The sequence below is a fragment of the Enterococcus sp. DIV1283b genome (assembly GCF_051710965.1).
In the GTDB taxonomy this organism is placed as follows: Bacteria; Bacillota; Bacilli; order Lactobacillales; family Enterococcaceae; genus Enterococcus_B; species Enterococcus_B lactis.
In genome coordinates, this window is sequence record NZ_JBIOLR010000001.1 from 527,672 (window position 1) to 643,014 (window position 115,343).

Consider the following 115,343-nt stretch of genomic DNA (forward strand, 5'->3'; position numbering starts at 1 on the left):
AGATGCTAGGGCACTATGAGCTTGTGGACGAAAATACAACTGGAACGAGGTTTGGCGGACCAGAAGGAACAGACCAAGATTCCTATTATGAAGGAGAGTATCACAAGCTTTCTGTTGTACAAGTGCCCAACATAGACGGAACAGATTATGATGAGCTGTATGTCAAATTGGAAATGCGGAATGAATTCAAGCCTGTCCACATGAACATCAATAAACTGATTGAAGGAAGCACTATGCCAATCAATGGGGCAGAGTTTGAACTGTATAAAACTGATGGAAACGGACTCGAAATTGGAACGCCAGTAGCTAAAGGAATCTCTGGTGCGAATGAAGCAGACGAAGAGAAAGGGATGCTTACGTTCTATTCAGTAGATGAAAATGGTGAATATTTGCTCGTGGATGGTGAGAAAGTCATTCATCCCATCGGAGAACCAGATTCGTTTATTTATACGGACAGTGAAGAAAATGCCAACTATGCAGAATACAAAATCGTTGAAAACAAAAGCCCAGAAGGTTTCAAAGAACCTGACGAAAACGACACATGGATCTTGCGACTGTACGATAATGAGACAGGTACCATCCAGCTTAGACAAACAGGGGAAGCAAACTGGCAATATCTCACTTATTCAACAGACGAAGAGGGACGATTATGGGTGGTATTCACTGCTTACAATACGTTTGATTACCGAGAAATCCGAGTTAGAAAATTAGATCATGAAGGCAATCCTTTAGATGGTGCAGGTTTTGATATCAGTAAAGTGGGGGATTCTTCCTTCCCGCTGTATCGAGCATACACAGGCAACCCGTTAGAACCCGAAGAATCAAGACGTTTGTCTGGAATCGGTTACTTCTATCTTTATACGGTAGGCGTCGAGAAATATGTCGATTTAGAATACAGCCAGCCGCTGCGTTTATCTATCGGCGAATATGAGGTCTCAGAATCTGTTGCACCAAATGGGTATCAATTGTCTGATCAAGTATTCCAGTTTGCACTGAACGAAGAAGGGAAATTTGTCATTGGAGAGGCAGTCATCGAAGACGAAACTGCTCCATTACCGGAGGGTTATGACATCATCGATGGTGTATTACAAGTAACCTTAGAAGATGAACTAGCACCAATCGATCTGGAACTTTTGAAAGTTGACAGTATGAGTAGTCGACGTCTTGAAGGCGCAGAATTTTCAATTGAAAAACAAAATAGTGAAGGAGACTATGAACTCATCGACGGAGGTTTGTCACCAGATCCAAACGATTCTTCCCTATTCAATGCTTTGGATTTGATGGAAGGATTCTATCGGATCAAGGAAGTGAAATCTCCGGACGGATACAGGAAACTTCCAGGCTACTTTATTTTAGAAATTAGTTATCGTGAAGAACCAGAAATAGAAAATGATCGGGTCGTTCCAGGAAAAGAAGCCGGGACACTAAAAGTTGAGGTCTCTTATTATCCAAACGAAGAAGCAGAGACTCCTGACCTGCAGCAAGAGTTAGAATATGAACTTTTGGATACGAACCGAATCAGGCTACAGCTTAGTGTCGGGAATGATCCTGAAAATCCATTGCCTGCTACAGGGGGATCCGGACGATTATTCTATATCCTGCTTGCTGTATTCTTCGTGGCACTTGCCGGTGCAGCCTATGGTTTGTATGTCAGACAATCTAAAAAGGAGGGGGCAAGGTAATGAAAAAGCTGTTGTGTTTGATGCTTCAATTACTTGTTTTACTGCCATTTGTAGCAGTCCTTCTTCCTCAAACGATGTCGGCAGAAGAATTAGGGGAAGACGTTGTGGAATTCGTATTGCATAAACGGATGATTCGAGATATCGATTATAACGACCAATTTGAATTCCATGAAAATGACGGTCTGGCTATCTCTGAGGAAGCGGGAAAAACAGCAGATATCATTTCGCAGACGGTCCCGCTAAATGGAGCGACATTCGCCGTTTACGATATGACCGATTATTATCATGACAAAAAAGCTGCTGAGAACATGACCTCTAGAGAATTCGTCCAGCAAATCGCTGAAATGAGCAGAAATAATATCCGTCAGTTGATAACAGAAGAAAGACTTGCTCAGGTTGAGGAGTCGGTAACGACTGGAAAAGATACGGTTGGTGGATTAGGAGATGGGATTGCACGCATCCAAGTACCTAAGAAAAACCAAGATCGAGATGCAGTTTATTTGATTTTTGAAGAATCAATTGATCCGGAAATCGGGTTGAATGTGGATATCGATCAAACAGCGATCCCGATTGCTGCTGTTTTGCCAATCTATCATCCAACAGAACCAACCGAGGAACTGCAAGAGATCCATATCTATCCTAAAAATGTCGGTTATTTAAGAGATCCATACTTTTTCAAGTATGAACGACAAAGAGGAACAACTGAAAAAGGACACCCATTAGAAGGTGCTGTTTTTGCTCTGTATCAGATGATAGAAGGAGAAAAATATTATTTAGACATGGCTCCTGCGAATGACTTGAAAAATCAATGGATCAAACCAGCAAACAACGATCCTTTGAATGATAAAAATGTAAGCAAATTCATTTCAGATAAAGACGGTCTAGTCACGACAGGTCAACGATTCTTGCCCTCTGGTACCTATTATTTTGAGGAATTGAAAAGTGTAGAAGGGTACGAAATGGACGAAGCAAGTAAGCGAATCGAGGTCATTGTCCCTGAATCTTGGATGGATGCAGAAGGACAGCCGCAATATGTAATGGTCAATGGGCAGAAGATGGCTGAATTGGAATCCGGAAAAGTTCCAGCCTCTGCCTATGAATCAGCAACACCACGCGTGTATAACGAGACCATAAAAGAAACGACGGACAAACCGAAAGAACCAAGTGGACCAAGCAATCCAAATCAACCTGTGAAAGGGTCCGTATTTCCACAAACCAATGAAGCAAGAACACTGATTTCTTTGTTAGGAATCCTTTTGTTGTTAGGTGCTGTTTTATTAATAAAAAAAGAACGGGGAGAAAAAAATGAATAAAAAAATGATGACCATGGGGATGAGTGCACTGTTGCTCGCAGCTGTAGGATTAGGAAGTTTTGGAAATGGAAAATTAGTTCACGCTGAAGAAGTCACGGAAAAACCAAGTGAAGTGACGATCACATTACACAAAAAAGCATTCACGACTGTGCCTGAAGAACGACCGAACAGCGGGTTGGTATCAGATGATTTTGGCAATGAGAATCTTCCAGGCGTCGATTTTGAAATGTTTGATGTTACAGATGTCTATTATAATTTGCTGAAAGATGACCCTAGAACAACTGACATAGATGATGATGGGTTAGAACCTGCCGCTGCGATTGCTTTGATCCAATCAGATCACACAACAGCATGGTTTGTATCTTATGATATCGAAAGTATAGATAAGCAGACGACTGGCGAAAATGGTGAAGCTGTTTTTGAAAAGGTACAAGTAACTGAAACAACGGGAGAATTAAGAGATAAAGTCTATCTCTTCTTAGAAACATATTCACCAGCTCATATTTCAAGAATCGCGTCTCCAATGGTTGTCATGATGCCAGTTATGATGCCAGATATTATTGGCGGTGTATGGGATGGAACCTCTTGGAAAGATACGTACAACACCGATGTACACTTGTACCCTAAAAATGAAATCCAAGATTCTTCCAAAGAAATGAATGTAGATGAAGCGGACGTAAGAACAGTGACGATTCGCAATGAAAATGGTGAAGAAGAAACGATCCGATATGTTGACTTGGAAAAAGGAAAAACAGTTTCTTATACAATAACTTCACCGATTCCTTACTTTATTGATGAACTTAATGAGGACAATACAACAGTCATCACGCATTTCAGAATCACAGATACGCCAACAGAAGGTTTGAGTTATTTTGATCAGGAACTCCTTGTGCAGGTAGGAGATACAACGTTGGTAGAAGGTACTGATTATACAGTAACAAAAGTGGGTAACGGTTTTGTCGTGGAGATCATTCTTGAAACAGAAGGTATACCGAACACAGCAACACTGGAAAAATTAGGGAATCATCGTGGCGGGGAATTGACTGTTACCTATGACTTGCAAGTCAACGCGGTCATCAATGCAGACGAATTCCATAACAATACAGCATTGATCGAAATCGGTAGAGGTGACGAGTATGACTACAACGAACGTCGCGTACCACCAGAAGAAGTAACGACTGGCGGGAGAAGATTTGAAAAGTTTGATGCTTCAAGCAATGCTTTACTAGACGGTGCAAGATTTGAATTGTGGAACGAAGAGAAAACTGCTTATGCTGTTTTCTATAAAGATGGCGTACGTTTACCTGTTTATGAGTCAGGTGCTGATGCAGAAGAAATCACAATCGATTGGGTAAGTGATAATAGTGTAGAGGCAACAGAATTTGTTTCAAATGACCAAGGATACTTCGAAGTTGTTGGATTAGATTACGGAACATACTTTATGAAAGAAACAGTAGCACCAGAAGGATATGTTTTACCAACAGGTGAAGCAGCTTTCACAGAGTTCAATGTAGAACTTGGTAGCTATGATGATGAACTTGTGATTGTGGACTATGAGTATCCAGGAGCAGCACGCGTACCAAACGTAAGACAAGGATTTCTTCCTTCTACTGGAGGAAACGGGATCTTAGCATTCTTGCTGATCGGTCTAAGTTTGATGATTGGGGCCTACAGCTGGTATCGTAAATCTAAAATGAAGTCTGAAGTATAAGCAACAAAAATAAGCTGCAGCAATCGGTTTTTATAAAGGTTGCTGCAGTTTTTTTAAATAAGAAGGTGAAGAAAATGAAAAAGAAAACAGAGAAAAGACCTCAAACAAAAATCAGTATGTTATTACAATTATTCATGGCAGTGATGTTTCTTACAGGAGCTGCAGTTTTTACATATCCATTTTTAGCTGATGCTCTCAGCAATTATTTGGACCAAAGAAGGATCGAGAATTATCAAAAACAGCTTGCACGAGAGAAAGAAGAAAAACAAGAGCAACGATTAGCGGTACAAGAAAAGAAAAATCAGGCGCTTGCTCGTACGGCAGCCATCCCAGGAATGGGTCAAGTCAAAGATCCTTTTGAACAAGCGGTTAGAGATGTCCGAAACCCAGGAAAAGAATACTACGAACAACATATGATCGGAGCAATCTATATTCCGAAAATCAATGTTAGCTTGCCTTTATTCGATGAAACAAATGATCTTTTATTAGATAGAGGAGCGACAGTTCTACAAGGTACCTCTTTTCCAATTGGAGGAGAAAATACACATTCCGTAATTACCACCCATAGCGGTGTTGCTGAGAAAAAATTGTTTACAGATCTTGAAAAAATGGAGAAAAAAGACCGTTTCTATCTTGAAGTATATGGTCAGATGCTCGCTTATGAAGTCGTTGAGAAAATCGTTGTCCTTCCAACAAAAACAGATACATTAGCAATCAGAGAAAAACAGGATCTGGTCACACTTATCACTTGTACACCTTATACTGTGAACACCCACAGGTTACTAGTGACAGGAAAGCGAGTCCCCTTTACAGAAGAAGCTTCTTCAAAGATGGAACAGACAAAAAGATACCATCTTTATCGATTACTTGCGCTCTTACTAGGGGTATTGCTAATACTAACTCTTTTCGGTTATTGGGGTTATCGAAAATTTAAAAGACAAAAACAACGAAAGAAAAATAACAGATAATAGACCAATTATTAAGAATAACATAATAAATTTAAGCTGCTTGGAAGAGACAAACGCGATTAAATCGCCTATTTCCAGTTTTTTTTAACGTTTTCTAAAATGACATTTTACAGGTAAGCCAACTTGTTTCACAAAGGCTTCTTTGATATTGTAGAAGCAAGAAGAAAGATGGAGGGATTTTTTATGGCAAAAATCATGGTAGTCGAGGATGAAGAAATCATTCGACAATTGATTATGGAAGAACTTGAGAAATGGCAATTCGAAACCTTTGGAACGACCGATTTCAACCAAGTATTTTCAGACTTTGAAAGAGAAGAACCACAGCTTGTATTGCTAGACATCAATCTTCCTGTTTTGGATGGGTATTATTGGTGTCAAAAAATACGTGAAGTATCGAAAGTACCAATTATTTTTATCTCCAGCAGGAATACGAATATGGATATGATCATGGCCATGAACATGGGAGCAGATGATTTTGTGACAAAGCCTTTCCAAATCGATGTACTGATTGCCAAAATCAATGCGTTGCTTCGCCGTTCTTATAATTACACAGAATTATCCAGTGAGATGATGAGCCATAATGGTATTACGTTGAATGTCGACAACGGAAGTATGGAGATTAATGGAGAGATCATTGATTTGAGCAAAAATGAATACCGTTTGCTATTTATTTTGATGAAACACAATGGAAAGATCTTAAGTCGTGAAAAATTGCTGCGAGCACTTTGGGATGACGAGCGGTTTGTAGATGACAATACATTGACAGTGAACATCAATCGGTTACGCCGGAAAATCGAACAGGCAGGTATCCAAGGATATATCGAAACAAAAGTAGGACAGGGATATATCGTTCCCTGAAAGGATGAGCGGTTAAGATGAATTTCTTTAAATATTTGAAAGATCAGTGGACATTGATCTTGGGATGGCTGTTTTTTATTGCTTTAACGATCTTTGTGATGTGGCTAGCGCCAAATATCAAAGTGGATTTGAGCACGATTGCTTATTTAGCTTTGATCGAGGGCGTCTTTCTGATTTTTTATCTGCTAGGTGGCTACTTGAGCAAAAGAAGATGGTGGGGGAAGTTAGCTGACATACAAAAAACATCTCCTTTGCAAAATTATTTGAGTGGCGGGCGGACAGAAGAAGAAAAACTGGTAGAAGAATATATCAATCAGCTGATCCGCGAACATCAAGAAGTGATGCAATCAGCAATCAACAAGACCAAAAAGATTATATTGACTCATGGGTCCATGAGATCAAAGTACCACTTTCCGCTTCCAAGTTACTGGTTCGTTCGATCGAGTTCGATATTGACGATCAAAAGTATACCTTACTCGAAAATGAATTATCAAAAATCGACGAATACGTAGAGCAAGTCTTGTATTATGCAAGACTCGACAGTTTCTCGCGGGACTATCTCATCCAAGAGTATGGATTGAAAGGAATCATCCAGCCTGTGATCCGCAGTCAGGCCAATTATTTTATCCAAAAAAATCTTCGCTATGAAATCATTGGTGAGGATCATACTGTTTTGACTGATGCTAAATGGGTCGCTTTTATCTTCAACCAGCTGCTTAGCAATGCCATCAAATATACGCCAGACCACGGAAATATCATGGTGAGCATAAAAAAGGAAGCGCAAGGAGTCAGCCTTTCTGTTAAAGATTCAGGAATCGGTATCCCAAAGGAAGATTTGAAACGAATCTTTGATAAGGGATTTACTGGAAGAAATGGACGACTTAGTAAAACGCATTCGACAGGGTTAGGCCTGTACTTGGCAAAAAATCTGGCAGAAAAATTAGGTATCCGATTGACGGCTGAATCAACTGAAGGAAAAGGGACGACAATGACTTTATTTTTCCCAATCTTAAATTTTTATAATGAAAAACGTTAGAAAATCGTTAGAAACGAAAAAAAATGCTTGTGTTGTTAACGTTTTCGCTGATAAGTTTCTTATCATGTGAAATAAAAGGAGATTGGTTATGGAAATTTTAATAGCATTAGTCCCTATGTTGGCATGGGGTAGTATTGGTTTAGTAAGTGGTAAAATTGGTGGCGATGCCAATCAACAAACACTAGGAATGACGATCGGTGCATTTCTGTTTTCTTTAGTTGTCTTTTTCGTTGTTAGTCCTGTAATCACCCCTTGGATTTTCTTGATCGGATTTTTATCTGGCTTAGCTTGGAGTGTTGGACAAAATGGACAATTCCATGGAATGAAGTACATGGGTGTTTCTGTAGGGTTACCATTGTCTACTGGTTTTCAATTAATTTTGAATACGATTGCGGGAGCCGTTTTCTTCCAAGAATGGACACAAACGAAAGATTATGTATACGGTATTATTGCTTTAGCTCTTCTTGTAAGCGGTGCGTATTTGACGGCACGACAAGATGACGAAGGAAAAATAGATACAGATAATAAAATGCTTGATTTTGGTAAGGGCTTTAGAGCATTGATCTTCTCTACGATTGGTTATGGCGTATATACGATCATTGTCAACTGGGCGAATTTGGATGCGATGTCAATTATCTTACCTCAAAGTATCGGAATGATCTTAGGCGCAAGCTTCTTTGCTTTCCGTAAAGTTAAAGTAGATCAATTTGTATGGAAAAACATGATCTGTGGATTATTATGGGGCTTAGGTAATATCTGTATGCTTCTAACAGTCAAATCCCTTGGTTTAGCTGTTGGATTCTCACTTTCACAAATGGGGATCATTATCTCTACTTTAGGTGGGATTTTCATCCTTGGCGAAAGAAAAACGAAAAAAGAGCTCATTTATGTTATTGTTGGTTGCCTTTTAGTCATTTTAGGTGGTATCCTTTTAGGGTACATGAAAACAGTTTAATCACTGTTTTCCAACCTAAAATGGGGAGGAACTTCAATGGATTTGTTTCGTAAGAAAGAGATCAATCTCAATCATACGAGTGAGATGAAAAAAGAACTAAAAACGTCTGATTTGATCATGCTTGGAATTGGCGCGATCATCGGTACGGGAATATTTGTGGTGACAGGGGTTGCGGCCAATCAAAATGCTGGTCCAGCACTGTCACTTTCATTTGTCTTAGCTGCAATCGTTGTCATTTTGTCTGGACTGAGTTTCGCAGAGTTTGCTTCGCGAGTGCCAGTGATCGGTGGGCCATATGCCTATCTGTATGTTGTCTTTGGTGAATTTGCTGCTTGGTTGACAGGGTGGTTGTTGATCGGGGAATTTTTGCTAGCGGTTTCCTCTGTGGCTTCCGGCTGGTCTGGCTATATGCAAGGTTTCTTGAAAAGCTTAGGGGCCGAACTTCCACAAGCATTAACTGGCGGGTACAATCCGGAAAATGGTACATACATTGACTTGATTGCGGTGCTAGTAGTGATATTCGTCACTTACATCGTGTCGCTTGAAGCCAAGAAAGCATTACGTTTGAATAATGTCATGGTATATGTCAAATTTGGTATCATCGCGTTGTTTATCATTGTAGGGATATTTTTCGTTAAGCCTGATAATTGGCAGCCATTCATGCCTTTTGGTTTTTCCGGTGTGCTAGATGGTGCAGCTCTTGTGTTTTTTGCTTTCTTGGGATTTGATGCTGTTGCAATGGCAGCTGAGGAAGTCAAAAATCCACAAAAAGACGTACCAAGAGGGATCATTGGTTCGATACTGATCGCTACGGTCCTTTATATCATCGTGACATTGATTTTGACAGGAATCGTTCCCTATACTGAACTAGGCGTTAATGATCCAGTGGCCTTTGCCATGAGGTATGTAGGACATGGGACAGTTGGCGCAGTGATCGCTGTAGGGGCAATCTTGACATTGTTGACGGTGACGATCTCGATGATGTATTCACTCGCTCGTTTACTATTTGCTGTCAGCAAGGATGGTTTGTTACCTAAATTTATGACAGAAATCGATCAAAAGCATCGTACACCGAAAAAAGCGACTTATGCCGCTGGTGTGGCAGCTGTATTCTTTGCCGGATTTTTCCCATTGAATGTATTAGCGGAACTAACGAATATCATGGCGCTCGCCTATTTGATGCTAGTTAGTCTAGGCTTACTGAAGTTAAGAAAAATGTTTGGCAAACCAAAAGCAGGAGAATTCAAAGTTCCATTCGTTCCGGTCTTGCCAATCGTCTCAATCTTGACTTGTATCGTATTGATGCTTCGTCTACAAACGGTGACTTGGATCGTGTTCGGTATCGTAATGGTTATTGGACTAATCATTTATTTTGGCTATGGCTATGGACACAGCAAGATGAACGAGAAATAGACTCCAATGGAGAAGTTAGAAGAAAGATAAGAAAAACGCCCATCAACAGTTTATTACACTGTTGATGGGCGTTTGTTTTAGTAACAAGCGAAAGATGATCTATTGGGTTAAATCCAAAAGTTTTTGTTTCAGATCTTCTTCCATGTGTCCAAGTTCTACTTCTGCATGACGACGTTTTTCTTTTCCTTCTTTTTGGATACGCAAAGTTTCTTGGATTGTTTCAATCAAATCGTTTTGTGTAGTTTGCAGGGTCTCAATATCCACGATTCCGCGTTCGTTTTCTTTCGCTGTTTCGATGGCTGAGATTTTCAGCATTTCTGAATTTTTCTTCAATAAGTCGTTTGTTGTTTCAGAGACTTGGCGTTGAGCGGTCACTGCGTCTTTTTGACGAAGTAAGGTCAATGCGATCACGACTTGGTTTTTCCACAGCGGAATGGCTGTAGCGATAGATGCTTGGATCTTTTCAGCTAAGGCCTGATTCGTGTTTTGAATCAAGCGGATTTGTGGGGCTTGCTGAATCGTAATCTGTCTAGCTAAGCGAAGGTCATGCGTACGTTTATCCAGACGATCTAAGAATTGCGTGTAATCGTTGGCAATCTGGACATCCATCTGATCACCAGTTTCTTCTGCTTTTTTCATTGCTTCTGGAATGATCGTTGTTTGAAGTTCTTCCATTTTCAATTCCCCAGCAGCAATATAAATATTCAATGCATCAAAGTAGTCTTTGTTTTTTTGGTAAAGCTGTTCTAACATCAGATTATCTTTTAACAGACCGTCTTTTTCTTTATCCAATTTCACTGAGATCTTGTCGATTTGTGCACCAATTTTTTGATATTTTGCTGTCACTTCATAAATCGATTGTTTGACCTTACCGAAGACACGTTGGAAGATATTTCCTTCTCCGGCACGCAGTTCATCAGGGTTGGCTTCTTGGAGACGATACATCAGTTCAGTCAACGAATCTCCGACTGGGCCAATATCTTGAGCTTGTACGTGATTCAGCATTGATTGTGAGAACTCACTTAATTTCGCTTGAGCAGCTGAGCCATAGCTGATGACAGACTGTGCATCATTGGCATCGATTTTTGCTGCCAGCTGTTTTGCTTGTTCTTGGCGTTCCGCCGGTAGTTTGTCAATTAAGCGAGCAGCTGTCTGTTGTTCTTGGAGCTGATCAATCTCCGCTTGTTGTGAAGTGGTCAGCGTGTCTGTGGGGGTTGAAAATGGGTTGTTCAATAAGTCTTCAAGTGTATCGTTAACTGGTGTGACATCTTTTGTTTCAGTCGGTTTATGATCCATAAAAAATTCCTCCTTGTCGAATCTGTTCTCGATTCTTACATGAATGTCTCTACTTTAGAAAAAGTACTCGAAACAGCCAGACATCATCTGAATGTTCCGAGTCTTTTTTATGAACAAAAGAGTTACTCTTTTTGTTCTGGTTCATGTTTATTATCACGCTTTAAGCTTTGTTTCGCAACAGATATCTCTACGTCGATGTCGTCTAGGTCATCAGCGACGAATTTTTGATAATCTTGTGCGATCAAAGCGGATAGCTGATCGATGATCTGCGCGCTTTCTTCTAGTTTTTCATAGGTTTGCTTGTTTTTGATCTCATGGTCATTGATCTCATTATACTTATTTGTCAAATCAACTAGATTCGGCAGATGCGTATAAAGAAATTGACTTGCTTCATGTAGTCGATTTGGTTCCTTCACTAATTCTTTGAATAAAGCTTTTGCCGCTTTGACTGGGTCATGACGGAGATCGATTGCTTTAAGTTTGGCTGTCTGCTGCATATTCGCTTGCAACTGATTGATCTCATTTTTTGTTTGATTCATCGTTTGTCGGAAAAATGAGATTTCATTCGCTGTCATACCGCTTTTTTCATAGTGAGTCTCAAGTTCGTCAGTCAGCGCAGGGATTTCTTCTTGTTTTCCTTTTTTCCTGCGCGAACCGAAGAGCCCCCACAAAACTAGAACTACGCCTATCAATAAAAGTCCTAGAACAAAAGAAAAACCATTGTTTCGGACAAAGAGAAACAGCAAGACCAGTGCTAGAAGCCACGGCCAATTTCGTTTTATCATAATAAGCCCTCCAAGTCATTTATCATTGAGTATTGAATTCTTTCCGTTATTCGATTACATTCTTATTTTAGCATACTGACTACTAGAAAGAGTATCGGACTAAAGAAGGATTTTCTATATTTAGAGAAAATCTAAGGTTTATCTATGGTAAACTAATAGGGAGTTTTCGAGAAAAATTGAAAAATGAAAAAAAAGCAGTTATGATTACAAAGAAAGCAGGAGAAGATATGCTGAACAATGAGCAATTTGAAGAAAAAACAATCAGTCGCAAAGAAATCTATAGCGGAAAAATTATCGATGTTGCTGTAGATGAAGTTCGTTTACCAGACGGAGGAACTTCGAAGAGGGAACTGGTATTTCATCCTGGCGGTGTTGGGATCATTGCTTTTGATGAACTTGACCGCCTGCTCCTTGTCAAACAGTTTCGAAAGCCTTTAGAAAAAGTGATCTTGGAGATCCCAGCTGGAAAAATCGATCCAGGAGAAGGAAAAAATCCTGAAATGACTGCAGCCAGAGAATTAGAAGAAGAAACCGGCTATCGTGCGAAGTCGCTGAGCCATCTTACTTCGATGTATCTTTCACCAGGTTTTGCAAATGAAGTCCTTCATATTTATCATGCACAAGGAGTAGAGAAGGTCGAAAATCCTTTAGCTCAAGATGAAGACGAAGTACTGGAGCTGTATCATCTAACTCTTGAAGAGGCACAACAAGCGATGAAAGATCAGTTGATTTGTGATGCAAAGACGATTTATGCGATTCAATACTGGGAATTATTGACCAAAGGAAAGTAGAGGGATCCGCTTATGGCCAAAGGACCGCTTATTACGCGAAGCGAACTTCGCAAGCGACAACAAGCACAAGCAAGCGAGTCATTAAAAAAACAGCGAAAAGCAGAAACAGCTTATCAGCAAGAAGAAAAAAAGATTGCCAGCTTTTATCGTAAAGAAAGCAAAAAGAATAAACCAATCACGAAAACAAGGATCAGTGAACGAGAAAAGACGACCAAATGGAACTCTTTTTTGATGAAATCTCTTATTATTGTTATCCTAATGTTATGTGTGGTTTTTTTAGCAATCGCATTTATATAGAAAGAAGGAATTAAAAAGATGAAAATCGGTATTATCGGCGCAATGGAAGAAGAAGTAAAAATTTTGAGAGAGAACCTAAGCGAACCATTATCATGGGAACGCGCAGGCGCTTTATTTATTTCAGGTTCATTAGGTAACCACGAAGTGATCGTCGTACGTTCCGGTATAGGAAAAGTCTTAGCATCTATTACCACAAGTCTGTTGATCCAACAATACGGCGTGAACATGGTGATCAATACAGGTTCAGCTGGCGGGATCGGTGAAGGTTTACAAGTAGGCGACATTGTTATATCAGACAAAGTAGCTTATTTTGATGCAGATGCAACAGGATTTGGCTACAAGCCAGGCCAATTACCAGGAATGCCTTTATATTATGAAGCAAGCTCATATTTGCGCAGTGAAATGGTTAAAGCAGCAAAAGCAACGGATTTGAATGCAAAAGAAGGATTGATCGTTACAGGCGATACATTTGTCGATTCTCCAGATAAAATCAAAGAAATCTTAACGAATTTCCCAGAAGCTTTAGCTTGTGAAATGGAAGGAGCCGCTGTTGGACAAACGGCCCGTCAGTTCAATATCCCATTTTTGATCGTACGTGCAATGAGTGACACAGCGGATCACTCGGCGACACAAAGCTTTGACGAATTTATCGAAGACGCAGGCAAGCGATCAGCAGAAATGGTGATCGAATTTGTCAAACATCTCGTATAAGGAGGACTAAGATGAACGCATTGATTTCGATTGACTATACCTATGATTTTGTTGCAGAGGATGGAAAGCTGACGACTGGTGCAGCAGGACAAGCAATTGAAAAAAAGCTGACTGCCCACACAAAAAAGTTTATTGAGAAAAAGGATTTTGTCGTTTTTGCCATTGATGCACATGATCCAAAAGATTCCTTCCATCCAGAGAACCGCTTATTTCCTCCGCATAATGTGATAGGAACGAGTGGACGGGAATTGTACGGCTCTTTAAAAAATCTGTACCAAGAGCATGAGCAGCAGGAAAATGTTTATTGGATAGACAAACGGCATTATTCCGCTTTTAGTGGAACAGATCTAGACATTCGTTTGCGAGAACGTCAAATCACAGATGTTTATTTGTCCGGCGTGTGTACAGATATTTGTGTGTTGCATACAGCAGTCGATGCGTATAATCTAGGATACAAACTCCATATTTTCAAAGATGCCGTGGCAAGTTTTGATCCTGTCGGACACGAATGGGCATTGAGACATTTTGAATCCGCGTTAGGTGCAGAGATCCTATAAAAAAACAAAACTTTTTTTAAATAAAAATCAAAAAATAATAAAAGAAGAGCGTAAAACGAATCATATTGTTTTGTGCTCTTCTTTTAATTGTTATTTTTTATCAAACATATCATTTTCACTGTAATAAATCCCTTTATTATTAACAACTAAAGTTATATTTTTCTTTTTATAAAATATCACTTATTATAATTTTGTTTTTTATTGACAGCAAAAATAAATTAGGTAATACTTTAGGTAAACGCTTTCTAATTTGTTTCAGGAGGGATGGACTTGATAAAAAAACGAATAAAATACAGTGCACTAATGATGAATCTCCTCATGCTCAGTACCCCGGTTTTGACTTCTGTCGTTGAAGTTGCTGCTAACGAACAGAATGTGAACGAAGAAAATGCACACGTGAACAGCGAAGAAACGTCAATATTAGAGGAAGAATCAACGGCTAGTGAAGAGAAGGATGTGGAAGAAGGAAATGATCCTATGATAAAAGAATCAGAAAATGAAAAGACAGAAAAGCAATCTGATGAAGTTCCTGAAGAGTGGAAAGGGGTAGTTTTCGGAGAAAGCACAAGTGCCAGCAGATATGCGATTGAACCATTAGAAGACGGCGTGCGGCTCTCTTCCACGAATAACGGTGGGAAATTCCAGTCAAGCGGATCAGATGGAATGACCTATTATTATCAAGCCATTCCGAAAGATACCAATTTTAGGATGCGGGCGACGATTGAAATAGAATCTTGGACCTATACGAATGCTCAAGAAGGATTTGCTTTGATGGTGAGAGACACAGTACCAAAAGATCATTTGTTTGGGCAAGCATTTTATTCGAATTCATTTGCCATACTGGGCAGTCGGATCGAATATGTCTGGGACTCGGATAGACAAGAAGTGGTCAACACGAACGGCAGCAAATATACGATGCGACTTGGATTGGGGACACGGGCAATCACAGGAATATCATCTGAAGATCCTCAAGCCGCACCTGCTCCTGGGAGTGTCTCAGTGGAAACAACACCTTTAGAGACTTCAGCAGGGCTCTTAGAAAAAGAAGCAGGTTCTTATAATATATTCGGAAACGGTCATGGGAATCTGTTTCCGGCTACGGACTCGATTACTAAACTGGATGTAGAGATGAAAAAAACGAATACTGGTTTAGAGGCATATTATTACGATCCTGAAACAGGAGAAGAACTAGCTTCTGACATCATGTATGACTGGGAAAAGCTATATGCTTCCGATGAATCGGTTATCTATGCAGGATTTGCTGCAGCAAGGAATATGACGATCAAGGTAGAAGGAATCGAAGTGGCTTACTCAGATCCTGCGACAGATCCTCCTGGACAAGAAAGGCCCACTCGCTTGATTGATCCGATTTACACTGTGACCTCTAGTAATCATTCAGGAAACCAAGATCATACTATGTCCTTTAGAGAAAATGCTGACGGATTATTAACAATCAAAAATCAAGCAACAGGAGAGGTACTTGAGAACGCAAAAGACTTGGCGATCACTGCAAATCGGGAATTTGATTATCAGACAAAACTGATGGAAGGAACGAATGAATTTACTTTCAGTTTTACGCCAGATAAAAACTATCCGCCAGAAGAATACGTAGAGATGGCTAGTTATGAAACAAAAGAGATCCTGCATACAGTTGACTACCGTAAACCTAACTATTCGACAGTTTATGTAACACCGGAAGGATCAGATACAGGAAACGGAAGCAGACAAAATCCGTTATCTCTGACGCAAGCATTGAGATACGCATATGCTGGGCAGACAATCGTCCTGGCTCCTGGAACTTATCCCTTTGAAAGAGGATTGACGATTCCAAAAGGAGTTAACGGGACAAGAGAAAACCCGATTCAATTGATTGCAGAGAAAAATCCAGAAAACGAGCGACCTGTACTTGATTTTAAAGGAACTGGAAATGGGATGACACTGTTCAGTCACTATTGGGTTTTACGTGGGTTTGACGTTACAAATAGTGCTGCTATGCAAAAAGGATTGCAGATTTCTGGAAATCATAATTTGGTTGAAGAAATCCATGCTTATCGGAATGGAAATACAGGAATCCAAATCAGTGGTAGCTCAAATGATCCTGTCGAAGCATGGCCAGCGCATAACTTAGTCAAGAATTGTACATCTTTTGAAAATGCTGACCCGGGATTTGAAGATGCCGATGGATTTGCGGCCAAACTGACAATAGGAGAAGGGAATGTATTTGACGGTTGTATCGCTTATCATAATGCAGATGATGGTTGGGATCTTTTTGCTAAAAATGAAACAGGTTCGATCGGGAAAGTAGTCATCAAAAACTCAGTTGCTTATCGAAACGGTTGGGTACCGGGAGTTGAAGGAGAAGGGAACGGTAATGGATTCAAAATGGGTGGTTCCTCTTTATCGGGCCCTCATGAATTGATCAATAGTTTGTCTTTCGAAAATCTTGCGAAAGGAATCGATTCCAATAGCGGAACAGATATTATCGTCAATAGCAGTACAAGCTTCAACAATGGTTCCTATAATGTGGCTCTTTATACCTCTTCGGCAGGAAACACAGACTTCCATGCTTCTGGTATCTTATCTTTCCGAACAGAAAATCTTGAGATGAGAGAGCAGATCCGCCCATTGAATCAAAACGAAGATCAAATCTATCACTCGTTGAACTACTATTGGAATGAACGAGAAAAACAATCAGAAAATACTCTTGGACATACCGTATCAAAAGATTGGATCGAATCTCTAAATACACATTCGCAAGAAGGGCAGCAGCCTGTTACGCGCTATGCGAATGGAAGCATCCATGTCCATGGATTGATGCAAATCAAACCGGAGAATCGTCAAACAGAAAAGGGAAGAGTAGCTGGTCTTCCACTATCTGTAGGTGCTACTTTTGACGGAGAAACCTCACCGTCTTCGGAGTATCCAGAATATGCAATCGTACAAGAACCAAATCAGACAAAACCAAACGAACAAAATAATCCAATCATTATCCAAGAGGCAAATGGTGTGACGGAGAATGCAGAAGGAAATATCATCGAACTGAAGCCTTTTACAGTATCTGTGTCAACATTCACACCAAATCAAGGAACGCCTGTCTTTGAAGATATGCGTTATTTCCCAGAAAAGATCCAAATCGTTGAAACACAGTCAAGTGCTCAATTTTCTAATCATACCGCTATTTTTTCAGCCCCCTCAAAAGGAGAATATACGCTAGAAGTCACTTATCGTTCGGAAATATTTGATGGCGAAAAATGGGTTGCTCATACAGAACCTGTTACCCAGCAAAAAGCGATCACAGTGCGAGAAGCTGTCAGTGTGCCACCAGGAACTGATGAACCAGAAGGGGAAAATCCAGGGAATGGATCGCCAAATGAAAAACCTTCTGATCCAGATGGGACAGCAAAAGAAAGGGAAAAAGATGGCGCTCAAGGACTTCCACAAACGGGAGAGTCTAATAGCCCATTGTTAGCAGTAGCTGGAGGAATTTTGTTAATCGGTGTAGCTGCTTATGTCATGAAACAGCGAAAAAAATAAACGCACTGTATCCTTTTGATAAGGTAGAACAATTAGTTGAGGAAAGTAAAAAAAGAAGGAAGTGAGACGTCAATTCGTTCCACTTCCTTCTATCATTTTTATAGATGAGATCCCACTTGCTGTGTTTGTTTGGCTGTTCTTATTACTTGATGCAGGATAGCTTTTTCACAACCTCTTACCAGATTCGCACTCTTTTTTCTGGCGCTAGATACATAGCATCTTGTTCCGTGACACCAAATGTTTCATAGAATTCGTCAAGGTTTTTGGGTTGCACATTTGCTCGTAGTTTAGCAGGGGCATGAACATCGATTTGCAGTAAAAGTTGTTGGTATTCTTTTTTTGCTTTTGTACGCCAAATCGTTGCCCAATTGACAAAGAATTCTTCGATAGAAAGATCTGATTCTGTTTTTGCTGCTTCCAATGCACAGCTTAGACCGCCTGCATCAGCAATATTTTCCGAAACAGTTAATTTTCCGTTCACTTTTCCTTCAGCAAAAGGCAGACCATCGAATTCTTCGATCATTGCTTGTGCTTTGTTTTGGAATTGTGCAAGATCTTCTTCTGTCCACCAATTGTTCAAGTTGCCATATTCATCAAACAAAGCGCCGTTATTATCAAATGCATGGGAAATCTCATGAGCGATAACAGCTCCGATTCCCCCGTAATTAGCAGAGCTTGATTGTTCTAGACTGTAAAATGGCGCTTGAAGGATGGCTGCCGGAAAGACGATCACATTCCGGAATGGATGATAATAAGCATTGACTGTATCAGCGCTCATTTCCCATTCTGAACGATCCACTGGTTTGTTCCATTTGCTGAAACGATCTTTTAATGTGAGTTTGCTGAAAGCAAGAGTGTTTGAAAGCAAAGTACCACCTTGATCTGCAGGCACTGTTTTGAATTGGTCGAATAGTGCTGGAATCTTATCGGGGTAACCGACTTGGATACCTAAATTATTTAATTTTATGACGGCTTTTTCTTTTGTTGCATCTCCAAGCCAGTCATTTTCTTCTAGCCGTTTTTTATAAACGGTAATCATTTTTTTCACCATTTGCTCTACATCTTTTTTAGCAGCTTCGCCGAAATATTTTTTCCCGTAGTAATCACCAACGACTTGATCAAATTGACCAGAAGCAAGGTAATACGCTGCTTTTTTCTGAGGCATTGCTTCGTCTGTTCCAGACAATATGCGAGAATAGATTCCGCTGACTTGGCGGAATTCTTCTGATAGATACCCACTAAGAGAACGTACTGTTTTAATGATCATCCAGCTTTTGAATAATGGGAAATGAGCTTCTGTCAGGATGTCATTCAAATGATCAAAGTACACTGGATCAGTGACGATCACTTTATCTGGGGTTGTCCCAATCAAACCAGTGACAAGTTTTTTCAAGTCAAGTTTATCTGTGTATTGAATAAATGTGTCAAAAGATTGCGGATTATACATTTTGCTGTAATCTGCGTTTTCTTCTGCACTTTTTACATGAGGAGCAATCAATTTATCAAATTGCACTGCTTGTTCTGTGATTGCTTCTGCCTGACTTTTTTCTTTGCCAGCAAGCTCCAATAATTGAACCGCCATATCAAAGAAAACACCCATTAGTTGTGCACCGTTAGGATGTTCTGGTGCATAATACGTCTTATCTGGAAGAAATAAAGAAGGCGGATAAGCAAAGAAGGCATTCGTCTGTGCATTCTTCATATCAGCATCTACATCTAGATTAAATGGCAATGGTAGTGTATCCAACAACCATTCCGGGAATTGCTCATTCAATTCGTCGAAAGACTGCAATGATTCAACTTTCTCGATTACAGGCTGAAGTGGCTGAGCATGCAACTCATTTCTTCGGTCATAATCGTTTGCCAGTTGATAATAAGCAAGGAAATGTTTCATTTTTTCTGAAGATACTTTTTCTGGATGGGCAAGCAGATCGTCTGTTTCTCCCATCAAAAGTTGGTCGATTCCGTCAACTAAGTCTTGGAAACCGCCTGTAGCTGGTTTATCTGCAGGGATTTTTGCTGTTTTTTGCCATTCTTCATTGACTGCTTCATAGAAATCTTGTTTCAATCGTTCTTTGTTCATTCATCGATCGCTCCTTTTTTGTTTCGTGTGCCCATTATCTTACAAAATGAAGGAATTAACAAATAGAACATAAAAAAATTTGAAAATTCGGACAATCAAACTGATTTGTTTTTTTCAATCGTTCACTTATAATGAAAAAAAGGAGGCGATCCCAACTGAAACAAGTAGTGGATAAACCTTTCTATTTTAAAGTAGATAAAAAAATCAAAAAATTAGCCAGCACCCAGCAACTACAGTCGAAAAAAAGCGAACGGCTTTTTTTAGCACTGATTTTTGAAGATCAAAGTTATGTGATCATCGATCAATCAGGACATCCGATAGAATATTCTCCAGCAGAATATACCTATCAAGAGGGCATTTCTCGTAGCCAATGGAGACTGCTCAATGAAGCACCAATCGAGTTCTCTCAGTGGATCAACAGAAAAGAAGAGGTGCCTGTTTTGATCGAAGAAAAAAGGTCAGGAAAAGAACTCGCAAATTGTTGGGTGGGATTGCCAGAAGAACGTTTTTTAAGGTATAAGAAATGGGCTACTCCTTCAGGTTATCTTTGCGGGACTTATGCGGCGGCGGTTTTACTTGCCTACTATCAAGACTATCGTAAAGAGTGGATGCTTCCCCTAGAGATCCGCAAGAAAAACACGTCTAACTCGATGGCATTGACAAAGGCGTTGCGTAGCCAAATCCAACCACTAGGCCTTCCTACGATTCCTTTTCAAGTCAGTACAGGGATTTCTAGTTTTTTAAAGAAGAATGGCAATCACGAGCGTGCACGAGCAACTCTTCTAGGTTCATGGCAGCGAGCCACAAAACGTATACGTGAAGGCAAGCCTGTGATGATTGGAATCCTGAAAGTACTTGGTAGTACTTACGGCAATCATTGGGTGACGGCGTATGCTTATTTTGAAACTGAAACAGGAGAACGTTATTACAAAGTACACGACAATTGGGGGGACTATCATAAAGTTATTCCTGCCAGTTGGAGTAACAGAACAGTTTCACTTCCTTAAGAATTTGCTGAAATTAACAGAAAATCTTGGAAAAATATGTTAAACTATCGAAGAATAGAGAAGTTTTGGGGAGGACTACATGAGTAATAAGTATCAGGATGACACGTTGAAGATTTTTAGTTTGAATGGGAATCGTCCATTAGCTGAAAAAATCGCGAAAGTGTTTGGAACAGAATTAGGTAAAAGCGTCGTGAAGCAATTTAGTGATGGGGAGATTTCCATCAATATTGAAGAAAGTATCCGTGGGGATCATGTGTACATCGTTCAATCAACGAATGCACCTGTCAATGACTACTACATGGAACTGCTGATTATGATTGATGCAATGAAGCGAGCAAGTGCGAAAACGATCAATGTCGTATTGCCTTACTATGGGTATGCTAGACAAGACCGCACGGCGAAACCTCATGAACCGATCACTGCGAAATTGATTGCTAACTTGATCGAAGAAGCAGGGGCAACTCGAGTACTGACTTTAGATCTGCACACGGTTCAAGTACAAGGATTCTTTGATATTCCTGTAGATAATTTATTTACGATGCCATTGTTTGCTCATTATTACCGTCAATTAGGTCTGACGGGAGATGACATCGTAGTTGTGTCGCCAAAAAACAGCGGCGTTCAGCGTGCACGTAGTCTTTCAGAATATTTGAACAGTACATTAGCCATCGTAGACCATGCAGATGATGCTTCAACGGAGGGTGGTTATGTGATTGGTGATGTTCAAGGAAAGACATGTATCATGGTAGATGATATCTTGAACACCGGAGCAACGCTTGCACGAGCAGCAAATGTATTAAAAGAAAACGGCGCAAAAGAAGTATATGCCTGTGCGTCACATGGATTATTGTCCGATCATGCGAAAAGCATTTTAGACAATGCACCAATCAAAGATATTTGTATCACTGATTCTGTTTTCACAGAAGAAAATCGTCATCCGGAAAACTTAACGATCGTTACATGCTCAGAATTAATGGGTGAAGCGGTCAAGCGCATCCATGAAAATACACCGATGAGTCCGTTATTCCGTCTGGAAGAAAAAGAATTCGAATAAGAAAAAAGACGAAAAACGAGAAGATCAATTAGCAACGAGAAGAAAGACTGCACCTTATTTTGGGCAGTCTTTTTTTCGCTACACTAAGTGCCTTCTAGGTAAAAGTAATCTCTTCTTTGGTATGTTCGCTGTTTTATGCTAGAATGTGCCTAGCGATAATTTGGAAGGGATGAATGAAGTGAAAACTATTTATTTGGATCATGCGGCAACTACCCCCATGCATCCGCAAGTAATTGAAGCGATGACGGCGATCATGCAAGAAACGTTTGGTAATCCTTCAAGCATACATGGGTTTGGCCGCCACGCGCATGAAAAATTGGAAACAGCAAGACAAATCATTGCAGATAGTCTGCAAGCAAAACCTCATGAGATCATCTTTAATAGTGGTGGAACAGAAGGGGATAATACAGCTATCTTAGAAACAGCGTTCTCGCGTCAAAAAGAAGGCAGACATCTAATCACTACAGCTATCGAACATCCTGCTGTTCTTAATACCATGAAATATTTAGAGACAAAGGGGTTTGACGTTACATATCTGCCTGTAGATGAAAAAGGGAATCTGTCGATCGAAGAGGTCAAAAAAGCGTTACGAGAAGATACGATCTTGGTCTCTGTGATGTACGGGAACAATGAAATCGGAAATTTGATGCCAATCAAAGAAATCGGTGAACTTTTAGCGGATCATCCAGCTTATTTCCATACAGATGCGGTACAAGCTTATGGAAACCAAACGATCCATCCAGAAGAATTAGGGATCGATTTATTAAGTATCTCTGCTCATAAAATCAATGGACCAAAAGGCGTCGGTTTCTTATATAAACGAGACGGAGTAAATATCCCTGCCTTGCTTTTAGGTGGCGAGCAGGAAGAAAAGCGGCGTGCAGGTACAGAAAACTTAGCAGGAATCTGGGGAATGGCAAAAGCAGTTGAACTGCTGTCACCTGAAGAACGTGAAGCACGTAACAACAAATATCAAGGATTTCAACAATTGATTCTTGATACATTAGAAGCAAACGACATCCCTTATCAAGTAAATGGTGATTTAACGAATAAACTCCCTCATGTGTTGAATCTTCGCTTGATTGGCGAAGCAAATGATTTGCTACTGATGAAGCTTGATCTGAACGGAATCGCTATTTCTACTGGTTCGGCTTGTACAGCAGGGAACATCGAACCTTCTCACGTATTAGAAGCGATGTACGGAGAAGATACGCAGATACTAAAAGAATCCATTCGTATCAGCTTTGGATTGGATAATACTGAAGAAGACATCCATTATTTCCTTGATCAATTAGTTCGTGCTGTCAAAAAATAACTAATAAAGTCATTCTGATGTGGACAGATGTATGAGAGAACGCCTTCAATTTTTAGGGAACTTAACTGAAAAACCTAGTAAAAATCAGGATAAACTTTTATAATAAAGAGAAACTAATTTTATCGAGGTGAAAATCATGGCATTTGAAACAACAGCAACTGTACTTGGCGCATCAATCAGCTATCGTTTGCATCCTGATGCAAAAAGATATACATTGCGCGATAATGGGTTTACAGAAACAAACGGAGGCAATTATCAATTGATCCGACCATTAGATGCAACGCCGCAAAGCAAAGAAGGCTTCAAACTGAAAATCACTGTATCAAAAGATATCCAAACATTGAAAATGTCGATCACTACAGCAAACGGACTGAAAGCAGTCAATATTTTCAAAGATCCAAAACAGAAAATGAGTCAAGATAAATTCTATTTTTTGATGGATGGGATGATCAGCCGAGGGTTATTCGAAAAAGTCGAATAACCTGTGGATATAAAAAGACAACTAGTTTTGAAACGGCCTAATCGTTAGATCTCTAACTTTGAAAGGACGACACAAAATAGTTGTCTTTTTCATTTTTTCTGCTGTAAATCAGACTCTCGTCCATTCATCAATGGATTTTCCATGTTCATCCACTATTTCCAACCAACTATTTGTTCCGGCAAAGTACAACAGCAAGCTTGCCTCATTCACACTTTTTACGACGATATCTTCGATCGTGGTTATGCCTGAAATCTTGTCTTTATAATCATCTCGTAGCTTTTGCCCATATTTTGCAGCATAACCTAATGAGCCGTCTTTATTTAAAGGAGGATCTTTGACGAGCGTCGCGCCTGCTTTGATCAGCAATTCATTTCGTTTGATCCAGTAAAGCGTTGCTTGACTTCCCCTGAAATCGACGGTAAAAGGAATCTCACTGACTTCTTTTGACCAGCGATGACGAGCTTTTGCTGGTTTTTTCTTCGTATCTTCAGCGGCAGATGGCATGGAAGAATCGATTGGATAACCAAATGTACTTAGTATAGCAGCAATCTTCTCTTGGTGTTCTGCCATTTTCTTTCTAGCAGTTTCAGGAATCGAAGGAAACGATTCTTTGGCTATTGTAAGACCAGCTTTTTCTGCTTGTTCGGTGAGCATGTAGATCATATAATCGGCTTCTATATCCCAAGGAAGCTGGATCATGATGACGGTATCGATTGTTTCTGGTTGCACTGTTTTCCCAATTGCTGTACACACCTTTTGATTATAAAAGAGATAAAAAGCATTTTCTGGAAGCTTAGGCAGCTTGTGGCTGATCCAGATTGTACCTTGTTCCTGTTCAAGTACGATTTTGATTACTTCAGGGGTAAGAGTGGTCTGAAAGTTGATTTTCATGACTGATGCCCTCCTAGTTTTTTCTTAGTTTAGCATGATTGCTGATTTTTTTCTGCTAATTTTACTTTTTTAACAAAACTGAAAATATATAACGATGGTATTTGAACAAACAGCTAGGTTTCAAGGAAATAATCAAGTATAATTCTAGCTACGTAAGGACGATAAGTCTTAGAGGAAATGAGGGAAGGATATGGGAGAAGAAAAGGAGCCGGTTTTACATTGGCGTAAAAATATCAACTTGTTTTTGACAGGTCAGTTTTTATCTGGAATCACGAGTATGATCGTGCAATATGCAATCATTTGGTATCTGACGAAAGAAACAGGTTCAGCAACGATCTTGAGCTTTGCTACGTTATTAGGTATGATCCCAATGGTTTTGCTGAGTCCGTTTGCTGGTCCGTTGGTGGATCGTTGGGACAAAAAGCGATTGTTGATTTTGACAGATATCATTGTCGCATTGTTTGCGATGGTCTTGGTAGTAGTCGGTACGATTTCTGAAACATTTCCGTTGTGGCTAGTGTTTGTATCGTTGTTCATTCGTGCAATTGCTCAAACTTTCCAGATGCCGACGATCCAATCGATCCTTCCTACGATGGTCCCAGAAGAAGAGCTGACACGTATCAATGGACAGCTAGGCATGGTCCAGTCAGCGAATTTTATCATTGCGCCTGCAATAGGTGCGTTTTTATTTACAGTAATACCTATCAACTGGCTGATTTTGCTTGATGTGCTAGGCGCGGTATTCGGTGTAGGATTACTTGTTTTTGTGACGATCCCTAAGGTCATTTCGCAAGGCGAAACCATTCATTTGTTGACAGATACAAAATTTGGTGTGAAAAAATTGTACGAGAATAAAGGTCTCTGGCATATCATGCTCAACGGTGCTGTGTTCACGTTATTGTTTATGCCGGCTGCCAGTCTGTATCCGTTGATGACGATGGGGTATTTTGGTCAAAATGTAGGACAGGCAGGTCTTGTCGAAGTAGTCTATTCAGTAGGGATGCTTGCAGGTGGGGCGGTTATTGGCTTTTTTGGAAAATGGAAAGACCGGATGAAGCCGATTTTCATGGCTTATGTAGTCGTAGGTACCACGATTGGTGCTAGTGGATTGTTGCCGGGGACAACACAGGGATTCTTTTATTTTCTTTTATTGAATGCCGGGGCAGGTTTTGCCACACCTTATTTCAATACCTTACTGATGGCGATCATCCAACAGAGTTATGAACCGAACGTTTTAGGACGAGTCTTAGGTGTATTCAACTCATTAATGACTTTGCCAGGGCCGATTGGCTTAATATTTGCCGGCCCCTTGACAGATAAGATTGGTGTAGAAAAGATGTTTCTGATTGCGGGAATTGGTACGCTTTTATGCGGGATCGTTTTATTTTTGACACCCGTTGCTCGAAATTATGATAAAGAATTACAGAAAAAACTGGTGAAAGAACACCGTGAACAAGAAAACGAATAGAAAAGGAGCGGTGATAAAAATTTTCTTCCTACTTGAAATCAAGTGGTTTTTTCACAGCCTTTTTTAGATGTTATGAGTTGCTCCGATCAGCAATTTTGTTTACTCTAAGAAAAAGGGAGGCAGGAGAAACATGAATTATTTTACGAGTGATATGCACTTTTTTCATGAGCGTTTACTAGGAGAAAATGACTTTGCTCCGCGACTCTTTGCAAATGTAGATGAGATGAACCAACAGTTGATCACTAGCTGGAATGCAGTAGTAAAAGAAACGGATCACGTCTATCATCTAGGTGATCTTGCCATGCATCCGCAATATGAAAAAGCAAATGCAGAAATCTTAGAATTAGTCAGTCAACTGCAAGGAACGATCCACTTGATCAAAGGGAATCATGACAGTCGTGCGTTCTTCCGTTATTTAGAAAAAAACGATCCTAGACTTTCTGATGGCAGTCCCAAATTTTATTTTTATGACGTAGGTGCTATCGTGAAGTTCGACCATCAGCAATATTACTTGACGCATTATCCAATGTTAATCGGACCTAACGACACCATTCGAAACCTTCACGGGCATATCCATCATTATAGTGTTCCCATCGAAAACGTCGTCAATGTGGGCGTAGACGCACCAGAAAGAGACCTTCTAAAAGAAAAACTGCCATTCGGTACGCCGTTATCCGAGCAGCAAATCAAAGAAATATATGAAGCAAAGAGGTCGTGAAAAAGCTGCCCTGCATCAAGTGGTAAGAACAGGCGACCAAAAACAGCTTCTCGTGTTTTTGATTTGGCAGGACTTGTCCCCACAAATGCAAGCTTTTGAGCCTGCTGCCCAATTCTGTGTCACAAGGAACAAAACGGAAAAGCAGTTCGCTGCATGTTATAAAAGAATTGAAGTACCTGATTTTCAAAAATAGGATAAAAAGTCGTCCCTTTTTGGCGCGACTTTTTATCCTATTTTTTAGTAATACAGTCATATGTTGTAAGGAGGAACTACAAAATACAGTACACGAATTTCCCTTGATCATTAACTGCTTTTCTGACCGTGGCAGTACCGTCATTCAACTTCCTAACATCATTATCTATATTATTGGAATAGACGATCAGGGTGTTTTCTTTTGTGTATCGGTTTAGCCAGTCAATCGCATAATCTACCGACTGATTCACACCGATATGATAGAAATAATTCCCATAAATCGCTTTTGCTTCGTCCGTCATCGTGAAATCATGATTGAATCCATAACCATTCCTGACAGAAGCAGCAGTTGTGAATGAACCATGGATCCTTAGATAAGAGGCGTGGCGATAGGTACCATTCTCTAATTTTATCAACGCATGATAATTATTGTAAAAATAATACCAGCTTGGTGTAGCTCGATTATAAGAAACATCTGCATTGAAAGGATTCGGTCGCGTCATTTCGTATTTGTCATAGATACTGAGGTTCTCTGTATAGTCAAATCTTTGCTGAGTGAAGGCAGGTGGTGTATGGACGACTTGGTTGATCTGATAAGGATTGACTGGATGTTTTTTCTTCGTGATTTTTGTAAAAGAAGGATTATATCTTAAGTGATTGTTGTCAGTAGAGATATTGTTAGAATAAACGATCTCCAATGAACATTGGGTATAGGTATTGATCCAGTTCATCACATGGTTCGGAACATCATGATCTTCAATCGTCTCTGGAATAAGCGGGATATTCCTGTCAGAAAATTTGGCTCTTGCTTCGTCTGTTAAAAGAAAACGGGTGAACATATCGAATTCTACGACGATCGTTCCAGAATGATTACGCCCGAAAGTAAGACGTGTACTTGCATAAGGTCTCCCGTTATTTTTGTCCGTGGCGATGAAATGATAATCATTCCTTAAGGTGTATGAGTTGGAACCGCGGCTAAAAATGAAATCTTCGCCATCTATAGGAGTGCCGGCGTTCGACCATCGTATGTTTTCTGCGTAATCTTTATAATTTATGAAAAAAGGATTGATTTTTTCTACTTTATCGGATTTTTTTATATCATTTGGAGTTACACCCATTCCGTTAATAAAATCTGTTCTTTCTAAATCAATACCTTGGAAACTAGGGTCATTTTCATTAGTTAGTTCATCGATTCTCCCATCAGGTGTTGCATTCATATAAGCAGCCCAAATTAGATAAGAGCAATACCATTCATTTCTAGTGGATGAGCGATCCCTTTCTCTTGCCTCGAACCAGATATCATATGGTTTACCTAATTGCCCATGCATAAATGAGATGGCTGCTTTTTTTTGTGCTGGTGTCGCTTCTGGAACTCTTAAAATAGTTGAATCAGTATAATCGAAACGCTCATCATCCAAGACGCCGTAAACAACGCCTCCAGCTTTTGTTTCAAGCATAGGACTATAATCAGTTGCTTCGATAGTTCGGATATATGTGAAGGTCTCTGGTTTTCCATTGATGATATGTGTCTCTTCATAAATGCCTTCTACGATCATCACATGATGAAGATAACGCAAAACTATATCCGCTCGTTTCCGTTCGAAAATGATATCTCCTGGTTGAACGATATTCATCAGATCATATTTATGATAAGTCGGTACTTTTTCAAAAGTGATATTCTCCAAAGCATTTCCGATATTAAATGACCAGAGAGGCGGGTCTTTGGATAATTGTTCGGCTTCTTTACGAATATAGTGCTCATTGACGGTGTTTAGGTAGTCACGCAATTGGTCTTCTTCGGAAACCGCAGAATTGAATGGTTGGTTGTAATAATTCGAGGTGAATTCTTCAAATGTCTGATCAAAGGAAGCGTATTCATTTTTGAATTCTTCATAATACTCCTCCAATATCTGCTGGGTATCTGTATCAGCATGTACAGTAGTGATTGGGATGGCAAATGCGATGGCGAGTAAACAGGTAGTCAGAAACAATTTAATTTTTGATTTCAATGTAATCCCTCCTTGTTTTATGCTAGAATAATAACATATGAATCAGTATGATGGTAGCTTAAAAATAAAATATAGTAGTTATTTAATCTAGGCATATATTGCACATAACACCAAAGAGTAAAATCAGCTATATCGATGATTGAGAACTGTTATCTTTAATGGGATAATTAGCGTTTAACTTAGGTTTTTTAAGAATAAAATCAAAGGTGTTATATTTTATTTGGGGTTAGATAGTCTACAGAAGATACAATTTCTTGATAGGTATGAGTATTGAATAGGCGTGTTGATTTGTATATCTATTTATTTTACTACGTTATTATATTTTTTATTTGTTTATTTTTAAATAACTAATTGTGAGATTTTTTGTTTAGAGTTTTTTTGAAGATAGACAAGTATCAATTAGAAAGGAGATGTGTGAATGTTACCACTAAAAAGTAAGACGTGTACGATCATTTCAATAATTTTGTTGTCAATTTGTTTCATTTCAGCTAGTTTTTATTTTCATCCTTCTATAGAAAATAATTTTCAGTTCTTAGTGTTCATAACATTTTGTTGTTGGAGTACTGGCGGTTTGAGTTTGGTTTTTTCGACAAAAATCAATTCTCAAATTTTAAAAATGCTAGTCATCCTGCTTGATTTGATTGGTATTTATGGTTGGCTGATTTTTGCTAGATAAACTGTTCTATTTTAGTTTGTTGTTTCAATAAAAAACGAAAATGAGGGAAAATAAATGAAACTAAATATCAATTTATTCGGTTTATGTGTATCTATGTTAGTGTCGGTATGGTTTCTGATTGTGGGTCATTTATATTATGGATGGTCCCATGGTGTAGTATTAATGATTCTAATGCTTTTCCCCGGCTTAGCAGGTCTTTATTTTTCGACAAAGATCAAATCTGCGAAGTTAAGATGGCTGTTGTTAGTCATCAATTATCTATTTGCTACATATTTTAATGTTCTCCAATTTCTATTTATTTTGTTTCAAACTTTTTGAAGTCAGCAACGAAGCAAACAATTAAAAAGGAGCGAGTTGGATGTTATCAATAGAAAGTAAGAAAAGTAAGCGGGTATCGGCGGTTCTGTTAGTCTTCTGTATGATTTTGCTCAGCAGTCATTTGTATATTCGTCATGAAGTGATAGGGTTTCTAATTGTCCAGTATTCATGTTGGATTTTAAGTGGTATCAGTCTAGCTTTTTCAAGAAGAATAGAGTCTAATCTATGGAAACTAGTGATTATTGTTTTTCATCTTCTTGTTATTTGTGGTTTGGGTATCGGATGGGTAGGTATATCAAGGCCGGATTGGTTGTTAGGATGCGTGTTGTATTTTGGAGCAGTTGCAACATTAGATTATCAAAAAAAGAAAAAAACATTCTATCTGTTCGGTCTAGGTCTACCGATGTTGATATCAATCAGTTTACTTATTTGGATCCATTATCTATTGGCTTTCTATTTAAATACTGACAGGATGTGGGTAATCATCGCTTTGTTGCTTTTCATGATGATTTCCGGCTTGATGGGTCTCTATTTCTCTACAAAACTTGAAGATAATCGAATAAAGTGGCTGCTATTAGGGATGAATTACTTATTTGCTACTTATTACAATATTGTTCTTTTGTTTTTCTTATGAATCGAAACTGCCGTTCCTCATTTCATTTAATCATGAGAATCATTGGGGTATGAGGAAGGCGATGTATGGGTCAATTAAAAGGAGCGAGTTGGATGTTATCAATAGAAAGTAAGAAAAGTAAGCGGGTATCGGTGGTTCTGTTAGTATTCTGTATGATTTTGCTCAGCAGTCATTTGTATATTCGTCATGAAGTGATAGGGTTTCTAATCGTCCAGTATTCATGTTGGATTTTAAGTGGTATCAGTTTAGCTTTTTCAAGAAGAATGGATTCTATAAAAGTAAAATGGCTAGTGATTACTCTTCATTTTCTTTTGACTTGCGGAGTAGGGCTGTTTTACATCATTGGGTGGATCATCGGGTGGATAAGTTTACCTAGGTGGGAGTTGTTGTTAGTATGTGTGTTGTATTTTGGAGCAGTCGTAACATTAGACTATCAAAAAAAGAAAAAAACATTTTACCTGTTCGGTCTAGGTCTACCGATGCTGATATCGATCAGTTCGCTTATTGGGATCCATTACTTGTTGGCTTTCCATTCAAATACTATTAAATCTTGGCTTGTTATCCCTTTGTTGCTTTTCATGATGATTTCGGGCTTGATGGGTCTCTATTTCTCTACAAAACTTGAAGATAATCGAATGAAGTGGCTACTTTTAGGAATGAATTATCTATTTGCTACTTATTACAATATTGTTCTTTTGTTTTTCTTATGAATCGAAACTGCCGTTCCTCTTTTGATCATGAGAATCACTGGAGTATGAAGATAGCGCTATTTTTTCCCTATAATATGTTATGTATTCGAACGCTGATAATTAAGGGATGAAATTTTCAGAAATATGACGTATAATGTAAAATACTGAAAAGTTGCGACCTTCAACTCGTAGATGTTTCAGAATCTAATTGAAATGATGGTGATATCATGACAGACAACAGCCAAACACGCGTTGTCGTAGGGATGAGCGGCGGTGTCGACTCATCTGTAACAGCACTTTTATTAAAGGAACAAGGATACGACGTGATCGGAATCTTCATGAAAAATTGGGATGATACGGACGAAAACGGCGTATGTACGGCCACGGAAGATTATAAGGATGTAGCGAAAGTAGCTGCTCAAATCGGGATTCCTTATTATTCTGTGAATTTCGAAAAAGAATATTGGGACCGTGTATTTGAATATTTCCTAGCCGAATACCGCGCAGGACGTACACCTAACCCAGACGTGATGTGTAACAAAGAAATCAAATTCAAAGCATTCTTGGACTATGCAATGGATCTTGGTGCTGATTATGTAGCTACTGGACATTATGCGCAAGTCACTCGCGATGAAAACGGTGTGGTCCATATGCTTCGCGGAGTAGACAACAATAAAGATCAAACTTACTTCCTTAGTCAATTATCACAAGAACAGCTTTCAAAAACGATGTTCCCTCTAGGCGGTATGGAAAAATCAGAAGTACGGGCAATTGCTGAACGCGCAGGCCTTGCGACTGCTAAGAAAAAAGATTCAACAGGAATCTGCTTTATTGGTGAAAAGAACTTCAAACAATTTTTGAGCAATTACCTACCAGCGAAAAAAGGAAATATGGTCACTCTTGACGGTGAAGTCAAAGGGCAGCATGCTGGCTTGATGTACTATACGATCGGTCAACGTCAAGGCCTAGGAATCGGTGGCGGAGGAGATTCGCAAGAACCTTGGTTTGTCGTAGGGAAAGATTTAGCGACGAACACATTATACGTGGGTCAAGGGTTCCACCATCCTGCACTGTACGCCACAAGCTTGGATGCAAGTGAAATCCACTTTACGACGAATGAACCAATGCCAAAAGAATTCAAGTGCACAGCGAAATTCCGTTACCGTCAACAAGATGTTCCTGTGACAGTTCGCTTATTGGATGATAACCGTGCAGAAGTCGTATTCGACGAACCTGTACGTGCCATCACTCCTGGACAAGCAGTTGTATTTTATGACGGAATGGAATGTCTAGGTGGCGGTTTGATCGACCACGCATACCAAGAAACAAAAGTTTTACAATACGTTTAAGCGATATGAAATGAATCAAAACAGCTATGGCTAACAAAAGAACCCCCTTTTCTTTTGGACAGCATAGCTGTTTTTTTGCAATAAAATTAATTTTTATTCATTTTATACTTGTAATTTCAGTGAAAACAGTCCATAATATCCAATAATATGAATAAAGTTGCTTTTTGGTAAGCAAGAGCAGTTGCAAAATAAAGGATATCTTTTGCAGGTGGTTTGTTCAATTTTATAAGTGAAGGTGATGGAAATGGAAAAGAAATCGACAGGTATTAGTAAGTGGGGATTGGTTGCTCTCGTTGTCAGTTCGTCAATCGGAAGCGGTGTGTTTGGAATCACGAGTGATTTGGCTAGTTCTGCAGCCCCTGGGCCAGCAATCCTTTCATGGATAATCGTCGGGATTGGTATTTTAGCTTTGGTATTATCGCTGAATCATTTAGGAGAAAAACGTCCAGATCTGGATGGCGGGATTTTTGGGTATGCAGAAGCTTCATTTGGTAAGTTAGGTGGCTTCATTAGTGGCTGGGGCTATTGGTTGTCTGCGTGGCTAGGAAATGTTGCTTTTGCGACGATGCTAATGAGTGCCATGGGAGAATTTTTTCCAATATTCAAAGGGGGACAAAATGTTCCTTCTATTTTATTTGCAAGTCTTTTTATTTGGGGGCTGACTTTATTAGTAAACAATGGGATCGAAGGAGCGAGCGTGATCAATACGATCGTGACGATCTGTAAATTAGTGCCATTATTCCTATTTTTAATATTTGTATTTATCGCATTTAAAGTGAATATATTCACTACTGATTTTTGGGGCAACGTATCTGATAATCTAGTGAATGGATCAGGACAGCAAGGAACGATCTGGTTGCAGATCAAAGGTTGTTTGATGGTCATGATGTGGGTCTTTGTAGGGATCGAAGGTGCAAGTGTTTTAGCTAACCGCGCGAAGAAACGTTCAGAAGCCCAGCAAGCATCCATCATTGGGCTGCTTTGTTTATTGTTTATCTATATCCTTGCTTCGATCTTGCCATACGGTGTCTTATCTCAAGAAGTGTTAGCAACTATTTCACAACCTGCTATGGCAAATATTTTAAAAGGAATCGTGGGAAATTGGGGAGCGGCACTGATCAATATCGGCTTGATCATTTCGATCATCGGTTCTTGGCTGTCTTGGACGATGCTCCCAGCAGAAACAACGATGTTGATGGCTCGAGATGGTCTGTTGCCGAAAGCTTGGGGAAAAACGAATAAAAAAAATGCCCCAACTTATTCGTTAGTTGTTACTGCCATCTTGACTAATCTATTCTTATTGACTTTCTTAGTTACTGATTATGCCTATCAATTTGCCTATTCTTTATGTACAGCGGCAATCTTGATTTGCTACCTGCTTGTCGGGATCTATCAAGTCCAGTTTTCTTTAAAAGAAGGAATCAAAAAACAAGTAGTGATCGGTGTGATTGCTGTAGTTTTTGAATTGATGGGAATCATTTTAGCAGGATTTTCTTATGTCCTTTTATGTAGTATTGCTTATCTTCCTGGTTTTTGCTTCTACTGGATTGCTTGTCGGGAAACCAACCATCAAATTACGGGAAAAGAAAAAGTAATGATTGGGCTGATTTGTGTGGCCGCACTGCTTTCAATCGGGTTGCTTGCTGTAGGCTGGATCAAGATATAAGGGGGAAAGAAACATGGAAATCGCAAATTTTGGTGTAGAAGAATGGCTAAATAAATGGGAAAAGAAAGCGGTATATGATATTGCACAAAGTTCGATCGAAGCATTGACATTAGACGAACTCGTTGGCTTAGACGGGACCAACGTAAGTGAATTTTTCGAAAAACGCAAAAATGAACCATTGGACTATGGCTGGATCGAAGGATCAGATGCGTTCAAACAAGAAGTCGCTTCTCTTTATCAAACCGTCGATCCAGAAAATATCTTACAAACGAACGGAGCGACTGGTGCTAATCTTTTAGCTCTATACGCGTTAGTGGAGGCAGGAGATCATGTTGTTTCGATGCTTCCTACTTATCAGCAATTATATGACATCCCCAAATCTTTAGGTGCAACTGTTGACTTTGTTCATTTGAAGGAAGAAGAAGATTGGCAGTTTGATTTAGAACAGCTGGAAGCCTTAGTCAAACCTGAAACAAAGATCATCTGTTTGAATAGTGCAAACAATCCTACAGGTACATTGCTAGATCGGAAAACTTTAGAAAAAATCGCAGAAATTGCTCGTACAGTAGATGCATATGTATTGATAGATGAAGTATATGCGCCTTTAACGGATAAAGGTGAATTCTTGTCGATCGTAGATGTCTATGAGAAAGGTATAGCAACCAATTCCCTATCCAAGACCTACTCCATTCCAGGTATCCGTATTGGCTGGACAGCTACTGGACCTGAATTGGCAGAGGTTTTTCGAAAATATCGAGACTACACGATGATTTGCGGCGGAGTCCTGTCAGATGATCTTGCTGTACATGCATTGAAGAATAAAGAAAAAATCTTGGAGAGAAACAAAAAGATCATTACAGAGAACCTTGCGATTTTAAAACAATGGGTAGCAAATGAACCGAAAGTTGAACTTGTCGCTCCCAATTACGTCTCTACTTCTTTCATTAAATTAGCCATCGAAGAAGATGACCAGACATTTTGTATCAATTTATTAGAAGAAACAGGAGTACTATTAGTACCAGGAAGTGCCTTTGATTTACCGAAGCATGCCCGACTAGGTTACTGTTGTAAAAAAGAAACCTTGGAAAAGGGATTATTCCTCTTATCTGAATTCTTGAAAAAACAGGCCTAAACAAAAACACTGCAAGGACAGTCTGTGACAACTGTTCAAGCAGTGTTTTTCAGTTACGCTTATTGTCTATGAGAAGGAGAGTGCTCTGAAGATATGGAGACTCCTGAAGCTTTTTCTTCTGCAGTTTCTTGCTGATGGATCTCTTGTGTATTGTGTCGTACAAGCAAGAAGTTGACCAAAACAAGAAGAGAAGTTGAAAGAAAAACGCCACGATAACCAAATGCACTGGAAACACTGGAGCCAATCATAGGTCCTACTACGTTACCAGTTGCTTGGAAAGATTGGTTATAACTGAAGATCCGTCCAGCAGCTTGATGAGGCGAATATTTTGTGATCAATGCTTGGACAGCAGGGAGCAGACAAGCATCAGAGATACCAATCAAAAAACGTAAGGCAGCTAATTGCCAAACATTCGTGACGAATGCCATTGGGATATAAACCAAAATCGCAAAACCCAAACCAATCGCAAGTATTCTTTCACTCCCAATCTTGTCACCTAAGCGACCAAATCTTGGAGCGGCTATCAAAGTAGCAATTCCAGGTATCGAAGCGATGATTCCGCTGATCAATGTAACATTCCCATGTCCATGCAGCAATTGACGAATGTACAGACTGATGATTGGGCTGATAGAATTGTTGGATGCTTGGATGATCATCGTTGTGACGAACATACCGATGACGACGTGTGGATATTTCAAGTCTTTGAAAATCTGTTTGGCAGAAACCATGTTTTCTTTTTTCACTGGGACAAATTTTTCATGGACGAAAAACAGACTCAGCAAGAAGACGAAAAATAAGATGATCCCTGTAATGAAAAAGGTAGGGCGATAGCCAAACGCTGAAGCAGAGATCCCGCCAAGAAGCGGTCCAAGTAATGTTCCTGTAACAGAACCAGTTGCTAAGGTCCCAAGAACTTGACCACTTTTTTCTTTTGGCGTCCCAGTTGCGACAAGGGCAGTGGCATTACTGATATAACCAGAAAAAATCCCTTGAAGCAGACGCAATGCGACTAATTGATACACACTAGTTACGCAACCCATCAAAGAAATGACGATTGCCATTCCTAATGAAGCACGCAGCAGCATCAATTTTCTTCCTTTTTGGTCGGCTAATTTCCCCCACCAAGGAGAGATCAGCGTAGTCACCAAGAAAGTAGATGAAAAAGTCAATCCGCTCCAAAAGTTCAATTGTGCCGTACTATAATTACCTAACGTATCTATGTAAAGTGACATAAAAGGCATGACTAAACTAAATCCGATACCAGCCATAAATGTTCCAAACCATAAGACAAACAAGTTTTGTTCCCAAGTTTCTCTTTTCCTAAATAATTTTTCCTTTATTCTTGCAGCCAATTAGACTCCTTCTTTCTGAAAATTTTCATCTACAACTCTTTATTATAAACTACAATATGTAGTTTATCAATGAAAGTCTCTTTTTTCTCTTTCTTTTTCGTGGTAAACTGAAAGAGTGAAGGATTTATTTTATGAGAGGAAACATGGAAATGAAAAAAAGAAATCTGTCTCAAGAGAAAATCATCGACTGCTTTCGAGAACTAGCAGAAGAGATGGATGTTCAGCAAATAACCTTTCAGCATTTAGCAAAACGCTTGGATATCAAGGCTCCCTCGCTGTATAACCATTTCAAAAATATTCGTGATGTCAAAACAGCGTTAACAGCAAAACTTCTGCAGGAACTTAATGACCAGCTGCGTCGGGCTCTTGTGGGAAAAAGTGGTCAGGAAGCACTGCAGATCTATGCAGAAACTTATCGATCCTTTGCTTTTTCGAATCAAGCAGTGTATGAGTTGCTGATCAGTGTGCCCCACACCAATGAAGCAGTTTTATTAGAGGGAATCCATGAAACGAACCAGATCATTTTGCAGATCTTTGAGGCTTTTCAATTAACGAAAGAAGAAAAAGTCCACCGAAGCAGAGAATTACGTAGTATGATTCACGGCTATCTTTCCTTGCGTTTTTTAGGATACTTTACAAAAGAACCGACAATCGATCCAGAGGACAGCTATTTTTGGATGATCAATGACTTTATCGCTACTTTGCCTTAAACAATCAGATTCATTTATATCATTTTCAAGATGTTCATTAAATGATCCTTTTATAAGAGAAAATTCTTGCAACTTTCTTGAAAAGTGACTAAGATGAGTCTAGAAAAGCTGAAAGAAGGAGCACGAGTATGTATCAAGTCATTACCATGTTCGGGGACAATGAGCCTTGGTGGTTCTTTGAAGACTGGGAAGAAGATATTGAAGCAGAAGAAACATTCGAGTCTTTTGAAGAAGCACGACAAGCGTACGAAAAACAATGGATCGCGATCCATCAAAATTATGAATATATCAATGCAAAAAGCAACTTTCTCAGCGCCTTTTGGAATGACGGAGATGAGCGCTGGTGTGAAGAGTGTGACGATGATTTACAGCAATACAAGGGACTTGCGTTGTTGAAAAATCATCAGCCCATCACAGTAGAAAGCAGAAAGGAATTTTATGAAACAACTAATTCTAGCGGAAAAACCAAGCGTTGCGAAAGACCTAAGCAAGGTGCTTGGTGCTAATCAAAAGCACAAAAATTATTATGAAGGACCCAAGGTGATCGTTACTTGGGCCCTTGGTCATTTATTAGGATTGAAAATGCCGGAAGATCTGAATAAGGAATGGCAGAGCTGGCAAATGGACACGTTGCCGATAATCCCTAAAAAACTAGGAATCAAACCACTTCCTAAAACAGGACATCAATTAAAAGCAATCAAGCAGCTGGCTCAACGAAAAGATGTCTCAGAAGCAGTCATTGCGACAGATGCCGGAAGGGAAGGAGAACTTGTTGCTCGCTGGATCTTAGAGTATGTGCATTTCAATAAACCAGTGAAGCGGTTATGGATCTCTTCTCAAACAGATAAAGCAATCAAAACAGGATTCAAGCAACTAAGACCTGCAAAAGAATATGATGCATTGTATGAATCTGCTCTTGCCCGGGCAAAAGCGGACTGGTTGGTAGGATTGAATGTGACCAGAGCCTTAACTGTGAAGTACGCGGATAATTTATCAGCAGGCCGTGTGCAGACACCGACACTAGCATTAGTGAGAGATCAAGAAAAGAAAATCGAACAGTTCCGTCCACAAACGTATTTCACGATCACGTTGCACGCTGGAAAAGAACAAGCCAAAATGGTTCAAAAAAATCAATTTGCTTTAAAAACACAAGAAGAAGCACAAAAACTTGTTCAATTGATCAGTACAAGCAAAGGAACTGTCACAGATATCCAAGAAAAATTAAAAACGGAATCTGCGCCGCTACCTTATGATTTAACAGAGATCCAAAGAGAAGCCAATCAACGCTATGGCTATTCTGCAAAGAAAACATTAAGTCTTGTACAAAGTTTATATGAGACCCATAAAATCGTTACTTATCCGCGTACAGACAGCAAATATCTGACAAACGACATGAAAAGTACGATGAACGAACGACTGCAAGCAGTCAGCGACTTTGCTCCTGAGGTCAAGCAGTATTTGAAAAACGGAGCCATCGTCCAACAGACAAAAGTATTCCAAGACAATAAAGTGACCGATCATCATGCGCTTTTGCCAACTGAAAACCGAGCACGTTATGAAAAACTAAGTAATGAAGAGCAAAAAATCTATCAGATGATCGTCTCTCGTTTCTTAGGCTTATTTGCTCAACCACACAAAGTCAGTCAGACAAAAGTCACGGTTGAATTTGGTAAAGAACAATTCATTTTCCGACAAAATCGTGTCGTCCAAGCAGGGTGGAAAGGCGAAACGGAATCTGAAACGGAAACAGTCAAGTGGGAAAAAGGAATGCGGATCAATCCTGATTTCACCATCAAAAAAGAATTATCTGCACCGCCTAAACCATTGACAGAAGCAAGCTTGCTTGGACAAATGGAAAAATACAGTCTGGGAACCCCGGCTACTCGTGCAGAGATCATTGAGAAACTGATTAAATCAGAGCTGATGGAACGTACCCCTCAAGGACTGCAAGTATCCCCTAAAGGTAAACAATTATTAGTATTAGTCAACCCATCTTTAGTGACACCGGATCTGACAGAAAGCTGGGAAAAAGACCTTGAAGCGATTGCTGCAGGAAAGAAACAAGCAGGAACCTTCTTGAATGGGATCGAAAAAGAAACAAAACGCTTGGTGAATGAAATCAAATCAAGCAAACAAGAATATCAAGATTTCTCGATCACCCAAAAGAAATGTCCAGAATGTGGGGCCAATCTGCGTGAGAAAAACACACGAGACGGCAAAATTTATGTCTGCACCAATTCAGATTGCAGCTACCGCAGAAGAAAAGATCCAAAAGTCTCCAACCATCGCTGCCCACAATGTCACCGGAAAATGGAAATCATCGAAGGCAAAAATGGTGCTTATTTCCGTTGTAAATACGACGGAACGACAGAAAAAATGCTTGATAAAAAAGAGCAGAAGAAGAAAATGACCAAACATGAAGAACGTCGCTTGCTGAAAAAATATGCACAGGCAGAAGAACCAGAAGAAAGCCCATTAGCAGCAGCACTAAAAGCGGCAATGAAAAAGTAAGAAGATGGAGGTTGTGAAAAAGCTGTTCTGCATCAAGTAATAAGAACAGCCAAGCAAAAACAGCTTTTCATGTTTTTGAATTGGCTGGATTTATTATCGCAGATGCAAGCTTTTGAACACCGTTTAAGGAAGAGGTCGTAAGCCTGCCGTTCAGCTCCGAGTCACAAGGAACAATTTCAAAAAACAGCTTCTCATGTTTGCTGGATATTGTGATTTGTAACCGAGGAGTTGGCAGGAGAACACCGTTTGTTCGGAAAGAGGGACTGTGACAAGATTTTTGTCACAGTCCCTCTTCATTTAAAAAAATGTTCACTTCATTTGACGTATATTATTGGTGAGGCTTCAATTCATTTGGCTTCACTTTTTCTGTTTCTCTAATAATATAAACAGGACGTTGTTTCGTTTCTAAGAAGATTTTTCCGATATATTTCCCGATGATTCCAAGACATAACAGTTGGATTCCGCCGATGAATAGGAAGATCGAGACCATGGAAGGCCATCCTGATGTAGGATCACCAAACAGCAATGCCCGCAAAATAATGAACAAGATCGCAATACCAGAACAAACACAAGACAAAGCGCCGATAAATGAAGCAATCGTCAATGGCGCATCGGAGAAGTTCACGATACCATCAATCGAGTAGTTGAACAATTTCCAGAAGGACCAAGATGTTTCACCAGCTACACGTTCGCGGTTTTCATAAGAAATATATTCTGTTTTGAATCCGACCCAACTGAATAATCCTTTTGAAAATCGGTTGTATTCTGTTAGTTCTAGGACAGCATCCACCATTTGTCGGGTCATCAAACGGAAATCACGAGCGCCATCGACCATTTCTGTATCGCTGATTTTATTGATCAACTGGTAGAATTTTTTCGCGAAGAAGCTGCGGATTGCAGGCTCACCTTCACGAGTCGAACGCCGGGTGCCGACACAATCGATATCAGAAGTAGTGATTCGTTCAATCATCTCAGGAAGCAGTTCAGGCGGATCTTGTAAGTCAACATCCATAACAGTCACTAAATCTCCTGTAGATGCTTGTAATCCAGCGTATAGAGCCGCTTCTTTCCCGAAATTTCTGGAAAATGAGACAAAGCGGACATAAGGATAAGCTGCAGCTAGCTTCTTGATTGCTGCTAACGTACCGTCTTTTGATCCATCGTCAATAAATAAATATTCGAACTCATGGGCACCTTTGAATTTTTCAACCTCATCAAAAAAAAGAGGAACCGTTTTTTCTTCATTGAAACATGGGACAACAATTGATACTTTCATCGTTTCTATCCTTTCAATCGTATGTTTATATATGGTTTACATTCAAAATTTAATAAACCTTAAATAACACCTTTTAAATTTGATTTTACGTAAAAGAACAGGTATTCTTTTGGTAAACTACCGTATTTAGTTTACCATGTTTCCTCGGTTTATCAAACTTTTAAGAACAATTTTTAGTAGTTGGCAAGTAGTTTTGGACAGAGAAAAAGGAGGAAGTTCCAGTCTGTTGACCAGGAGCAAACAAAATGAAAATACACACACCTATCGGCTTTTTATGGTTAGATGCAGATGAATCCGGGTTGACTGCCGTATCTTTTCAGCCAATTTCGGAAAGCAAATCAGCGAATCAGCAAATTTTGACGCGCACACAAGAACAGTTTGAAGAATATTTTGCGGGAAAAAGAAAAGAATTTGAAGTTCCTTTATCTATAAAGAGAGGTACGCCTTTTCAGCAAAATGTCTGGAAAGCTTTGTCGACCATTCCTTATGGAGAAATCCGAACGTATAAAGAAGTAGCCGTTGCTGTTGATAGTCCGAAAGCTGTGCGAGCGATTGGACAGGCAAATCGAACCAATCCATTGCCAATCATTATTCCTTGTCATCGAGTGATCGGGCAAAATGGAAAACTGACAGGATATATGGGAAACGCAACAGATGGAGTCGAAATCAAACGCCAATTGTTGCTATTAGAAGGGTATCTGCAAAATTAAAAAACAGTTGTGATTCGAACATTGTTCCATGCGAGAATCACAACTGTTTTTTCGTGTTTATTCTAAAGTTTGATCAGCCAAATAAATAGTAAAGCCATCACTGTTTGGAGAAGCCCAACAGCCAATCCGTAAGATAAGAAACGTGTACCTTCTTTCATGAATTTTGCAAAGTCTAAACGCAGCCCAATTGCCGCTAAAGCAGTGATCTCAAACCAGCTACTGATAAAATGTGCCGATTGGTCAATAACTACAGGTAAAGAAAACAAGCTGTTGACCAAACAAAAGATCACAAACCCTAATACATACCAAGGAAGCGGTAATTTTCGTTTTTTCTGCGTGTCAGTCGGTTTTTCAAACAGAGCTGGTTGTTTCTTGTGCATGAATTTTTCAAACAAATAGACAACAACAACAAGCATCATGATACGTAGAATCTTGAACAACATGGCAAATTCGACAACAGAACTGTCAAGTAAACTTGCACCAGCGACTACTTGACCCACAGATTGGAGTGTACCACCCAAAAGTGCGCTTTTTTCAATGAGATTTCCGCCGAATAGCTGTAATCCAAGAAAAGGGAGGGTCAACATCATTACAGTACCTAGTAGATTGACCAGTGTGATGATCTGTCCTTTTTCTTCCTCTTTTGCATGAATGGAAGGGGCGATCGAAGCAATAGCAGAAGAACCACAAACAGCGTTTCCTCCAGCCATCATCAAAGAAGAAGTATCGCTGAATTGCAGTTTCTTACCAATCAAGTAAGCACCGATGATAGTGACTGACATCTGTAGTAACACAAAAACAATTCCTTTTACACCAATTTGAGCAATCGTTTGAGCGGTGACAGTTGCACCTAGTAAAAAAACAGAGAATTCTAATAGTTTGCTTTCAGCGAATTTTGTGCCGATTGCTAGAACAGGCTGTTTAAAAAAAGTATTTCCTAATAAAATACCCAATAAAATAGCAATAGTCGCTCCACCTAACTGTGGCAGATAAATAGCAAGAAGCCGGCTGATGGCAGCGATAGCAAAAGAAAGCAGTAACCCGGGCAAAATCTCGCGGACCGCTGAATCCTTTACAGATTTTATTGGATGTGACAATGATTTCATTTGATTGGTTCCTTTCGTCAATAAATACTAAAAGCATACTCGAACATAGTAGCACTAAACCAGTATTTTGACAAAAGAATAAGAGGTCGTGACAAAAGTCTTGTCACAACCTCTTGTTTCGAATAAACGGTGTTTAAAAGCTTGCATCTGCAGGAATAAGTCCAAGCAACCGACAGATATGAGGAGCTATTTTTGATTGGCTGTTCTTATGACTTGATGCAGAACAGCTTTTTCACAACCGATCGAATCAATTATGAAGCGATTTTTTTAGAAACAAATTTTCCATGTTTGCTATGTTCTTTAGTTAAGAAACGTACGTAATGAGCAAGCACGTAGAAGACAACTACGCTTGCAAACAGACATTCCGCAATCTTTAAGAAATCTAATACGCTGCTATAAATACCTAAACTGTTGAAGTAATGAACAGTAGTAAATAGAGCTGTTGCAGAGATAACAAGTGGGAATGTAAAGGCTGCGTAGCTTGGATAAAAACGAAGCTTGAACAAGCGTGGCAGCATAGACAGTACAACGAAATACAATGCTTGAGATAAAACGAACAACGCTACGACAAGATAAAAGTTAGGTTCTGCAAAGTTTTTCAGGTAACCTGTCAGGCAAAGAGAACCAGGTGCTGCAACGATCGTAATCAGCGGACGTGTCGGATGAGCCATATTTCTTACGAAAAAGACACGTTTGATGATGATTGGCAATAAGAACGCATAGCAGACCAATGAAATCCAAAAGAAGATTTTTCCAATAAGTGGGAAGAAGTTCCCAGCAGTTACAGTGATGACCCCAAATCCAACGTAAATGATAAACCAGCTTGGATAAATTGCTTCAATAGAAAGATCAGCTTTGATGACATGGTGATAATTGAAATAAAAGACAAGGATCACTTGGAAAATAACTGCACACAACCAAATGAATTTGACAATCGGTGCAATACTTTCATATGAAACAAAATAAGTACAAATAACCATGAGTGACATCGTAAAAGTTGGTGAAACGGAGGCGATGATCGGATCATGCAACGTTTGTTTCGTATGCTCAAATAAGATAAACAATTTAACAAAAATGAATATCATAAGAATCATTGAGATACCGCCAGTTAGATTGCCTAAAGCAACATGGTGATAGTCTTTAAACAGATTTCCAAGGGAAGCTAACCCAAGGATCAACCCGCAAATCGGGATCGGAATAATTTTCAAAAAGTTCTTCATATATATATTCTCCTTTTTATTTAATAGATTTTAGTACCAAGATGAACGAATACATTGTAAAATGAATAGGTCTGTATGATTACGAGCAAAGCAGACAGCTGATTGTCTTTGTCTGAGTTACTAGTTGGATCAGCAACTGTTTTGTTGTACATTTCTATTATAGATGGTTTTTTGTATATTTAAATCAAATAGTTTTTATAGTAATTATCATAAAAAGTTATGGAAGTGGTGCCATGTTTAAGTTATTAACGACTTTTCGAGCAGTATATGAAACAAGAAATTTTTCTAGAGCAGCAGAAGTACTGTTTTTATCTCAGCCAGCCGTCTCGAATCAAATCAAACAATTAGAGCGGGAGTTGAATATTGATCTTTTTCAGCGTAATGGCAGAAAAGAGATGCTTCCAACTAAGCAAGCCGATTTATTATACGAGCGGACGCTGGTTTTATTAGAAGAATGGGAAGAGACCCAGCAAAAATTGCTCAATGAACAAAATGAAGAAGAAGTATGTCGGATTGTTGCTTCCCACACATTTGCTGTCTATCTTTTGCCTCAGTTGATGAAACATCTGATCAAAAGGTTTCCTAAAGTGCATTTTGAGATCGAGATCGCGAATTCACATGAATCATTAGAACAAGTAGCGAAACATGAATCCGATTTTGGTTTTATCGAAAAGCCATTAGAGACTTCCGGCGTACAAAGGTACTCTTTGATGGAAGACCAGCTAGTCATTGCTGGGGACCCAAAAAGCAAATTGTGGCTTGTAAGAGAAGCAAATTCTGGTGTTTTTCATTACACGCAACGTTATTTTGAAGAAATGAATATCCAAGATAAGAAAATGATCGTGAAAAGCAATGATGTGATCGTTGCGTTGCTGAAGGAAGGAATCGGACGCTCGATTTTATCTAAGCGCTCTGTGCCAGAAGACGTACCAATGATTCCGTTGAATTTCCATCGGTATTTTTATTTCATCCAACGAACCAATCTGGTTTCTGATCAGCTGTTAGAGATTGCTGAAGAGATCCTTCGATACAATGAAAGCACAGAAACTTCTCACAGCGAGGAGAATCTCAGCTGATAGATGATTGCATGTATCAAAAAAAGTTCTATGATACACTAAAGATAAGCAGTAGGCTTTTGCCTTTTGTTTGCTCAAGCAGCTGCACAAACGGAAAGTTAATTTTTCCCAAATGTCTGTGGAAAGACTTTCCATTATCTAACTGGACCGCTATAATAATCAGCAGTATGGTTTTTAAGAAAAGGGATGAAACATGGAAAAAAAATTAAAAGCTTCGAACGATAATCGTATTGATTATGGCGTGATTTTACCAGTCTTTCTGTTATGTTTGATTGGTCTGCTCTCATTATATGTAGCACTTAGCCATGATCCAAACAATCCAGCAGTCTTAAAAGGCGTAGGGATGCAAGTTGTCTGGTATTTAGTTGGAGCGGCAGCAATCGTTGTCATCATGCATTTGAATTCCAAATGGATCTGGAAACTGACTCCTTACCTTTATGGCTTGGGGTTAGTAGTAATGGGACTCTTACTTGAATTCTATGATAAGAATTTAGCCGATTCTACAGGTTCTAAAAACTGGTTCCGATTCGGTGCATTCACCTTCCAGCCAGCAGAGCTAATGAAGATTGCGTACATCTTGATGATGGCGCTGATCGTGACCAAACATAATACGCAAGTAAAAGAACGGACGATGAAATCGGACTTTTGGCTGATTGGGAAGCTCTTGATCGTGACGATACCGGTTTTAGCATTGATCATGGCCCAAGATGACTTTGGAACGATGCTCGTCTTCCTTGCGATCTTCGGCGGGATATTCTTGATGTCTGGGATCTCTTGGCGTATCATCGCCCCGGTAGTGATCTTGGCAGTAGTCGTTGGTGCAGGAACGATTTTCTTAGTGACGACTGAAGGCGGAAGAGACTTGCTGTACAAAGTGGGCTTCAAATCTTATCAATTTGCACGTATTGATTCATGGCTGGATCCTTTCCATGATACGTCTGGAATGAGTTATCAGCCGGCTCAAGGACTTTTGGCAATCGGCACCGGTGGCTTATTTGGTAAAGGATTCAATGTAAGCAATATTTATGTGCCTGTTCGTGAGTCCGATATGATTTTTACCGTTATCGGTGAAAACTTCGGCTTTATCGGTGGTGCATTCGTCATTTTCTTGTATTTTATTTTGATTTATCGTATGATTCGGGTGTGTTTCGATACGAATAATGAATTTTACGCCTATATCGCAAGCGGTTTGATCATGATGCTGCTGTTCCATGTCTTTGAGAACATTGGAGCAAATATCGGATTACTTCCTTTAACAGGGATCCCATTGCCTTTCATTAGCCAAGGAGGATCTTCGATTTTAGGGAACATGATCGGTATCGGGTTGATATTATCGATGAGATACCAAAATGAAGCACCTGCAAGATCTTCAAGGAGGTAAGAAAATTGTACACCTTTTACTGGTACCCGAAATGTTCAACATGCAAAAAAGCCAAAGCGTGGTTAGACCAGCATGGCGTTAGTTATCAAACTGTTGATATGATTAAAGAAGTACCGAAGGCCTCAACGATTGAGACTTGGCTAGAAACGAGTCAAGTACCAATCCGTCGCCTGTTCAACACAAGCGGGATGAAATATCGGGAACTTGGACTGAAAGATCAAGTAGGCGAGTTTACGGCTTCAAAAGCAAGCCAAGTCTTATCGACAGATGGCATGCTGATCAAGCGGCCGCTGATCGTGCAAGAGGACCAGCTGGTTGCAATTGGCTTCAATGAAAAAATTTATGAAGGAGAACTGATATAAAATGGCAGGCAAACATTTGAAGAAAAAGGACAACCTTTGGATCTTATTTAATGGAAAAGAATACTGTGTTGGTTTGACAAATGAAGCGCAAGAAGAACTTGGAGACATCACGTTTGCCAATCTGCCAAAAGCAGGACAATCGCTAAAAAAAGATGAACCTCTGATCGAAGTCGAAGCGGAAAAAGCGGTTAATGAATTTGCTAGCCCGCTAACGGGTACAGTTTCTTCTGTTAATGATAAAATCGGTGAGGATATCAATATCTTGAATGATTCAGATGAAATGAATGCGTGGATCTTAAGTTTCAAAGATGTTGATCCAAAAGAATTTGACGAATTATAAAATCAGAAAATCACTTGAAAAAAGTTGACACTGATTCTTCCAGTTGCTATAATCATAAGCAATCCTATATGAAATGAGAAAGCTTTGAAAAGAAGAGTACATGTCACGGACGTTTGAAGAGAGCCCTGTTTGCTGAAAATGGGTAACGAAAATGAGATGGAAGATGGTCTTAGAGCAGAGTAAGCGAGCGTAAGCAAACTTACTACGGGAGTGCCCGTTACAGCGCGACAGTATACGGAAAGAAGCTAAGTCCAAGTACTGGAAGAGGCTGTTATTGCGAAGTAACGGTAAATCAAGGTGGTAACACGGAAGTTCAAGCTTTCGTCCTTTTGCTTAAGGCAAGAGGGCGAAGGCTTTTTTGTTTGAAAAATCATAAGAGAAAGATGTGAATGGCATGTCATTAATCCAACTAACGAATGTCAAAAAGACATTCAATGGGAAAAACGGAAACATCCAAGCCGTCAATGACGTTTCACTAAACGTTGAAAAAGGGGATATTTATGGAATCGTCGGCTATTCTGGCGCAGGAAAAAGTACATTAGTCCGTCTCCTGAATGGACTTGAACTTCCCACGAGCGGCGAAGTGATCGTAAACGATCAAGATATCACAAAATTAAAAAACAAAGAATTGCGTACATTCCGAAAAAAAATTGGTATGATCTTCCAGCATTTCAACCTGTTATGGTCAAGAACTGTACTTGAAAATATTCAGCTGCCGTTGGAATTAGCTGGTGTACCAAAGAGCAAACGCAAAGAACGAGCAGAAGAACTGTTGCGTTTAGTCGGGTTAGAAGGACGCGGACAAGCGTATCCTTCACAACTTTCCGGCGGACAGAAACAACGTGTCGGTATCGCACGAGCATTGGCAAATGATCCTGAGATCTTGCTTTGTGATGAGGCTACGAGCGCATTGGACCCGCAAACAACAGAAGAAGTATTAGACTTATTGTTAGCAATCAATAAGAAATTGAATTTGACCATCGTCTTGATCACACATGAAATGAATGTGATCCGCAAAATCTGTAACAAAGTCGCTGTGATGGAGTTGGGGAAAGTCGTAGAAGAAGGAGACGTATTGACTGTCTTCAGACAACCGAAAAAAGAAGTAACCAAACGTTTTGTACAACAAGACATCGAACCAGAAGCTGATTCGACAGAACTATTAGCTGAACTCATCAAAGAAAATCCAAGCGGCCGTTTGGCAACTTTGACCTTTAGCGAAAGAAATGCCAACGAGCCAGTCATTTCCCAAGCGATTCGACGCTATAACATTGATGTCAACGTCGTATACGGGAAAATCAAACAAGTAAAAGAAGGTTCCTTTGGTTCATTGACTGTCTTGATGACAGGTGAAACCAAAGAATTAGATCAAGCAGAAGTGTTCATCAAAGAACAAGGAGTAGGAATTGAGGTGATCCATCGTGGATAAAAGCTTTTCAGAAACATATCTAGATTTTAAACAAATCAATCCGGAAACGATGAATCAGGCTATCCTTGATACACTATATATGACATTGATCTCAATGGTCTTAGTGACGATCATCGGATTAGTCTTGGGATTGATTCTTTACTCTATTGGACGTAAAAACAAACCGTATGCTCGAATCATTTACGGGATCGTATCGATCATCAGTAATATTTTCCGGTCAACACCATTTATGATCCTGATGGTTTTGATCATTCCATTTACTAAAGCAATCGTAGGCACTATGCTAGGTGCGCAAGCAGCCATTCCAGCTCTTGTTTTATCCGCGGCACCATTTTATGCCCGTCTAGTAGAGATTGCTTTTCGTGAAGTCAGCCCTGGCGTACTGGAAGCAGCAGATGCAATGGGGGCAAGTTACTGGGAAATCATCTGGAAGGTCTTGATACCTGAAAGTATTCCCGCGTTGATTTCTGGATTAACAGTTACAACGATCTCGATGATCGGATTTACCGCCATGGCCGGCGCGATCGGCGCAGGTGGACTTGGAGGTCTTGCTTGGCAGGAAGGCTACCAGCGTGGTAATCTGACAGTGACATTTGTTGCGACTTTAATTATTTTACTAATCGTATTTATCGTTCAAGGAATCGGTGATTTCTTAACTAAGAAAACAGACAAAAGATAATAGGATATAGGGGGATATAGGATATGAAAAAGAAGATTTTTGGATTAGCAGCAGCGCTTTTGCTGACTGTAGGATTAGCAGCATGCGGTAACAACAGCGACAGCAAAGATTCAGCAAATAAAGCAGACGACACGACATTGAAAGTCGGCGCTTCACCGACACCGCACGCAGAGATTTTGGAACATGTGAAACCATTATTGAAAGATGAAGGAATCGATCTTGAAATCGTCAAATTCGATGACTATGTATTACCGAACCAATCTTTGGAAGAAGGCGACATCGATGCCAATTACTTCCAGCATATTCCTTATTTGAACAAAGAAATCAAAGAAAAAGGGTATGACTTTGTCAATGCCGGTGCTGTCCACATCGAACCAATGGGCTTGTACTCTAAAAAAGTCAAAGATGTTTCTGAACTAAAAGATGGTGCAACGATCATCACTTCGAATTCTGAATCAGACTGGGGACGCATCATCACGATTTTACAAGATGCTGGGCTAGTCAAAGTCAAAGATGGAGTAGATCTGGAAACAGCCACATTCGATGATATTGCAGAAAACCCTAAGAACTTGAAGTTCAACCATACGATCGACCCATCACTTTTAGCTTCTACGTACCAAAATGATGAAGGTGACCTAGTCGCAATCAATGCAAACTTCGCTTATGGCGCAGGATTGAATCCATTAGAAGATGCCGTATTGCTTGAAAAAGACAACTCTCCTTACGTGAATATCATTGCGACTCGCAAAGGTGATGAAGACAGTGACAAAATCAAAAAACTGATTGAAGTGCTTCACCGTAAAGAAGTCCAAGAATGGATCACAGACAAATGGGGCGGCTCTGTTAAACCAGTAAAGGCTGATGCAAAATAAGGAATGAAACAAAAAAGATGAGAAATAAGTCTGTAACGGCTTATTCCTCATCTTTTTTATATCTATTCTAATTTAGAAATCAAAATTGTTTAATAATCAATAAAAGATATTTGATTTTAGTAAGGAAGATCATTGCGCTTCATTCTCAATTAGTCTAAAATGAGTGAGAACGAAAGAGAATTTGGGGGGATAATGCATGTCTGTCTTAGAAATAAAAAATCTACATGTGTCGATCGAGGAAAAAGAAATCCTTAAAGGCGTAAACCTAACAATGAAAACCGGAGAAATTCACGCCATCATGGGACCTAACGGCACAGGAAAATCAACCTTATCTGCCGCTATCATGGGCAATCCAAACTATGAAGTAACAGAAGGCGAAATCTTGTTTGACGGAAAAAATGTTTTAGACTTGGAAGTAGATGAACGTGCACGACTTGGCTTGTTTTTAGCTATGCAATATCCAAGTGAGATACCAGGTATCACGAATGCGGAATTCATGCGTGCAGCAATCAATGCGAAACGTGATGAAAACGACAAGATCTCTGTTATGGCATTTTTGAAAAAGTTAGATGAAAAAATGGCTTTATTGAATATGCCAGAAGAAATGGCTGAACGTTATCTGAACGAAGGTTTTTCTGGCGGGGAAAAGAAACGGAATGAGATCCTACAATTGTTGATGTTAGAACCAACATTTGCGATTTTAGACGAAATCGACTCGGGTCTGGATATCGATGCTTTGAAAGTCGTTGCTAAAGGAGTAAATGAAATGCGCGGAGACAATTTCGGTGCATTGATCATCACCCACTATCAACGATTATTGAACTATATCACACCTGATGTCGTTCACATCATGATGGAAGGTCGAGTAGTCATGACAGGGAATGCTGACTTAGCTAAACGCCTGGAAGCAGAAGGTTACGCTGGAATCAGTAAAGAATTAGGAATCGACTATAAAGAAGAAGAAGCGTAAGGGGGAGCAAGAATGAAAGAAAAAAACTGGCTCGATTATCTTGACGCGGTAAATGATTTTTCTTTAAGTAAAGGCGAACCTGATTGGATGAGAACCTTCCGCCAAGACGCACTAGCGAAAGCAGATGAACTGCCATTGCCGCATATCGATCGGGTGAAATTCCATCGCTGGTCGTTATTCGATGTGAAAGAAACACAAACCATCAGTGAAACAGGCACGATTCCGGCATTTGATGCAATGAAAGACAATCCTGTGCTTGTCCAACAAGGTTCATGGACGATTTTTGAACAACTACCTGTGGAATTAGCAGAAAAAGGAGTCATTTTTACCGACTTATTCACTGCAATGATCGAATACCCAGAACTAGTCCAAGAATATTATATGAAAAAAGCAGTAAACATGGACGAAGACCAATTGACTGCACTCCATGTAGGTTTTATGAACAGCGGTATTTTCCTGTATGTGCCTAAAAATGTCGTGATCGATGAACCACTCGAATCCTTATTCATTCAAGATGGCGCATCCGATGAGCACTTCTTCAAGCATGTGTTGATCGTGGCAGATGAACATAGTGAATTTTCTTATCTGGAACGTTTCCAGACAACTAAAGAACAAGTAGCAAAATCATCAGGTAATATCATCGTGGAAGTCATCGCTAAAGCTGGTTCAAAAATCAAATATTCAGCTGTAGATCAATTAGGAGAGAATATTACTTCTTATATGAATCGCCGTGGGCACATTTTACGAGACGCTTCTGTCGACTGGGCAATTGGTGTCATGAATGACGGTCATGTGATCGCTGACTTTGACTCAGATTTAGCAGGAGAAGGTGCACACGCAGAAGTCAAAATCGTGGCAATCAGCTCGGGCAGACAAATCCAAGGAATCGATACGCGAGTAACCAATAAAGCCCCTCATACGATCGGGCATATTTTGCAACACGGAGTGATCCGAGAAAAAGGAACATTGACCTTTAACGGTATCGGCCACATCCTGAAAGGGGCAAAAGGTGCAGATGCCCAACAAGAAAGCCGTGTCTTGATGCTTTCTGATAAAGCACGCGGTGATGCGAATCCTATTCTTTTGATCGATGAAAACGAAGTAACTGCTGGACATGCTGCTAGTGTAGGACGAGTTGATCCAGAAGAAATGTACTATCTGATGAGTCGAGGATTGCATAAAGAAGAAGCAGAGCGCTTAGTGATTCGAGGATTCCTCGGTTCTGTCTTAACAGCAATCCCTGTAGAACAAGTTCGGAAAGAATTAGTCGAAGTAATCGAAGGGAAGTTGAATGGATGATCGATGCTAAAAAGCTACGCAATGATTTTCCTATTTTATTTCAAGACGTCAATGATGAACCTTTAGTTTATCTGGATAATGCAGCGACGACCCAAAAGCCAAAACAAGTACTCCAGTCATTAGCGCACTATTATGAACACGATAACGCCAATGTTCATCGCGGTGTCCATACGTTAGCAGAACGCGCGACCCATGAGTATGAACAAGCAAGAGAAAAAGTACGAGTGTTCATCCATGCAGAAGAAACAGCAGAAGTTCTATTTACTCGTGGTACGACGACAAGCTTGAATTGGGTAGCCAGAAGCTTCGGCGACCGCTATATCAAAGCAGGAGACGAGATAGTGATCTCTTACATGGAACATCATTCTAATATTATCCCATGGCAGCAGTTGGCAAAACGAACAGGTGCCGTCTTGAAATATATCGAACTAACAGAAGAAGGCTTCCTGGATATGGAGGATGCAGCGAAAAAGATCACGGACAAAACCAAAATCGTCTCCATTGCTCATGTATCCAATGTCTTAGGTGTCATCAATCCTGTTCAAGAATTAGCTAAACTTGTCCATGAAAACGGCGGGGTCATCGTAGTAGATGGTGCACAATCTGCCCCGCACATGACCATTGATGTTCAAGCACTAGACTGTGATTTCTTTGCTTTCAGCGGACACAAAATGTGCGGACCAACAGGTATCGGTGTTTTATATGGTAAACGAAAATGGTTAGAAGAAATGGAACCTGTTGAATTTGGTGGCGAAATGATCGATTTTGTCGAATTATACGACACTACATGGAAAGAACTACCTTGGAAATTCGAAGCAGGGACACCAAATATCGCTGGCGCTATCGCATTAGGCCATGCAATCGATTATTTGCAAGAACTCGGCATGGACAATATCCATCGATATGAAGAAGAACTAGCCGCTTATGTGTTGCCAAAATTACAAGCAATCGATGGATTGACTGTTTATGGTCCGCAAGACCCGAATTTTCGGACAGGAGTCGTTGCGTTCAATTTGGATGGGTTACATCCACATGATGTCGCGACAGCTTTAGACATGGAAGGGGTAGCCGTTAGAGCAGGTCATCATTGTGCGCAACCGCTATTGAAGTACCTTGAAGTATCAGCGACTGCTCGCGCCAGCTTTTATTTCTACAACACAACGCAAGACGCCGACCGTTTAGTTGAAGCAATCATGGCAACAAAGGAGTTTTTCCAACATGGGACTATCTAAATTAGACAATTTATACCGTCAAGTGATCTTGGATCATTCTTCCCATCCGCATCATCGTGGAAGCTTGACTGACTCGACAAGCAAGATCGAATTGAACAACCCCACATGTGGAGATGTGATCGAATTGCAAGTCGATGTAAAAGACGGAATCATCAAAAATATCGCCTTTGACGGCAGCGGCTGCTCCATCAGTACGGCAAGTGCCTCGATGATGACAGACGCCGTCATCGGAAAATCAATAGAAGAAGCAGAACATTTAACTGTAGACTTTCTACAGCTTGTCCAAGGAAAAGAAGTCAAAGATCCCGACCAATTAGGCGATGCTGCTATGCTTGGTGGTGTAGCTAAATTTCCTGCTCGGATCAAATGTGCGACACTTGCTTGGAAAGCACTAGGAAAAGCAATGGAAAACGATGGTACCGCAGCTTTCCATCATTACCACAAGGAAGAGGAGTGAGAACATGGGCGTACCAGAATTAGAAGAATATAAATTCGGGTTTCACGATGATGTCGAACCGGTTTTCAGTACAGGAGAAGGCTTGACAGAAGAAGTGATCCGTGAGATGTCAAGAATCAAAGGCGAACCAGAATGGATGCTTGAATTCCGTCTGAAATCTCTAGAAACATTCAATAAAATGCCAATGCAAACATGGGGACCCGACCTTTCAGACATCGATTTCGATGCCATCAAATATTACCAAAAACCAAGTGACAAACCCGCTCGTGACTGGGAAGACGTACCAGAAAAAATCAAAGATACATTTGAGAAGATCGGTATCCCAGAAGCAGAACGAGCTTATCTAGCCGGTGCTTCCGCACAGTATGAATCAGAAGTCGTGTACCATAATATGAAAGATGAATTCGAAAAGTTAGGAATCGTCTTTACTGACACTGACTCTGCTTTGAAAGAATACCCTGAATTATTCAAAGAGTACTTTTCAAAACTTGTACCGCCAACCGACAACAAATTAGCAGCGCTGAATTCAGCCGTATGGTCAGGTGGGACCTTTATTTACGTGCCAAAAGGCGTCAAAGTCGATGTTCCATTGCAAACGTACTTCCGGATCAATGCGGAAAACACGGGGCAATTCGAACGTACGCTGATTATCGTTGACGAAGGAGCAAGCATCCACTATGTCGAAGGTTGTACGGCACCTACTTATTCAAGTAACAGTCTGCATGCCGCCATCGTAGAAATCTTTACAAGAAAAGATGCGTATTGCCGTTACACCACGATCCAAAACTGGTCAGACAATGTGTACAACTTAGTAACCAAACGAGCAAAAGCATACGAAGGCGCAACCGTTGAATGGATCGACGGAAACCTAGGTGCAAAAACAACGATGAAATACCCAAGTGTTTACTTAGATGGAAAAGGCGCACGAGGCACCATGCTCTCCATCGCCTTTGCAGGAGCAAACCAAATCCAAGATACGGGTGCAAAAATGATCCATAATGCACCAAATACATCTAGCTCTATCGTCTCTAAATCAATTTCAAAAGACGGCGGAGAAGTAAACTATCGAGGACAAGTAACCTTTGCCAAAAACAGTGCGGGTTCGATCTCTCATATCGAATGTGACACGATCATCATGGACGAATGGTCGAAATCCGATACGATCCCATTCAATGAGATCCACAACAGCCAAGTCTCTTTAGAACACGAAGCCAAAGTCTCAAAAATCTCAGAAGAACAACTCTACTATCTGATGAGCCGAGGCCTGACCGAATCTGAAGCCACTGAAATGATCGTCATGGGCTTTGTCGAACCATTCACCAAAGAACTCCCAATGGAATATGCAGTCGAACTCAACCGATTGATCAGTTATGAGATGGAAGGCAGTGTTGGATAAGCCTATTATATGAGCTATAACCCTTGATATATAAGGGTTATAGCTTTTTTGTTCTAGTGAAAATATTAAAGGTCTGTGCTTTTGTCAGTGCCTTTTTTTAAATTCCTATAAAGTTAGCAAACTTATTCGCTGTTTTTTCTGCTTCTTCGGGCATTACATGAGAATAAATTTCTAAGGTAATTTTTATATCCTTATGCCCTAGTCGTTCGCTGACCTCTTTGACAGGTACGCCAGCTTGTAATAATAGACTAGCGTGTGTATGCCTAAAGTGATGAGGTGTGATCTGTGGCAAATCATATTTTTTTATTAGGTATTTTAGCCAGTCATTCACAACTTGCGGATAATATAATTCATTGCGTTCGTTAGTAAAAAGATATTGTTCATCGCTCGAAGTGTTGAAACCAAGTGCTAAATAGTCTGTACGTTGCATTGTACGCCATTTAGATAATGTTTTGAGTGTTTCATCATCTAAACTGATTGTACGTTTACTAGTGGCTGTCTTGGGCGTCTGAATGAGTATCTGATTATTTTCATCGAGTGCTAGAGTTTTACCAATCATCACGCTTTTATTTGCAAAATCAATATCTTTCCACTGCAATGAAAGCAATTCGGATTTTCTAGCCCCACTGAAAGCTAGTAAGCGAAAAAAAGTCATTTGCTTATAATTTCCGAATTGCTTTAAACATTCAAAAAAATGAATGAGTTGTTCTTTCGTGTAGTACTGTAACTTTTTTTCTTCTTGTTGCGCTCTTGGTAAAATTGTCTTTGCCATAGGGTTGTTATTCATCAATTCCATTGCCTCGCCATATCGCATAATTTGAGCTGTTACTTTCCTAAAATATGGATATTGTTTGTAGCCTTGCTTAAACCACTTGTTAACGAGGGTTTGGCAGTAAACAACGGTAATATCATGCAATAGATAATTGCCTAAATAAGGCAAGACATGTTTTTCTACAAAACGTCTATTTAAAGCGATCGTAGAAGGTTTTACATTTAAGCGATGCTGAGCTAACCACATCTCATATAAATCTTTAAATGTCTTTACTGATTCATCTCTCTCAACGCCGTTTTCCTCAACGTCTTTTAAGAGGTTTGCTAGCGCTATTTGTGCTTGCTTCTTCGTTTTAAAGCCTTGCCGCTTGCGATAAACATTTTTCCCTTTGCTATTCTTTCCTACGTAAACATTAAACATATAGGCGGTTGTACCGTCTTTTTTTGTATACTTTTTAATCTGTGCCATGTTTTTCTCCTATCTACCACCATGCCAATAGTGTAGATATGTATGAGGAGTGTTAGCCTCAATGATTAATTTGTTTATTATTTAATTGGTTTAATAGTTAGTTCTTTATCACCGAAAGGTGTTTCGAGAAATATTTTTAAAGGTTTATTTTTGCGATTTGCGCAATTTTGTAAATCTTCATTCACTATATTTTGTTCAATTAATTCAAAGCATGTGTTTTTTATTTGAGTTTGAAAAATTATAGACACATTTTCGTAAACGTCAGCTATGAAACTTTTTCCATTATAGTTATCCTCTAAAATAATTTCTATATCAAATCCTTCAGGCGCATTGCTTTCATCGATAGGTGAAATTTTATAGATATTTATACACATGGAATATTTAATTTGTTTCATTTTTTTATTTACGAAGATTTCAATGATATAACGAGCTTCTCCAAAGATGTCCAAATACTCATTTATCAGAAAATTAGCTCGCTCTTCGGTATTTCCTGAAGAGAGTATTTTCTCTTTCTCGCTATCTACATTCTTTATAACTCTTTTTCTGTATTCTGGAATATCAAAATTATATTTTAGAATAAATGGAGCATAATCAAAGAATTCACTTGGAGTAATTCCAAAATAATTACATAACTTATCGAGTGTTTTATATTGAACTCCGTCTCCTGTGTTGTTGACTAATGATGACAAAGTTGAACGAGCTATTCCAGTTTCTTCTGAAACTTTGGCTGCCGTTAACTCTCTCTCTGCTATTAATACAGCTAATTTATTTCTAAGCATTATCTTGTCTCCTTTTTTTGATAATTGTAGCATACTCGCATCAATAATATCAATAAGCACTAATTTTATTGTTGACAATCAAAAAAAACAGTTATAACATATAGCTACAAAATGTTTCGTTTTGGCTTCATTTTGTAGCTATATCGATTATTGGGGGTAGGAATATGAAAATAAAAGCAAATACAAAAATCAGAGAAAGAATTGAAAAAAATCGTATTTTATATTGGGAGGTAGCGGATAAAGTAGGTATTGCGCAAAGTAATTTATCTGTATGGTTACGAACAGAAATGCGTGATGAACGCAAAGCACGAGTAGAGAAAGCGATTGATGAGTTGCTAGCTGAACGAAAAGCGTAGCAATTAATCTGCACCACAGAAAAACAAAGCGTAACAACACCGAAAATATCGGGGCTGTTAAAAGTGGTCGTTCAGGACGACCACAAAGTGTAGTCCTAACTACGTTTGTTAAAAATCTCCCACAAATGGGCGAAACAATTCCCAAGAAATCGGGAAGAAAGGAGGTGTAGAGATGACTGTAGCCGAACCGCAAAAATTGCAACTAGAAGTAAGCCACACGCTGGCAAAAGAGCAATTGAATGGTATTTATCAGGGTATCTATCAAACAATGTTACAAGCGATTGAGGACGCTCGTAGAGATAGCGAGCTGGATCGTGACTTGATGATGAGTAAAGCGGAATGTCAGAGGTTTCTCAATGTTTCCAGTGATTATTTCGAGGAATTGCTGGCGATGGGATTGCCACAAGGTAGAACACTATCATCTCGCAAGGTTGTTTATAGTAAACGTCAAATACGAGCTTGGTTACTAGAAAATGATTTATAAAACCACCATGCCAGAGTGTAGCAGTAATCAGGCAAGCACATAGTTTCGGAAAACAAATAGTAGTGAGATGACATCTCACAGGATTAATTTAAGGAGGCATAAGTCGATGGAAGAATTAGTATTTTTACACTCGCAGTATATCGATGAAGAACCTTATACAACTGATGAGATTATTGCGAAGTATTCAGAGAATAAAGAAGACTCGGTAAAAAGATTGATAAGAACACATAAAGAGGATTTAGAAGAGTTTGGAATTATGCGATTTGAAATCCGTAAACCTCAAAAAGGGTCGAAGGGCGGACGACCTAAAAAAACTTACCTACTCAACGAACAACAAGCTACCTTACTTATTACCTATCTTGATAATACCGAACCAGTTAGACGATTCAAAAAAGCTTTAGTTCGTCAGTTCTACGAAATGAAAAACGAACTCTATGCTAGACGTATGGAACGGCAAAAAGAAAAAAATGTTCGTAAGTCAATGACAGATGTTATCAAAGAGTTAGGGTTATCCTCGCATTATTACAAGCATTATACAGATTTAGTTTATAAAACAGCATTAGGGTTTACAGCTAAGAAAATAAGAGATGCGAGAGATGTAGGTAAGAAGGCGACAATACTAGATTATTTGACGTCAGAAGAGATAGAAGCAGTGAATAAACGGGAGCAACAAGTGGCGACGTTGCTCACGCTTAAGATGGATTATGACACGATTAAGAGCATTTTGAGTGGTCAAGGTATTTTATATCAAACAACGCTTAAAATGCCAGTATCGACAAATTAAGGAGAAAACAAACATGTACGAGAGAAAAGAAAAAGCCTTTACTCGATTAGTCTTGGCGGACAGAGTAAAAGGCACGAAAAGTAGGGAACATCCCTATAAACTTTTCTCTAGTATAGCACATTGACAATAGAATAAAAGCATGCAGTTTATATTTTTAGAAAAAGGGCTTGATTTAATTGTGTAACCATTATATATTTATTGTGTAACCTGAAAAGAGGTGATATGATGGTTGCAGAGTTAAAACGTGGCAGACCTAAAAAAACTAATGCTAAAAGAAATGATACGCGTTTGAGAATGACTGATGAACAACTTGAAATGTTAAATTATTGTTGTGAGAAAACAGGTAGGACAAAAACGGATATCATGATGTTAGGTTTGGAAAAGGTCTATAACGAACTCAAGCAAAAATAAAAAACTCCCTAGCTGTTCCCACCTACCAAAGTTTGAACAACTAGAGAGCAGTGTACCGTATAAACGGCATGCAAATATAATACCACTGTATGCCTTTATACGTCAATGGCATGGCTTGTTTGCTGTGCGTGAAAGTATAAGGGTATTTTTGTGCCTTTATACGTTTTGACAATTGAATACGAAAATAAGGGTATCGGGTGCTTGACTTGTTGGAACTCAAATATTATTATGTATTTGTGGAACGCAAAAAGTAGGTGATGAGATGAGTCCACGTACTGGCAGACCTAAAAAAGAAAATCCTTTAAATGTTGATGTAAAAGTTCGTATTGATAAAGAAACGGACGAAAAAATAAAAGCTTATGCTGAAAAGCACGAGCTTACTCGAACTGAAGTCATCAGAAAAGGAATCAAACTTATTTTAGAGTCTGATAAATAAGAAGTACTCTCTAGCTGTTCAAAGTTTGGACGCCGAGAACAACTAGAGAGCTCCCTCAAATAGAGGTACGTAAATATGATACCATACGTACCCTTATTTGAGTAGTCAAAAAATAAGGGTACTCTTATCGTTGTGTACCCTTATTCAAACAAACGAATAAGGGCTTTTTTGCGCCCTCAAAACTGGAGGAAATGCAAATGAAAAAATTAAATGAAATTGCTTATGAAGTGATAGATTTACAAGCTCCCATGAAAGTGATTGTCAATTATTTAGATTGTATCAAGTTCCAAACTACTAAAGCTAAAAATAGTGAGGATGTAGCGTTAATCTTTCACAGTTTGGTTAATAATCGTGGTTTAGAAAATGTAATAGGAACCCTAGAAATGCTTAGTGATCGAGCGGAAGAATTATCCGAACTCATCTTAGATTATTCTGATGAGGAGGGAGCAATCAATGAACAAGCGTAGAAATCTATTTTTGCTAGCCTTTCTTATTGGATCCCTTACAAAATGGTTACCGTTTGTTTTGTGGCTAGTATGTGTTGTTCCTGTAGGTGTTTGTTTATATATAGGCTATGACTTTTATGTGGTGGAGCATGAGAACGGAGGGCGTAAGCAATGGAACTAAGTGAAAAATTAATGGCTATTACACAAAAAAATGACGATGTATTAGAACGTTTAGAAGTTATTAACAAATATTTAGAGATGCTTCATTTTACAGCGGTACTAGACAAAGAAGGCGTTGAAAGTTTATATGTTTCTTTCATGAACGAAGGTGGAGCAGATATTCTAATGGACAATATAAAAAGAGCAATCAATGCTTTAAGCGATAATTCTTTTGATTTAGTTGAAATTGCCGAATCAATGGAGGTAACAGAATGAATTTAGTCAAAGTAAAAAATAATCAAGTTGTAACAACTAGTTTGCATATTGCTGAAGTATTTGATAAGTATCACAAAGATGTTCTTGAAGCCGTTGATAAAAAAATTCAATCGGTCGAAAATTCCGCCGATTACAAAAACATGTTCGCTGAGGGTGAATACAAAGATTCTCGAGGCAGAAAACAAAGATTGTACTACATGAATCGTGACGGGTTTGCTTTTATCGCTTTCGGATTTACAGGCAAGAAAGCAGATGATTTCAAATTAAAGTATATTCAAGCATTCAACGAGATGAAAAACAGGCTAAGACAACGACAAATACAGCAACCAGCTAACAATTTCCCGAAGTCATACGCCGAAGCTTTACGAGTTATCGCGAATTTAACCGAGAGAATAAAAAAATCAGATGATGAGTACATTCAGTTAAGCATAATGTACAGCGAGTTGAAGCGTGAGAAAGAAGAACAAGCGATCAAACAAGAGATAAAAAAGTATCTTGAAGAACATAAACAGACATATAGTTTACAAGAAATCATCTCGCCGTATGGTTTCAAAGGGGTTAAGGGAGCTAATCTAGTCAATCAAATACTAGAGAATGAAAATCTCTTGCGAAAAAAACAATTAGCTAACTGTAAATATAAATGGTGTCTGAATGGTTGGGCTAAAAATAGGGGTTTTAAGGTCTATGTCAATGGTTTTCCTAAGTGGACAAAAAAGGGTAAGGAATACATCGAAAACAAGCTTGAGGAATTAGGATATACAAGAAAAGAGGTAGCAGAATGAGTGATAATAAAAAATACTATTATCTAAGATTGAAAGAAAATTTTTTTGATAGTGATGAAATTATAGTGCTTGAAAGTATGCCTGATGGGCATATGTATTCTAATATTCTTCTTAAATTATATTTGCGGAGTTTGAAACATGAAGGAAAACTAATGTTTAACGAGCGAATACCATTTAACGCTACAATGCTCGCTAATGTCACAAGACATCAAGTTGGGACGATAGAAAAAGCAATAGATATTTTTCAAAGTTTAGGATTAATCGAAGTTTTAGATAATGGTGCTATATACATGTTAGATATACAAAATTTTATAGGCGAAACATCAACAGAAGCCGATAGAATTAGAGCTTATAGAAAACGAATCGATGATGAGAAAAGAGGTGTACCAATTAATGATAATTCTTTGGTGTACAAATGTAATGACAAAAGTACACCAGAGATAAATATAGAGCAAGAGAAAGATACAAAGATAAAGCAAAAACAAAGCAAAGAAAAAGAAAAAGAAGAGCAAAAGAAAAGAGAAAGAGATATATCCACCACCAACGCTGTTGGTGGTGCTAGAGCAAAAGCAAAAAACGCGCGTGCGCGTGAGAATTTCACCGCCAGTAACGAACCAACGTTTGACGATTGCTGTGATCTTTACTGCGAAAAACATCCGCTAGGAAACATTGACCGTAGCACACTCGAAAGACTGTACAAAGAGCATGGAGGTGCTAAGTTACACGAAGCAATATTTAAAACAATCAGCAATGACGAAGTACAATCGCCGTTAGCCTATATCACAGGCATTCTAAACGATTGGAAAGCGAAAGGATTAGAAACGCTTGAGGACATCAGGGACGAAGAAGAGGAACGTCAAGAAGAGATGTCTGAGTGGGAATTTGGAGATGATATGCCGTTTTAAGGGGGTGGGGTTAGCGATAAGCGTTTGTTTATCCTAGCCCTGTTTATTTATCTTTGGCATTGAATAAATCTTTGCTAAGCGCCTTACAGGCGGTCAGGGCAAGCCCTAACGACCCTTAGAGGTGTTTTGGAGGTTGATTTTATATTTTTACCTCATTTTGAGGTGTGTGCGTTTATCTAAAATTAATTTTAAGGTGTTTAAAATCGCTATGAAGATGTTTTAAAATATTTTGAGTATATTTAATACCTAGATGTTCAAAATGTCTTAAAACGAAATTTAGAGGGTTTAAAATTAAATCGGGTACATTTGAGTAAATCATCTCTAGATTGGAAAGCAATGCTAATGGCAAAAAATAGCTAGCTATAAAATGCTAATGGCAATGCTATTTGTACTGGAGAAATTACTGGGAAATCTACTGGAGAATTTACAACAAACAGGAAAGTGAACATCAAGAAAGGTTGATATACTGCCATCAAATAGCGGATTTCAACGGTGATTTGAACATCAACTGCACATCAAATAAACAGCAAATAGTTTACAAGAAAGTGGCGCAGTAGTTTACAAGAGAGTTTATAACGTGAATGGCGCTGTATCAAGGGCTGAGATTAGTGGATTAATTCCGTCAATTTCCATCGTTAACGGGATTAATGTTTGCATTAATTCTGGTAGTCATTTGGTAGACCGTTGGTTGCCGTTTGGTATACCAAGTGACATACCATCTCTTAATAATTTCTTAATGAAATAAGAAGGATATTATATATACCAATTTGTATTTTAATGGGTTTAAAATAACATATATTTATAGTTGTTAAGATAAGCTGACGCATCGAATTAGTGCATCAGGTTCTGATGGTGAACGATTCGTTTTGTCAGATCAAACTAGGGAAGTGCGAATATGACATTTATAGGTTTATCACCAAAAAATGAAAAAACCTCAAAGTGGAAGACAGCAAACAGTTTATCGGGTTTTTCCGATAAAACGGATAAACCTGTTGGAGATGAAAAACATTGATTTTACCGTGTTGGGCAAAAATGTTCATGACGATACAGCATTCGGTAGGAATTTAAGAGCCACCTTACAATTTGTAATATAGCTTTCGGTAAGAATTTAACCAAAAACGCCAAAATGGTTAAATAGAAATGCAATTTTGTTTTATATTAAGCCAAGTCGAAATTTTCGACCTATTTGAAAGATAGAAAAGAGATGAAACATTAGTTAGGTGGGACAGCTAAGGATGTGAGAGGGCAAAACACCACCACATTTTTGTGGTCGTTGATTAAATTGTTCTTAATGTACGAGGACTTTAGGATATGCCACTAGTATTATTTATGTAAAGAATCCCACAAAACCAGATGTTTCTTTATTTTATAAGAACTTGACTAAACCTTACTTTTTTATTTATTAGAGCCAAGTATCAAACAGCGATCTGCTTAAAAGAAGAAACAAGGTCGTTATCACTCTGAATGATAACGAGGTAGCTATTTGCTACCCTGCTCTGTAAGAAGAAAACGAGGTTACTATATGTAACTCTGTTTTGAAATCAATAATCAAGTCGAAAATTTCGTCTTTGTTGAGGTTTTGCTAAATGCTAGTGGGGGATAGTTCGCCACAAGTGGCGAAAGGCGTTTTTATTTATCGAAATATAAGGAGTGATGATCGAATGGAACAATTAAATATATTAGAGAGTGATGTTCTTGATCTTATCCCGATTGGGCAAGAAAGAAAAATTTCAATCAAAGAAATCGGGCAATTGTTAAATGTAGATGAGCGAATCATTTATGAAACTGTGAATAGCTTACGTAAAAAAGGCGTGCCAGTGTGTGCAAAGCGGAATGGGGATAATCGAGGTTATTTCATCGCTACAACGGAACAAGAGCGTATAGAGGGTTTGTCAGCTTATAAAGCACAAGTAAAGGATATGACAAAGCTAATCGATCAAATTGAGGTAGCAGATTTGGAACATTGGCAAGAGAATATAGAGAGGGTAAAATGATCCATCAGAAAGAAGAGGCAAGAAGAATCAATTACATGTTACACGCTCTATTCACTGGCGATTATCGTTTAAATCGTTCTAAGGGAGTTTTCTATATTCATATACCTAAGAAGAAAGGTGCGCCATATGGGAACAAGAATGCAATAGGAAATAAAGGTGGTGGCGCTCCTTTAGGTAATTTAAATGCTGAAAAGACAGGGCTATATACTGATTTGATGTATCGGTGGCAAATGGCAGAAATAGAGAAACGATTGATCGAAGCTGATTGCTGGAGCAAAGAAGCAGTAACCTATTATGCAAAAAAAGTAAAAAATGGAGAGATGAGAGTAAATATCTCAAAACAAACTTAATGAAAAATGTAGTATAATAAAGTTATTAGTTTGTTTTGGTTGCAACTATTGCAACCTTTTAAAGGTAACGTTGTGACCATCTGTTACCAAAAAATACTACAAAATACTACATCTAATGAATAATGAAAGCGAGATGTTCTAATATGAAAACAGGTACAGTGAAATGGTTTGATAATAAAAAAGGCTATGGCTTTATTGCTGGAGAAGATGGAAAAGACATCTTTGTTCATTATACTGCGATCTTAACTGAGGGTTTTAAAACCTTAGAAGAAGGTCAACCTGTACAATATGACGTAGTGGAAGGTAAACGAGGGTTACAAGCTTCAAATGTAACAGCATTTAAATAGATGATTATGCAGGCGTACAATGTACGTCTGTTTTTTTGTTTGAAATATCATTGAACAAATCGGTGGCGTGAAAAATCACGAGTCCTATTTTTCGTCAGATGTGTCGAATCAAAACAAAAGTAAACGCCTAAGAATACTCTCAGACGTTTACATTAGCAATATAGACCGCATTGAAAAAAATTCTATGGATATTATAGCATATGAGCTTTGTTATCTGTATAATGATTGCTGTAGAAAAGTGAAAAGATGGTGGCTAATCTCTTAATAAAGGGGTGATGCCTATGGTTCATAGCTTTATCCCTAGAAGGGAGTAGCGCGTGTCAACGTTTGAAGCAATTCAACTGATGATCGCTTTTGCGACGCTAGTTTTGCTGATAATTGACCATAAGGACAAAAAATAACCATCTAACACTTTGACAGGTCAGTAGATGGTTAAAACACTATTGATGGTCACCGTCTTTTTAACGGTTCTACAGTGGAGGCGTGTTCCAGCACGTCTCTTTTCGTTTATTATAGCATGTATTAGAATAAAAACAATAATAAAAGACATCTCATGTAAAGATGCCTTATTGCAATCGACCACTGACTGCAGTACATAGAATATGGAATTGTAATCAAAGCTTCTTCTGACAAGAGTATATCATATCCCCCCATTAAGTAAAAGTAGCTGAAAGAGCATTTTTTGACCGGTGCGCCCCTTCCTTTACACAAATACCGCTTTTTGAGTTTTTTATGTCCCCCCTCCCTAACTATCAAGTAATGCTCTTTTGGGAAACGGATATGGGAACTTTTTCCAATAGCGAGGATTTTTTGAAAAAATTTTTTCCTTGAGATGAAATACCATAATAGCAATGAACAGAGCTATTTTTATCGTTCAAAACCGTGCAGAAAAAAGCCCTTTTTTTCGCAGTAATAAGAATACATAAAAAAAGACCAGCTAGACATCTAACTGGTCAATGTTTAAGAGTGCTTATATCACACCAACGAAAAAATCGAAAACTTTGATACATCAATTATAACATAAAAAGGTGATTTGATGATATCAGATAAAGAAATCAGAAAACGAGCGAAGAGCGTTTTAAGGACTTGCCCAAGGTTGCAACGATTATGCGGTGATATTCATACATTGAAGTCTGTTACATTGTCAGATATGCCTAAAAATGTTTCTAAGATTAATCATACTGAAAACATCACCGTTCGTCAGATTGATAGACTAATTGAGGCGCAGAACCAATTACAAAGCATTAGAGAAGCGCTGGATATGTTAAGCACAGATCACAGGGAAATACTTACAAGAATATATATCACTCAACATGATAAAACACAGCAATACATCGCTGATGAAATGGCAATGGCGCTAAAAACACTACAAAGCCATCTAAGAATAGCTTTAGTAGAATTTGCAGAGGCGTATCATTATGAAAATCTATTTATCTAATGACCATTTCATTTGGTTTGGTTAAATAGCAGAATATGAGACCTTTGAAAAGCAATATGGCAGCTAGGCGAAAAATTGCGCTGAGTAATGAAAGTAAAACCTAAGGTCACTCAGATTGACCTTAGGTAGATGAAGATATAATAAAGGGTATCCCTTTTTAGAGATACCCTTTATTTATTATTGTTACTTTACCACTGAGCTTATGTGCAATGAGCATAGCTTTTTCTTTTGATTCAAAATGCCACGCTTCTTTTTTGGAGTATGTGTATTTATAGTCAGGGGTGATGTAACCATGTAAAACAGTAACTGCATACATTGTGCATCGATCCTTTTTAGCGTGTATTTTAATCTCTTTAGTAAGCGTTGTCAATATAATTGTATTATGTTAACATAAATCATAGTAAAACTTGTTTTTATCTTAAAAAAGATATAAAATTATTTATTATAATTAAGTGGAGTACAATATGCAAAAAGTATATTTTTATTTTGATGATTCGGGAGTATTACATAAGAATGATCCTAATCGATATTTTGTTTATGCAGGTTTATTTTTTTTAGATAACAATTCAAAAAACGACTTTAAAAGAAATTATTTTAGTATCAATAAGAAAATTAAAGAACATCTAGGATTTAAAGGAGAATTAAAAGCATGTTTTATTAAAGATCCTAAGTATAAAGCATCTCTGTTTAGAACTATGAAATATGAAAATACTATGGGCTTAACAGTTGATATAGAAAGAGTTTATTCTAATATTCTAAGTAGCAAAAAGTCTATTCATAGATATAAAGATTATGTATTAAAGAGATTGGTTAAAGAAGAATTAAAACACCATATTAATCTAGGAAATTTGGACTCATCAGAAGATATACAAATTAATATTTGTGTAGATGAACAGGCTACTGCAACAGATGGTTTTTATAGCTTAAAAGATTCTATTTTTGAAGAACTTAAAAAAGGAATTGTTAACTTTGATTATGGGACATTTCACGAACCACTTTTTAATAGTGAAGTTATAGTAAATGTAACTTACTGTAATTCTGCGAATAATTATCTGATTCAAGCTAGCGATATTTTAGCTAATAGATTGTGGACTTCATTTATCAAAGGAAATAAAGAATTAAGGAAAATCCCCAATCATAGATGTTTAAGATTGCCGTAAGAGAATAGAATAGTCAATTTTATTATTGACACTAGAGAAATAAAACAATATACTTGAGTCACAGATAGGTGTTACACCTAGACTGATTACATGGTGAAACTGATACTAAGTATTAAGCGTAGTCTAAATACGCCAGCCATCATGGGACCTATTATAGGTCTTTTTTTATTTTTTAATATAGAAATAAAAGGACCTCTCTCCTTTTAGAGATGTCCTTTTTATGTATTTTGGCATGGTGGACTTTTGAAAAAGGTCTGTGCTTTTGTCTGTATCTGTAGTAAAAATTAATGGTTTTTAGTAGTAATGTAAAATAGATAAAACCTTGATATAGCAAGCCTAAACATTACTAATCTAATTTGATTGTAACCCTAGAATTGAATGGAAGGGTCTGTGGGGTAATACTTAAATATAGAGGTTGTGACAGAAGTGGGCAGCTTCAAGAAATAAGAAGGAATTTACGAAAATTGCTTCTCCAATTTTTGTGAAAATTCGGCTTATTTCCGAAGAAGCTACTTCTGGAACACCGTGAATCAGAGGTTGTGAAATCAGCGGTTTGACCTGAGTATTAGAGAAAAAAACGGGAAAATAGCTCCTCATATTTTGCCGTTTTTTGAGCTAATACCGAAGGTCAGCTGATTGAACACCGTTTAGTGGAGAGGTTGTGAAAAAGCTGCCCTGCATCAAGTAATAAGAACAGCCAAACAAAAATAGTTCCTCATATTTTACGTTTGGTTGAGCTTATTACCGCAGATGCAAGCTTTTGAGCACCGTTTATTCGGAAAAAGGAGCTGCGACAAGGCTTTTGTCACAGCTCCTTTCGTAATAAGGTGAAATGAAAATAATTTCTTTCAAATGGACGAAGCTATCAGCTAGCTATATGAGAGTAAATTTGATGCAAAAAACAGAGCCAAAACAGTCTTAGTGTTCGTAGCTCTGCTTGTATGTTTCAAATTTAAGACAAAGAGTCGGCAAAAGATGTTGATAAGGAAGATAAGATTACTGTGTTATATAAACTAGGAAAAATACAATACTAGGTAACTAACTATAACAAGTAATTTTAAGAGATTCTTATTAGAAGACGTTCAGGAATATAACTAAGAAAATGACTATACAGGTAATTGTCATTTCAATAATGTTTTCTAATTTTCGCGTCTTTGTTTTAAGAAAAAGACCAGAACCAGTTGAAAAAAAGTTGGTACGATAGTGAAGGGGGACAAAATTTCCTACTAATATTCCCACTAACAAGAGATAAAATGGCCAGTTTGGTGTGATTCCTCTATAAAAAAATGCCCACGCTACCGAAATCCCATAGATTAGCAACTGAACGATTTTTACAATGAAAAAAATTTTTTTGCCATTACTCAAAGTCTCTTCCTCCTTGTATCGTTTATTTGTTTCATTTTATCATTATGATAGGCGCTTGAACAATACATTTTGTATTTTCTTGAGTACTCTTGGATAAACTACCAGCGATTATCATATTTTGACGACCATCTTGCTTCAGTAAGGGTCATACGTGCAGTACAAGTATTGCCATGACGATCAATTTGATCTCTACAAGTTTTTGATAAGCTTGCTAAATATGCATTGGCGCCTCCGATCGCTCCAAAAATTACTCCAGCAATCCAACCGATGCCAGTAGCAGTAGCCCATGCAGCAGCTACTCCTGAAGCTCCAGCATTTCCTGACCACGCAACAAACATACCATTGTAAGCGGTTCTTGCAGTTTGTTTGCCGTTACTTGTTTTGTAGTAAACATTCCATCCACCATTTTGTATTCTTTGACTCACGCCACCTTTGCGGGTTGTTGCAACTGCGCCATCGTATTTGTTCATTAAATAAGTAGCTTTTGCTTCGGGGCTTAATAGTCCTTTACTTTGAAAATCTATAACAGCCGCCTCTTTTTCCATCTCAATCCATTTATCATTTTTAATCACATCGTCAATTGTAGAAACTTGTTCCTTAGAACTAATTTCAGTAGCAGAAACCAGTGTTGTTCCAGTAACAGAAAATATACTTGTTACTAATAAAAGTGAGAATAACATTGCCGCTGTTTTTATTGATTTAGATATTCTTTTTATTTTCATAATACTTCCTCCAATTTTATGGATATAAATTTTTTCTCTTAATTGGTCTTAACGCCTTTTTTCGTTGATGACAACCTAATTTTTTTGTAAAAAAATGGCTAAATTTGCAGGTATACATTAGACTGGAGTTACCACCTGCCATCCGAACGTTATTTCTAAAAACTGAATCATTGTTTTCCCTCCCTTCTTCTTTTTAATGGTTGATTACTATTACATAGTAAAAAAAATTTAGAGATTTGGAATGAATGTTATAAAAATAGGTAGAAATTTGGTGATGTAGAAATGAATCATGGAGAAATGATTAAAAAAATGAGGATGACAAGAAATATTAGCCGAAAAGAATTAACCAGAGATACTATTTCAATCAGTACATTGCAACGTTTTGAAAATGAGAATGCCAAGGTAGATATAGATACTATATGGATTTTTTTAAATAGATTGAATATTCAAATTGATGAGTATTATCTCGAATACAATCATTATCAATCTAATAAGAAGGAAACATATGGATCGAAATTTAGAGATTATATTGTTTTAACTAATAGAGGAAAATCTTTTTTGGAAGAGTTACAAAGAGAATATATAGTAACAAACGATATTTTTTACCTCTATCTATTAATTCAAGCTAAGGCAGTGATTAATCGGCTCCCTAAATATTCAGCCATCCCTATAACTAGAGAGGAATTAAAAACAATTTATGACTATTTGAATAGGATCGATCACTGGGGCTATTTTGAATTAGCGATGTATACAAATTGCTTAGCATTTTTTAACTTTGAATTAAGATTGTTTAACTATCACGATGTTGTATCACAATTTAGAAAATTTAAAAATTCATCTAAACACAACCATGCCTTTATAAAGTTTTTAATCAACTCCATTTTGCTTGCTTTTGAAGATGAACGTTGGGAAGAAATCGTTAACTTATTAGGTTACCTTTATGATAGTACGAATGATTCTGATTTTATCAAGGGTAGGTTATATTGGAAGTTTCTTTCTAGACTATATCAATCAATAACGGGGAATTTCGAGTTCAATGGTTCTCTAACAATTGAAGTATTTAAATTATTGGGATATGAAGATGAAGTTGAGAATCTAATCGATATAGAAGAAGCAGTATTAAACAAGTAAAATGATTCATAAATGATTAAGTAGTTTTTTTTATTTGTAGGTTACTGATTATTTTAGGAAGGAATTACTTGCAAAAGCAAAAAGCGAGACGAAGAATTTTGAAAGATTTAATTAGGTTCAAATTTGGGGCTCTTATTTAAAAAGTTCCAAAACATTGATTTTTGATGTGTTGGGATCTTTTCTTTTTATTGTGAGTAAGGTAAGAATATCCTTTGATTTTTTGTTATATTGATTTATTTCTAAAAAATGCTTGTTTATTTCTTCTTAAAGGAGTAATATTATTTTTGTAAGCAAGGCTGTAATATAAATATATTTAATAAAATCGTTTTTAGCTTGAAGGAGGAACAGAGATGGAAAAGCAAAAACTTTCTGAGTTCGTGAGTTTTATCCCAGGAATCAACCAATCCAGAGCTGAAAAACAGTTTGGCGACCAAGAAATCAATTATTATGATCAGTCTTCATTTGATGAAGATGATAAGCACCATGATGAAATGAGTCGGGATGAAAAAATCAATTATTTATTTGACAGCGAAGTATCTTTAGATAAACGAGATGTTGTCATTAGCAATTCTCTCCAACGAGCAACGATGGTCAGTGAGAAAAACATAGGGAAAGTGCTATCCTTAAATTTTACAAAAGTAGAATTTCACAGCGAGGAATTAGACAAGCGCTATTTTCTTTACTTATTTAATCAGTACAAAGATATCCAACGCCAAAAAGAACGAGAACTTCAAGGAACAGGACCAAATTTGAGGTTAACTAAGCAGTCTTTAGAACAACTCGTTATACCAGTCGTTTCATTATCAGAGCAGCAACGAATCGGCGAAGTTTATATAGAATCTTTAAAAATACAAAGTAAATTAAGTGAGTATGCTCGGTTAACAGAGCAGTTTACCGGAGCTATACTAGAAAAAAGTTTGGAGGGATAGAATAAATGAAAAACCAGTCGAGTATCAAAAGCCAATCTGAATTAAAGTTCGAACTAGAGGTCATTGACTATTTAACAAAAATTGGCGGAGTAAAGCAGTGGGAATATAAAAAAGAAATCAAAACAACAGAACAATTATGGAATAATTTCAAAAACATTCTGGAACAAAATAATCATGCACGTTTAGATGAGCCATTATCAGTGACAGAATTCAATCAAGTAAAAAAGATTATTTCCTCTATCAATTCCCCTTATCAAGCAGGGCAATTTTTATATGGAGTGAATGGCGTATCAGAAATTGAAATTGATCTTGATGACGGGAGACATGTATTCCTAACAGTTTTTGACCAAGCGCAAGTGGGTGGCGGGAATACCGTGTATCAAGTAGTAAACCAAATTGAACGTCCGAAAGTAATTGATGGAAAGCAAAATCGCCGTTTTGATGTGACGCTATTAATTAATGGGTTGCCCATTGTCCAAATCGAACTGAAAAAAGCATTACATAATGCGACAGAAGCACTAAATCAAATGGAACAATATATTGCGGAAAAACAATTCAGTGATATCTTTTCAACTCTACAAATTTTAATCGCTATGACCCCATTTGATATACGTTACATGGCAAATACGACCTTACAAAATTTTAACCGAGCTTTTGCATTTAATTGGCAGGATGAAGAAACAGCCCACCCCGTTCGTTCATGGCAAACATTCGCTGATAAAGTATTGTCCATCCCAATGGCTCATGATTTGGCCACTCGTTACATGATACTTGATGGAACGAAGAATAAAGAAAGTATCAAAGTGATGCGGCCTTATCAAGTATACGCAACGAAACGTGTACTAGATAAAGTACGCAAATACAATTTTAAATATGATGATGGAAAATTAGGCTATGTCTGGCACACGACAGGATCAGGAAAAACAATCACAAGTTTCAAAACCGCATGGCTGGCAAGCCGGTTACCTAATGTAGACAAAGTCATCTTTTTAGTAGACCGAATTGCGTTGACCAATCAAACTGCAGATGCGTATCGTGCGTATGATCCAGTAGCTGGCTTTGAAGGAAAGACAGGTGTAGTGAGTGATACAGCGAACATTTCTGATTTACATCGTAAGCTCACGAAGAAAAGTGACAAGAATATTATAGTCACAAGTATTCAAAAAATGTCTCGCTATGTGACAAAAGAAAACTTTAAGCCATTAGACGACAATATCTTGTTTATTGTCGATGAAGCGCATCGTTCAACTGGTGACGGGACACAAAATGAAGGCATGCTGGAGACCATCCGCAAAGCTCTTCCAACTTCCGCGTGGGTTGGTTACACAGGTACACCGAAGTTTCCAGAAACACGAGAGATTTTTGGTGATCTACTGCATGCTTACACAATTAAAGAAGCAATTGCAGATAAAAATGTTCTTGGTTTCAAAGTTGAATTCAAAGAAACGATCGAACCTCCAAAAGATCCAACGGAAGAAGATATCGATGATAATATTCGTGGAAGTGTCTACGACTATAGCCCAGAACATGTGGAATTAGTAGTAGAAGATATTTTTGACAATTGGAAAGAACGTTCCAATAACCGCAAGTACAATGCATTATTCACTGTCCATGTAGGAGGAAATCGTCCTAGTACGCCGCGAGCAATGGAGTATTTTGACAAATTTATGGAAGAAAACAGTAAAAGAGACCCGGGAGATCGGCTAAAAGTAGGCATTAGTTTTTCAGCAGATACGTCAAATGGTGTCCATCAATTAAAGACGAATGAAAATCTCCATCGAGCCATTAAAGCATACAATGCTTTATTCGGAACAGCTTTTGACATGACTTCGGTCAAAGCATACACAGAAGATCTAGCTCGACGATTAAATAAGACTGCAGATGATGGGAATTATTTAGATTTAGTGATTGTCGTTGACCAGTTACTGACCGGATTTGATGCACCAGAATTAAATACCCTTTATATTGATCGTACGTTGAAGGGTGGGAACCTGATTCAAGCATATTCTCGTACGAACAGAATTCATAATCGAGAAGCCAAACCTCAAGGGAATATTGTGAATTATCGATGGCCGGTTCAAAATGAATACGAGATGAATAACTCTTTTGCTATCTACTCAAATAGAGATTCTGCGGCGGAACAATTAACCTTGGACGAATTAAAAGAAGAAAATGAAGCGTCCGGAATTCTATCAAAACCATTTAGTAAAGTGGAAGAAGAAACGAAAGAAGTCATTCAGACACTTGCTAAATTAACAGATGATTTTGTCCAACTTCCACCAAGTGAGAAAGCGCAAGAAGAAGTATTTAAAGGATTGAAAGATTACAACCGCTTATTAAGCCAATTAAAACAATATACGGAAGATGATGAAAAAAATCCGATTTCTGCTTATGATGAACCAGAAGCTTTTTACGAACGCTTGGGCATTACAGAAGAACAAGAAGTGATGTTGACCACTGTTCTTGCGAATGAATTAAAAGAACGGCGAGCTGCTATAGAAGAAATCGATATCTCACAAGTCAATTTAGAAATGGTCCATATTCATGATGTGACGATCAATTATGATTACTTGATTGAATTGATTGCACGAATGGCGGATGAGGTTCACGCAGATGAAATGAATCAGGCGAAACAAACAAGAAATGAAATTGACTTGGAGATCGCAAAATCGGATAATGAAAAAGAAATTACGAAAGTACGTAACTTCGTGGCGAAAATATTTACAAAAGAATTCGAATTCGAAAGTTATCCAGCTCCTCGTGACATTGAAGAAATGAATCAAGCAATGGAACGCTCACAAATGGACAGCAACATCAAGCTGGTGACAGAGTTCGTCCGTACTTGGGGCCTCGATAATAGTATAAGACCTAAAGAGTTGGAAAAACTGATCAAGAAACACAGACTCGGCCAAGAAGACATGGATAAGCAAGGAGAATTAACGACGATTATGAACGATGCGCGTGCAGACTATAAGGAAATCGCTGCACCTGAAATCGCAGCATTGTCGTGGGTCAAATATCGCATTGAATTTCGTAAAGCATTTTACAAGATGGCAGATGAAATCAAGAAAGGAGAATAGAGCTGTCGATTAGGCGCTCCTTCCTTTGATTGACCAATAGAACGTGCTTAAAATAGAAACAATCTAAGTTAGAACGATCTGACTTAGAAGATCAGAGGAGAATGAACATGCAAGAAGAAAGAACAAATGTACCAAAAATTAGATTCAAAGGATATGCGGAAGAGTGGGAAGAGCGGAAGTTGGGGGACGGCATGTACATTAAGTCTCGAATTGGTTGGCAACGTCTAACAAAAGATGAACAGCTTCCTAAGGGGGATTACTATCTTATTACCGGAACAGATATTAATGAATTAACACATACCATTGACTTTGATAAAAGTGTTTATGTATCGAAAGAGCGGTATGATAAGGATCAAAATATTCAACTAAAAAATGGAGATATTATTGTTACAAAAGACGGTACCATTGGGAAAGTTGCAATGGTAAAAGGTTTAGATAAACCTGCGACACTTAATAGTCATTTATTTGTAGTCCGAGATTTAAGTGCTAAAGTGAACAACAGATTTCTATTGCATATTTTAGATTCTCCTTTGTTTAAACGTTTTGTGGATGCGACAAAAACTGGAAGTACATTAACAGGGCTTCCACAAAAAACATTTGTGAATTTCACGTATTATTTGCCTACAATGGCAGAACAGAATAACATTTCAAGTTTTTTAGATACCTTAGATTACACCATCGCTCTTCATCAGCGCAAGCTGGATTTGTTGAAGCAAACAAAAAAAAGTTATCTTCAAAAGATGTTTCCGAAAAAAGGCGAAGACAAACCAGAAATCCGATTTGCAGGATTCACTGACGCTTGGGAAGAGCGTAAGCTTGGAGACTTAGGTTCTGTCGCAATGAATAAAAGAATTTTTAAAGATCAAACTTCGGACAATGGAGAAGTTCCATTTTTTAAAATTGGAACTTTTGGAAGTTATCCTGATGCTTTTATATCTCGAGAACTATTTGAAGAATATAAAGCGAAATATCCGTATCCTGAAGTTGGAGATATATTGATTTCTGCTTCTGGAAGCATTGGTAGAACTGTAGTATATCAAGGAGAAGACGAGTATTTTCAAGATAGTAATATAGTTTGGTTAAAGCATAATGGTCGATTAGATAATAAATTTTTACAGCAATTTTATTCAATTGTTAAGTGGCAAGGTTTAGAGGGGAGTACAATTAAACGGTTGTATAATAAGAATATTCTTGATACAAACATAAGTGTTCCTACTCTGGATGAACAAAATAAACTAGGTGCCTTTTTTGAGCAATTGGACGACACTATCGCTCTTCATCAGCATGAGCTGGATTCGCTAAAAGAAATGAAAAAATCATTACTGCAACAAATGTTTGTCTAAAAGGAGAGAAATTAAATGAGTAATGCAAGTGAGATTACATCAAAATTATGGGCTATGGCCAACAAACTACGAGGAACGATGGATGCTAGCGAGTACAAAAACTACATCTTGCCATTCATGTTCTACCGTTATTTATCAGAAAACCAAGATGACTATCTAAAAAAGAACGGCTTAGAAGAATATTATGAAGTAACAGACCCAGAAGAAAAAGAAGATTATCTACAAGAAATCAGCCGCGGGATTGGCTACGCGATTGCGCCTGAATATACATGGGAGCAATTAGTAAAAAAAATTGAAAATCATCAGATCAAAGCGAGTGATTTCCAAGATTTGTTTGATTCCTTCAATGCCAATGCGAAGCGTAACCCATTAGCTGAGGATGACTTCGCCAATGTCTTTTCAGATATCAACTTAGGGGATACTCGTTTAGGATCGAATACGAATGAACGTGCGAAAGCACTGAATGACATTGTGTTGATGATTAACGATTTTGTTTTTAAAGACGAAGCAGGGCATGATATCCTTGGAGATGTGTACGAATATTTGATCGGTCAATTTGCTGCTAATGCTGGTAAGAAAGGTGGGGAATTCTATACCCCTCATGAAGTAAGTCAAGTATTAGCTAAAATCGTAACAAGCGATGCAAATGTAGAAGACAATCAGTTTCGAGTATATGATCCAACGATGGGTTCAGGCTCTCTGCTATTAACAGTAAAAAAAGAACTGCCTGACGGAGATAAATCAGGAAGCGTGGATTTCTATGGTCAAGAATTAAACACAACCACTTATAATCTGGCACGGATGAACTTGATGATGCACGGCATTAATTATCAAAACATGAATTTAAGACGTGCAGATACACTAGATGCAGATTGGCCGTTTGCAGAAAAAGAGGGAATGCAGATTCCATTGAAATTTGATGCAGTGGTAGCTAATCCGCCATATTCCGCAAAATGGGATATCAAAGATGTAGACCGTGAAAAAGACACACGTTTCAAAGGATATGGTGTGGCACCTGCTTCAAAGGCTGATTATGCATTTGTTTTACACGGACTCTATCATTTAGACAAATCTGGTACGATGGCGATCGTTCTTCCTCACGGTGTACTATTCCGTGGAGCTGCAGAAGGAAAGATTCGCAAAAACATCATTGACAATAATTTGTTAGACGCAGTAATCGGAATGCCGGCAAATCTCTTCTATGGAACAAGTATCCCGACAACTGTCTTGGTATTTAAAGGAAGAGAAGCGCGCAAGACTAAAGACATCTTATTTATTGATGCCTCCAGTGAATTTGTTAAAGGTAAAAATCAAAACAAACTATCAGATGACAATATCAACAAAATTATTGAAACGTATGAAAAACGAGAAGACGTTGAAAAATATGCACATGTAGCGACATTGGAAGAGATCATAGAAAATGATTACAACTTGAATATTCCTAGATATGTGGATACCTTTGAGGAAGAAGAAGTAATCCCACTATCACAAGTAGCGCAAGAATTAAGTGAAGTAAAAGCTGAAATCGATCGTTCTACTGCTAATCTATATGAAACGATGAAAGAATTACAAGGATTAACCCCAGAAGCACAAGAAGAACTAGATAAGTTTATGAAACTATTGGGTAAGTAGTAGAACAATAAATATGAATAAAAGAGGAAGATTGTATATGCGACCTAGTCTTTCTCTTAACTTCATAATTATAGGAGGTGATTTTTATTAATAATGATGAATTAGTTAATTTAAAAATACAACTGGAAAAAGAAGAACGAGCTAAACAGGTTTCTGAAATAATACCAGAAGAACTCCATATTCTTTGTAAAAAAGCTGAAAATAAAGAAATTTTTTCGATTGAAGAGCAAATTGATTATGCTAGATTTAAGGGCATAGAAATATCTAAATCAGATGAAGATGACGTTCGTGATATATTATTAAATAGAACATATTATTTTAAAGTAACTGCGTACCGTAAAAATTTTGAAAAAGATATAAATGGAAAATATAAAGACTTGTCATTTATTAAGTTAGCTGATTTAGCGAAGATTGATATGTATTTAAGAATGATTTTGAGTAGGATGATTTTTGAACTTGAACATTCTCTGAAAACTTTGCTAATAAGTTCAATCACTAATTCATTAACTGAAGATGGATATACAATCGTTGAAGAATATGATAGCTATATGCAAAAGGAATATATTAATAGACAAAGAAAAAATGGAGATAATAGGCTAGAGAAAGAAATCTTATACGAATATACTCAAGCTTCAAAAAAAATTTTAGATAAGGTTAAAGGAAAACATGGATATGATTTTGATTTTTATCATCATCATTATGATAGACTTTCAATTTGGGCATTACTAGAGGTAATGACACTAGGAAATTTAGAAAGATTTATCAATTTTTATTTCAAAAAAGAATATTTTGCCTATCGAGGACTGAAAACAGCTAATCAACTATTAAAATATGTTACGAATGTTAGAAATGCAGCTGCACATAGTAGACCACTTATCTATAATATTGTTGAACCATTTCAATATGGTAGAAGTGGTAACGAACTAAAAAATAGGAGACCCGTGATTCAATTAACTCAGTTTGCAACAAAAGCAGGTGTAGAGGCTGATTTAAGTACTAAAGCACTCACCAATATGAAAATGAATGATATTGTAGCCACGTTATACCTTCACGAAAAATACGTCAAAACTCAAAAATTAAAAACAAAAAATTCTGAGGAATTAAAAGAGTTACTTAAACGTATGAAAGTTCATGCTCATATGTACGAAAAGAATTATGAACTTGTAGAAATGTACCATTTTTTTGAAAAAATTGTATTAGAGTATGGAAAATTAAATGCTTGACTATTGAGTGCTTACAGTGATATTCTTTACTTAGATGAAATACCCCTTCCGAAAGGGTAGATAGCAACGGGTAAAAGCGAAGCTATTTTAGGATTAATGATGTTAAAAATAAGTATCTTGTAGTGTACTTATTTTTGGCATCATTTTTATTTTGTCTATATTTGAAATTATGTTCATCATTAGCCAAATCGTCAAATAGTGGAAAGAAATTGAGTCAATTTTATAAAAAATATTGTCTACTAATCATTTTTTTTATTTTCACAATAGTAAAAACCTACTAGAGGTTATTGGACTTTCTGCTAGAAACCTTGATACGTGAGGTTTCTATTTTTTTATTCTATAATATTATCTAAAAACATTTAGATTAAATGATTTAGGATTTTTCGGTTGAAATCTTAAGTAAACAAATTTAAGAATGTGATATAACAAAAAATGAATATAGAGTAAAACCCCGTTATTGCAAGTGAATTCTCTAAAAGTAAAATTATTTAAACATCTTACCTGAACTAAAAGTGGTAGTTGAAATTTAATGCAAAGATGGTGCTAAAAGAAAAAGCAGTGCGGTGTACCTCAAAGTGATTTGGGAATATTCAAATAAGAAATTAGCAGCTATATAAAGATATTTCGTTATTTATAAAATATCATCAAACATACTAGAAAATTTAAGAAGCTTAAGTTTCTAAAACATATATATAACTTATTTTCTATTAAAAAAACTTCAGCAATTATTTAGAAAATTAATATATTTCCGAGGTAAGAAGGATTTAGTTATCTTAGCTATTAGACAATAGTAAAATGTTTTTCATGACAAATAATAATATTGCTTTATACATTATTATTCGAAGCTTGCTCATAAAAGGTCATAAATAGGTATTGTTTTATTTTAAATACATATATCTAGAAGGTCCAAAATCTTAATCCGATAACTGTTTAATTAATTTTGTAGAAAATACAAAAAGAAATATCGATAAAATAAAACGGTATCTTTACGTATAACTTATTACTAAATTTTAGTATTCTTATGAAAGAATAAAATGTATAAATAATATTATATAAATTAAATTACTAGATAAATTTTATGTTTTTCGAAAAAATTATTATTTTTTTGAAAATATACTAGACATAATATGATATTATCTATTTATACAGAATAATACTATTATTTATAATATGTTTTAGAGGAGAACGAGAACTAAAATGAATGAAGATATACTTAGGGTTAAACCTTTTTTGCGATGGGCAGGCGGTAAAAGCTGGTTAAAAAAACATTTATATTCAATTATTGGAGATTTAAAGTTTAATAATTATTTTGAACCCTTTTTGGGAGGAGCTTCGATTTTTCTTGCAATTCAACCTAAAAATCAAGTCTATTTATCTGATTTAAATAAAGAGCTGATTGGTACATATTGTGCAATAAAAAATGATCCATATGCTGTAATAAAAGAGTTGAAAAAATATGAAAATACTGAAAAATTTTATTATGAAATGAGAAGTAAAGTATTTGATGACAACATTTTATCTGCTGCACAATTTATTTACCTAAATAAAACTTCATATAATGGTATATATAGGGTGAATAGAAGTGGCGGATATAATGTACCTTATGGATACAGACCTACTTATACAGTAGAAGAAGATAATATTTTGATGGTTAGTAAGTTATTGACAAATGCTACCCTAAGAACAGATGATTTCATGTCTGTTAAGAGTAAAATACAAAAAAATGATCTAGTGATTCTTGATCCTCCTTATACTGTTTCACATAATGAGAATGGCTTCATTAGTTATAATCAAAAGCTATTTTCACTGGAAGATCAATATAGATTACGTGAATTGATTGATTATATAAAAGAAATGGAAGCCTATTATATTTTGACAAATGCTGCTCATGAAAAAATTTTTGAAATATTTAACATTGAGGATGATTTCACTTACCCATTAACAAGAGCAAGTTTAATTGGCGGGAAAAACGCAAATCGAGGTAAAGTTAAAGAATTTGTTTTTACTAATATAAAGGAGATTTAAATATGAATGATAAGGATGTTTCTGTTTTAAGAAAGGAAGAACTTTTGGCTGAAAAAAGAGAAAGACGAAAAGAATACCATACTAGAAGCGTTCCTTTTTCTGAAGTAAAATCTTTGAGTAGGGATGGTTGGATTGTAGATAGAGAATTTAAAACAAAAGTTAGATTAAAGAAAATGAAATCTGGAGAAGAATTACTTGCCAATAGGATTTGGCTCTTATTTTACAATATGGGATTTAATAAACTTAATATCGAAAAAGTTTTAATAGAAGGCTTAGAAGTTGAAGTACTTTGTTCTGATGATGAGACTATATTATTTATTTTTAATAAATTTAGTTCTAAAAAACAAGATAGGACAAGTCTATTAAAGGATATTGAAAAAATATATGATAAAAAACACTCATTAATTCAATGGGCTCGCAGTAATTTTTCTAAAGAGAAGAAAAAATGTGCTTTTGTTTTGTCTACACAAAATTACGTGTTACCTGACCAAGACATTCTTTTTATGGAAAAAAATGGCATTACGCATTTTGATGAAGAAATGCTTTTATATTATGAAGGACTTGTAAATCATTTAGGGGAAGCATCCAGATATCAATTATTGGGATTTCTTTTTCCAGGACAAAAAATTCAAGGTATGGATAATAAAATACCGGCAATCGAGGGGCGAATGGGTGGACACAAATACTATTCTTTCTCAATAGAACCTGAGAAGCTATTAAAAATAGGTTATGTTTTACATCGAAATAATGCAAATAATAGTATGATGCCAACATATCAGCGCTTAATAAAGAAAGACAGATTAAAATCTATAAGAAGTTTTATTTCTGAAGGAGGCTTTTTTCCAAATTCTTTGATAGTTAATTTAGATACAAATGGAAAAAAATTGAGATTTGATAAAATAGGAAATCAAATCGAAGAATCAATTTCACGTGTAGGAATACTATATCTGCCGCAGCTATATAGATCTGCTTATATAATTGATGGACAACATAGATTATACGGATATTCTAATTTGAATTTTTCGGAATCAAATTCAATTCCTGTTGTGGCGTTTGTAAATCTTGATAGAAAAGAACAAATAAAGTTATTTATGGATATAAATGAAAATCAAAAATCTGTTTCAAAAAATCTAAGAAATACTTTAAATTCAGATCTTTTGTGGGAATCAGACTCTTTAAGTGAAAGAAAAACTGCATTAAAATTATTAATTGCTCAAAAACTAGGGGAAGATAGAGATTCTCCACTATATAATAGGGTCTTAGTCGGTGAAAATTCCAAAACAGATTACTGCTGTATTACAATAGATTTTATAAAAAAAGCCTTAGACGATTGTTCCTTTTTAGGATAATTTAATAAAAATAATGAGTTGATTCATAAAGGAACTTTAGATAATGAAAATAATGAAGAAACGTTGGATATCCTTCTAAAGTACCTTAAAGAGTGTCTGTGGTATGTTAAAACTAAAGTAGAGGATCAATGGGAAACGATTGAGAAGGAACAAGTTTTTATAGTAACTAATCCAGGTATTTATAGTTTGATTCGTATTATTGATGATATAACTAATCATTTGATGCATGAAAATTTATTAACTTTTGAAAAGTTATATAGTAAAGAAGACTTAAAGTTAGTTTTTGATTACTTAGATTATTTAGTAGATTATTATAATTCTATTACAGTAGAAGAGAAAAAAGCTATAAAAGGAAATTATGGAGCAGGGGGAAAGATTAAATATTGGAGAACTTTACAAAAGGAATTGAATTCTAGATGTAAGGATTTTTCTCCACAAGGAATGATGAAATATTGGGAAGATAATGATATGAGATATAATGAAATATCATATAGAATGATCAGAGATTTAGAACTCTATATAAAAGGGGACTGCAAAAAGAAATTAAAGGCTCAATTTGGGGATGATTGGTTTAAAAAAGGATTACCTAAAAAAGTGTATTCGGAAGCTAATACTTTGGCTATTGAAAAAAATTACGAAAAAATGGCTGGAGAAGAAGTTGAGCCATGGGATTGTCTTAATTTTATCCATTATAGAGAAATAGTTTTAAATAATTGGCAAAATGTGTTTGAGAAAGATTATACTTTGCCTGAAGATAAGAAGAGATCTGGGAAGAAAGCAGACAAGACAAAGTGGATGGAAAAGTTATCTAGAATTAGAAATGAAAACTTTCATGTATACTCAGTTACGGAAGATGAGTTTAAATTTTTAGAAAAAATACAGATGTGGTTACTTCCTAATAATAGCTATAAATGAATAAACCGATATCCTCATAAATAGAAGGGATTAAGACGATCTCTAATTATAAATAACTCTCTGTTTGTCTACATGCCACATTATTTTTATTACTTTTTGTCATTTTTGTAGCTTGATTTTTTATGTAGTTATTCAACTACTTCTAAAATTAAGATCCATATCAAAAATCATAGAGTCCAATGGTCAAACCTCTTTGAGTGGGGATAATGAATAAACAAATCAAAAAAGCCAGAAATACCTATATCTAGTTATTTCTGGCTTTTTTGATAGAAAAGTGACAGAAGAATAATACAAATAGCCTAATAATAGAATAGTTATTCATTTTTTTCTAACTATCATAATGAAAAAACAAATTTTTTCTAATAAAACAACGAAAAAATGTCTGGAAAATCGGACATAAAAGTGTTTGTTTTTGAGATGGCAACAGGGGTAAAGAAAGGACAAGATTGATAGAACTAGTTCTAATGATTAAACAATGTTGAAGATAACCCAAAAATAAACAGAAAAGACTTAAATATATAAGATATCATTCTCTTTGTTTAAATTACGCAAGAGTATGATATTTTTTCATTATCTAACTATTATTTTATAAACTTTTTTTATTTTTATAGTAAAAATATGGAATCCTGTATAAAGGCTTTTATGTTAATATTTAAATGAATGCGCTTTTATATAGTTAGGATTTTGTATAGAGAAGATAAATAAACCATTAAAATTATAAACTTTGTGATGAATTTATAAATCCCGGATCACTTTACTAACTAAAAAAGGAGCCTAAATGAAAAAGAAAAAACGATGGCTGATCCCACTGATCGGCGTACTCATACTTTTAGGAATAGGAGGAAAACTAGTGATAGACAAGCAAAATAAAGCAGAAAAGTTACAAAAAGAAATGATCGAAGTCGTGAAAAGCGAGGAGGCAAAACAGGTAGTTGAAGAAGGTTTGAAGAACTTGGACCCTAAAGCATTGACCCCAGAAGGAGTGATCCAATCTTATGAAATCGATTACAACAGTATAGAACACAATCCGATGGGCGGTATTATGTTTACAGCATATTTAAATAATGATAAGGAATTGTATATTCATGATTCTTTGAATAAATATAGAAATGAAGAGTTAGAAGGTGGAGGAAGCGCACTTTCACCTAAACTTAGCGAATTATTGAAAGAGAGTACAAATAATGACTAGTTATTATAGTGATAAAGAACATGTAGAAATTGCCCAGTTAGAATACAGTAAACTAAGTATGGGACAAGAGCTAAAAATAAAAGACAAAACTAAGACAATCGGCTACGTCTCCCAAGTCATCAACAACCCCTCCGGCGAACAGTCTTTTGTCATCACCCATACGGACCGCTTCGTTTCCCCGGTTGCGCCATTGCCGAAAAGATTGGCGGTTAAAGAAGTAACGGTGCTTTATCGCGGTTCGACAGGCTTAGACAAAATCAAGAAACAAACTGGCGATGTGTGGCAAGACTGGGTCGTCAACAATGTGGATATGGCACGTAAGATCCTCGCGGCTGAACAAGGCGCGCCACCCCCGCAATTAAGAACGTCTGCGGAGACCTTGAAGGAAGCGATGCGCCAGTATCCTAATGCCCAGTTTTTCGTCTATGGTCATTCTTTAGGCTCCATGAATGGACAATATGCTGTTGCTGATTTGTCATTGGAGGAAAGCAGGCGTCTTAGTGGAGGGTATTTTTTCCAAGGACCCAATATTTATACGGTATTGACGCCAAGTCAGCGAGTGACCGCTGATCTTCTGACGAGGTCAGGAAAACTGCATAATTATGTCGATGAGAAAGACTTGGTACCAATCGGCTATAGCAAAGACAAGCCAATGATCGGCCGAATGCGCCCAGTGTTGTCTAAAAAAGTCGGGTGGGTCGACCAGCACATGTGGGGTGGATATCAGTATGACCAATTCGGGAATGTCTTGCTTGATACGAAAGAAGAACCTGATGTGATCGGGTTGGAAACCCAGCAGCGTCTTGCTGGCATCGAAAACGTGAAGAGACACTTTCTAGCAAAAGGCAGTCTATCTTCTGCTCAAAAAATATTTTTGGATGCATCACAAGCCAAAGCGATTACTAGTGGGTACAAAAAAACAGTGGAGACAGAAATTAGTGAATTAAAGAAATGGTTCCAAACAGAAATTAGAAATGCCAATGAATTATGGCAAACGACAAAATTAGACGCCCGCTATTGGGGAGCAAGTCTGACATATTATGAAGAACTGGAAGCACTTGATTCTTGTGGAGTAACGGAACGGAGTATACGGATAGACCCAGTAAATGAATATGAACGAACAGTAGCAACGCTTAGAAAATCAGAAGAAGAGCTTGAAAGGCTGTTAAGAAACATTGAACAAACGATCAATAGGCAAGTAGATTCTGATCATGAGCTCAGCCATTACTTATTTTAGAGGTGAATAAATGGAACAAGAAATCAGAAGGAAAATAGAAGAAACCGAAGAAATTTATCGTAAAAATCGCGTAGCATTAGAAAACCATCTGGATTATCTGTCGAATGAGCAAAGAAAATTTCAACGCTATTTAGAAAATATCTCTGTGCAAATCAATGCCACCGCTAAACATTATGAGACCAACCCTCCCGAAAATAAAAGGGCAGTCTATCGTCTCTTAGAACAAGCAAGTGAAGAATCACGGCAACGAACACGAGCAACCCAACGGAATCTGGAAGAACGACTACATGAAAATCAATCTATATATAACAAAAAGATCCGTCAGTATGAAGAAGAATACAGAAAATCAAAAAGAGAGGGAGAATCCTATGTTTGAATTCGATTGGATTATGAATGGTGTAGATGCTTTACTTGAAGGAGCAAATAATGAATTAATCCAGCAACGAAAGAATCTGGAAAAACAACTCATCCGTTTACTTGTAGCAAGTCCCAGCAAAGCTACATCCCAAACTAGAAAATCCCTCACACGAGAAAGAAAAAGCCAAGGAGCAACTAAACTGAAGAATGCCAGTGATACCTATAAAAACAATGTTTCTGCTGCCGCCAAAGGCCAATGGGTAGATGCGGCATTAGACAATGTTCAAAGCGTCTCGAATCGGTTAAGGAGGTTGTGAGAGCAGTGCTTCTCCAGAATAAAAATCTCTGCCTAATCAAATTTTTCGATTAGGCAGAGATTTTTATTTATTTGACGACTTTCATCTCAAAGCTTTTTCAATTAATTTGTACCCCTGTTTTTTTGGATAAGATCATGTGCATTGATTTTTTCTATCTCTACGTTCATCTTTTACTTAATGCCTATCTGGCTCCTGAGGGGTTCTTTTTAAGGCGTCGTCATAGTCTTGACTGAGGATTTCTTGGTAATCTGAGGGAATGGCTTCCCAAGAGAGCAGGCGAACGTTCATGACGTGTTTTCCTTTGTGTTTGATTACAGCATGATTCTTACCTTTTTCTACCTCTCCAGCGTGAAAAGACAGCCATGTACCATGGCCAAAGATATCATTACATACCCAATGTTCGATGGAATTGTCCACGTATCCTACAGGGAGTGTGGTATAGCCGATTTGTTGTTTCAAAAAAGGATTGAATCGATCAACCGTTTCATTTTTGTATTGATAATTGATAAGAAAAAGATAGACCAAACAAAAGCCGAGCAGAAAGAAAGATAGTGCCTTTTTGAGTGATAATGGTGGTTTTGATGAATAAAATTTCTTGATAACAAGAGGTTCATCCGGCAATGTCGGTTCTATTGATTCGGCAGTTGGCTCAATAGAAGGAAAATCAATCGGTAGATCTAAAGTCTGATGTAAAAGTGACAGCATTTCAAAATCTGGCATTGTACGAGAATTTTCCCAACTAGAGATTGTTTTATCGGAAACACCGATTTTTTCGCCTAATTCTTTTTGAGTAAGGTTACAATTTCTGCGGTAAGTTCGTATTTTTTCTCCGATGTTCATCTTCTTCTCCTTTCGATTCTACAGTATATAGATTTATTCTACATGACCTATACACTTGATAGATACGTTTTTTTGATGAAAAACGGTATGATTTTATCAAAGAATAGTTTTAAGGAAAGGAGAGTGGTGATAATCAAAAAAAAGTTCACAGTTTTACTCACAATCATAGTGATCGGTATCATGATTGGTTTTGCTTTGGTTAGTATAAATAAACAGGTACTCTATCGGACAAATGAATTTTTCCACCAAACGGATGCTTATACTCCGATTCGATTGCCACAACATTTTATTGAGCGAGAAGAATATGAGCAGCTAATCATGGTATTTGAAAATGTATCTTCAGAAACTGAGCTTTCTTATATGAAAAAAACCGTAAACGAATCCAATGAAGTAGATACATCTTGGAACTTCAAGATACAGCCAAAGCTTGAAATGACATTGTATTATCAAGGGAATGTCAAATCTTCTCATGAGAAGGTACCCTATTCTAATACCTCCTTTCACGTAATGTCCATTGAAGAATCGATCAAAATAAAAGATTTTGAAGGTGAATTTTTCTTGATGACGAGAGAAAAAGAAGACTATGAACGGTTCATTTCACTATTTGTGGAACGATTCAATCAAGCATTTCACACTGGTTATGCGACTCATGTTTTTGAAGACTTTGAAAATAGCTATTCGTATTCGATTATTTCAAGTACAGACGTATATAATTATCGAGTGTATTTAACTATTGGATTGATTCTTTTATTCCATTTGTTGCCGTCCTTTTTCTTATTGATGAATAAAGAAATCAGTTTATTGTTGAATAATGGCTTTTCATTACATCAAGTATTGTGGTGTTTATTGGGGAAAAAGAAAATCATTACTACATTCATAATTGCAGGAATTATTGGTGGTTTTATTTTTATGTATTATAAGGAGCAATTTCTTTATTTGTTCCAGATGTACGTTTTCTTGTTCAGCGGAATATATGGTATCTCTTTGATTTCTCTTTTATTAGTTGAAAAAATCGCTTCGTTAAGAGAAGCGTTCAACTATATCCAATACATTCTTTTTACATTTGGATTGTTGTTTGCTCTTCTTTTGACCGTTGCCAATGTCGAATTAGCAACTATCGTTTTTTCTTCTTCACAGTTAGCTGTTTCCCATGAACCGCCAAAAGAAATCGCTGATGAAGACTATCATGTGTTTTATCCAGTAACCATCGGGAAAAACCATGTGGATTTTATTTATTCCAATCGTTTTGCATCAGCAGCAGATCAGGAATTATATGAAACTTTGAATAAAAACGGAAGTATATTAGTCAATGTATCAGATTACTTGAATGAAGAAAATGAACAGTTTGGCAGAGGGATAAAAATAAATCTGAATTATCTTAAGAAATTTCCTTTGATTGATGTCTCTGGAAGCTTGATCCAAATAACCGAAGAAGAAACGCACCCTGTTATATTGATCCCTGAACGATATAAACATACAGATTTAAAAAATGATCTGGCGCAAATAACAGAATATTATCAAGAAATCAGTGAAAAAGAACCGGAATTTCTATTTATAAAAAACAATCAACCCATTTATACATTTATTCCTTCTATCCCATGGATCGAACATTATCCGGTTGTTGAAATACTGACATTGAAAAACAGTACGTATTGGGAAAGAAATATTCTCAGCGGAGAAATCTATCCGCCGTTAAAGATCAAGATAGGCTCTTTGTCGGAAGAAAGGTTATTTGAGCTGATTGAAGAAAGTCAGTTACGTGATAACTTGCAGTTATCATTTCCGTATACTCAGACTGAAGAGATAGCTGTCAAAGTGTTAAGCAGATCATTTCATTACTTGATACAGATATTTTTACTCACTTTCTTTTCTTTCTTCTTGTTGAGCTATGTCATGTTATGCATATATTTTGTCTACAATTGTCGAAAAATCGCTATCTTTCGTTCAAGTGGTTATTCGCTCTTTGAAACGTATAAAGATTTCTTCATGATGAACCTCATCAAATGGGGGACGACAAGTGTAATCTTCCTTTTTCTTATAGAAAGAGAGCCTAAATATCTTTTTAATATTTTTTTCTTTAGTTTCATTGATTTTATTCTTTCAGTTGTTTTTATTTTGTCTACAGAAAAGAAAAGTCAGTTATTGTTGATGAATGGAGGTTAACAATTGGAGCCGTGGATAGTGATAAAAGGTGCGAAAAAAATCATTCGAAACAAAACGATTCTTCATTTGGATCGTTTCACTGCGGATGCTGGGGATCTTGTGACTGTTGTTGGAGAAAGTGGGGCAGGTAAAAGTACGTTATTGAATATATTAGGATTGAATGATCGGTTCAGTTCAGGACAATTCTATTTGTTCGATCAAGAGACGAAACAATTAACTGGAAGAGAGAAGCGCTTGATAAAAAGAAATATCATATCTTTTCTTTTTCAAGATTTTGGGTTGATTGAATATGAAACGATCGATTTTAATTTAGATATTGGATTGAAGTTTTCGAATTTAAATTCTTCGGATAAACGAACAGCAAAATATGAGGCATTGAAAAAAGTTAATATAAACAAGAAGCTAAGTACGCCTATCTATACATTATCTGGTGGTGAGAAGCAAAGAATCGCCTGTGCGAGAGCCTTATTGAAGAATAGCAAAATCATTTTAGCCGATGAACCAACTGGATCATTAGATAAACGAAATAAGGAGCAAGTCGTTGAAATCTTATCGCAACAGGCTTCCCAAGGTACGTTAGTTATCGTGGTCACGCATGATCCATATCTGACCAAAATAGGAAACAAGATGATCATGCTTTAGGGAACAAATAAAAAATCAACCTTTTTTTCAATAAAAACAACAAAAAAATGTCTGAAAAATCGGACATAAAAGAGTCTGATTTGAATATCCCAACAGTGAAAGAAGAAAAACAAAATTGATAACATTTGTTCTAAGAATTAGTTATGTTAAAAGCGTAACGCAAGATAGACTTGAAAAACGATAACAAAAGAAGTAGTATATTAAGGTGTGATATGCTACTTGACATTTATTCTGCTGAGCGAATTTTCTGGATTATGTAGCCTTATATCTATTCAGGACGTATCGAGCAGATTAGTAAAGGTGTTCTTGATGATTTTCATCTTGAGCACCTTTGTTTTTAGCAATTCGCAAAAAACGAAAGTAGGAGAATTGATAAATGAAAAAAAGATTTTTAGCACTTGCCATCGTACTAGGCGCTGGCTTATTGTCAGGCTGTACGAATGCCGGTGAAAAAACAGCCGTTAGTTATAAAGGCGGCACAATCAGCGAACAAGAAGTAATGGACAGCTTGAAAAAAATGCAAGGAGCAGACTCAGCTGTGCAACAGTTGATTGTTTATCAAGTATTTGAAGATAAATATGGAGATGACGTATCAACCAAAGAAGTCGATTCCCAATATGATCAAACAAAGAAACAATTGGGAGATTCATTTGATTCACAATTGAAAACTGCAGGTTACACAGAAGAAACATTCAAAGACAGTATCAAACAAAGTTTAGCCTTCCAAGAAGGCCTAAAGAAACATATCAAATTGACCGATGAAGATCTAAAAACGGCTTGGAAAACTTTCCATCCAGAAGTGGAAGCTCAAATCATCCAAGTAGCAAGTGAAGATGATGCGAAAGACGTGAAGAAAGCTGCTGATAAGGGAGACGATTTCTCTAAATTAGCCAAAGACAAGTCAACTGATACTAAAACAAAAGAAGATGGCGGAAAAGTGAAATTTGATTCAACTACTACAACGATTCCGGCAGAAGTCAAAGAAGCAGCTTTCAAGTTGAAAGACGGTCAAGTTTCTGATGTGGTCACTTCTACCAATGCTGCAACTTATGCTCCAGAATACTATGTGGTCAAAATGGTGAAAAACCAAAACAAAGGTAACGACATGGATAAATACAAAAAAGAATTGAAAGAAATCGCGACTGAAACGAAATTGAGCGACAGTGCATTTCAAAATAAAGTAGTCGGCGAAGTATTGAAAGATGCCAATGTAAAAATCAAAGACAAAGACTTTGAAAATGTTTTGAGTACATTTACTTCAGATTCCAGCACAGCAAGCAGTAAATAAGCGGAATAAATAAAAAATATGAACTATTTAAATCAATAAAACTGTTCATCTAAATCTTTTTATTAGAACTAAATCAACAGTAGTTTCATTACTACTTGATTTAGTTCTTTTTATTTAAAAAACTCTTTGTTTTAGTTGGAATCCAAGATAGCCACCCTAGATATTTTTCTGTATAATCTTAAATAAAGAAAACGATATCAAAAAATATACGTATACGTAGATAAATGGAGTGATTTTGCAAATTTCTTTTATTTCTAGAAGTTATTCACGTATAAGGATTTTTTTTCTCACAAATAAAAAGGCAGGAAGTACAATGGATCATTTGTATATAAAATATATTCATCGATTTTCCGTTTTGGTATTAGGCACCCTGATTATAGCAGGGATTGTAGCATTTATTATTCAAGACCATGAAACGTTAACGATACATAAAGAGTTTTTCAGTTATGCATGTGGTATTCCTCTTATCGCTATGAGGTCTGACAACAAAAATTGGAAGAGACGCTCTTACATTCTCCTGCTATTTTTGTGCTTTTATCTGCCGCCTAAAATTTTTACCTTATTAGGTGTGCAACGCCTATCATTTTCTTTTATTTCCTATATCATTGTTTTAAGTTTCTTCAGTTTCATAGTATGGCTGTTTTATTTTGTCAAAAAATAAATGAATGTTTCATGAACAGTACTTCATCACAGCCTAATTTTTTTCTTTATGCTATCGTTATATTAAAGAAATCAATGAGAAGGGAAAGAAAGTGATGAAAAAAGCTTTATTAGTGGTAAATCCCAGTTCAGGCGGTGAACAAGCAAAGGAATTTGAGCAATTAGCGATAGCAAAATTGGAATCGGTGTTTGATGAAGTGGTCGTCTTGCATACAAAAAAAGCAGGGGATGCAAAAAACTTTACTCGCGAGGCGGCTGTGGAAGGGTATCATAGTGTATTTGTCATGGGCGGAGACGGAACAGTCAACGAAGGAATCAGTGGAATCGCTGAACAAGAACATCGGCCAAATTTCGGCTTTTTCCCATTAGGTACGGTGAATGACTTGGCTCGAGCATTAGGGATACCGCTAGAACCTGAGGAAGCGATCAATCATTTTTCGATTGAATCAGTCAAACCATTGGATATTGGAAAAATAAATGATGACTATTTTATGAATGTTGTTGCAATTGGCTCTATTCCTGAAGCAATCAATGATGTAGATGCGGAGAAGAAGACGAAATTCGGAAAACTAGCTTATTTCATGTCAGGAATCAAACAGTTAGCTTCCACACAATCCTACTCGTTTCACGTAGAAGTTGATGGAAAGAAGGAAGAAATTGAGAGTAGTACCCTACTGATAGGACTAACTAACTCAGTCGGCGGATTTGAGACATTGCTTCCAAATGCAAAAGTGGATGATGGTAAGCTCCATTTAGTTTATTTAAAAGATTCTTCTTTGATCGATACGCTTAAAACATTGCCAGACCTATTAAAAGGAGTAGATGAATCAACGAAAAACCTAGCATACCTTACTTGTGAGCAATTAGTTGTGTCATTAGCTGATGTGGAAGAATTGACGACGAATGTTGATGGGGATGAAGGGGACAAATTACCTGTAAATATCAAAGTATTGCCCTCACATTTACAGGTTTATTGTTAAAATGGTGGTTGTGACCGAGGAGTTGGCGGGAGAACACCGCTTGTTCGGGATAAGGGACTGTGACAAGACTTTTGTCACAGCCTTTTTTTTGTACAAAAAAGAAATTTTCACCTAATAGAAAAATTTTTCCATAAAAATACATATTTTAAATATGAAAGTACAATTGGAAATAGATTAAAACGATAAAATAAAATTGTCAAAACGTCAGAGAGGATGGTGGAGAATGAATCAATATGTAAAAAAGCTGATTGCGTCGATTTTGTTTGTCTTCCCTCTCTTGATGGTGACATCCGTTTTTGCCGATGTAGAGAAAACAAACGAATCAACGCAATCAGAGAAACAAAGTTTTGACAAGACTACTTTTTCAGAAGAATCGATTACTTCTGAAACTACAGAATCCCAAAGTGAGGCTCCTACTAATAAAAGGCAAGAAGAAAATAAGACAAGTGAGACCTCAGAAGTAGCTGAACAAACGTCTGATAGCAGTGAAGCGGTACTGGCAAGAGCTGTTTCAGCGGATGGGTACAGCGAAGCTGCCACAACAGAAGAACTGGCTCAGCTTCTCGCAGACGAATCAGTAGCTAAGATCCGACTGACTCAGCCTTTGACTTTAGATAGGGAATTAGAAATCAAACGAGATGTCGTTATTGATTTTGGTGGATTCGCTCACAATTTTGGCACACACCATATTTATATCAATGAGATACCTCAGTCGATCGAGTTCCAGAATTTTAAAGGAACAGCTGCTCATCCAGGTGGACTGTTACCAAATATCGATGGAAATGCCATTATCATTGCTTATATGACCGATTTTTGGGGAAGCAGATATCATTTTACGGGAGAAATCAAATTCACTGGGACACTTGATTTGTATGATGGGTCCAAATTAGGACTGATTTACGCACCTCGTGCAACTGTTACATTAGATGGTGTTTCCGGTGTGTTGGATGTCCAACCAGTGAAAGAAGGGATGAATGCCGCTCCGGGTAAAGCCTATTTTTGTAGAAGCTATCAATTGAATGTGATCAATGGTAGTCAACTTTATGGACCATATCTAGGGAAATTCTACGGTTTTCTAGATTCAGGTGATGAGACTGGCAGTGGGAAAACAGCGCCAGGAATCCATATCTTAAGCGGTTCAAAGGTCTCTCTTGATTATGATCGGGCAGATGGCGTCAGCGATGAAGGAGAGGCAGTCGATACGCTACCTGGTAATGTCACATTTGAAGTCAGTGGTTCGGGAAGCGAATTTTCGGTAAATACAAAGATCAATATTACCAACGACAACAATCGCGGAATCATCCAAATGAGAGGTTCAGGATCGAAAGTCGCTGTATCGAATGGTGGAAAAATCACAATCAATACAGCAACTACTGGCGGATTTCGCCTGCAAGGAGATTCTAGTCAAATCCATGTATCAAGTGGTGGACAAATCTCGGTCGAAATGGCTGGAGATGGCGACCAAACTGGAAACAATGGGATGCGTTTTGTAGGAAAAGGCCTTTCTTTGATCGTAGAAGGAGCCGGATCAGTTATCGACATCGATAAGCAAAGTGGGCGTTCCAGCGCAGTTCGTTTTGAGAACGGTACGCAAAAGCTGACAGTAACCAATGGAGGTTCATTGAGGGTAAGAAATGCAGGGGATGGCAAATCTTACGTGAACAGACTCAATCAAGGAAACCAAGCGATCCAATTTTATGACGCTTCTGGTTTTCTAGAAAGTCCAGGTTCAGCTGATTTTACGGTCACTGGAGAAAAATCAAATATCGATATACGCGCAGATTCCGGAGCAACCGTAGATACAACTGGAGATATTGATTTAAATTTTATGGCAGGCGAAAAAACTTATTTAGTCATGGTCGGGAAAACAGGGGAAGATAAGACCGGCATCATCAGTGGGGATGTGTTGAATGTGGACTTAGAATCTCCTACCTATTTCGATTTCCAAAACAAACGGATCGGAAGCGAGACCAATGGCATAGGGGGCTGGGTATTCCAAGGAAATGGAGATTCTTCTTTAAAAATCGCCCATTCAGAAATCGCTTTATGGCGAAAAACAGGCGCAACATTCGATAACTTTGAAAAAGACCCGGATTATTTTTCTGATATGACAGACTTATCGATCAATGGGACCGACTTAGGCAATTTCGTATCAAGTCCTAGTGCAAGTTTAACAAATGAATTTTCTCAAACAGGTGCCGGAATGAAAAATTATAATCGAATCAGTGCCAATAATCAGATCCCGATGATTGAATCCTTAAGAGTACCAACGAATGCAGATAAAAAAATCTATGGGCATGTCGTTGTTCCCGAAGGTGTCGAGGCAAAGCCAAGAGATGCATGGACAGGCGAAGTAGAAGTGACTTTACGTATTACTTATGCAGATACGACGAAATCACCTGTAGAAATTACTGCTCTCACGCAAGGACAAACAGATGAAAATGAAGGGGCAGGATATAACCCATGGGGAGAAGGCGAACAAGGCGGCTTGTTCGAAGTTCAAGTACCCAACGATGAGAGATTAGAAACGGGGGATCAAGTGCAAGTTGTTGCTGCTAAAAAAGTAAGAGGCGGCCAAGAAGTGACAGAACTGGACTCTGCCAAAACGACAGTCGATGTCATTCCTCCTGAGCCTGCTAAATTAAGTACCACATTGATCAATGCAGCTTCTCGCTCAATCACAGGTACAGGCGAAGCAGGAGCTTTGGTTTCATTGAAAAAAAATCAAGCTGTTTTGTCAGAAACCACTATTGATGATACAGGGAAATTTGTTCTTTCTATCCCAGAAAATCAGCTTTTTGCAGGAGATGTATTAGAAATCGTATTAAACGACCAAGCAGGAGAAGCTGCTGCTAAGGGTGTACAGAATAAGCCAAGTACCAACGATGAAATCGGGAATCACAATCCAAGTGATACGCCAGTTGTCTATCATGATGCTCCGCCTTTTGCGCCTGCTGCGAAGATCGTAGTAGAAGGTGGTCTCTCATTTCTTGCCCCTTCCAAACTCGATTTTGGACAGATCAAAGCAACTGGTTTGACGCAAGAAGCATTTGGCCAAATGGATGGGCAGGAAAAATTATGGATTTATGACCAACGAGAAACAAAAAGTCCATGGATCTTAACAATAAAACTATCTCAGCCCTTTACAAACGATTCAGGATTTTCTATGCAGGATGTCCTTTATTTCAAGAAAGGCGAGGAGTATCAATTAGTGAATGAAGAAGAACTGGAAATTGTCGAAGGACAAAATTCTACGAATGCGCAAGCAGATTATTCAGAATATTTAAATAACGGTCGGGCGTTTAAACTTGTCTTAACCAAAGAAAATCAGATAGCTGGTGATTACTCAGCAGAGATGACATGGACATTAGCAGATGCGCCGACAGAATAAAGATCAAGGAGGATGATTGATGAATCGAATATGGAATAAAAGTCATCGAAACAACTGCTCTTTACTTCTGATCCTTCTCCTTGGATTCATCCTTTGGCAGACACCTGTCCATGCCTCCGAATTCAATTTTGCGGTAGATTTTGAATTACCAGCTAATCAGATCAATAAGAACAAAACATATATAAATGTAAGGATGGAGCCTGGAAAAACACAGGAAATCCCCTACACGGTCTTTAACCGAACAGATAAACCAGTAACAGTTGAGACACTGATCCACTCTGCTACGACGAATTCAAACGGTGTGATCGAATATGGAGAATCAAAAAGTAAATTAGATGAAACATTAAGTTATGATATGAAAAACTTAGCAAAAACAGTGGGAGAAATAACTATTCCTCCTCAAAGTGCGGTCACTGAGACACTTTCACTGAAAGCTCCAGAAAAAGAGCTGGCTGGTGTGGTCGCAGGAGGGATCACGTTTCAAGAAAAAAAAGAGAACGTTTCTAACAAAAGTACAGTTGGTGTCGTCAATCAGTTTTCTCAAGTGAAAGCAATCTTGATTCGAAATAGCGAAAAAGAGTTTTCCCCAGATTTGAAATTAAAAAAAGCTTATGCGGATCAAAGCGATGGAAGAAATGTGATTAAGGTGAATCTTCAAAATCCAAATGCTTCTTATATGTTCGGCTTGACTACATCGGTTGAAATCTACAAAAAAGAAACAAAAGAACCTTACCTTTCAATAAAAAAAGAAAAAATAGATGTAGCACCCAATACAAATTTTGATTTACTTGTCCCATTAGAAGGAAAAAAATTAGCTCCGGGACATTATCAAGCGGTTGTGAAGGGTGCTTGGAAAGAAAAACGCTGGAATCTTCATACTGATTTTGAAATAACTGATGATGCAGCGGACCAATTGAATGAAAAGGATATTGATTTAAAAAATCAGCCAGAAACATTTGACTGGCGATGGCTAATACTTGTTGGAGTCATTCTTATTGGCTTATTTGCTGGATTATTTATTTTAAAAGAAAGAAGGAAAAAGAAATGAAAAAAATAATTGCATTAAGTACCGTTCTAGCTGGAAGTCTATTATTATGTACACAAAGTGTTTTTGCTGAGAATAAGAGCTCAGCCACTACAGAAGGAACGATTTCTGTAAAAAAACCAGATGCCGCAAATCCTGAAGACGTCGTTCCGGTTTCTCCCGTTGATCCAAATGATCCCGATACGCCGTTTACACCTGACGAACCAAATCAGGGAACATCCGGATTACTGACGATTGACCAAGCTCCAGATCTTGATTTCGGAACAATCAAGTTAGGCACAGCAAAAACAGTATATGCTGCATTACAAAGCGGAACGGACAGTACTGGGGCACCAACACAAGTACAGAATTTCGTACAAGTGACGGATAAAAGCGGAAATTATGCTGGTTGGAAACTATCAGTCAAACGAACAGAATTTATTGGTACAACATCTGATACGAATAAACTAACTGGTTCAAAGGTGAAATTCAAAAATGCCGTGATTCGAAATAGCGCAACTAATAGCAGTGGAACGCCATCTACCATTTCTGGAACTGGCGCTGAAGGAATCGAGATCCCAGCAGATCAGGCAGTAGATCTAGTAACTGCAGGGGCAAATGAAGGGATTGGCACATGGATTTATTCACTAGGGGAAAATGCGGAACAAGGGGGACAATCAGTGGAATTATTTGTTCCTGTATCCAATTATGCCGTAGACAACTACGTTTCAACATTTACATGGTCGTTAACAGATGCGCCTACAGAAGAGGAAGCGTAAAAACATATCAACGATTTCAGGGAGTGGGCCTTTAGTTGGCTCCACTCCCTGAAATCTGCTCTGCTTACTTCGCAGCTCTCATTCATCAGCTCGAAGCAGTTTGCTGGAAATCATGGAAACGTTCCTTTGTCTTTTCAAAGATTTTCCGACCAACGAGTAAGGAATCACCGTTGAAAAATTCTAACACATAATGAGCAGAATCGATTTTCTGCAATTGTGATAAGTTGATACAGTAGGATTTTAAAAGTAAAAAGTAAGTGTATTTTTCTAACTCTATCTTCAACTGTTTTAATGAAGTGCTTACTAGTTTATCTTCTGTCGTTGTTTTGACCATAACTTGATTTTTCAATCCTTTGATACTTTCAATATATAAAATTTCCCGAGGATATAGGACGAGACTCCCGCCTTTTTGATCAATGAAGATTTTATCGACATTTACGATCTGCTGTTCTTTCCAATTGATCTGTTCTAGCACTTGATGAATTTGTTCAGATAGATTCCTGTCTTTTCTGATATATCCAATCGGAAGGATTTTCCGGTTGATGATATCTACTGCAAAGTTCGTATAGGCGGTGAAAAAAACGATATTGCTATGAGCGTTTTTTTTACGTATTTGTTCGGCGACATCAATACCTGTGAGTGATTGCTTCAAGTCGATATCGATAAAGAAAACATCGTGATTATCAATAGTGCCCAACTGAATCAACTGATTGATTTGGGAGATGGAAGTGAGCTGCACGATATTCTCGATATGATGATTGACCAATTCTTTGATGATCCATTCGCTGTGAAACTGGTTATCTTCTATGATAAAATACTTTTTCATATGCAGGCTCCTATCAAAAAAATATGTGTACATGATGAAACAAAACAATGGAGGAATAAGATGTTCGCAACAGTGACACTTTATTTGACCTTTACTTTGATTTTAGATTTAGGTATTTATTTATTCTTTTCGAAACAGCTGCTAGTAAAAATCAGCTTTGGTTGTTTAGCTTTGATGGCGCTGATAATTTTTCTTCCTATTCCTAAAGTAAGTTTTCCTTATTTAGTTGGCTTATTATTAATGTTTCACTTTTATTCTACTACGAAAAACCTGTTTATCACCTGTTTGATCAGTAATCTTTTTTTTGCTATCACTGGGTTCAGCTTTTTTCTGGTTTTTGACTTGGTAAATTATTTAGGAGGAGTACACCTCGGAACAGCAAGTTTTCTTGCACTGCTTGTTGCACTCATTTTCTACCTATTAGTAAAAAGTATAGACAAACGGACGAAATTTCTCAACTTGCTTTTTACTTATCCCACTGAGCACTATTTTGGCTGTATGTGTATTTTATTAAGTTGGGGCGTGATTTTCTTGGTATTGGGAAGTGTACATTTTCGTTCCTCTGATTATCTGCTTTTGTCTCTTTTATCGATTGTGATCAGTTTTTTTTCGTTGCTTTTTTCTATTATGTTGATCAGCTTTCAAGTAAAAGAAAGACAGCATCAGGAATCACTTCAACTGTATCAAATAAACGAAGAATATTACCATCATCTTGAAGAATTCAAACATGATTATAAGAGTTTGTTGTTTTCATTAAAAAGTACTATTCAGGAAAACAAAAAAGAAACATTGGAATTTTTAGAAATCTTAGAAAACTATTCTGCAGCTATTTTGGAAGAACCGCAAAAACAACAGCTGACAAAGATTTTATCGCCAGTTGTTAGGGGCGTCTTTTTAGAGTTTCTAGAAAAAGCAGAATCGGAGAAAATCCCGATCCAAGTAGTTATTCCTGTCGAAGTGAAAACAATCCCGATTGATCTGGTTGTTTTTATTCGTTGTTTATCTATTTTTATTTCTAACGCATTCGATCATCGTGTAGCCGATCAGAGTCCGATTACGATCAATCTGCTGGAAGAAAAAGAGGGATTACGTTTTAGTATAGCGAACAAGGCAAATCCGACGAATTTGACGCTAGCGGAAATGGTCCAAAGAGGAAAAACCTCTAAAAAAAATGGCGGGTTAGGTCTATACAGTGCGAAAAAAATGTTGGATGCTTACGAAAATGCAGAACTAAAAATCGATTTTTCAAAGCAGAATCACTGTTTCTTTGTAGAAATGTATCTGGCAACCAGAAACAGTGAATCAGTCTGCTGACTTAACATCGCGAAGAGCAGCTTGAACAAGGAATAAATATAAAGGGAGTTCAGCAACACAGTTTATTCAAAAAGTAAACATAAACAAACAGAAGCGTGATGACCGTTGTCATCCTTCTGTTTGTTTTGCTATATAGTTAAACAAAGTAGTTGACACTCCTGCTACTTAGTAATACTATATTCATATACTTCGTGTTGCTAAGTAGATGGGGAGAAAAGAGGGAAAACAATGGAAAAGATGATTACTGTGACAGATTTATACAAGTCTTTCTCAGGAAAAAAAGTAATAGATGGTGTGAGTTTTACAGTTGACGAAGGCAGCATTTTTGCTTTGCTAGGTACAAATGGTGCGGGGAAAACAACGATCGTCAAGATGTTAGCTACTTTGCTTACACCGGATAAAGGACAGATTCGTATTGCTCATTTCGACGTGGCGAAACAAGGAACCCAAGTCCGTGAACGGATTAGTTTGACGGGGCAATTTACTGCAGTAGATGATGTGCTGACTGGTAGAGAAAATTTAGTGCTTATTGGAAAACTTCGCCACTTGAAGGATCATAGGCAGCGGATTGATGAATTCTTACACACGTTTGACTTACATGAAGCAGCTGATCGCCCAGTGCATACGTATTCCGGAGGGATGAGAAGAAAACTGGACTTAGCGATGAGTTTGTTGGGGGATCCGACCGTTTTGTTTTTAGATGAGCCGACAACAGGTCTGGACCCACAAGCAAGAGCTTCTTTATGGGAAACGATCAGGAATTTGAGAAAAGCCGGTGTGACTGTCTTTTTGACGACACAATATTTAGAAGAAGCAGATCAATTGGCGGATCAAATCGCTATTTTGGATCAAGGAAAGATTGCGCTTCAAGGAAGTGTAGCTGAGGTCAAAAAATATTTACCGCAAGGAACGATCGAACTGATTTTTGCAGAAGAAGAAACATTCCAAGCCGCATATCGACTGGTAGGCGGAGAAAAGAACGAAACATTATTGTCTTTATCGATTCCTACTGACAACGATGTTCAAAAAGTAACAGAGATTCTTACTTTACTTCAGCAAAACAAGATCGAAGTTCTGGAATTTGCACAAAAACAACCAACATTAGATGATGTCTTTTTCTCAATCATCAATCAGACGAAGGAGGAAGAAAAATGAACGTGATCCAAGACACGATGACACTAACGGGAAGAATGATGAAGCATATGACGCGAAGCGCTGATACGATTATCACGGTCGTAGTGATGCCAATCATGATCATGCTTGCGTTTATTTATATATTAGGAGGAGCAATGACCATATCTGTGGCTAGCTATAAAGGGTTCATTCTCCCAGCCATCTTGCTAATGACAGTCATGAGCGGTGTGGCTTATACAGCTTTTCGTTTAAATAATGATGTGACTACTGGGATTTTTGAACGATTCCACTCTATGCCGATTGCTAAATCTGCTATTTTGAACAGTCATGTTGTCACAAGTATGCTGTTTAATTTATTGTCCGTTGCTCTTGTTTTATTCAGTGGGTTCTTGATTGGTTTTCGACCAAAAGCGGATATTGGCGAGTGGTTATTGGCACTAGGGCTTTTACTACTTGTAACCTTAGCTATGTCATGGATTGCTGTATTTTTTGGGCTCATTGCTAAAAGCAATGAAACAGCTAGCGTCTTCTCTTATTTGCTGATGGGGCTTTTATTTATCAGTTCCGGCTTTGTACCTACAGAAACGCTGCCGCATGCTTTACAAGGGTTTGCTGATTATCAGCCGATAACCCCTATTATCAATGGACTCCGTTCACTCATGACTGCTGGAAAAGTACCTGATGATTTATGGACGGCTTTTGCTTGGAGCATTGGGAGTATCGTAGTTTTTCAATTGTTGTCGGTTTTCGTTTATCGCAAAAAACAAAATTAACAGCTTAAATGATTGACGTGTCAATGATTTCAAAATATGATGAAAGCGAGTATAGCGAAAGTACAGGTGAAAAAATGAACGGAATTACGGAAATGTTAAAAGGGGTCCTAGAAGGGATCATACTGGAAATCATCGATCGTCATGAGACTTATGGATATGAAATCACCAAAAATTTACAGGAATACGGGTTTGAAGATATCGTGGAAGGAACTGTCTATACGATTCTTTTGAGATTGGAAAAGAAAGGATTAGTTACCGTTACGAAGAGAAAATCTTCTGTAGGACCCATGAGAAAATTTTATTCTTTGAATGAAGCTGGAAAGCAGGAATTAGAATTATTTTGGAAACGCTGGTCTTTTATTTCAGGTCAAATCGAAAAACTAAAGGAGTACAAAGAAAATGAGCAATAAAAATTTGGTTGGCTATATCAAAAAAATGATGGAAGACAAAGCGGAATATCGCGAACAAATGGCTCGCCTGAAAAAACTTCCTGCTGACTATCAGATCGTCTACAATGAGATACAAAAATTTCTTTGGGAGTTTACCGCAGGAGATGGGATGGACATGTTGTCAGCGATGTATGAGTTGCTTGACTTTTTTGAAGAAGGTGCTTCAAATGGTCTTCCTGTCTTAGAATTGGTTGGAGAAGATGTAGGACAATTTGCAGAAAACACGTTACATGAAATCCAGGCGAAGACAAGAATCAATGAATTGAAAAGAAAAATGAATGAGCGGATTGCTAAAAAAATGGAAAAGTTATAAAAGGAGCGTGAGACAAAAGTAAAGAACACTTTTGTCTCACGCTCTAAACACGTATAAACGGCGGAAGCAGAAGCAACTCCTTCGGAAATTCCTTCTTATTTCTTGGAGTTAAACGCTTCTGTCCCAGCCTCTTCATACTGATTTTGAAAGATTATTTATTTTTCTTTTCTTGATTCAGTAACCAGAAAACTAAAAATACAGCAAGTAAAACGATAACGGCACCAAATAAGGGAGCATAGGTGACACCAATCGTTTTGGTCGTTTGTGCGCCAACAAAAGAGCCTAATGCAATACCGATATTGAAGGCGGAGATATTAAAGGCAGAAGCAAGCGTAATATCCTTCGGTGTATATGTTTCAGCTAATTGTACAACATATAATTGTAGACCCGGAACATTCATAAAAGAAAATAGCCCAAGAACAAAGGTAGCTACTGTAGCAAAGAATAAGTTCCCGCTAAGAATCGTTCCAAATAAAAATACTAAAGATAAGGATAACAAAGTAAACATGATACCTAAAGCTTTTAATGGACGTCGGTTCGAAAAATGACCACCAATTGTATTACCAATAGCGACCATTACGCCGTAGATAATCAACAAAATAACGACAGCTTCTGATGAATAACCGATTTTGTCTTCAAGAATCGGAGTCAAATAGGTATAAGCAGCAAATGTTCCTCCGTACCCAAGAGCTGTGATCAAAAAAGAGCCCACTAAAAATTTATTTTTAGCTATCCGAAGAATCCCACCAAGATCGACAACTCCTGGTATTGGGAGATCTTTTGGAATGAGCAATAGATTTGCGAGTAGACCGATAGCTCCAACGAAAGCAATAAAAAGAAAAGTCATATGCCAGCTTGTTTGCTGACCGATGAATGTCCCCAAAGGAACACCGGTAACGGTTGCGACCGTTAGCCCTGTAAACATGACAGCAATCGCACTTGCACGTTTGTCTGGGGAGACGACTTCAGCGGCAATGACACTTGATACAGACATAAAAATCCCGTGAGCAAGAGCTGATACGATCCTTCCAACTAGCAATAAAACAAATACCCCAGAAAAAGCAGCCAGCAGATTCCCAATGATGAAAACCACCATGATTGCTGCCATCAGCATTTTACGATTCCATTTTCCTGTTAAAATAGTGAGTAAAGGTGCGCCTACTGTCACACCAATCGCGTAAAGAGAAACCGTCAGCCCTGCTTGAGCCAAACTGACATGAAAACTATCAACGATCAAAGGCATAAGCCCTACGCTGATAAATTCTGTAGATCCAATAGCAAAGGCATTGATTACCAGAGCCATAAGCGTAAAAACTGGTGAAATTTTTTTATTCAATTTTATTTCCTCCTCAAATTTTTCTGACAAATAGAGAATATAGACCTTCATCCTTCATTCGTGAAGTACCGACTTTTTTGTATGATAGGCACTTTTTGGTAACAAATGTGAACCTTCAAACGTTTCAGCGTTTGTAAAAATTCTTATTTTTTTCAAAATATAGTTCCTTTTTTGGCGAAAGCATAAAAACCGCAGAGGAAGAGACTTTGTTAGTTCACAAAATGAAAGGAGCATGCTATTATACGATGCGTATCTTTTTTAAGGAGAGATAAAAATGGAAAGAATCTATCATATTGGCGTCGAAGCAACATTGGAAGTCATCGGAGGAAAATGGAAACCGATTATTTTATGTCATTTAGGTAATGGTCCCATTCGCCCGGGTGAATTACGGAAAAAAATCCCTACGATCACACAAAAAATGCTGACCCAGCAGTTAAGAGAGTTAGAACAAGATGGCATTGTCCATCGAAAAGTCTATAACCAAGTCCCGCCTAAAGTAGAGTACTCGCTCACCGAAGAAGGAAAATCATTAAGAGAGATTCTAGTAGCGATGTCTGTTTGGGGAGAAGAACGTATCGAAAAACAAAAAGCCTCAGGGGAAGCAGTCACATTACTGCATACACATGGTGGTTACCTAAATTACTGATTTTCTATGACATTTATTTTAAATAAAAGAAAACAGGAGTTTTTTAAAAAGCATCATCTATTTTTTATGTAAAAAAATGGTATGATTAATCAAGTAAGAAATGATTGGAAGAAGGCAAGCAAATGAATAGTATGGAAAAAGTCAACCAGTTTAGAGATGAACGTAATTGGCGACAGTTTCATAACGAAAAAGATTTGGCTATCTCTATTTCTTTGGAAGCATCTGAATTGTTAGAACTTTTTCAATGGAAAACGCCGGAAGAAGTAAAAGAAACACAATTAGAACGAATCAAAGAAGAACTGGCAGATGTATTGATCTATTCATACATGATGGCAGACAACCTTCAGTTGGATCTAGATGAGATCATTGAAGAAAAATTGATCAAAAACAATTTGAAATATCCTGTAGAAAAAAGCGCAGGTGTACGAAAAAAATACACAGAGTTGTAGAAATGTGTCATTCAGCTGTTGGAAAGAGCACAAGAAAAACAGTAAAATGAGACTGGAGGGAGAGAAAATGAAGAAAAAAAGAAAAGCAAAAAGATGGCTAGTCAATATCCTCTTGTTCCTCTTGTTATTAGTAGGACTAGCTTTGATTTTCAATGAACAGATCAAAGACTATCTTGTCAGATTAACAGGAGACAGATATGCTATAGCGAATGTAACGAAAGAAGATTTGAAAAAGAATAACGATAAAGATGTCAGTTTTGACTTTGACGCAGTAGAACCAATGACAACAGAAGGAGTGATGAGGTCACAAATGAGCGGAACAGACCTGCCAGTGATTGCTAGTATCGCAGTACCTTCTGTTTCGATCAATTTACCGATTTTCAAAGGCTTGGATAATACTTCACTGCTTTACGGTGCAGGAACGTTATCTCCAGATCAAGAGATGGGAAAAGGAAACTATGCTTTAGCAAGCCATCGTGCAACAAATCCCGAATTACTGTTTACACCGCTGGAAAATTTGGAAATGGGTGCCAAGATCTATTTGACGGATTTAGAAAATGTGTATACATATAAAACATTTTTTAAAGAAAAAGTTGCTCCTACAGATACACAATTATTGAACGAGGTCGAGGGGAAAGAAATCGTCACACTGATCACTTGTGGCGACATGGATGCCGTCACGCGACTAGTTGTACAAGGAGAACTGGAAAGTGTCACACCGATGAAGGATGCGACAGATGATATGAGAACTGCTTTCAATCTAGAGACAAAAACATTTTAGGATACTGGGACATAAGTCGTTACAGATCAAAAACAGCCAAAGGATATGAATCGATAAGGAAAAGCCGATTTGCTGAAAAAAGAGGAACGCAAAGAGGTGCATCTCTGATTTGGTTGTTTTCTAGATAGACTTGTGTTCCAGTTTCTTTATTTTTTTGTATGAAAAGGCTTGCATAAATAAAAATTCGATGGTATGATGATTTTAAATAAGAAATGGATTGTTACTGTACGGCAGGCAAAACCAGAATTCAGCTAAGAAACAGTAGGCGAATTCTAGGTTTTTTTATTTTTCTTGAGAGGGCGAAGCAAAATGAAAATTGATAAAATTTTGAATAACAACGTCGTCATTTCGAAAAATGGATTCGGAGAAGAAGTCGTTTGTATGGGAAAAGGCCTAGCTTTTCAAAAAAAGATTGGGGATGAGATTTCGCCAGAAGCGGTCCAAAAAGAATTTGTTTTAAGAGATTCTTTTGCTAAAAACCAATTCCAACAGCTGATGGCTGATATTCCGGCAGAGGAGATCGAATGGGTCAAGCAAGTAGTCGAACTGGCTGAAGATAAACTAAAAGTTGAATTTTCGCCTAATATTTATCTGACATTGACCGATCATCTTCATTATGCGATCACACGGGCAAAAGAAAATATCCAACTGCCTAATCCATTATTATTTGAAACAAAAAAATTTTATCCGAAAGAATATCAAGCAGCGAAAGAGGCTCTTTTGTTCGTGAAACAAAAGACTGGTGTGGAACTTTCTGAGGATGAAGCCGGTTTTATTGCCTTTCATTTTGTGAATAGCCAACAAGGAAACGAAGACATGCAAGTGACGATGACCGTTACCACAATGGTAAGAGATATACTGAGTATCATCAGTAAATTCTTCGGCATCGTGTTCGATGAAGAATCTTTGAATTATCAGCGTATCATTACTCATCTGCAGTTTTTTGCCCAGCGTTATCTCAAAGGGGAAGGATCTGACGAACAAGATGAGTTTCTCTACGCATTAGTTCAAGGAAAGTATCCAAAAGCGTTTCATTGTGTGGAACGGATCAATGAGTATCTTCGACAAACGCAAAAACAGGAAATGGGGATCGCAGAGCAGATTTATTTAACGATCCATATTCAAAGAGTAGTAAGTGAGAAAAAAAGCATCCAATCATAAGGATTGTTACTGTATGGCAGGCAAAACCTGGATTGAAAAAATAGGTTCACGAATGTTTGTGACTGTTTTTTTCAATCTGGGTTTTTATTTTTTAAATAAAAAAAGAAAGAAGGAAAAAACAATGGATAATCAAGCAGTTGGTCGTCGTGTATGGGAAGCGGTAGGAGGACAAAAGAATGTCAAAAGTTTAGTACATTGTGCTACGCGTTTGCGATTCAGATTAAAAGATGAATCTTTAGCAGATACGCAAAAGTTAAAAGAAGACCCAGATGTGATCCAAGTCGTCCAAAGTGGCGGTCAGTATCAAGTAGTGATCGGCAGTAATGTAGCAGATGTTTATCAATCGATCGTGGATGAGGAAGGACTTGCAGTTTCGGAGGATGGAAAAGAAGAGTCCAAAAATATTTTGAATCGTCTAATTGATATCATTTCTAGTATATTTACACCTTTTCTAGGGGCGATGGCAGCCGCCGGGGTATTGAAAGGATTCTTGTCATTGGCAACGGTGATGGGCTGGCTGACAGCTGATAGCGGTACTTATCAAATATTGTTTGCTGCAGCAGATGGTGTCTTTACCTTCTTACCTGTCATGCTTGCTTTTACAGCAGCTAAAAAGTTCAAAGCCAACCAGTTTTTAGCAGTAGCAATTGCTATGGCACTTGTGTACCCAGCTATCACAGCAGTTGCTGGTGCGGGAGAAGCTATCAGTTTCTTTGGGATCCCAGTGATTCTTTCGCCGTCTGGTTATACTTCTTCTGTCATACCAATCATTCTAGCAGTATGGGTGCAAAGTAAATTAGAGCCATTCGTAAAAAAAGTGATTCCGCAATTTCTGCAAATGATTTTAGTTCCGCTTGTTGTTTTAGTAGTGATGGTTCCATTGACATTTCTTGCTTTAGGACCAATTGGGACGGTGGCCGGTAATGCTTTAGGTGGTCTCTTCAACTCGATTTATGGATTTAGTCCAATCGTAGCAGGTCTGATCATGGGAAGTTTATGGCAAGTATTTGTGATGTTCGGCATGCATTGGGGATTCGTACCGATCATGTTTTTGAATATCGAGCAATACGGGTTTGATGTATTGATGCCAATGCTTCTTCCAGCCATCTTGGCACAAGGTGGTGCTGCTTTAGCTGTAGCGTTACGAACAAAAGATACGAAGCTTCGAGCATTAGGGATTTCTTCTACAGTGACTTCGTTATTTGGAATCACTGAACCAACTGTGTATGGTGTGACGTTACCGTTGAAGAAACCATTTATTGCAGCGTGTGTTTCTGGAGGGATCGGAGGGGCTATTATCGGATTTTCTGGAGTAAAAGCTTTCTCTAGCAGTTTGGTCAGCTTATTAACGATTCCAACCTTCATTAGTACGGTAGATGGTGTAGAGTCAAATGTGACAGTAGCAGTAATAGCTACAGGAATCGCTTTTGTTCTAGCATTTGTAGGTACGCTGATTTTAGGATTTGACGAACAAACACAAGACAATCAATTAGAAAACAAACATGCGAATGCAGGAGAACCAATTACTTCAGCACGGCATACCTTAAAGAGTCCTTTAACGGGTAAAGTACTGCCACTGAGTGAAGTGCCAGACAAAGTTTTTTCTTCTGGCGTGATGGGAAAAGGTATCGCTATTGATCCAGAAGTAGGGGAACTTGTTGCCCCGGCAGATGGAGAGATCACGACTATTTTTCCAACTGGACATGCTGTAGGGATCACAACGACTGACGGAGCGGAGATTTTGATTCATATCGGGATGGATACGGTAGAATTAAATGGGAATGGTTATGAAATCTTAGTCAAACAAGGGGACCTCGTCAAAGCAGGAGATTTATTGATCCGTTTTGACATCGAAGCAATCAAAGCAGCCGGCTATAGTGTAATCACACCGATTGTCATTACAAATACCGATGCATTTGCCGATATACTTGAATTAGACCAAAAAGAGATTATTGCGAATGAAGATGTTCTAGCAATTGTAAAATAAGGAGGAAATCAGGATGCAATCACGTTTTTCAGAAAAATTTTTATGGGGTGGCGCAACCGCTGCCAATCAATTAGAAGGAGCTTATGATCGAGACGGAAAAGGGTTATCCGTTGCAGATGCTATGCCTGGAGGTAAGCAGCGTTTTGCAATCATCGGTCGTAAAGAATTTGACTGGACGATCGATCAAGAAAAATATAATTACCCGAATCATCGCGGAATCGATCATTACGATCGTTTCAAAGAAGATCTTGCCTTATTTGCGGAAATGGGATTCAAATGTTATCGTTTTTCGATTGCCTGGACACGGATTTTTCCAAACGGAGACGAAAGCACGCCGAATGAAGCGGGATTAGAATTTTACGATCAGCTGATTGATGAGTGCTTAAAATACGATATTGAGCCTGTGATCACGATTTCTCATTATGAAATGCCTCTTCATTTAGCAAAAGAATACGGTGGCTGGAAAAATCGAAAACTGATCGACTTCTATGAACGATTTGCTCAGACAGTATTAAAGAGATACAGCAGTAAAGTCAAATACTGGATGACTTTCAATGAAATCAACTCGGCCTTTCATTTTCCAGCTTTAAGTCAAGGATTAGTAAAAAGCAACGGAGCAGGAGAGTACCAAAATATTTTCCAAGCATGGCATAATCAGTTCGTGGCAAGTAGCAAAGCTGTAAAAATCGGCCACGAATTGCGTTCGGATATCCAAATCGGCTGCATGATTATTTATGCAACGACTTATAGCATCGATGCCAATCCAGTCAATCAGGCAGCAACCATGATCCAAAATCAAGAATTCAATTTTTTCTGCACGGATGTTCAAGTACGCGGAGAATACCCTGCGTACACAGCCCGTACCTATAAAAAATATGGAGTCGATTCGGAAAAATTAGAGCAAACAGAAGAAGATTTCCAGTTGCTAAAAGAATATCCAGTTGACTACATCGGATTTAGTTACTATATGTCTACGGCAATCAATGAGACTGACCCGCAAGCCGCAACTTCAGAAGGAAACTTGCTAGGAGGCGTAAAAAATCCGTTTCTTGAGGCGAGTGAATGGGGCTGGCAGATCGATCCAGAAGGGTTGAGAATCGCATTGAATGAATTATACAATCGTTACCAGAAACCATTATTCATTGTTGAAAACGGTCTTGGTGCTATTGATCATGTGGAAGAGGATGGCTCGATCATTGATGATTATCGGATCGATTACCTACGTCGTCATATCGAAGCAATGTCCCAAGCAGTTGCAGATGGTGTAGATTTGATGGGCTATACCCCCTGGGGATGTATCGATCTAGTCAGTGCATCGACAGGAGAAATGAGTAAACGTTACGGCTTTATCTATGTGGATCTAGACGATGAAGGAAACGGGACATTGAACCGGTCGAAGAAAAAATCTTTTGATTGGTATAAAGAAGTAATTGCCTCAAATGGCGAAAATCTATAATTAAAACAGTGGAATGAAAAAGAACACACTTCTCGCATGTGATTTGTGTTCTTTTTTTATTTTTTATGTGCTATTCTTTTAGTAATAGTAAAGCAAAGGGTGACGTTATGAAAAGGACACGTGTACTATACTTGGAAGTCGCAGATAAAATTAAAGAAGATATTTTCTCAGGAAAGTATCCAGTCGGTTCGATGCTGCCTACAGAAAGTGAATTAGAAGAACTGTTTCAAGTCAGCAAAATCACTGTCCGAAAGGCAATCGAGCTGCTGGCATCAGATGAATATGTCGAAAAGAAAAGTGGTCGTGGGACGACGGTTCTAAGCAATCGTCCTTACAATCGATTATCCAAAGCGGCAAGTTTTACGCAGATCTTGAAGAACTCCCAATATGAAGTTCGGAAAGAAACGCTAGATTTGCAATTGGTCCATATAAAGAAGGAAGATCCTTTGTTTTCCTTTTTCGGTGAGCAAGCTGTTTGTTTTAAGCGCTTATATTATTTGAACAATCAGCCTTATATTTATTTTGTCCACTATCTTCCACAAGAAATGTTGCAATTCAGCAGAGAAGAATTTGACAAAGATTCTTTGTATCGTCTGCTGACAAAAAAAGGGTATACCATTGACTCATTTTCTGATGATTTCTCTGCAGTATTTTTAACAGAAGAAGAACAAGAAATTCTGAAAACAGACGCACAGATTGGCATCAAACGGATACGGCAATCGTCTACGCAAATAGGGAAAATGATTGAATATTCAGAAGCAATCTATCATACGGAGCTGCATCCTTACCATATTGATTACGAAACATAAATAAAAAAGAGGGTGTGAAAAAGTCGCTTAGTTTCGAGTATTAAGAAAAATTTTGTGAAAATGGCTTTCTACATTTTTGCATAAATTTGGCTTAATACCGAGAAACTGGCTTTTGAACACCGTTTACCAAGAGGTCGTGAGCCTGCCGTTCAGCTTTGAGTCACAAGGAACAAGTTCAAAAAACAGCTTCTCATGTTTTTGAATTGGTCGGACTTGTTACCGTAGATGCAAGGCCGACTCTGGATGACCATATATTCTGAATAAAGGGGTGTGACACGACTTTTGTTGCACCTCCTTTTCTTTGTAAAACCAAAAGAACAAAGGAGGGATGCATCTTTCGAAAAGCGTTTACAAATTATAGTAAAGTATGTTATTATTCAGTTGTAAACATTATAATGTTATAAAAGGAGAAGAAAAATGGATAAATTTATAGGAATTATCGAACAAAAAATCATGCCTGTAGCCAATCGTATCGGTACTCAGCGACATATGACTGCCATCAGAAAAGGAATCATTGCCACTATGCCACTGACGATCGTAGGCTCATTTTTTACGATTTTACTGAATATCCCGATTGAATCAGTTGCGGCAGTCATTGAACCTTACCGTGAGATATTAGATATTCCTTTTCGCTATACAGTTGGTATCCTTGCTCTTTATGCGACATTCGGGATTGCTTCTTCTTTAGCGAAAAGCTATCGGCTTGATTCATTGACGGCAGGTATCTTGGCATTAATGTCTTTTCTAATCGTGGCAGCTCCTCCTACACGCATCTTAGAAGATGTAGGAGAAATCACAGCCGGACGTTACATCAACATCGCTAATCTAGGATCGGGCTCATTATTTGGGGCGATCGTGACGGCAATTATTTCAGTAGAAATCTACCGGTTTTTTATCGAGAAAAAAATAACTATCCGAATGCCAGATGGTGTGCCGCCAGAAGTAACAAACTCTTTCGTTGCATTGATACCAGGAGCAGTCATCTTGATTTTCTTTTGGATCATTCGCCATATGCTTGGATTCGATTTAAATGGATTCTTGAGTCAACTACTTATGCCTTTGAAAGGTGTATTAGCGGGTAACAGCTTGTTTGGCGGTCTCTTGACTGTCTTTCTGATTTGTTTCTTCTGGGTGTTAGGAATCCATGGTCCGGCAATCATGGGTCCGGTTATTCGTCCGTTTTGGGATATTTCGATTGCTGAAAATATCGATGCATTTAATGCAGGGACAAGTGCTCACGCCATGCCAAATATTTTTACTGAACAATTTCTACAATGGTTCGTTTGGATCGGCGGAGCAGGAACCACTCTTGCGTTGGTCGTCTTATTCATGTTTTCTAAATCCAAGTATTTAAAAAGCTTAGGACGTTTGTCCATTTTACCAGGTTTGTTCAATATCAATGAACCGATGATCTTCGGTGCACCAGTAGTGATGAACCCAGTTTTGGGGATTCCATTTATTCTTGCTCCTCTTGTGACGACCACTCTTTCTTATATTCTCACTGTCAGCGGTGTCGTGCCAATGATGGTTGCGCGTTTGCCGTTTGCGATGCCTGCGCCGATTGCTGCTTGGATGAGCACGAACTGGAGTGTTGCAGCAGGATTATTGGTTATTGGTAATTTCTTGATTACTTTGGCTATTTATTATCCATTCTTCAAAGTATTTGAAAAACAGCAATTGGCTAGAGAAGCAGAGGAGCAAGCGAAAGAGCAAGCAGATCTCACTCTGACAGATGGTGTCACCGAAGAACGACTATAATTGAAAAGAAAGAAGAGAACAAACCATGAAACGTTCATTAGGCATTTCCCTTTACCCAGACCATAGTGATCCTCAAAAAGATCGTGAGTATATCGAAACAGCCCATCAGTATGGATTCAGCAGGATTTTTATGAGTATGCTTGAGGTCACGGAAGATCCGGAAGTCGTTCAGAAAAAATTCCAGCAATTAATCTTTTTTGCAAAAGAGAGGGGATTTGAAACGATAGTAGATGTTTCGCCGGCTATCTTTGAACAATTGAATATTTCTTATGATGATTTAGGTTTTTTCCATAGATTAGGCGCAGATGGCATTCGTTTGGACTTAGGATTTGATGGGCGAAAAGAAGCACTTTTGACTTTTAATCCGTATCACTTGGCCATTGAGTTGAATATGAGTAATGATGTCGCTTATCTAGAAAATATCTTGACGCATCAGGCAAATACATCTTTTCTATATGGCTGTCATAATTTTTACCCGCAAGAAGGAACGGCTTTGCCGTATCATTTTTTCCAATCAAGTAGCGAACGATTCAAAAAAAACGGTATTCGAACGGCAGCCTTCATTACCTCACAATCAGGTACAATCGGGCCATGGGATATCAATGATGGACTGCCTACTTTAGAAATGCATCGCCATCTTTCTGTCGAAACAGCGGCCAAGCATTTGTTTGCCACAAACCTAATTGATGATATAATTATTGGAAACGCATACGCAAGTGAAAAAGAATTGAAGTCATTAGGGCATTTGGATCGTTACCAGACTGTTTTTAGAATTGAATTTGTTGCAAATGTAAATGAGGTGGAACGACAAATCGTATTGGAAGAGCAACATGTTCGTCGAGGGGACATCACAGACCAAGTGATCCGATCAACGGAAGTTCGAAAAAAATACCAAAAAGACGAAAACAAAGTACATGATACTGAGTTTGAATTTGTCGTAGGAGATGTTGTCGTTGGGAATGACCGCTTTGGCAAATATAAAAACGAACTGCAGATCGTATTGGAGCCACACAGTGATCCGCGAAAGAATAAAGTAGGACATATTACTCCAGAAGAATTGATCTTGCTACCGTTCATTCATCCATGGTCTAAATTCAAATTTATAGAAAAGTAGGAATGATTATGTATGATTTAGTCATTAAAAATGCAAGAGAGCTTAACGGGAAGATCTTCGATATCGGGGTAGAAAAAGGAAAAATCTGCGAAATCGCCCCTCTCATCACACAAAAAGCTCGTCAGGAAATCAGCTTGACCCC

The 115,343-nt window shown here is 37.8% G+C and carries 108 protein-coding genes, 1 pseudogene and 1 other annotated feature (2 of these 110 running past the window's edge); of the genes and pseudogenes, 93 read left to right on the top strand and 16 right to left on the bottom strand.

Annotated elements, in window-relative coordinates:
• The 8 genes and pseudogenes from IGJ53_RS02500 to IGJ53_RS02535 form a co-directional block, all read left to right on the top strand.
• Positions 1-1,682 carry the end of a VWA domain-containing protein gene (locus IGJ53_RS02500; RefSeq protein WP_259741761.1) on the top strand. The gene continues 2,827 nt to the left of window position 1, outside the view, so only the last 1,682 of its 4,509 coding nucleotides appear in the window; the start codon falls outside the window, past its left edge; its stop codon occupies positions 1,680-1,682.
• Entirely contained in the window at positions 1,682-2,995 is a 1,314-nt protein-coding gene (locus IGJ53_RS02505; protein WP_438749465.1) for a pilin N-terminal domain-containing protein, read from the top strand. Before IGJ53_RS02500 ends, IGJ53_RS02505 begins: the two co-directional genes overlap by 1 nt.
• Entirely contained in the window at positions 2,988-4,706 is a 1,719-nt protein-coding gene (locus IGJ53_RS02510; protein ID WP_438749467.1) for a SpaH/EbpB family LPXTG-anchored major pilin, read from the top strand. The genes IGJ53_RS02505 and IGJ53_RS02510 overlap by 8 nt, the downstream gene beginning before the upstream one ends.
• 74 nt (positions 4,707-4,780) lie before the next feature.
• Positions 4,781-5,674 carry a class C sortase gene (locus tag IGJ53_RS02515; RefSeq protein ID WP_438749469.1) on the top strand — a complete coding sequence of 298 codons (894 nt, stop codon included), beginning with the start codon at positions 4,781-4,783 and terminating at the stop codon, positions 5,672-5,674.
• A 183-nt stretch (positions 5,675-5,857) separates the two neighbouring features.
• Entirely contained in the window at positions 5,858-6,532 is a 675-nt protein-coding gene (gene sapR / locus IGJ53_RS02520; protein ID WP_002291233.1) for a two-component system response regulator SapR, read from the top strand.
• 17 nt (positions 6,533-6,549) lie between these two features.
• Positions 6,550-7,568: pseudogene (sapS, locus tag IGJ53_RS02525) on the top strand (two-component system sensor histidine kinase SapS).
• 88 nt (positions 7,569-7,656) lie between these two features.
• Positions 7,657-8,523 carry a GRP family sugar transporter gene (locus tag IGJ53_RS02530; RefSeq protein WP_002291228.1) on the top strand — a complete coding sequence of 289 codons (867 nt, stop codon included), beginning with the start codon at positions 7,657-7,659 and terminating at the stop codon, positions 8,521-8,523.
• 36 nt (positions 8,524-8,559) lie between these two features.
• A complete protein-coding gene (locus IGJ53_RS02535; RefSeq protein WP_002374969.1) occupies positions 8,560-9,936 on the top strand; it encodes an amino acid permease in 1,377 nt (458 codons plus the stop codon).
• 99 nt (positions 9,937-10,035) lie between these two features.
• Here IGJ53_RS02535 and IGJ53_RS02540 read toward each other — a convergent pair whose 3' ends face one another.
• Entirely contained in the window at positions 10,036-11,232 is a 1,197-nt protein-coding gene (locus tag IGJ53_RS02540; protein ID WP_002374970.1) for a toxic anion resistance protein, read from the bottom strand.
• Between the two features lie 122 nt (positions 11,233-11,354).
• Positions 11,355-12,017, bottom strand: a complete 663-nt coding sequence (locus IGJ53_RS02545) for a 5-bromo-4-chloroindolyl phosphate hydrolysis family protein (protein ID WP_002374972.1) — start codon at positions 12,015-12,017, stop codon at positions 11,355-11,357.
• A 227-nt stretch (positions 12,018-12,244) separates the two neighbouring features.
• On the opposite strand from IGJ53_RS02545, the gene IGJ53_RS02550 reads away from it, so the two are divergent.
• The 5 genes from IGJ53_RS02550 (at position 12,245) to IGJ53_RS02570 (ending at position 17,907) form a co-directional block, all read left to right on the top strand.
• Positions 12,245-12,808 (top strand): NUDIX hydrolase, encoded by a 564-nt coding sequence (locus IGJ53_RS02550; protein ID WP_010731974.1) that lies wholly within the window; start codon positions 12,245-12,247, stop codon positions 12,806-12,808.
• Positions 12,809-12,820: 12 nt separating this feature from the next.
• Positions 12,821-13,105 (top strand): cell wall synthase accessory phosphoprotein MacP, encoded by a 285-nt coding sequence (gene macP, locus IGJ53_RS02555; protein WP_002286760.1) that lies wholly within the window; start codon positions 12,821-12,823, stop codon positions 13,103-13,105.
• Between the two features lie 18 nt (positions 13,106-13,123).
• The gene (locus tag IGJ53_RS02560; protein ID WP_438749473.1) at positions 13,124-13,816 is read left to right on the top strand and encodes a 5'-methylthioadenosine/adenosylhomocysteine nucleosidase; all 693 of its coding nucleotides are present in this window, start codon (positions 13,124-13,126) and stop codon (positions 13,814-13,816) included.
• 11 nt (positions 13,817-13,827) lie between these two features.
• On the top strand, positions 13,828-14,373 hold the full coding sequence (locus IGJ53_RS02565) for a cysteine hydrolase family protein (protein ID WP_010731975.1): 546 nt from the start codon (positions 13,828-13,830) through the stop codon (positions 14,371-14,373).
• Positions 14,374-14,643: 270 nt separating this feature from the next.
• Entirely contained in the window at positions 14,644-17,907 is a 3,264-nt protein-coding gene (locus tag IGJ53_RS02570) for a right-handed parallel beta-helix repeat-containing protein (RefSeq protein ID WP_438749475.1), read from the top strand.
• A gap of 175 nt (positions 17,908-18,082) precedes the next feature.
• On the opposite strand, the gene IGJ53_RS02575 is transcribed toward IGJ53_RS02570, so the two are convergent.
• A complete protein-coding gene (locus tag IGJ53_RS02575) occupies positions 18,083-19,990 on the bottom strand; it encodes a M13 family metallopeptidase (RefSeq protein ID WP_010731977.1) in 1,908 nt (635 codons plus the stop codon).
• A 131-nt stretch (positions 19,991-20,121) separates the two neighbouring features.
• Between IGJ53_RS02575 and IGJ53_RS02580 the strand changes: the two genes are divergently transcribed.
• The 4 genes from IGJ53_RS02580 to IGJ53_RS02595 all read left to right on the top strand — a co-directional run bounded on the left by IGJ53_RS02580 (position 20,122) and on the right by IGJ53_RS02595 (position 23,847).
• Positions 20,122-20,997 carry a dihydrolipoamide dehydrogenase gene (locus IGJ53_RS02580; protein ID WP_438749477.1) on the top strand — a complete coding sequence of 292 codons (876 nt, stop codon included), beginning with the start codon at positions 20,122-20,124 and terminating at the stop codon, positions 20,995-20,997.
• A gap of 79 nt (positions 20,998-21,076) precedes the next feature.
• Positions 21,077-22,051: a ribose-phosphate diphosphokinase gene (locus IGJ53_RS02585; RefSeq protein WP_002286741.1), complete on the top strand. Its 975-nt coding sequence runs from the start codon at positions 21,077-21,079 to the stop codon at positions 22,049-22,051.
• Between the two features lie 169 nt (positions 22,052-22,220).
• Positions 22,221-23,366, top strand: a complete 1,146-nt coding sequence (locus IGJ53_RS02590) for a cysteine desulfurase family protein (protein WP_042956879.1) — start codon at positions 22,221-22,223, stop codon at positions 23,364-23,366.
• 136 nt (positions 23,367-23,502) lie between these two features.
• Positions 23,503-23,847, top strand: a complete 345-nt coding sequence (locus tag IGJ53_RS02595) for a DUF1831 domain-containing protein (RefSeq protein WP_010731980.1) — start codon at positions 23,503-23,505, stop codon at positions 23,845-23,847.
• 108 nt (positions 23,848-23,955) lie between these two features.
• On the opposite strand, the gene IGJ53_RS02600 is transcribed toward IGJ53_RS02595, so the two are convergent.
• The gene (locus IGJ53_RS02600) at positions 23,956-24,738 is read right to left on the bottom strand and encodes a hypothetical protein (protein WP_010731981.1); all 783 of its coding nucleotides are present in this window, start codon (positions 24,736-24,738) and stop codon (positions 23,956-23,958) included.
• Positions 24,739-24,928: 190 nt separating this feature from the next.
• Between IGJ53_RS02600 and IGJ53_RS02605 the strand changes: the two genes are divergently transcribed.
• Both IGJ53_RS02605 and IGJ53_RS02610 read left to right on the top strand, forming a co-directional pair.
• Positions 24,929-26,206, top strand: coding sequence for an MFS transporter (locus tag IGJ53_RS02605; protein ID WP_010731982.1), 1,278 nt, complete (start codon positions 24,929-24,931; stop codon positions 26,204-26,206).
• Between the two features lie 130 nt (positions 26,207-26,336).
• Positions 26,337-26,924 carry a metallophosphoesterase family protein gene (locus IGJ53_RS02610; RefSeq protein ID WP_259741766.1) on the top strand — a complete coding sequence of 196 codons (588 nt, stop codon included), beginning with the start codon at positions 26,337-26,339 and terminating at the stop codon, positions 26,922-26,924.
• A gap of 269 nt (positions 26,925-27,193) precedes the next feature.
• On the opposite strand, the gene IGJ53_RS02615 is transcribed toward IGJ53_RS02610, so the two are convergent.
• Complete coding sequence (locus IGJ53_RS02615) at positions 27,194-29,125, bottom strand: YiiX/YebB-like N1pC/P60 family cysteine hydrolase (RefSeq protein ID WP_259741768.1); 1,932 nt, start codon at positions 29,123-29,125, stop codon at positions 27,194-27,196.
• A gap of 730 nt (positions 29,126-29,855) precedes the next feature.
• Here IGJ53_RS02615 and IGJ53_RS02620 point away from each other — a divergent pair.
• From IGJ53_RS02620 to IGJ53_RS02645, 6 genes are all read left to right on the top strand, one after another.
• Entirely contained in the window at positions 29,856-30,119 is a 264-nt protein-coding gene (locus IGJ53_RS02620; protein WP_375379629.1) for a hypothetical protein, read from the top strand.
• 40 nt (positions 30,120-30,159) lie between these two features.
• Positions 30,160-30,753 carry a hypothetical protein gene (locus IGJ53_RS02625; protein ID WP_172891931.1) on the top strand — a complete coding sequence of 198 codons (594 nt, stop codon included), beginning with the start codon at positions 30,160-30,162 and terminating at the stop codon, positions 30,751-30,753.
• A gap of 92 nt (positions 30,754-30,845) precedes the next feature.
• Positions 30,846-31,463: a hypothetical protein gene (locus IGJ53_RS02630; RefSeq protein WP_123838037.1), complete on the top strand. Its 618-nt coding sequence runs from the start codon at positions 30,846-30,848 to the stop codon at positions 31,461-31,463.
• Between the two features lie 206 nt (positions 31,464-31,669).
• Positions 31,670-32,791, top strand: a complete 1,122-nt coding sequence (mnmA, locus tag IGJ53_RS02635; RefSeq protein WP_002313365.1) for a tRNA 2-thiouridine(34) synthase MnmA — start codon at positions 31,670-31,672, stop codon at positions 32,789-32,791.
• 244 nt (positions 32,792-33,035) lie between these two features.
• Positions 33,036-34,457, top strand: a complete 1,422-nt coding sequence (gene arcD / locus IGJ53_RS02640) for an arginine-ornithine antiporter (RefSeq protein WP_438749483.1) — start codon at positions 33,036-33,038, stop codon at positions 34,455-34,457.
• A gap of 13 nt (positions 34,458-34,470) precedes the next feature.
• Positions 34,471-35,589, top strand: a complete 1,119-nt coding sequence (locus IGJ53_RS02645) for an aminotransferase (RefSeq protein ID WP_259741771.1) — start codon at positions 34,471-34,473, stop codon at positions 35,587-35,589.
• A 59-nt stretch (positions 35,590-35,648) separates the two neighbouring features.
• Here the strand turns inward: IGJ53_RS02645 and IGJ53_RS02650 are convergent, their stop codons facing one another.
• Positions 35,649-36,941, bottom strand: coding sequence for a multidrug efflux MFS transporter (locus tag IGJ53_RS02650; RefSeq protein ID WP_002329559.1), 1,293 nt, complete (start codon positions 36,939-36,941; stop codon positions 35,649-35,651).
• 149 nt (positions 36,942-37,090) lie between these two features.
• Between IGJ53_RS02650 and IGJ53_RS02655 the strand changes: the two genes are divergently transcribed.
• The 3 genes from IGJ53_RS02655 to IGJ53_RS02665 all read left to right on the top strand — a co-directional run bounded on the left by IGJ53_RS02655 (position 37,091) and on the right by IGJ53_RS02665 (position 40,162).
• Positions 37,091-37,651, top strand: a complete 561-nt coding sequence (locus IGJ53_RS02655) for a TetR/AcrR family transcriptional regulator (protein ID WP_002325115.1) — start codon at positions 37,091-37,093, stop codon at positions 37,649-37,651.
• A 128-nt stretch (positions 37,652-37,779) separates the two neighbouring features.
• Positions 37,780-38,157 (top strand): DUF1033 family protein, encoded by a 378-nt coding sequence (locus tag IGJ53_RS02660; protein ID WP_002312065.1) that lies wholly within the window; start codon positions 37,780-37,782, stop codon positions 38,155-38,157.
• The gene (locus IGJ53_RS02665) at positions 38,090-40,162 is read left to right on the top strand and encodes a DNA topoisomerase III (protein WP_259741772.1); all 2,073 of its coding nucleotides are present in this window, start codon (positions 38,090-38,092) and stop codon (positions 40,160-40,162) included. Before IGJ53_RS02660 ends, IGJ53_RS02665 begins: the two co-directional genes overlap by 68 nt.
• Before the next feature lie 328 nt (positions 40,163-40,490).
• Here the strand turns inward: IGJ53_RS02665 and IGJ53_RS02670 are convergent, their stop codons facing one another.
• Positions 40,491-41,438, bottom strand: coding sequence for a glycosyltransferase family 2 protein (locus IGJ53_RS02670; RefSeq protein WP_002375005.1), 948 nt, complete (start codon positions 41,436-41,438; stop codon positions 40,491-40,493).
• A 245-nt stretch (positions 41,439-41,683) separates the two neighbouring features.
• Between IGJ53_RS02670 and IGJ53_RS02675 the strand changes: the two genes are divergently transcribed.
• Positions 41,684-42,148 carry a methylated-DNA--[protein]-cysteine S-methyltransferase gene (locus IGJ53_RS02675; RefSeq protein ID WP_010731993.1) on the top strand — a complete coding sequence of 155 codons (465 nt, stop codon included), beginning with the start codon at positions 41,684-41,686 and terminating at the stop codon, positions 42,146-42,148.
• A 62-nt stretch (positions 42,149-42,210) separates the two neighbouring features.
• On the opposite strand, the gene IGJ53_RS02680 is transcribed toward IGJ53_RS02675, so the two are convergent.
• On the bottom strand, positions 42,211-43,254 hold the full coding sequence (locus tag IGJ53_RS02680) for a YeiH family protein (protein ID WP_010731994.1): 1,044 nt from the start codon (positions 43,252-43,254) through the stop codon (positions 42,211-42,213).
• Between the two features lie 251 nt (positions 43,255-43,505).
• Positions 43,506-44,474, bottom strand: a complete 969-nt coding sequence (locus IGJ53_RS02685) for a TDT family transporter (protein WP_010731995.1) — start codon at positions 44,472-44,474, stop codon at positions 43,506-43,508.
• 233 nt (positions 44,475-44,707) lie between these two features.
• On the opposite strand from IGJ53_RS02685, the gene IGJ53_RS02690 reads away from it, so the two are divergent.
• The 12 genes from IGJ53_RS02690 to sufB all read left to right on the top strand — a co-directional run bounded on the left by IGJ53_RS02690 (position 44,708) and on the right by sufB (position 55,967).
• Complete coding sequence (locus IGJ53_RS02690; RefSeq protein ID WP_002375016.1) at positions 44,708-45,550, top strand: LysR family transcriptional regulator; 843 nt, start codon at positions 44,708-44,710, stop codon at positions 45,548-45,550.
• A gap of 193 nt (positions 45,551-45,743) precedes the next feature.
• Positions 45,744-46,931 carry an FtsW/RodA/SpoVE family cell cycle protein gene (locus tag IGJ53_RS02695; protein WP_002312069.1) on the top strand — a complete coding sequence of 396 codons (1,188 nt, stop codon included), beginning with the start codon at positions 45,744-45,746 and terminating at the stop codon, positions 46,929-46,931.
• A gap of 5 nt (positions 46,932-46,936) precedes the next feature.
• Positions 46,937-47,293, top strand: coding sequence for an arsenate reductase family protein (locus IGJ53_RS02700; protein WP_002308244.1), 357 nt, complete (start codon positions 46,937-46,939; stop codon positions 47,291-47,293).
• Between the two features lies 1 nt (position 47,294).
• A complete protein-coding gene (locus IGJ53_RS02705) occupies positions 47,295-47,633 on the top strand; it encodes a glycine cleavage system protein H (protein WP_002291179.1) in 339 nt (112 codons plus the stop codon).
• Positions 47,634-47,708: 75 nt separating this feature from the next.
• Positions 47,709-47,965: a binding site (T-box leader), on the top strand.
• Between the two features lie 62 nt (positions 47,966-48,027).
• Positions 48,028-49,062, top strand: coding sequence for a methionine ABC transporter ATP-binding protein (locus tag IGJ53_RS02710; protein WP_002304234.1), 1,035 nt, complete (start codon positions 48,028-48,030; stop codon positions 49,060-49,062).
• A complete protein-coding gene (locus IGJ53_RS02715; RefSeq protein WP_002287674.1) occupies positions 49,055-49,741 on the top strand; it encodes a methionine ABC transporter permease in 687 nt (228 codons plus the stop codon). Before IGJ53_RS02710 ends, IGJ53_RS02715 begins: the two co-directional genes overlap by 8 nt.
• Before the next feature lie 23 nt (positions 49,742-49,764).
• Complete coding sequence (locus IGJ53_RS02720) at positions 49,765-50,613, top strand: MetQ/NlpA family ABC transporter substrate-binding protein (protein ID WP_002375018.1); 849 nt, start codon at positions 49,765-49,767, stop codon at positions 50,611-50,613.
• A gap of 196 nt (positions 50,614-50,809) precedes the next feature.
• Positions 50,810-51,583 carry a Fe-S cluster assembly ATPase SufC gene (gene sufC / locus IGJ53_RS02725; protein WP_002287679.1) on the top strand — a complete coding sequence of 258 codons (774 nt, stop codon included), beginning with the start codon at positions 50,810-50,812 and terminating at the stop codon, positions 51,581-51,583.
• Positions 51,584-51,595: 12 nt separating this feature from the next.
• A complete protein-coding gene (gene sufD / locus IGJ53_RS02730) occupies positions 51,596-52,882 on the top strand; it encodes a Fe-S cluster assembly protein SufD (RefSeq protein ID WP_010731996.1) in 1,287 nt (428 codons plus the stop codon).
• Positions 52,879-54,114: a cysteine desulfurase gene (locus IGJ53_RS02735; protein ID WP_010731997.1), complete on the top strand. Its 1,236-nt coding sequence runs from the start codon at positions 52,879-52,881 to the stop codon at positions 54,112-54,114. The genes sufD and IGJ53_RS02735 overlap by 4 nt, the downstream gene beginning before the upstream one ends.
• On the top strand, positions 54,101-54,571 hold the full coding sequence (gene sufU, locus IGJ53_RS02740; protein ID WP_002287684.1) for a Fe-S cluster assembly sulfur transfer protein SufU: 471 nt from the start codon (positions 54,101-54,103) through the stop codon (positions 54,569-54,571). The genes IGJ53_RS02735 and sufU overlap by 14 nt, the downstream gene beginning before the upstream one ends.
• Before the next feature lie 4 nt (positions 54,572-54,575).
• On the top strand, positions 54,576-55,967 hold the full coding sequence (gene sufB / locus IGJ53_RS02745) for a Fe-S cluster assembly protein SufB (RefSeq protein ID WP_002287686.1): 1,392 nt from the start codon (positions 54,576-54,578) through the stop codon (positions 55,965-55,967).
• 97 nt (positions 55,968-56,064) lie between these two features.
• Here sufB and IGJ53_RS02750 read toward each other — a convergent pair whose 3' ends face one another.
• Together IGJ53_RS02750 and IGJ53_RS02755 are read right to left on the bottom strand one after the other, a co-directional pair.
• On the bottom strand, positions 56,065-57,207 hold the full coding sequence (locus IGJ53_RS02750) for a tyrosine-type recombinase/integrase (protein WP_368019993.1): 1,143 nt from the start codon (positions 57,205-57,207) through the stop codon (positions 56,065-56,067).
• A 77-nt stretch (positions 57,208-57,284) separates the two neighbouring features.
• A complete protein-coding gene (locus IGJ53_RS02755; protein WP_071856337.1) occupies positions 57,285-57,986 on the bottom strand; it encodes a helix-turn-helix domain-containing protein in 702 nt (233 codons plus the stop codon).
• 164 nt (positions 57,987-58,150) lie between these two features.
• Here IGJ53_RS02755 and IGJ53_RS02760 point away from each other — a divergent pair, with 164 nt between their 5' ends.
• The 16 genes from IGJ53_RS02760 to IGJ53_RS02835 all read left to right on the top strand — a co-directional run bounded on the left by IGJ53_RS02760 (position 58,151) and on the right by IGJ53_RS02835 (position 68,314).
• Entirely contained in the window at positions 58,151-58,342 is a 192-nt protein-coding gene (locus IGJ53_RS02760; RefSeq protein ID WP_257007684.1) for a hypothetical protein, read from the top strand.
• A gap of 172 nt (positions 58,343-58,514) precedes the next feature.
• Positions 58,515-58,826 carry a hypothetical protein gene (locus IGJ53_RS02765; RefSeq protein WP_071856338.1) on the top strand — a complete coding sequence of 104 codons (312 nt, stop codon included), beginning with the start codon at positions 58,515-58,517 and terminating at the stop codon, positions 58,824-58,826.
• Positions 58,827-58,932: 106 nt separating this feature from the next.
• Positions 58,933-59,610 (top strand): Rha family transcriptional regulator, encoded by a 678-nt coding sequence (locus tag IGJ53_RS02770; RefSeq protein WP_418268226.1) that lies wholly within the window; start codon positions 58,933-58,935, stop codon positions 59,608-59,610.
• A gap of 225 nt (positions 59,611-59,835) precedes the next feature.
• Positions 59,836-60,021, top strand: a complete 186-nt coding sequence (locus tag IGJ53_RS02775; protein WP_113792840.1) for a hypothetical protein — start codon at positions 59,836-59,838, stop codon at positions 60,019-60,021.
• A 262-nt stretch (positions 60,022-60,283) separates the two neighbouring features.
• Complete coding sequence (locus IGJ53_RS02780; RefSeq protein ID WP_438749496.1) at positions 60,284-60,457, top strand: CopG family transcriptional regulator; 174 nt, start codon at positions 60,284-60,286, stop codon at positions 60,455-60,457.
• A 197-nt stretch (positions 60,458-60,654) separates the two neighbouring features.
• A complete protein-coding gene (locus IGJ53_RS02785; protein ID WP_438749498.1) occupies positions 60,655-60,924 on the top strand; it encodes a hypothetical protein in 270 nt (89 codons plus the stop codon).
• Positions 60,911-61,084, top strand: a complete 174-nt coding sequence (locus IGJ53_RS02790; RefSeq protein WP_413138733.1) for a hypothetical protein — start codon at positions 60,911-60,913, stop codon at positions 61,082-61,084. Before IGJ53_RS02785 ends, IGJ53_RS02790 begins: the two co-directional genes overlap by 14 nt.
• Positions 61,075-61,338, top strand: coding sequence for a hypothetical protein (locus tag IGJ53_RS02795; RefSeq protein WP_105223763.1), 264 nt, complete (start codon positions 61,075-61,077; stop codon positions 61,336-61,338). The genes IGJ53_RS02790 and IGJ53_RS02795 overlap by 10 nt, the downstream gene beginning before the upstream one ends.
• Complete coding sequence (locus IGJ53_RS02800; RefSeq protein WP_438749502.1) at positions 61,335-62,120, top strand: Rha family transcriptional regulator; 786 nt, start codon at positions 61,335-61,337, stop codon at positions 62,118-62,120. The genes IGJ53_RS02795 and IGJ53_RS02800 overlap by 4 nt, the downstream gene beginning before the upstream one ends.
• Positions 62,117-63,025 (top strand): phage replisome organizer N-terminal domain-containing protein, encoded by a 909-nt coding sequence (locus tag IGJ53_RS02805; RefSeq protein ID WP_438749504.1) that lies wholly within the window; start codon positions 62,117-62,119, stop codon positions 63,023-63,025. The genes IGJ53_RS02800 and IGJ53_RS02805 overlap by 4 nt, the downstream gene beginning before the upstream one ends.
• A 1,661-nt stretch (positions 63,026-64,686) precedes the next feature.
• Positions 64,687-65,019 (top strand): HTH domain-containing protein, encoded by a 333-nt coding sequence (locus IGJ53_RS02810; RefSeq protein WP_438749507.1) that lies wholly within the window; start codon positions 64,687-64,689, stop codon positions 65,017-65,019.
• A complete protein-coding gene (locus IGJ53_RS02815; RefSeq protein WP_438749509.1) occupies positions 65,016-65,369 on the top strand; it encodes a hypothetical protein in 354 nt (117 codons plus the stop codon). The genes IGJ53_RS02810 and IGJ53_RS02815 overlap by 4 nt, the downstream gene beginning before the upstream one ends.
• A gap of 143 nt (positions 65,370-65,512) precedes the next feature.
• Positions 65,513-65,716, top strand: a complete 204-nt coding sequence (locus tag IGJ53_RS02820; protein WP_105223775.1) for a cold-shock protein — start codon at positions 65,513-65,515, stop codon at positions 65,714-65,716.
• A gap of 317 nt (positions 65,717-66,033) precedes the next feature.
• The gene (locus IGJ53_RS02825; RefSeq protein WP_219336905.1) at positions 66,034-66,117 is read left to right on the top strand and encodes a putative holin-like toxin; all 84 of its coding nucleotides are present in this window, start codon (positions 66,034-66,036) and stop codon (positions 66,115-66,117) included.
• Between the two features lie 635 nt (positions 66,118-66,752).
• A complete protein-coding gene (locus IGJ53_RS02830; RefSeq protein ID WP_438749512.1) occupies positions 66,753-67,154 on the top strand; it encodes an ArpU family phage packaging/lysis transcriptional regulator in 402 nt (133 codons plus the stop codon).
• A 464-nt stretch (positions 67,155-67,618) separates the two neighbouring features.
• Positions 67,619-68,314, top strand: a complete 696-nt coding sequence (locus IGJ53_RS02835; RefSeq protein WP_438749514.1) for a DUF3800 domain-containing protein — start codon at positions 67,619-67,621, stop codon at positions 68,312-68,314.
• Positions 68,315-69,385: 1,071 nt separating this feature from the next.
• Here IGJ53_RS02835 and IGJ53_RS02840 read toward each other — a convergent pair.
• Positions 69,386-69,679, bottom strand: coding sequence for a hypothetical protein (locus IGJ53_RS02840; RefSeq protein WP_172891936.1), 294 nt, complete (start codon positions 69,677-69,679; stop codon positions 69,386-69,388).
• 98 nt (positions 69,680-69,777) lie between these two features.
• On the bottom strand, positions 69,778-70,401 hold the full coding sequence (locus tag IGJ53_RS02845) for a hypothetical protein (protein ID WP_259741774.1): 624 nt from the start codon (positions 70,399-70,401) through the stop codon (positions 69,778-69,780).
• Positions 70,402-70,683: 282 nt separating this feature from the next.
• Between IGJ53_RS02845 and IGJ53_RS02850 the strand changes: the two genes are divergently transcribed.
• The 13 genes from IGJ53_RS02850 (at position 70,684) to IGJ53_RS02910 (ending at position 87,128) form a co-directional block, all read left to right on the top strand.
• Positions 70,684-71,532: an Rgg/GadR/MutR family transcriptional regulator gene (locus tag IGJ53_RS02850; RefSeq protein WP_259741775.1), complete on the top strand. Its 849-nt coding sequence runs from the start codon at positions 70,684-70,686 to the stop codon at positions 71,530-71,532.
• A gap of 350 nt (positions 71,533-71,882) precedes the next feature.
• Entirely contained in the window at positions 71,883-72,461 is a 579-nt protein-coding gene (locus IGJ53_RS02855) for a restriction endonuclease subunit S (RefSeq protein ID WP_086285784.1), read from the top strand.
• A 5-nt stretch (positions 72,462-72,466) separates the two neighbouring features.
• On the top strand, positions 72,467-75,541 hold the full coding sequence (locus IGJ53_RS02860; RefSeq protein WP_181954114.1) for a type I restriction endonuclease subunit R: 3,075 nt from the start codon (positions 72,467-72,469) through the stop codon (positions 75,539-75,541).
• Positions 75,542-75,642: 101 nt separating this feature from the next.
• The gene (locus IGJ53_RS02865; RefSeq protein ID WP_375379630.1) at positions 75,643-76,884 is read left to right on the top strand and encodes a restriction endonuclease subunit S; all 1,242 of its coding nucleotides are present in this window, start codon (positions 75,643-75,645) and stop codon (positions 76,882-76,884) included.
• Positions 76,885-76,899: 15 nt separating this feature from the next.
• The gene (locus IGJ53_RS02870) at positions 76,900-78,516 is read left to right on the top strand and encodes a type I restriction-modification system subunit M (protein ID WP_259741777.1); all 1,617 of its coding nucleotides are present in this window, start codon (positions 76,900-76,902) and stop codon (positions 78,514-78,516) included.
• Between the two features lie 77 nt (positions 78,517-78,593).
• Positions 78,594-79,739, top strand: a complete 1,146-nt coding sequence (locus IGJ53_RS02875) for an Abi family protein (RefSeq protein ID WP_259741778.1) — start codon at positions 78,594-78,596, stop codon at positions 79,737-79,739.
• A gap of 1,197 nt (positions 79,740-80,936) precedes the next feature.
• A complete protein-coding gene (locus IGJ53_RS02880; RefSeq protein WP_086285788.1) occupies positions 80,937-81,764 on the top strand; it encodes a DNA adenine methylase in 828 nt (275 codons plus the stop codon).
• A 2-nt stretch (positions 81,765-81,766) separates the two neighbouring features.
• A complete protein-coding gene (locus IGJ53_RS02885; protein WP_259741779.1) occupies positions 81,767-83,113 on the top strand; it encodes a DGQHR domain-containing protein in 1,347 nt (448 codons plus the stop codon).
• Positions 83,114-83,131: 18 nt separating this feature from the next.
• The gene (locus tag IGJ53_RS02890) at positions 83,132-84,028 is read left to right on the top strand and encodes a hypothetical protein (protein ID WP_259741780.1); all 897 of its coding nucleotides are present in this window, start codon (positions 83,132-83,134) and stop codon (positions 84,026-84,028) included.
• A gap of 778 nt (positions 84,029-84,806) precedes the next feature.
• On the top strand, positions 84,807-85,217 hold the full coding sequence (locus IGJ53_RS02895) for a DUF1310 family protein (RefSeq protein WP_010731999.1): 411 nt from the start codon (positions 84,807-84,809) through the stop codon (positions 85,215-85,217).
• Positions 85,210-86,454: a hypothetical protein gene (locus IGJ53_RS02900; RefSeq protein ID WP_010732000.1), complete on the top strand. Its 1,245-nt coding sequence runs from the start codon at positions 85,210-85,212 to the stop codon at positions 86,452-86,454. The genes IGJ53_RS02895 and IGJ53_RS02900 overlap by 8 nt, the downstream gene beginning before the upstream one ends.
• A 10-nt stretch (positions 86,455-86,464) precedes the next feature.
• Complete coding sequence (locus tag IGJ53_RS02905; protein WP_010732001.1) at positions 86,465-86,830, top strand: hypothetical protein; 366 nt, start codon at positions 86,465-86,467, stop codon at positions 86,828-86,830.
• Positions 86,823-87,128 carry a hypothetical protein gene (locus IGJ53_RS02910; protein ID WP_002373762.1) on the top strand — a complete coding sequence of 102 codons (306 nt, stop codon included), beginning with the start codon at positions 86,823-86,825 and terminating at the stop codon, positions 87,126-87,128. Before IGJ53_RS02905 ends, IGJ53_RS02910 begins: the two co-directional genes overlap by 8 nt.
• A 174-nt stretch (positions 87,129-87,302) precedes the next feature.
• Here the strand turns inward: IGJ53_RS02910 and IGJ53_RS02915 are convergent, their stop codons facing one another.
• Positions 87,303-87,968, bottom strand: coding sequence for a helix-turn-helix domain-containing protein (locus IGJ53_RS02915; protein WP_259741781.1), 666 nt, complete (start codon positions 87,966-87,968; stop codon positions 87,303-87,305).
• A 126-nt stretch (positions 87,969-88,094) separates the two neighbouring features.
• On the opposite strand from IGJ53_RS02915, the gene IGJ53_RS02920 reads away from it, so the two are divergent.
• The 8 genes from IGJ53_RS02920 to IGJ53_RS02955 all read left to right on the top strand — a co-directional run bounded on the left by IGJ53_RS02920 (position 88,095) and on the right by IGJ53_RS02955 (position 98,895).
• The gene (locus IGJ53_RS02920) at positions 88,095-90,131 is read left to right on the top strand and encodes a DUF1430 domain-containing protein (protein ID WP_042956881.1); all 2,037 of its coding nucleotides are present in this window, start codon (positions 88,095-88,097) and stop codon (positions 90,129-90,131) included.
• Between the two features lie 3 nt (positions 90,132-90,134).
• Complete coding sequence (locus tag IGJ53_RS02925) at positions 90,135-90,773, top strand: ABC transporter ATP-binding protein (protein ID WP_010732004.1); 639 nt, start codon at positions 90,135-90,137, stop codon at positions 90,771-90,773.
• A 376-nt stretch (positions 90,774-91,149) separates the two neighbouring features.
• Entirely contained in the window at positions 91,150-92,061 is a 912-nt protein-coding gene (locus IGJ53_RS02930; protein WP_010732005.1) for a peptidylprolyl isomerase, read from the top strand.
• Between the two features lie 313 nt (positions 92,062-92,374).
• On the top strand, positions 92,375-92,722 hold the full coding sequence (locus IGJ53_RS02935) for a hypothetical protein (RefSeq protein ID WP_042956882.1): 348 nt from the start codon (positions 92,375-92,377) through the stop codon (positions 92,720-92,722).
• Between the two features lie 94 nt (positions 92,723-92,816).
• On the top strand, positions 92,817-93,701 hold the full coding sequence (locus IGJ53_RS02940) for a diacylglycerol/lipid kinase family protein (RefSeq protein ID WP_259741803.1): 885 nt from the start codon (positions 92,817-92,819) through the stop codon (positions 93,699-93,701).
• A 223-nt stretch (positions 93,702-93,924) separates the two neighbouring features.
• Positions 93,925-97,092, top strand: a complete 3,168-nt coding sequence (locus IGJ53_RS02945; RefSeq protein WP_438749527.1) for an Ig-like domain-containing protein — start codon at positions 93,925-93,927, stop codon at positions 97,090-97,092.
• A 19-nt stretch (positions 97,093-97,111) separates the two neighbouring features.
• Entirely contained in the window at positions 97,112-98,140 is a 1,029-nt protein-coding gene (locus tag IGJ53_RS02950; protein WP_010732009.1) for a DUF916 and DUF3324 domain-containing protein, read from the top strand.
• Entirely contained in the window at positions 98,137-98,895 is a 759-nt protein-coding gene (locus tag IGJ53_RS02955; protein ID WP_259741783.1) for a WxL domain-containing protein, read from the top strand. The genes IGJ53_RS02950 and IGJ53_RS02955 overlap by 4 nt, the downstream gene beginning before the upstream one ends.
• Before the next feature lie 85 nt (positions 98,896-98,980).
• Here the strand turns inward: IGJ53_RS02955 and IGJ53_RS02960 are convergent, their stop codons facing one another.
• Positions 98,981-99,721 (bottom strand): LytR/AlgR family response regulator transcription factor, encoded by a 741-nt coding sequence (locus IGJ53_RS02960; protein ID WP_002345337.1) that lies wholly within the window; start codon positions 99,719-99,721, stop codon positions 98,981-98,983.
• Positions 99,722-99,781: 60 nt separating this feature from the next.
• Here IGJ53_RS02960 and IGJ53_RS02965 point away from each other — a divergent pair, with 60 nt between their 5' ends.
• The 5 genes from IGJ53_RS02965 (at position 99,782) to IGJ53_RS02985 (ending at position 103,704) form a co-directional block, all read left to right on the top strand.
• Complete coding sequence (locus IGJ53_RS02965; protein ID WP_010732011.1) at positions 99,782-101,035, top strand: GHKL domain-containing protein; 1,254 nt, start codon at positions 99,782-99,784, stop codon at positions 101,033-101,035.
• A 228-nt stretch (positions 101,036-101,263) separates the two neighbouring features.
• Entirely contained in the window at positions 101,264-102,190 is a 927-nt protein-coding gene (locus IGJ53_RS02970; RefSeq protein WP_010732012.1) for a daunorubicin resistance protein DrrA family ABC transporter ATP-binding protein, read from the top strand.
• Positions 102,187-102,942 carry an ABC transporter permease gene (locus IGJ53_RS02975; protein ID WP_010732013.1) on the top strand — a complete coding sequence of 252 codons (756 nt, stop codon included), beginning with the start codon at positions 102,187-102,189 and terminating at the stop codon, positions 102,940-102,942. Before IGJ53_RS02970 ends, IGJ53_RS02975 begins: the two co-directional genes overlap by 4 nt.
• Before the next feature lie 74 nt (positions 102,943-103,016).
• Positions 103,017-103,352, top strand: coding sequence for a PadR family transcriptional regulator (locus IGJ53_RS02980; protein ID WP_002308273.1), 336 nt, complete (start codon positions 103,017-103,019; stop codon positions 103,350-103,352).
• Positions 103,342-103,704: a DUF1048 domain-containing protein gene (locus IGJ53_RS02985; RefSeq protein WP_002339072.1), complete on the top strand. Its 363-nt coding sequence runs from the start codon at positions 103,342-103,344 to the stop codon at positions 103,702-103,704. The genes IGJ53_RS02980 and IGJ53_RS02985 overlap by 11 nt, the downstream gene beginning before the upstream one ends.
• 151 nt (positions 103,705-103,855) lie before the next feature.
• Here the strand turns inward: IGJ53_RS02985 and IGJ53_RS02990 are convergent, their stop codons facing one another.
• Positions 103,856-105,040 (bottom strand): MFS transporter, encoded by a 1,185-nt coding sequence (locus IGJ53_RS02990; protein WP_259741784.1) that lies wholly within the window; start codon positions 105,038-105,040, stop codon positions 103,856-103,858.
• A 274-nt stretch (positions 105,041-105,314) separates the two neighbouring features.
• On the opposite strand from IGJ53_RS02990, the gene IGJ53_RS02995 reads away from it, so the two are divergent.
• From IGJ53_RS02995 to IGJ53_RS03040, 10 genes are all read left to right on the top strand, one after another.
• The gene (locus IGJ53_RS02995) at positions 105,315-105,686 is read left to right on the top strand and encodes a winged helix-turn-helix transcriptional regulator (protein WP_002373730.1); all 372 of its coding nucleotides are present in this window, start codon (positions 105,315-105,317) and stop codon (positions 105,684-105,686) included.
• Between the two features lie 122 nt (positions 105,687-105,808).
• On the top strand, positions 105,809-106,135 hold the full coding sequence (locus tag IGJ53_RS03000; protein WP_002291148.1) for a nucleotide pyrophosphohydrolase: 327 nt from the start codon (positions 105,809-105,811) through the stop codon (positions 106,133-106,135).
• A 67-nt stretch (positions 106,136-106,202) separates the two neighbouring features.
• On the top strand, positions 106,203-106,916 hold the full coding sequence (locus IGJ53_RS03005) for a class A sortase (protein ID WP_010732015.1): 714 nt from the start codon (positions 106,203-106,205) through the stop codon (positions 106,914-106,916).
• Between the two features lie 309 nt (positions 106,917-107,225).
• Positions 107,226-108,077, top strand: a complete 852-nt coding sequence (gene licT, locus IGJ53_RS03010) for a BglG family transcription antiterminator LicT (protein WP_438749535.1) — start codon at positions 107,226-107,228, stop codon at positions 108,075-108,077.
• 121 nt (positions 108,078-108,198) lie between these two features.
• Positions 108,199-110,064, top strand: a complete 1,866-nt coding sequence (locus tag IGJ53_RS03015) for a beta-glucoside-specific PTS transporter subunit IIABC (protein ID WP_149557927.1) — start codon at positions 108,199-108,201, stop codon at positions 110,062-110,064.
• 13 nt (positions 110,065-110,077) lie between these two features.
• Positions 110,078-111,520: a glycoside hydrolase family 1 protein gene (locus IGJ53_RS03020; RefSeq protein ID WP_010732017.1), complete on the top strand. Its 1,443-nt coding sequence runs from the start codon at positions 110,078-110,080 to the stop codon at positions 111,518-111,520.
• Between the two features lie 107 nt (positions 111,521-111,627).
• Positions 111,628-112,329, top strand: a complete 702-nt coding sequence (locus IGJ53_RS03025; protein ID WP_010732018.1) for a GntR family transcriptional regulator — start codon at positions 111,628-111,630, stop codon at positions 112,327-112,329.
• A gap of 417 nt (positions 112,330-112,746) precedes the next feature.
• On the top strand, positions 112,747-114,087 hold the full coding sequence (locus tag IGJ53_RS03030) for a PTS sugar transporter subunit IIC (RefSeq protein WP_010732019.1): 1,341 nt from the start codon (positions 112,747-112,749) through the stop codon (positions 114,085-114,087).
• Positions 114,088-114,112: 25 nt separating this feature from the next.
• A complete protein-coding gene (locus tag IGJ53_RS03035) occupies positions 114,113-115,201 on the top strand; it encodes a DUF871 domain-containing protein (RefSeq protein WP_002373712.1) in 1,089 nt (362 codons plus the stop codon).
• 8 nt (positions 115,202-115,209) lie between these two features.
• On the top strand, positions 115,210-115,343 hold the start of the coding sequence (locus IGJ53_RS03040) for an amidohydrolase/deacetylase family metallohydrolase (protein ID WP_010732020.1). It continues 979 nt past the right edge of the window; the window shows 134 of its 1,113 coding nt (coding positions 1-134); the start codon lies at positions 115,210-115,212; the stop codon falls past the right edge of the window.

Coding starts and splice junctions, on each gene's coding strand:
- IGJ53_RS02595 (WP_010731980.1), top strand. CDS start 23,503: ATGGCATTTGAAACAACAGCAACTGTACTTGGCGCATCAATCAGCTAT.
- IGJ53_RS02515 (WP_438749469.1), top strand. CDS start 4,781: ATGAAAAAGAAAACAGAGAAAAGACCTCAAACAAAAATCAGTATGTTA.
- IGJ53_RS02590 (WP_042956879.1), top strand. CDS start 22,221: ATGAATGAAGTGAAAACTATTTATTTGGATCATGCGGCAACTACCCCC.
- IGJ53_RS02810 (WP_438749507.1), top strand. CDS start 64,687: ATGGAACAATTAAATATATTAGAGAGTGATGTTCTTGATCTTATCCCG.
- IGJ53_RS02755 (WP_071856337.1), bottom strand. CDS start 57,986: ATGCTTAGAAATAAATTAGCTGTATTAATAGCAGAGAGAGAGTTAACG.
- IGJ53_RS02805 (WP_438749504.1), top strand. CDS start 62,117: ATGAGTGATAATAAAAAATACTATTATCTAAGATTGAAAGAAAATTTT.
- IGJ53_RS02965 (WP_010732011.1), top strand. CDS start 99,782: ATGTTCGCAACAGTGACACTTTATTTGACCTTTACTTTGATTTTAGAT.
- IGJ53_RS02645 (WP_259741771.1), top strand. CDS start 34,471: ATGGAAATCGCAAATTTTGGTGTAGAAGAATGGCTAAATAAATGGGAA.
- IGJ53_RS02935 (WP_042956882.1), top strand. CDS start 92,375: ATGGATCATTTGTATATAAAATATATTCATCGATTTTCCGTTTTGGTA.
- IGJ53_RS02850 (WP_259741775.1), top strand. CDS start 70,684: ATGAATCATGGAGAAATGATTAAAAAAATGAGGATGACAAGAAATATT.
- IGJ53_RS02880 (WP_086285788.1), top strand. CDS start 80,937: ATGAATGAAGATATACTTAGGGTTAAACCTTTTTTGCGATGGGCAGGC.
- IGJ53_RS02710 (WP_002304234.1), top strand. CDS start 48,028: ATGTCATTAATCCAACTAACGAATGTCAAAAAGACATTCAATGGGAAA.
- IGJ53_RS02995 (WP_002373730.1), top strand. CDS start 105,315: ATGGAAAGAATCTATCATATTGGCGTCGAAGCAACATTGGAAGTCATC.
- IGJ53_RS02720 (WP_002375018.1), top strand. CDS start 49,765: ATGAAAAAGAAGATTTTTGGATTAGCAGCAGCGCTTTTGCTGACTGTA.
- IGJ53_RS02905 (WP_010732001.1), top strand. CDS start 86,465: ATGGAACAAGAAATCAGAAGGAAAATAGAAGAAACCGAAGAAATTTAT.
- IGJ53_RS02800 (WP_438749502.1), top strand. CDS start 61,335: ATGAATTTAGTCAAAGTAAAAAATAATCAAGTTGTAACAACTAGTTTG.
- IGJ53_RS02510 (WP_438749467.1), top strand. CDS start 2,988: ATGAATAAAAAAATGATGACCATGGGGATGAGTGCACTGTTGCTCGCA.
- IGJ53_RS02505 (WP_438749465.1), top strand. CDS start 1,682: ATGAAAAAGCTGTTGTGTTTGATGCTTCAATTACTTGTTTTACTGCCA.
- licT (WP_438749535.1), top strand. CDS start 107,226: ATGAAAATTGATAAAATTTTGAATAACAACGTCGTCATTTCGAAAAAT.
- IGJ53_RS03020 (WP_010732017.1), top strand. CDS start 110,078: ATGCAATCACGTTTTTCAGAAAAATTTTTATGGGGTGGCGCAACCGCT.
- IGJ53_RS02620 (WP_375379629.1), top strand. CDS start 29,856: ATGAAACTAAATATCAATTTATTCGGTTTATGTGTATCTATGTTAGTG.
- IGJ53_RS02860 (WP_181954114.1), top strand. CDS start 72,467: ATGAAAAACCAGTCGAGTATCAAAAGCCAATCTGAATTAAAGTTCGAA.
- IGJ53_RS02845 (WP_259741774.1), bottom strand. CDS start 70,401: ATGAAAATAAAAAGAATATCTAAATCAATAAAAACAGCGGCAATGTTA.
- IGJ53_RS02865 (WP_375379630.1), top strand. CDS start 75,643: ATGAACATGCAAGAAGAAAGAACAAATGTACCAAAAATTAGATTCAAA.
- IGJ53_RS02530 (WP_002291228.1), top strand. CDS start 7,657: ATGGAAATTTTAATAGCATTAGTCCCTATGTTGGCATGGGGTAGTATT.
- IGJ53_RS02980 (WP_002308273.1), top strand. CDS start 103,017: ATGAACGGAATTACGGAAATGTTAAAAGGGGTCCTAGAAGGGATCATA.
- IGJ53_RS02580 (WP_438749477.1), top strand. CDS start 20,122: ATGAAAAAAAGGAGGCGATCCCAACTGAAACAAGTAGTGGATAAACCT.
- IGJ53_RS02795 (WP_105223763.1), top strand. CDS start 61,075: ATGGAACTAAGTGAAAAATTAATGGCTATTACACAAAAAAATGACGAT.
- IGJ53_RS02770 (WP_418268226.1), top strand. CDS start 58,933: ATGGAAGAATTAGTATTTTTACACTCGCAGTATATCGATGAAGAACCT.
- macP (WP_002286760.1), top strand. CDS start 12,821: ATGGCCAAAGGACCGCTTATTACGCGAAGCGAACTTCGCAAGCGACAA.
- IGJ53_RS02605 (WP_010731982.1), top strand. CDS start 24,929: ATGGGAGAAGAAAAGGAGCCGGTTTTACATTGGCGTAAAAATATCAAC.
- IGJ53_RS02835 (WP_438749514.1), top strand. CDS start 67,619: ATGCAAAAAGTATATTTTTATTTTGATGATTCGGGAGTATTACATAAG.
- mnmA (WP_002313365.1), top strand. CDS start 31,670: ATGACAGACAACAGCCAAACACGCGTTGTCGTAGGGATGAGCGGCGGT.
- IGJ53_RS02625 (WP_172891931.1), top strand. CDS start 30,160: ATGTTATCAATAGAAAGTAAGAAAAGTAAGCGGGTATCGGCGGTTCTG.
- IGJ53_RS02675 (WP_010731993.1), top strand. CDS start 41,684: ATGAAAATACACACACCTATCGGCTTTTTATGGTTAGATGCAGATGAA.
- IGJ53_RS02780 (WP_438749496.1), top strand. CDS start 60,284: ATGAGTCCACGTACTGGCAGACCTAAAAAAGAAAATCCTTTAAATGTT.
- IGJ53_RS03015 (WP_149557927.1), top strand. CDS start 108,199: ATGGATAATCAAGCAGTTGGTCGTCGTGTATGGGAAGCGGTAGGAGGA.
- sapR (WP_002291233.1), top strand. CDS start 5,858: ATGGCAAAAATCATGGTAGTCGAGGATGAAGAAATCATTCGACAATTG.
- IGJ53_RS02950 (WP_010732009.1), top strand. CDS start 97,112: ATGAATCGAATATGGAATAAAAGTCATCGAAACAACTGCTCTTTACTT.
- IGJ53_RS02540 (WP_002374970.1), bottom strand. CDS start 11,232: ATGGATCATAAACCGACTGAAACAAAAGATGTCACACCAGTTAACGAT.
- IGJ53_RS02960 (WP_002345337.1), bottom strand. CDS start 99,721: ATGAAAAAGTATTTTATCATAGAAGATAACCAGTTTCACAGCGAATGG.
- IGJ53_RS02600 (WP_010731981.1), bottom strand. CDS start 24,738: ATGAAAATCAACTTTCAGACCACTCTTACCCCTGAAGTAATCAAAATC.
- IGJ53_RS02610 (WP_259741766.1), top strand. CDS start 26,337: ATGAATTATTTTACGAGTGATATGCACTTTTTTCATGAGCGTTTACTA.
- IGJ53_RS02535 (WP_002374969.1), top strand. CDS start 8,560: ATGGATTTGTTTCGTAAGAAAGAGATCAATCTCAATCATACGAGTGAG.
- IGJ53_RS03005 (WP_010732015.1), top strand. CDS start 106,203: ATGAAGAAAAAAAGAAAAGCAAAAAGATGGCTAGTCAATATCCTCTTG.
- IGJ53_RS02765 (WP_071856338.1), top strand. CDS start 58,515: ATGACTGTAGCCGAACCGCAAAAATTGCAACTAGAAGTAAGCCACACG.
- IGJ53_RS02695 (WP_002312069.1), top strand. CDS start 45,744: ATGGAAAAAAAATTAAAAGCTTCGAACGATAATCGTATTGATTATGGC.
- IGJ53_RS02915 (WP_259741781.1), bottom strand. CDS start 87,968: ATGAACATCGGAGAAAAAATACGAACTTACCGCAGAAATTGTAACCTT.
- IGJ53_RS02775 (WP_113792840.1), top strand. CDS start 59,836: ATGGTTGCAGAGTTAAAACGTGGCAGACCTAAAAAAACTAATGCTAAA.
- IGJ53_RS02830 (WP_438749512.1), top strand. CDS start 66,753: ATGATATCAGATAAAGAAATCAGAAAACGAGCGAAGAGCGTTTTAAGG.
- IGJ53_RS02665 (WP_259741772.1), top strand. CDS start 38,090: ATGAAACAACTAATTCTAGCGGAAAAACCAAGCGTTGCGAAAGACCTA.
- IGJ53_RS02945 (WP_438749527.1), top strand. CDS start 93,925: ATGAATCAATATGTAAAAAAGCTGATTGCGTCGATTTTGTTTGTCTTC.
- IGJ53_RS02545 (WP_002374972.1), bottom strand. CDS start 12,017: ATGATAAAACGAAATTGGCCGTGGCTTCTAGCACTGGTCTTGCTGTTT.
- IGJ53_RS02940 (WP_259741803.1), top strand. CDS start 92,817: ATGAAAAAAGCTTTATTAGTGGTAAATCCCAGTTCAGGCGGTGAACAA.
- IGJ53_RS02820 (WP_105223775.1), top strand. CDS start 65,513: ATGAAAACAGGTACAGTGAAATGGTTTGATAATAAAAAAGGCTATGGC.
- IGJ53_RS02750 (WP_368019993.1), bottom strand. CDS start 57,207: ATGGCACAGATTAAAAAGTATACAAAAAAAGACGGTACAACCGCCTAT.
- IGJ53_RS02685 (WP_010731995.1), bottom strand. CDS start 44,474: ATGAAGAACTTTTTGAAAATTATTCCGATCCCGATTTGCGGGTTGATC.
- IGJ53_RS02855 (WP_086285784.1), top strand. CDS start 71,883: ATGGAAAAGCAAAAACTTTCTGAGTTCGTGAGTTTTATCCCAGGAATC.
- IGJ53_RS02705 (WP_002291179.1), top strand. CDS start 47,295: ATGGCAGGCAAACATTTGAAGAAAAAGGACAACCTTTGGATCTTATTT.
- IGJ53_RS02760 (WP_257007684.1), top strand. CDS start 58,151: ATGAAAATAAAAGCAAATACAAAAATCAGAGAAAGAATTGAAAAAAAT.
- IGJ53_RS02630 (WP_123838037.1), top strand. CDS start 30,846: ATGTTATCAATAGAAAGTAAGAAAAGTAAGCGGGTATCGGTGGTTCTG.
- IGJ53_RS02955 (WP_259741783.1), top strand. CDS start 98,137: ATGAAAAAAATAATTGCATTAAGTACCGTTCTAGCTGGAAGTCTATTA.
- IGJ53_RS02585 (WP_002286741.1), top strand. CDS start 21,077: ATGAGTAATAAGTATCAGGATGACACGTTGAAGATTTTTAGTTTGAAT.
- IGJ53_RS02790 (WP_413138733.1), top strand. CDS start 60,911: ATGAACAAGCGTAGAAATCTATTTTTGCTAGCCTTTCTTATTGGATCC.
- IGJ53_RS02870 (WP_259741777.1), top strand. CDS start 76,900: ATGAGTAATGCAAGTGAGATTACATCAAAATTATGGGCTATGGCCAAC.
- IGJ53_RS02670 (WP_002375005.1), bottom strand. CDS start 41,438: ATGAAAGTATCAATTGTTGTCCCATGTTTCAATGAAGAAAAAACGGTT.
- IGJ53_RS02895 (WP_010731999.1), top strand. CDS start 84,807: ATGAAAAAGAAAAAACGATGGCTGATCCCACTGATCGGCGTACTCATA.
- sufB (WP_002287686.1), top strand. CDS start 54,576: ATGGGCGTACCAGAATTAGAAGAATATAAATTCGGGTTTCACGATGAT.
- IGJ53_RS03000 (WP_002291148.1), top strand. CDS start 105,809: ATGAATAGTATGGAAAAAGTCAACCAGTTTAGAGATGAACGTAATTGG.
- sufU (WP_002287684.1), top strand. CDS start 54,101: ATGGGACTATCTAAATTAGACAATTTATACCGTCAAGTGATCTTGGAT.
- IGJ53_RS02575 (WP_010731977.1), bottom strand. CDS start 19,990: ATGAACAAAGAACGATTGAAACAAGATTTCTATGAAGCAGTCAATGAA.
- IGJ53_RS02930 (WP_010732005.1), top strand. CDS start 91,150: ATGAAAAAAAGATTTTTAGCACTTGCCATCGTACTAGGCGCTGGCTTA.
- IGJ53_RS02885 (WP_259741779.1), top strand. CDS start 81,767: ATGAATGATAAGGATGTTTCTGTTTTAAGAAAGGAAGAACTTTTGGCT.
- IGJ53_RS02560 (WP_438749473.1), top strand. CDS start 13,124: ATGAAAATCGGTATTATCGGCGCAATGGAAGAAGAAGTAAAAATTTTG.
- IGJ53_RS02735 (WP_010731997.1), top strand. CDS start 52,879: ATGATCGATGCTAAAAAGCTACGCAATGATTTTCCTATTTTATTTCAA.
- arcD (WP_438749483.1), top strand. CDS start 33,036: ATGGAAAAGAAATCGACAGGTATTAGTAAGTGGGGATTGGTTGCTCTC.
- IGJ53_RS02985 (WP_002339072.1), top strand. CDS start 103,342: ATGAGCAATAAAAATTTGGTTGGCTATATCAAAAAAATGATGGAAGAC.
- IGJ53_RS02565 (WP_010731975.1), top strand. CDS start 13,828: ATGAACGCATTGATTTCGATTGACTATACCTATGATTTTGTTGCAGAG.
- sufC (WP_002287679.1), top strand. CDS start 50,810: ATGTCTGTCTTAGAAATAAAAAATCTACATGTGTCGATCGAGGAAAAA.
- IGJ53_RS02660 (WP_002312065.1), top strand. CDS start 37,780: ATGTATCAAGTCATTACCATGTTCGGGGACAATGAGCCTTGGTGGTTC.
- IGJ53_RS02900 (WP_010732000.1), top strand. CDS start 85,210: ATGACTAGTTATTATAGTGATAAAGAACATGTAGAAATTGCCCAGTTA.
- IGJ53_RS02785 (WP_438749498.1), top strand. CDS start 60,655: ATGAAAAAATTAAATGAAATTGCTTATGAAGTGATAGATTTACAAGCT.
- IGJ53_RS03025 (WP_010732018.1), top strand. CDS start 111,628: ATGAAAAGGACACGTGTACTATACTTGGAAGTCGCAGATAAAATTAAA.
- IGJ53_RS02815 (WP_438749509.1), top strand. CDS start 65,016: ATGATCCATCAGAAAGAAGAGGCAAGAAGAATCAATTACATGTTACAC.
- IGJ53_RS02970 (WP_010732012.1), top strand. CDS start 101,264: ATGGAAAAGATGATTACTGTGACAGATTTATACAAGTCTTTCTCAGGA.
- IGJ53_RS02910 (WP_002373762.1), top strand. CDS start 86,823: ATGTTTGAATTCGATTGGATTATGAATGGTGTAGATGCTTTACTTGAA.
- IGJ53_RS03030 (WP_010732019.1), top strand. CDS start 112,747: ATGGATAAATTTATAGGAATTATCGAACAAAAAATCATGCCTGTAGCC.
- IGJ53_RS02680 (WP_010731994.1), bottom strand. CDS start 43,254: ATGAAATCATTGTCACATCCAATAAAATCTGTAAAGGATTCAGCGGTC.
- IGJ53_RS02655 (WP_002325115.1), top strand. CDS start 37,091: ATGAAAAAAAGAAATCTGTCTCAAGAGAAAATCATCGACTGCTTTCGA.
- IGJ53_RS02975 (WP_010732013.1), top strand. CDS start 102,187: ATGAACGTGATCCAAGACACGATGACACTAACGGGAAGAATGATGAAG.
- IGJ53_RS02690 (WP_002375016.1), top strand. CDS start 44,708: ATGTTTAAGTTATTAACGACTTTTCGAGCAGTATATGAAACAAGAAAT.
- IGJ53_RS03035 (WP_002373712.1), top strand. CDS start 114,113: ATGAAACGTTCATTAGGCATTTCCCTTTACCCAGACCATAGTGATCCT.
- IGJ53_RS02550 (WP_010731974.1), top strand. CDS start 12,245: ATGCTGAACAATGAGCAATTTGAAGAAAAAACAATCAGTCGCAAAGAA.
- sufD (WP_010731996.1), top strand. CDS start 51,596: ATGAAAGAAAAAAACTGGCTCGATTATCTTGACGCGGTAAATGATTTT.